Genomic DNA, 112,467 nt, shown 5'->3' with positions numbered 1-112,467 from the left:
CTCTCGGACGGCACCGTGCAGGCCGCGAACATCTTCACCACCGATCCGTCACTGAGCACCGAACCGTTTGTTGCGCTGGAGGACCCGGAATCGGTCTTCGGAGCCCAGAACGTCACCCCGCTGGTGCATCGCGCCGATCTCGACGACGACCACGTCGCGAAGATCGACGCCGTGTCCGACAAGCTCACCACCGACACCCTCGTCGTCCTGGTCGGACAGGTGGTCACCGACGGTCGCGACATCGACGTCGTCGCCGAGGAGTGGCTGCAGCAGAACGATCTGAACTGACGGAAGTCGGTGCCACGTGATCACATTCGACAACGTCGGGAAGCGTTATCCCGACGGGACCGTCGCCGTCGACGGACTCTCGCTGGAAGTCCCGACGGGCACCCTGACGGTGTTCGTCGGGCCGTCGGGGTGTGGGAAGACCACCTCGTTGCGCATGATCAACCGGATGGTCGAGCCCTCGAGCGGGCGTGTGCTCGTCGGGGGCCGCGACGTCCGGGACGAGGATCCCCGGATCCTGCGCCGCGGCATCGGATACGTCATCCAGCACGCCGGGCTGTTCCCCCATCGCACAGTGATCGACAACGTCGCCACCGTGCCCCGGTTGCTCGGCGCGAGCCGTAAGGAGGCCCGCGCGACCGCGATGGACGTGCTCACCCGAGTCGGCCTCGGAAAAGAACTGGCGCAACGCTATCCTGCTCAGCTGTCCGGCGGGCAGCAGCAGCGTGTCGGTGTGGCACGCGCGCTGGCGGCCGATCCTCCGATCCTGTTGATGGACGAGCCGTTCTCCGCGGTCGATCCCGTGGTCCGCAAGGATCTGCAGGACGAACTCCTGCGCCTGCAATCGGTGCTGGCCAAGACGATCGTGCTCGTCACCCACGACATCGACGAGGCGATCAAGCTCGGCGACCGCGTGGCCGTCCTGCGGCCGGGCGGGGTGCTCGCCCAGTACGCGACTCCGGAGGAGCTTCTCACCTCCCCCGCCGACGATTTCGTCGCCGGATTCCTCGGCGTCGACCGCGGTGTGCGACTCATGTCGTTCTTCTCGTCCGCCGACCTGCCGCTGCGCACCGATCCGATCGTCACCCGCGATGCCGCCGAACTCGCCGTCGGCGACGGCTGGCTTCTCGTCGTCGACGACGACGGACGCCCGACGGGGTGGCGAGACGGCAGTGCCGATGCAGAATTCCTGCCGGCCGGAAAGCCGTTCGTTCCCGGGCGGGATCCGCTGCGCGTCGTGCTCGACGCGGCCGTGCTCTCACCATCGGGCCATGCCGTGGCGGTGGACGACGACGGACGTGCGCTCGGGGTGATCAGTGGCGAAGAGGTGACCGCGGCGGTCCGCGCGGCGCACAACCACAGGGAGGCCGGCACCCCGTCTCCGCTCGCGATGCGGAAGTTGCGGTGAGCCTGCGGATTCCCGGTTATCTCGGGACGTTCTGGGAACTGCTCGGCGATCATCTCGTCATGGCCCTCGGCGCGTCGCTGCTCGGCCTCGTCCTCGCTCTGCCGCTGGGCCTCGCGTGCGTGCGGTGGCCGCGGGTGTACGCCCCGGTGCTCGCGGTCTGCAGTGTCCTGTATTCGATTCCGTCGCTTGCCTTCTTCGTCCTGCTCATCGCGTTCACCGGGATCAGCCGGACCACCGTGATCCTTCCGCTGGCCGTCTACGCGCTGGCGGGCCTCGTCCCGAACGTCGTCGACGGATTGCGTGCTGTGCCCGACAGTGTCCGCCAGTCGGCGGTGGCGATGGGATTCTCGACGCCGCGCCGGTTGCTCACCGTCGACCTGCCGCTGGCGATCCCCGCGGTCATCGCGGGGCTGCGGGTCGCGACGGTCGCGAACATCAGCATGGTGAGCGTCGGAGCGCTGATCGGCATGGGTGCCTTCGGCGCGTTGTTCACCGCCTCGGTGCAGCTCGACCGACTCGATCTGGCGATCATCGGCATCATCGCGACCGTCGTGATGGCACTGGTCGTCGACGCGGTGCTCGTGCTCGTCCAGCGTCTCGCCACGCCGTGGATGCACCGCACCTCGAAGGTGCGCCGATGACGACGCTGCTGAACTATCTGGCCGAATACTTCGGCGACTCCGCGAACTGGTCGGGCGCGTCCGGGATCCCGACGCGACTGGCCCAGCACTTCGGCTATACCCTGCTCGCGTTCGTGATCTCCGTGCTCCTCGCGTTGCCGCTCGGCCTGTGGACCGGGCACACGGGCCGCGGCGGTGTGCTCGTGTCGCTCACAGCGAACGCCGCACGCGCCCTCCCCACCTACGGCCTGCTCGTGTTGCTGGTCGTGCTGTACGGGATCGGGCTCGTTCCGGTGATGGTGCCGCTGGTGGCACTCGCGATCCCACCCATCCTGTTGAACTCCTACGAAGGGATCCGCGGGATCGACCCGGCGCTGACCGACGCCGCCCGCGGGATGGGGATGACCTCGTCCCAGATCCTGCTGCGGGCCCAGCTGCCGGTGGCCTTGCCGCTGATCCTCGTCGGCCTGCGCACCGCCGCCGTGCAGATCGTCGCGACCGCCACGATCGCTGCGGCAGTGAGCTTCGGCGGGGTGGGAAGGCCCATCGTGGACGGTCTCGCGCGCAGCGACTACGCCCTGGTCGTGGGCGGTGCCGCCCTCGCCGGGATCTGCTCGCTGGTGATCCTCGCGCTCTTCGCGGTCCTCGGCCGACTGCTCGTCTCACCCGGCGTCCGGGCCTCGCGCGACTAGCTCCTACGACCCCTCCTTCGGAACCGACAAACGTGTCGGTGGCCCGGAGCACACTGGAGGTAGAGACGAAGTCCTATCGAGGAGGCGCAGGTGCGATGTACGCGCAACGCGAAACCTACTTCGGCTGGACGTCTCGGCGCGTGCCCCTGTACGCAGCCGCGCAGCCCACGGCATCCCCGGCCACACCGGCCGCAGCCGGCCCGAGCATCCGTCCCGAGGACGAGCGCGTTCCCTCGGGCGTAACGCTCGACCGCATCCTGCCCGAGTCCGTGCTGCATGGCCGCCTGGTCGCGTATCACGACGCGGACGAGGACAGGGACTACGTGGCCGTGGCGGTCGGCGCGGTGGCGGGCGAGAACGATGTACCGGTCCGGGTGGCCGAGGAAGAGACGCTCGTCGTGTCCGCAGCCCGCAGCATGATCGATGGGATCCTCGTCGGCACGGAGAACGACGACCTCGACGAACTGGAGGTCGCCCGTCAACTCCGCTTCGGCGGACCGGTCCGCGACCTGCTGGAATACATCGGAGCACGGTCGGTGGTGGTCGACTGGAGCCCCGCTGTGGCGTGATCCGACAGAGCCGTGGCGTGATGTGATCGCGTCCCTGTAATCGCGGATGTGTGACGCGCCGATACATACATCTGCAACGACACAGCATTCAGATGGTACGGTCGTAGGCGTCCCCGTGACCAAAACGTAATAATTCGGGGATTATCGCAGCCCTGGTGTGGGTACTCGAGCCTTCGGGTTCCACTGGGAGGGTGACCGGAAGTGGCGACGCCGGACTGATAGCTACGCCCGTCGGGGGCAGCCCGGCATCGCCACTTTCGACCCACACTCTCCCGGAGCGGATTCTTCCGAGTCCGGGTTCTCAGTTCTCCGTTACCGCTACGGTTGCGGCCGTCGCCGCCAGAGCGGCCGGCGCCTCGACCGCGAGGAGATGTCCCACCTCGGGAAGCGCCACGAAATGAGCACCCATGTCGTCGGCCAGCTTGTTCAGCGCGTCGACCTGCACGAGGGGATCCTTGCTTCCCACGACGACCTCGACCGGACGCCCGCGCCAGCGGCGCAGCACGGCCCGATCGATGCGGGGCATGTTCGTCAGCGACGTGCAATACGCACCGACGCGGCAGGACCACCGCAGGGTCTGTTCGTCGGGCCGGTAGTCGCATCCCGCGAGTGCTCGAAGGTACCGCTCGGTGTTCTCGAAGTTGGGCTCGTTGCGCCACTGCAGGCCGGGGATGAGGGCGCGGTTCCACCGGACGCGCGGGACGAGACCCAGCGGCGCCGCGATCACCAGCTTCTCGATCCGGTCAAGATCCTCCACCGCAGCGGCCACGGAGGCCGACCAGCCGAGACCGATCACGGGAATCCGCTCGACGCCGAGTGCATCGAGCACCTCGACGAGCCAGTGGCCGTAGACGCTGTGGATCCGGCTGTCGGGCCGGCTGCCCGCGCTCGCACCGGGAAGGCCCGGGACATCCACGAGCACCACCCGGTGGCGCTCGCCGAACTGCTCGGCGAGCAGACGCAGCCCCGCCGCCGGGAGATCGCCACCCGCGAGCACCACGATCGGCGGTGCGGTCGCAGGACCCGTGGTGAGCACGTAGGTGTCACCCAGCGAGGTGCGGGCGACGTGCTCCTCGACGGGACGCTCCCAGTAGGTCAGCAGTCCTGCGCACGCGTGGTGGATCACGCTGCCGTCTCCGGGGCAGCGGTAGGGCGAACGTGTCAGCAACGCCATCATCCTCCTACCCGGACGATTCCGGGGACGACGAGGGATTCACGGAACGGCATGAATGGATCTTCTTTCGTGGGGTACGAGCGTCTTTCGCCGACCAACCTCGGGCACACCGCACGACACCGTAGCCCAGTGCTCGGTGTGGACGCCACCCGTGGTTCCGGAAAACTTCACAGCCGTCCCTCACGTCACTTTCGTGCCGAATGCCCTTTCACCCCTGCGCCTCCAGGTCCTCCCACGAGGTGTGAACCTGCGGTCGGAAGCCGTAGCCGGTGTCGGGTTCGGGCAGATGCCCTTCGGGGTCGATCACGACGACCTCCACGCCGTCCCGGTGGAGCCGACCGATCATCTCCAGCAACATCCTTCGGCCGACCGGCAGGATGGTACGGACGAGGGACAGGTCGAAGACCAGGCGTTTCGTCTCCACAGGCTCGTCGACCACGGCCGTCACGAGACCCTCGGAACTGGTGAACTGGAGGTCGCCCTGCAACTCGAGTAGGGTGAGAGACTCGTCACCCTCGCCGATGACATGTCTTCTGCGTAACACCGAGTGTGCGACCATCGGCGCGTCCATGAGATGCAAGTTCATGTCGCGGGAGAGACGACCGAAGGCGGCGACCCCCTGGACGCTGGTGCCGTGATCGTCGAGGCGCGGCGAGTATGCGGCAATACCCAACTGTCCCGGTAGGATTCCTATGATTCCTCCGGACACGCCGCTCTTGGCGGGGATACCGACGGTGGAGAGCCAGTCCCCCGCCGCGTCGTACATCCCACAGGTCGCCATCACCGACAGCACCTGACGCACCACGTCCCGCGAGAAGATCTCCTCGCACGTCACGGGTTGCACACCGCCCGCCGCGAGCGTCGCGGCCATCATCGCGAGATCCTTGGTCGTCACAGTCACCGAACACTGCCGGATGTACCCCTCGACGATCTCGTCCGGATCGTCCTCGAAAACCTCGTACCCCCGAAGGAGATTGGCGATGGCGACATTGCGATAGGAGTTCTCGAGCTCCGACGACGCGACCTTCTCGTCGATCGTCAGCTCGCGACCGGCCAGGGACGACAGCAGAGAACGGATGTCCTCCACCGAGGCCTCGGGTTGCCGTCCGTCGAGCACCAGGGCGTGTGCGGCGAGCGCACCGGCATTGATCATCGGGTTGAGCGGACGGCCCGTGTTGCGTTCGAGCGAGACCTCGTTGAACGCCTCCCCGGAGGGTTCGACATCGATCACGTCGAGCACGGCGTCGAAGCCTCTCTGTTGCAGCGCAAGACCGTAGACGAAGGGCTTCGAGATCGACTGGATCGTGAACTCGGTGTGGTCGTCGCCCACGGAGTACACCGCACCTTCGGCGGTCACGAGGGTGAGGGCGAACCGGTCCGGGTCGGCCCTCGCCAGTTCCGGGATGTAGTCGGCGAGGGCGCCCGAACTGTCGGCGCATCCTCGGAGCACTTCGGTCAGATAATCCGGCAACGGTGAACGCATGTATTCATCGTGACCGAATCGGACGCTGCCGGGGTGAGGAGTGACGAAGGCGATTGAACCGGCGGATCGCGGGTATGCCATCCCCATGACTGCTCTGTCGTCGGCGCTGTCCGTGCCGTTCCGAGTGGGATCCGCGCTGCGCGGAGCACGCGTGTTCCACCCGCGCGGTGCGACCTTCGAAGGGGTTGCCGAACTCGAGTCGTCCTGGTGGCCGCGGCAGATTCCCCGCCCTACTCCTGTCGTCGCCCGGGTGTCGCGGGCCATCGGCACACCGGACGGCATGCCGGACGTGCTCGGTCTCGCGGTGCGCTTCGCCACGAAGACCGGCCCGTGGGACGTCCTGCTCGCATCGGCTCATCTGCCGGCCCGGGTGGCGCTGCTGCCGGCCCGTTCGTGGTCGAGTGCCCGCTACAGCACGCTCATGGCCTATCGGACCGACAGCGACCCCGCGCCGCGGTGGATCACCGCCGTTCCGCGCGGACGACAACCGTCCTCGACGACCTCCGTGCAGGCACTCGAGATACCGCTCGAGTTCTCTCTCCTGGTGGGTTCCGCCCGCGGGCCTCTGGAAGCGGCGGGACGTCTGACGCTGACTCGCCACCTGCCCGAGAAGGATTCGGAGCAGCCGTCATTCGATCCGACCGTCCACTGCCCCGGATTCGTCGATCCATGGCCGGGATGGCTCGTCGAGACGCGGCGCGACGCCTACCGGGCGAGCCGGGCCGGACGAGGCGCCTTCCTCGCCCGGCCGCAGCACACCGTCAGCTGATCACCGCGTCGATCGTCTTCTTCAGCGCGGACGGCTGCGCCGGTGACCGCGGGGCGCCCTCCTTCATCTCGAGCATGCGGGCACCGATGTCCTGCAACTGCTTACGGCCGAGCGCCTCGCGCACCTTGGGGAACCACTCGTCCTCCTCCTCGTCGATGTGATGCTCGACGTTCTCGATGAGGACCGTCGTCTTCGCGTCGAAACGCTCTGCGTCGGGCTTCATCCCGGCCAGTTCGATGACGAGCACGTCGGCGACGTGGTGCTCCTCGTACGATTCGAGAATGTCGTCCTCGAGATCGGGGAGCAGGGAACGCACCTCGGGGTACATGCACTCGTTCTCGAGATAGGTGTGCACGGTGAGGGCTTCGATGATCTTGTCGACGATCTTGCCCTTCTCCTTCTCCCCCTCGGCCTTCCGGAAGTCGCGGAAGAGTTTCTTGATCTCCTTGTGGTCTTCCTTCAGCAACACGATCGCGTCTGTGGACACGGTTCCTCCTGCGGCGTGAACATTGCCGCCCCCAGCGGGCGTGGCACAGGAATACCCGTCCGCGACACCGTCACACGCGCACACGATCCGCATTCGCGAGGATGGCCGCCCGCAGTGCCGCCTCCGGGCCGCTGAGTACGGAACGACGCGCCATGAGCACGAACTCGATCTCACCCGCACCGGGAAGCAATCGTTGGGGATCGCGCACCGGGACGAGACCCGGTGGTGGAAGCCGCTCGGCGTGCAGCACCACGCCCAGTCCCGCGAGCGCTGCAGCACGCAGACCGTTGAGACTGTCGGTCGTGCACGCAACGCGGACACCGCGCCCACTGCGCTGGAGGACCTCGAGCGCGATGTCGCGGGTCAGGGCCGGCGACGGATAGGACACCAGCGGTGTCGGCTCGTCCGGATCGAGGACGTAATCGGGGGCGGACAGGAAGACGAGACGCTCGCTGAAGATCATTTCACCGTGGCGGCTGCCCGGTCGACGCTTGCCGAAGACCAGATCGAGCTCGTTGTCGTCGAGACGGCGCTGCAGATCCTCGCTCAGATCCACCGTGAGTTCGAGATCGATGCGGGGATGACTACGCCGGAACTCGGCGAGGATCGACGGCAGCTCGTAGAGCACCAGGTCCTCGGAGACCCCGAAACGCAGCCGGCCGCTGAGCGGCGACTCCGAGAAGTGCCTGCGGGCGGCATCGTGGCGATCGAGGATCTCGCGGGCGAAGGCGACCATGTCGGCGCCGTCCGCCGTGAGCTCGACGTTGTGCGTGTCGCGTACGAACAGGCGGCGCCCGATCTCCTTCTCGAGTCGCGCGACGTGCTGACTGACCGTCGACTGCCGCAGGCCGAGCCGCTGGGCGGCCGCGGTGAAGCCGCGCTCCCGCTCGACGGCCAGGAAGCTCCGTAGGTGCACCGGATCGAACACCACCCCATTTCATCACGAATCGCGATTACAGAAAACGTGGCGACCGTCTTCTGTAATGACATCCGGCTGCCGTACCGTCGATTCGTGCTCTCCAAGATCCCCGTGCTCGGACGGCTCGACCCGTTCCTGCTCGCCATCCTCGCCACCGTCGCCGTCGCTGCTCTGCTGCCCGCCGACGGGGTCGTACTCGACGGCGTGAACTGGGCCGCCAAGATCGCCATCGGGCTGCTGTTCTTCCTGTACGGCGCGCGCTTGTCCACGCAGGAGACCATCGAGGGTCTCGAGCACTGGCGTCTGCACCTGACGATCCTCGCCACGACCTTCGCCGTCTTCCCGCTGCTCGGCCTGGCCGCCAAGGCGCTCGTACCGTCGATCCTGAGCGACCCGCTCTATCTCGGCGTCCTGTACCTGTGCCTGCTGCCGTCCACGGTGCAGTCCGCCATCGCGCTCGTCTCGGTGGCGCGCGGCAACATCCCCGGCTCGATCGTCTCGGCCAGCGCCTCGAGTCTCATCGGAATCTTCGCGACTCCACTGCTGGTCGCGCTGACGATGTCCACCCAGGGCGTCACCTTCAGCGGGTCGGCCGTGCTCGACATCGTGCTGATGTTGCTCGTGCCGTTCGTCGCAGGTCAGCTCCTGCGGCGCTGGATCGGCGGCTGGGTGAAGGCCCACGGCAAGCCGCTCAAACTCGTCGACCGCGGATCGATCATGCTGGTCGTGTACGTGGCGTTCAGCCGCGGCATGAACGAGGGTATCTGGTCGATGATCTCGGTCGGCCGCCTGCTCGCCCTCGTCGGTGTGTGCGCGGTGCTGCTCGCGATCGTGCTCGCGCTCACCTGGTACTCGTCGCGCGGACTCGGTTTCGAATATCAGGACCGTGTCGCGATCCTCTTCTGCGGCTCCACGAAGTCCCTCGCCACCGGTCTGCCCATGGCGATCGTGCTGTTCCCCGGCCAGCCCATCGGCCTGATCGTGCTGCCGCTCATGCTGTTCCACCAGATGCAGCTCCTGGTGTGTGCGGCTCTCGCCGGACGCCTGGCGAAGAAGGCACCGGATGGGCTCGTAGCCGTATAGGAGAGCGAAGCCGAAGCTCCTGTTAGACGAAACCGAGGGTGAAATCCGCTGATTCCGGTAGCGGTGACGTCATCGTGCCGTCACCGTGCAGGGAGAACCCCGATTCGCGAACCTCGGCTCGAAGGAGCACCGACATGGGTCTGCTGTTCCACGATCATCTGCACGACGAGTTCGGAACCTGGCCGCTAGCCTACATCCCCTACGGCGGCGCCGACTTCGGCGAGATCGCCGCAGTGGCCCGGCAGGTGGGCGACGGTGACGACGGGGACTTCTATCGGGCGTGGGTCGAGACCGGGGACCGTCTCGTCGCCGAAGCGGAGTCCTGCGCGACCGCCGGGCACGACGACTCGGCACGCGAGCTGTTCCTGCGGGCGAGCGCCTACTACGCGACCGCCTACCACCCGCTGTACGGATCTCCCGTCGACCCACGTCTGATCGCCGCCTTCGACAAGCAGGTCGCGGCCTTCGATGCCGGGCTGGCGATCGGGGACACACCCGTCAAGGCTGCCAGGATTCCGTTCGAGGACACCACGCTTCCGGGCTACCTGATTCCCGCACCCGGCCACGAGAACAGCGTGCGGCCGCTCATCGTCTTCACCAACGGATACGACGCCACGATCACCGACATGTACTTCGCATCGGCCGTGGCAGCGCTGCGACGCGGCTACCACTGTCTCCTGTTCGACGGACCGGGCCAGGGCGAGGTGCTCTACAAGCAGAAGATGCCGATGCGTCCGGACTGGGAAGTGGTCGTGCGCGCGGTGATCGATCATGCGACGGCCTCCCCCATCGTCGACCCTGAACGCATCGTCCTGAGCGGATGGAGTCTCGGTGGGTATCTCGCGCCGCGCGCAGCATCCGGTGAGCATCGTCTGGCCGCGGTGGTCGCCGATCCCGGTCAGTGGAGCGTCGCGGCCGGCACCCGGGCCCTCGGGGCAGCGTTCGGCCTCTCCCCCGAGGTCCTCGACGATCCTTTCTCGATGAGCGCACAGGACGCCGATACGATCATGGCTGCGGTGCAGTCGGATCCGTCGCTGCGCTGGAAGATCGTCGCCCGTGGATTCTGGGTCAACGGAGTCTCGGACATCCGGGAACTGTTCGCGGAGATGAACGCGTACACGCTCGACGAGGTCGGGGAGCGTATCTCGTGCCCGGTCGTGGTGACCGCCGCCGAGAGCGATGCCCTCGCGCGCGGTGCAGGAACGTTCGGCGATCGATTGGGCGACAAGGTGACCCTCATCCCGTTCATCGACGCCGAGGGTGCGGGTGGGCATTGCGAGATGGGCAACCGCACCCTCCTCAACAGGCGGGTTCTCGATCGGCTCGACGAGCTCCTGGCCCGCACGCCCTGACGATCAGCGGTCGGGCCGGCCCGTGTACGCCTCCGCGAGATACTGCTGTCCGTACCGGGAGCCGACGACCGCGGCGAGTTCGCCCAGTGCCCGTTTGTTCTCGAACGGCGTTGCGTCCTCACGGGTGTGGAGCATCGAGGTCATCCAGTACGAGAAGTTCTGCGCCTTCCACACGCGCTGCAGCGCCGTGTCGCTGTAGGCGTCGAGCAGGTCGGACGAGCCGGTGGAGAAGAACGAGTCGAGCGCGCGGAAGAGCACCCGGACGTCGGCCAGGGCGAGGTTGAGTCCCTTGGCACCGGTCGGCGGAACGGTGTGGCCGGCATCGCCTGCCAGGAAGAGGTTTCCGTGCCGCATCGGTTCGCACACGTACGAGCGGAACGGCAGGACCATCTGTTCGAAGATGGGGCCGCGCTTCAGTTCGAAACCGTCGGGGCCGTCGACACGCCTCTGAAGCTCGTCCCAGATCCGGTCCTCGCTCCACGTCGACGCGTCCTCGGACGGATCGCACTGGAAGTACATCCGCTGCACCGACTCGTTGCGTTGACTGATGAGGGCGAATCCGTGATCAGAACGCGCATAGATCAATTCGGGTGCACTCGGTGGAGCCTCGGTAAGGATCCCGAACCATGCGAAGGGGTACTCGATGAAGTGGTCGGTGCGGACGTCGCCGGGAATCGCCTTGCGGCAGATGCTCTGTGATCCGTCGGCTCCGACGAGGATGCGGCACCGGATCTCGACCGGCGTGCCGTCGGATTCGGTGAACCGGATCTTCGGTGTGTCGGTGGTGATGTCGAGAACCTCTGTGTCGCAGACGCTGTAGCGCACATCGCCACCGTCGCGTTCGCGCGAGGCGGCCAGGTCGACGAAGACCTCGTTCTGCGGATACAACCACACCGACTCACCCACGAGGTCCCGGAAATCGATGCGGTGGCTCTCACCTCCGAAGCGCAGATCGATGCCGTCGTGGCGGTGCCCTTCGTTCAGGACACGGGTGTCGACTCCGCTCTCGGTGAGCAGCGACACCGAGCCGTGCTCGAGGATCCCCGCACGGTGGGTGGTCCGGATGGTCTCGTGATCACGCTTCTCGACGACGATGTTGTCGATCCCCGCCTTCGCGAGGAGATGGGAGAGCATGAGACCTGCCGGGCCGCCGCCGACGATGCCGACTTCGGTGGTGACGACCGTGCGGGTTGCATTCATGTGTTCGTCCTTCGCTGCGCGTATCCGATTCGCGTCCCGTCGAGTGTCGTGCGCCTCTCCCACCACACACGTCGACTTCTCGTTCAATGAGAAAACGATTGGGTCAGTCCGGGGGACGCTCGCCGACTCCGCGCGCGATGCCGCGGGCAGCGGCCATGAGGACGGGCACGACGGCCTGTTGCCGGGACGCACCGGTGGGCACCACCACGCCGAGCGCCGCCAGGGCATGACCCGACCGCGCGAGGACGGGCACCGCGATGCCCGTGGTGCCCTCGTCGAGCACACCGTCGAAGCGCGCATAACCCCGCCGGCGGACCTCCGCGAGCGCGCGACGGAAATCTCTCGTCGTCGCAGCGAAACGCTTCTCCACCTCGGGATGTCGTCGCCGATAGGTTTCCTGCACCTCCGCAGGTGAGAACGCGAGCATCGACATGCCCAGCGACGTGTCGTGGACGGGGAGCCGACGCGCGACCGAGGCCTGGTTGACCACCGAATCGGACGCCGACAGCCGTTCGAGGACGAGGACCTCGTCGTCCTGCAGGACCGCGAGCTGGGTGTGCTGGTGCACCACCGACTGCACGTCCTGCAGAAAGGGCAGCGCCGACTCCCGCAGATCGCGCGCGGGTGCACTGCGCGCGACGAGTTCCCACAGGCGCAGACCGAGCCGTACCCGGCCGTCGTCGTCCCGGGTGAGCAGACCGTGTTGCACCAGCTCGCCGACGAGCCGGTAGGTCGTGGCCTGCGGGATGCCGGACCTGCGGGCGAGACTCCCGACCGTCAGGCGGGGTTGGGTGTCGTCGAACGACTCGAGGATGCGGACGACGCGGTCGAGCATCGAGTCACCGGACGGCGAGTTGGCCATGCCGCCATTGTTCCGTGTCCGATCCGGGCAGCTTCACCATCCGGATCCGTCCGTAGATTCGACATCTGTCAATATAGACGTGTGTCGAATCAAGATCTCGCGGGTGACGACGCCTGCTGCTCTCCGCTCGTGCGCCAACCCCTGACGGGCGATCGCGCCGTCGACCTCGCCCGGATGTTCAAGGCCCTCGGCGATCCGGTGCGTCTGCGGTTGCTGTCGCTCGTCGCGAGCCATGCCGGCGGTGAGGCGTGCGTATGCGACATCTCGGGATCGTTCGATCTGTCCCAACCGACGATCTCGCACCACCTCAGAGTTCTGCGCGAGGCAGCCCTGCTCGAGTGCGAGCGTCGCGGCACCTGGGTGTACTACCGGGTGGTTCCGGCTGCACTACGGCAACTCTCCGATGTACTCGGGATCGAGCCGACCGAGGTACCCGCATGAGTGAGCGAACTGCGGTGGACACTCCCGTGATGGGCAGGATGTCGACACTCGACCGCTTCCTTCCCGTGTGGATCGGCACCGCCATCGTCGTCGGCCTGCTGCTCGGCCGCATGATTCCCGGACTCGGAGAAGCCCTGGGTTTCATCGAGATCGACGGGATCTCGCTGCCGATCGCCCTCGGCTTGCTGATCATGATGTACCCGGTGCTGGCGAAGGTGCGCTACGACCGTCTCGACACGGTCACCGGCGACCGCACCCTGTTGATCTCGTCGCTGATCCTCAACTGGATCCTCGGACCCGCACTGATGTTCGCACTCGCCTGGCTGATGCTGCCGGATCTGCCCGAATACCGCACCGGCCTGATCATCGTCGGCCTCGCGCGCTGCATCGCCATGGTCATCATCTGGAACGACCTCGCCTGCGGCGACCGGGAAGCCGCAGCCGTGCTGGTCGCGATCAACTCGGTCTTCCAGGTGATCATGTTCGCCGCTCTCGGCTGGTTCTACCTGTCGGTGCTGCCCGGATGGCTCGGCCTCGAGCAGACCGGTCTCGACGTCTCCCCGTGGGAGATCGCGAAATCCGTGCTGATCTTTCTCGGGATCCCGCTCGTCGCCGGTTTCCTCACTCGTCGATTCGGCGAGAAGGCGAAGGGCCGCAGCTGGTACGAGCAGACCTTCCTGCCGCGCATCGGACCGTGGGCGCTGTACGGACTGCTGTTCACCATCGTGGTCCTGTTCGCGCTGCAGGGTGAACAGATCACCTCGCGACCACTCGACGTCGTACGCATCGCGCTGCCCCTGCTGGCGTACTTCGCGATCATGTGGGGGAGCGGGTATCTCTTCGGCGCTGCAGTAGGACTCGGCTACGAACGCACCACCACACTCGCCTTCACCGCCGCGGGCAACAACTTCGAACTCGCCATCGCCGTCGCGATCGGCACGTTCGGGGTCGCGTCCGGACAGGCACTGGCGGGAGTCGTCGGCCCCCTCATCGAAGTGCCCGTCCTCGTCGCACTCGTGTACGTCGCTCTGGCCCTGCGCACCCGTTTCGTCGCCCGTGCCGGAGGTGCGTCGTGACCGCCGTTCCGTCCGTGTTGTTCGTGTGCGTGCACAATGCCGGACGGTCCCAGATGGCCGCCGGGTTCCTGAGTCGCCTCGCAGGGGATCGCATCACAGTCCGTTCCGCCGGGTCCGCACCCGCCGAGGAGGTGAACCCTGCTGCGGTCGCGGCGATGGCCGAGGTCGGAATCGACATCTCCGGCGAGAACCCGAAGATCCTCACCGCCGACGCCGTGCAGACCTCCGACGTCGTGATCACGATGGGGTGCGGCGACACCTGCCCGGTATTCCCCGGTACGTCCTACCGGGACTGGGTGCTCGACGACCCGGCCGGACGAGGGCTCGACGCCGTGCGTCCGATCCGTGACGAGATCCGGGCGAAGGTCGAGGCGTTGATCGCCGAACTGACATCGCCGACATGATCGAGTTCGGTAACCGCATCCACCGGGTACCCACAGGTCTGTCACGCTGGGCGCCCATGTAGGGCACTCGGTGTGGACGCACGTCGTCCCCGACCTGCTCCGGACACCGCGTTGCACGTCATCGCAGGTCCGGTAGCGTTCTGAGACGACTCGTAATCGCGTGTCGGTCGATCGGCTCGGTGCAGCCGAACTGTGGGAGGTTCCCGTGGCTGGTGGTCTCGTCGCCCTTCTGGACGACGTCGCGGTACTTGCGAAGGCAGCCGCGGCATCCATAGACGACATCGGCGCTGCAGCCGGCAGGGCGAGCGTCAAGGCAGCGGGAGTGGTCGTCGACGACACGGCCGTCACCCCCCGCTACGTGCACGGGTTCACCCCCGATCGCGAACTGCCGATCATCCGCAAGATCGCGATCGGGTCGATCCGCAACAAGCTTCTGATCATCCTGCCGGTCGCGATGATCCTGAGTCAGTTCCTCCCGCAGGCCCTGCCGTATCTGCTCATCGCCGGCGGTCTGTTCCTCTGCTACGAGGGCGCCGAGAAGGTCTACGAAGCGCTCACCGGCGGACACCACGAAAAAGAGGCCACCGCAGCGGAGAAGGGCCCCGAGTTCGAGAAGGCCATGATCGGCGGGGCGATCCGCACCGACCTGATCCTGTCCGCCGAGATCATGGTGATCTCGCTGGCCTCCGTCGAGGACGAACCCTTCCTGACTCGCCTGCTCGTCCTCATCGTCGTCGCCGTCCTCATCACCGTCCTGGTGTACGGCGTGGTCGCCCTGATCGTGAAGATGGACGACGTCGGCCTGGCGCTCGCGAAACGGAAGTCCACTTTCGCTCAGCGCGTCGGTCGCGGTCTCGTGACGGCGATGCCGAAGCTGATGACCGTTCTCACCGTGGTCGGGATCGCCGCCATGCTGTGGGTCGGTGGGCACATCCTGCTCGTCAATGTCGGCGAGGCCGGATTCCATTGGCCTGCCGATCGTCTGCACGATCTCGAGCACTGGTTCGGCGACCTCGTGCACGGCGGATTCGGCGGCGTGTTGTCGTGGACCGCGGGGACCGTGGCATCCGCTCTGGTGGGCCTGATCGTGGGTGCGATCGTCGTGCTGATCATGCACCTGATCCCGCGGCGGAAGAAGGCCGACGCCGCGCACTGACGCCGCCGGATCCCCCGGACGGGTCACTCAGGGGCGTTTCTCCGGACCGCCTGCGCGAACGCCCGCATGAGACCCGGATCCTTGACGCCGCGTTCGGCCTCGATGCCGCTGGAGACGTCGACACCCCACGCCCCGGACGTGGAAAGTGCCCTCTCCACGTTGTCGGGGTTCAGCCCGCCCGCAAGGACCCACCGGCCGGACGGCAAGGCACTGCGGTCCTGCCAGTCCCATGTCTTCCCTGCACCGGCGACTGCGCCGTCGACGAGCAACAGGTCGGCGCCGAAGTCCTCCGACAGCGCCTCGGCTCCTCCGGTGTTGATCGCGCGGATCACCGTGAATCCCGCGTCGTGCAGCACGCGCACGTCGTCGGCCGACCGCAGGTCGTGCACCTGGACGTGATCGAGATTCGCGGCCCGGGCCGTCGCGATGATCTCGTCGAGGGACGCATTCACATAGACGCCGACGGCGAGTGTTCCCGCCGGCACACGGGTGCGGAGCGTCGCGGCCCGCTCGGGGGAGATGCGACGAGGGCTCTTCACGAGAACGAAACCGACCGCGTCGACGCCCAGTTCGACGGCGAGATCGACCGTCGCCTCGTCCTGCAGTCCGCACATCTTGATGAACGTCATCACTACCTTCCTCGCCGCTTCTCCACCTCGAGGATATGTGTGCGACCGTCAGCGGCAGCAGTTCGGATCCAGGACGACCCTGAGCGCCTCGAGGGACTCGGCGCGGGCACGGTGATAGACGTTCATCCCGCGTCGCTCGGATTCGACCATGCCCGCCTTGCGTAGTTGTCCGAGGTGATGACTCACCGTGGATTCCGCCAGATCCACACCGGCGGCAAGATCGCACGTGCACACCGCACCTTCGTCGGCGGTGAGCAGGATCGACACGAGTTTGATGCGCACCGGATCGGCCAGGGCCTTCAACCGCAACGCGACCTCGAGGGCGGCGTCGTCGCGCATCGGCGCAGCCGATACCGGAGCGCAGCAGATCGGGGCGCGGACATCGATCACGGGCAGCGCTTTCGGCATGATTCGAGCCTAACCACCTTCTTGACATATGTCGAAATACAGGAGCATCCTGTGGGCGGTAATTCGATATATGTCACACAGGTGGAGGCAGTCATGTCACGCATCCAGTTCGCCCTCGACGTCGACGACCTGCCCGAAGCGGTCGCCTTCTACTCGACACTGTTCGGCACCGAACCGGCCAAGCTCGAACCGGGCTACGCCAACTTCGCGATCGCCGATCCGCCGTTGAAGCTGGTGCTGTTCGAGAACCCGGGCAAGGGCGGCACGATCAACCATCTCGGGGTCGAGGTCGACTCGTCCGAGAAGGTGCACACCGAGATCGCCCGATTGACCGAGGCGGGCCTGTTCGCCGACGAGGAGATGGGCACGACCTGTTGCTACGCCACGCAAGACAAGGCGTGGGTGACGGGTCCGGCAGGGGAGAAGTGGGAGGTGTACACCGTCCTGGCGGATTCGGCCACCTTCGGGTCGAGCCCGCAGCATCTCGACGGCACGCAGGAAGCCAGCGGCGGAACATGCTGCACGACCGGTGCCCCGGACGAGCAGCAGGACGACAACTCCACGCCGAAAACCGGCGTAACCTCCTGCTGCTGACCGCCTTTCGCTACGAATATCACGGAACCGGGACGAGATCTGTCGCCTCGCCGCCGGGCGGGGCGACGACTCGTATCAGCCTCGCGCCATGTCCACGAACCGCGACAGGTGCAGCTGGTGGGCAACGGTGATGGTCGCGGTCGGGCCGTTACGGTGCTTGCCGACGATGAGGTCGGCCTCGCCGCCACGCGGGTCGTCGCGCTCGAAGGCGTCGGGGCGGTGCAGCAGGATGACCATGTCGGCGTCCTGCTCGAGGCTGTTGTGCACCGCGATGCCGTCGGCGACGAAATTGTGTGTGCCGGGCACCGTTCCGTCGTAGACGTCCCGCTCGCCGAGACTCGCGACGGAGACGATCTCGTCCCAGAACACGTTGTTGGTGGCGACCATGTCGATGTCGGCCGTGTCGAGGACATCGGCGACCCGGGCGAGCCGCGAGCGTGCACCCTCGGTGGTGCGCGGGGTGGCGGATGCGACCGGTCCGATCGGAGCGAGCTGTTCGACGGCGAGCAATTCGCCGAGCTCGGCTTCGATCTCGGGGGTGACGGTGTCGGGGCTGTGCTTGACGAGCTTCGGTCCGAGCTGCGCCAGGACCCACTGCGCCGCGGTTCCGTGCTTGCCCACGTCGTGGAGGAAGACCGCCTGGTTCTCCGCCCCGGTGACAGTGAGGTCCCAGCCCTCGACGGCATCGGTGATCCGCGCGAACACGCCGATGCGCAGGAGCAGGCGCGCGAGGTCGTCGGCCAGACGACGCTCCGCCGACCGGTAGCGGACGACGGCGCGGGCAGCGCCTGCGTCCCATGCGACCTCACCGCTGTCTTCCCAGATGTGGCAGACGAGCTCGGCGACCTGCTCCTTGGGGAGTGAGAACGCGCGGGTGGGGATCAGTCGGCCGGCCACGGCAGTGTCCGCGAGAACGGCCACCTCGTCGTCGGATGCGGGTATCACGTCGAGGGGTGCGGGCACCGCACGCGGCACTGCGACACGCTCACCGGCGACCAACTCGCCCAACGGCATCCAGCCGTCGATGGTGAGGAAGGGATGGTTCGCGGTGGCTTCGACACGACGCCCCGAGGCCAGCTCCAACCGGAAGACTTCCTTACGGCCGCTGGGGAAGACCTTCACCATCGGCCGGACGACCATCCGCATGCGTTCGTCGAGCGACCACACGAGGGGCTGTTCACCCGACTCGAGCAGCTCGCCGAGCGTGACTTCGGCGCCGGTGTCGGCGCGCATGATGCGCGTGGACGCCGGCAGGCAGCCCGACTCACGGAGGTCGGAGACCTGCGGCCGCTTGTCGGTGCGCTGCTCGGGACCACGGTTGAGCTGACACACCGCGACGACCGGAACCTCGAGTTCCTTCGCGAGAAGCTTGAGGCTACGCGAGAATTCGGAGACCTCCTGCTGACGCGACTCGACCTTCTTGCCGGACGACATGAGCTGCAGGTAGTCGATGACGATGAGACGGATGTCGTGTTTCTGCTTGAGCCGCCGCGCTTTTGCGCGGATCTCCATCATCGTGAGGTTCGGTGAGTCGTCGATGAACAACGGCGCTTCGCTGATCTCGCTCATGCGGCGGGCGAGACGCGTCCAGTCGTCGTCGGTCATGCGTCCGGATCGCATATCGCCGAGCTTGATCTTCGCCTCCGCGGACAGCAGACGCATGACGATCTCGGTCTTGCCCATCTCGAGCGAGAAGATGACCGACGCCATGCCGTGCTTGATGGAGCACGACCGCATGAAGTCCATGCTCAGCGTGGAGTTGTGTGTGGGCACCATCGCGCGACCCGCGAGGTACATGTGGTCGCCGTCGACCTCGACGCACCGCACCGGGACCGAGGAAACCGGGCGGACGGCGACGATGCGGCGCTCGCGCGGCATGGTGGCGCGGCATTCCTTGTGCCGCACGGCCTTGCTGGGCAGGACGAAGACGTCGTCGTCGGTGGTGAAGGAGATCTCGGTGCCGTCGAGCACCGGCGCGTAACCGAGGCCCGACAGGAGTTCGGCGACGCCCTGCGCCAGACGCTCGGACGAGCCGACGAACCGGATGGTGCCGTCGTCGTCGATCTCTCCACCGGCGTCGAGCAGACCCGCGAGGAGTTCGCGACGCTGCGGTTCGGATGCCCGCTGGTATTCGGCGGGGATGTGGGCGCGGAGCGCGACGAGGGCGCTCGTGAAACCACCTTCGCCGTCGATACGCATGTGCAGTTCGGGATCGGACGACGGGCCGCCGAGCCACGCCCCGAGCGTGAAGGGGGAGACGGGCAGCTCTGTTGCCGGGAACGACAGTGCCTCGGTGTTCGCGACGGTGTGCCCGGCGTCGGCGGTGGCGGCGAGTTCGCCCGTGGTGCGGATCGCGCCGTCGCCGGTGCGCCACTGGTGCTGCTCGTCGGCGACGATCACGGTGCCGTCGGAGAACACGACGTCGAAGCACGGCCGGCCGTGCATGACCTCGGTGGCGGCGAGGACGCGGACGGGGCGGCCGTCGGCGCCGAGGAGTTCGTCGCCCACACCGACCTCGCCCATCGTGGTCCAGCCGGTGGGGGTGGGCAGGGGAGTGTCGAGCGCGAGGGCCTTACCCACACCGGGACGCGCGGCGACGATGATCATCTGGCCGGCGTGCAGCCCGTTGGTGAGCTCGTCGAGTTCGGCGAAGCCGGTGGGCACGCCGAGGGAGATACCGCCGCGGCTGGCGATGGAGTCGATCTCGTCCATCGTGGGCTGCAGGAGTTCTTCGAGCGGCACGAAGTCTTCGGTGGTGCGTCGTTCGGCGACCTCGAAGACCTCCGCCTGCGCGCGGTCGACGATCTCGGCGACGTCCTGGCCGTCGGCGCCGGCGTAGCCGTACTGGACGATGCGCGTGCCCGCCTCGACGAGACGACGCAGGACGGCCTTCTCGGCGACGATCTCGGCGTAGTAGCCGGCATTGGCCGCGGTGGGGACGGTCTGGGTGAGCGTGACGAGATAGGCGGCTCCGCCGAGACGCTTGAGTTCGCCGCGCCGGTCGAGCTCGGCCGACACGGTGACCGGGTCGGCGGGTTCGCCACGGCTGTAGAGATCGAGGATCGCGTCGTACACGGCTTGGTGGGCCGGACGGTAGAAGTCGCCGGGCCTCAGCACTTCGAGGACGTCGGCGATGGCGTCCTTGCTCAGCAGCATGCCACCGAGCACGGACTGCTCGGCCACGAGATCCTGAGGGGGCTGTCGACCGAAGTCTCCACTCGGTTCCTCGGGAGGTCCCGAATATTCGGGATTTCCACGATCGTCAACGACGGCCACTGCAGTGCCTGCCTTCCTCCACATGTCCCCGTCCGGCGCGCTGTGCTCCGGCGGATACCTGCACGCACTCCCGGTGTCGGTACCCGGGGTTTCGTGTCCGGTTCTACTCGCCCCTACCGACATCCTGTGTGTGGAGTCGTGCGCCCGACGTTAGGGATCCGGATGACCCTCCACAACTCGGGTTGTGCACACAGTTGGGGATGAATTGTGGAAAGAGGAGGACAGCCTTGTGTACCGGATGTGCACAACCTGGGGACAACACATCTCACATCTCTCATAACTGCAGGTAGGAGCAGAAAAATGTCTGTTCACACGTGTGGAGAAGAAGAATTTCGGCGTGTCGGAGGGCCGGGCGTGTTCACCCATTCGTTCCCCGAACGACATTCCGAGGAGTCACAACGGTGTGGTTTACCCCCCGGTTTATCCACAGGCTGTGCACAGACGACGAGGAGCCCCACGCCGACCAGGCGCGGGGCTCCTCGAGGGGCCGGAATCAGGCAGCCACGACGTTCAGCGTGAACTTCGCGGTGACATCCGGGTGCAGCTTCACGACGATCTGGTGCTTGCCGGTCGCCTTGATGTGGGCCTTGGGCAGCTCGATGATGCGCTTGTCGACAACCGGGCCACCGGCAGCCTTGAGAGCACCGGCGACATCGGCAGCGGTGACCGAGCCGAACAGCTTGCCCGAGTCGCTCGAGGTCTTGACGCTCAGCGAAACGTCCTCGAGGCCCTCGATGGCGGCCTTGAGCTCCTGAGCGTGCTCGAGGCCACGCACGGCGCGAGCCTCCTGGGCACGGCGGATGCCCTCGACCTGCTTCTGAGCACCACGGGTGGCGACGATCGCCAGGCCGCGGGGCAGCAGGTAGTTGCGGCCGTAGCCGTCCTTGACCTCAACGGTGTCGCCAGGCGCACCGAGGTTGTCCACGTCAGCAGTAAGGATGAGCTTCATCGTGTCCCTCCCTTTCCTCAGCGAGTCGTCGAGACGTAAGGGAGCAGAGCCACCTCACGAGAGTTCTTGACAGCAACAGCGACGTCGCGCTGGTGCTGCACGCAGTTGCCGGTGACGCGGCGAGCGCGGATCTTGCCGCGATCGCTGACGTACTTGCGCAGCAGCGTCGTGTCCTTGTAATCGATCTGCACGTTCTTTTCCTTGCAGAAGGTGCAGACCTTCTTCTTCAAAACCTTCTCGCGCGCGGGCGACTTAGGCATGGTCGTTCTCCGTAATTTTGGATGTTCCGATCGAGGTCGGATCAGAACGGAGGCTCGTCGTCCCCGGAACCACCGAAGGAACCCGACTGCGGGGCGTCGCCCCACGGGTCGTCTCCGCCGACGTTCGTGTTCTGAGCGGGACGGCCACCGCCCGATCCACCGGAGGAACCACCGAAGCCTCCGCCACCGCCACCGCGACCGGCCTTGGTGACCTTGGCCGTGGCGTAACGGAGCGAGGGGCCGATCTCGTCGACCTCGAGCTCCACGACAGTGCGCTTCTCGCCTTCACGCGTCTCGTAGCTGCGCTGCTTGAGCCGGCCCTGCACGATCACACGCGAGCCGCGAGTCAAGCTCTCGGCCACGTTCTCCGCTGCCTCACGCCAGATGTTGCAGCGCAGGAACAGAGCCTCGCCGTCCTTCCATTCGTTGGACTGACGGTCGAACACGCGGGGCGTGGATGCAACGGTGAAGTTCGCAACCGCAGCACCCGCGGGGGTGAAACGCAGTTCGGGGTCGGCGGTCAGATTGCCGACCACGGTGATGACGGTGTCGCCTGCCATGTGGTTCCTCCTGCAGTGTGGGGAGTCCTGATGCGCCAGAGCCTACGGCCCGGCGCCGACAGGCTCACTTGCCGTGGCGCAGAACCTTGGTGCGGAGCACCGACTCGTTCAGGCCGAGCTGGCGATCCAGCTCTGCAACGGCAGCAGGCGTCGCGCTGATGTCGATCACCGCGTAGATGCCTTCGCTGTTCTTGGCGATCTCGTAGGCGAGACGGCGCTTACCCCACACGTCGACCTTGTCGACCTTGCCGCCTTCCTGGCGAATGACGTTGAGGAACGTCTCCAGCGAGGGAGCGACAGTGCGCTCGTCCAGGCTGGGGTCCAGGATGATCATCAATTCGTAATGACGCATAAGACCTCATCACCTCCTATGGACTGTGAACGGTCACGGACGTTCCGTGACAGGAGGGTCGTTGCGTCAGCAACCCATGAAGGGTACACGACGGCCCGGCGACCAGCGAAATCGCCGACCGTCGCGGGCAGGGGATTTGTCCTAGGGTGAGAACATGCGCACGAGCTCCGGGACCGTCTCGCTCGTCGCCGTCCTGACGTGCGCGGTGATGATGTGGTTCGGCTACCTGAACAAGGCCCGGTGCGCCGGCCCCACCTTCGACGCCGAGGGCCGCACGCTGCGGTTCGAGGACATCAAGGACGCCGACGTCTGCTATTCCGACATCCAGCAGTTGTGGATCGGCCGCGGCATCAACCTCCACGTCTTCCCCTTCGTCGACGGGGGCATCACCTCGTCGGGAGCGCTGACCGGGGGCACCGTCGAGTACCCCGTGCTCAGCGGGGTGCTCATGTGGATCGGGGCCATCGGTGCCCACACCGATGCGGAGTTCCTCCTGCAGTCGGCGTTGTTGCTCGCCCCCTTCGGGCTGGTCACCGCGTGGTTGCTCGCCCGGATGGCCGGATGGGCCGCGCTGTTGTGGTCGCTCACGCCGCCGCTCGTGCTCTACGCCTTCCTCAACTGGGACCTGCCGGTCGTGGCGGTCACCGTCACCGCCGTCGCGGTGCTGACGATCGAACGCTGGCCGCTGCGGACTCGCGGAGTGGTCGCGGCAGTGCTGCTGGGCGTGGGCTTCTGCCTCAAGCTCTATCCGGGCATCTTCGTTCTGCCGCTCATGGCCTATGTTCTCACCGGCGGAAGCTCACCCGATCGGAAGCGGGACGTCCCCGGCGCCCTCGCCGTCGCGGGCACGGCGGCAGCGACGGTCGCCGCGATCAACCTGCCCTTCGCGATCCTCGGCTACGAGGGCTGGCGGGCGTCGTTCGCCTTCCAGCAGAACCGGGAAGCGGACGGGACCAGCAACTCCATCTGGTACTGGGGTCTGCGGCCGCTGATGGGCGGCTACCAGGAATACGAGAACACCCCCCAGTACAACGAGCTGGTGGCCCAGTTGTCGCCGACGCTGATCGCGCTGTCGTTCGCGCTCGCCCTGTGGCTCGGATGGCGCCGATACCTCCGCGACGGCGTCTATCCGTGGCTCGGTACCGGGGCCGCGATGCTGTGCGGGTTCATGCTCTTCCACAAGGTGCACTCACCGCAGTACACGTTGTGGCTGCTGCCGATGTTGATTCTGCTGCGCGTGCCATGGGGTCTCGTCGCCGCCTATCTGCTCGCCGATCTCGCCATCGGCATCGGCATCTTCCGGTGGTTCGCCGCGACCGCCGGCGAAACGGACATGGCCCTGCCGCTCACGCTCGTCCACATCGGAGTGTGGGGACGCGCGGTCCTGCTGGTCGTGCTGTTCTTCGTCTTCCTGCGCGTCCCGCCCAGAACTCCGTGGCAGCAGACGGAACGGACGGGCTACGCTCGCCGTCCGACGACGACCGGGAGAGCGCAATGAACGACAACTGGATGGAACATCCCGTCCTCGAGGGCCCTCGTATCCGACTCGAGCCCCTCGCCGACGCGCACGTCGAAGGTCTGCTGAAGGCCGCCGACGATCCCGACACGATCTTCGCCTGGGCACACCTTGTGATCCGCGACCTCGACGACGCGCGCACGTTCGTGCGCGAGGCCGTGGCCGATCCGTCCCGGCTGCCCTACGCAATCGTCGACAGGGCGACCGGCGAGGTGCTGGGGTCGACATCCTACTACCTCCTCGAACCGGCCCACCGCACACTGGTGATCGGCTACACCTGGCTGTCGACCCGAGTGCAGCGGACCCACGTGAACAGCGAGTCGAAACTGCTTCTGCTGCAGCGCGCCTTCGACGACCTCGGGGCCGTGCGCGTGACCTGGCACGCCGACGAACGCAACACCCGTTCGCGCGACGCCCTGCGCCGGCTCGGCGCCACCGAGGAGGGCCTGCTCCGCAAGCACCGCAGGCGCCGCGACGGCAGCTGGCGGACCACCGCGCTGTTCTCCCTCACCGACGACGAGTGGCCCGAGGTACGCGCCCGGCTCGAGGAGCGCACGGTGCGATGAGGACGAGGCGCGCGCTCGCAGCCCCCATGGCGATCGCCGTGGGTGCGGTCGCGGTGTGCGCCGCGGTGGCGTGGGCCGACCCGACCACGCCGGGCGGGGTCATTCCGCCGTGCCCCACCTACTCACTGTTCGGAATCCTGTGTCCCGGCTGCGGTTCGTCGCGGATGTTGTATTCGCTCGTCCATCTCGACGTGCCGGCAGCATTGCACTACAACGCCCTCGGTCTCGTCGCGCTGGCCGTGCTCACCGTGTCCTTCGGTCTGTGGACGTGGAGCAGGGCGCGGGGCACACCGATGCCGCGGTGGACGCGATACCGGTGGCCCCCGCACCTCGTGCTGATCCTGACGGCGATGTGGTTCGTCGTGCGCAACATCCCGGTCGCGCCGTTCACCGCCCTACGGATCTGACCGTCAGAGGATCGGGCAGTTGACCAGGTAGTCCCAGTCCGTCCCGGGATCCCCGGTCACTCGGACGAGAATCGAGGATGCGCTACCTGCCGGCACATTCACCACTGCCGATCCGGTGCCTTCGTTGATGCTGTCACCGATACGGCCGGTGTCGTAGATCTGGGAACCCCCGTAGAACACCTGGATCCGGTCAGGAACGTCGTAGGTCTCCCATTCGAGCAGGAACGACGTGGGACCACTGCGACCCAACTCGTGGTAGGTGCCGGTGACACCTTCCCCTCCCGACTGCCGCGACTGGTTGCACTGCTGGGTCGTCGGCAGCGATGATCCGTTGCCCAGGATCGCAATGCCCAGATCGATCGCCCGTCCACCCAGATCCACCACGCTGCCGGGCAGTTCGGACACGCTGCCGGGCAGATCGTTGCTGCCGGCGCTGCCGGTGGGAGCGGCCGAAGCGGCAACGGGCGCACCGAATGCGACCGCCGCCACCGTGACCGCCGTCAGAACCGCGAGCAGACCCGACCTGCGAATACGAGACATGCTTCCTCCGATGATCGATGCGTTGAATCCCCCACCAGGACGTTCCCACACCGCGAGGCCTGTGCGTATCCTGCAATCGGATGAATCTGTCTCGGTCGGAACATCTTCCGGCCATTCCGATTCACGCCGTGTCGCCGCACGGCGGCCGGAAGGGAGCACCCGGCAGGTGCCGTTCCCATTCGTCCTCGGTCACCGGAGTGCCGACGGTGGAACACAGTGCCGCCGCGACGGTCTCGGGGTCGAGCTGCCACAGCCGTACGGAACGGTCGGGACCACCTCCGACGAGCACCCCTCCGTCGTGCGCGAAGGTGGCGTCGTAGACCCTGCTTCCGCAGGCGGTGAGCACCGCGTGGGTGGTGTGGGAGTCCGGTCGGGTGACGTCCCAGATCCACGCCGCCCCGTCGCCGACGCCGGCCGTGAGACGATCCCCGCCAGGGGAGAAGTGCAGCGTATACACCGCGTCCGCCCGCCCGGTGATCCGCGCCAGTTCGCGTGGGACGGCAGGGTCCGCGACATCTCACAGGTGCACGGACCCGACGGATGTTCCTGCTGCAGCGAGCGATCCGGTCTTCGACAGTGCCGCGGCACCGCTGAACCGATCCTCGACGGGTGGGCTCAGGGACGGCAGTTCCACCGCCGCACCGGGATCGACGATGTCCCACAGCGGCAAAGCATTCGACCGTCCTCCACGACGCGCGGGGAGCGAGATCGGATTCGAGTTCGGCCGCCGACATGGGACCGACGAGGACGGGCCCGGACTCCAGGATCGGTACGAATTGCGGTTCCCGTGCGGCGTGCCCGCAAAGTCGGCCCGGAGTCCGAGGACGACGACGAGGATCACCCCCCTCGGCCACTGCCCGGCGACCGCACGGTACGGAAGGCCGGCTCGCTGGCGCGGGTCGGTAGGTGCTGTCCGGAGAACCATCCGGCGACCGTACCGTGTAATGCGCCGGACGCGTCGGCGACATCGCGGATCGACAGTCCTGCTCGGGTTCGCAGGGCGGTCAGGGCCCGGCCGAACTCGGTCCGGGAGGTGATGGAGGTCGGATCGGCCGCCTCCACGGTTGTTTCCGTCATCTACGGTTCCCTCGGGAAGAATCTGCGTTTCCGCAGTTCAGCGATGTATGACTGCACGGATTTCGTACGGGATCACGCGCGGGCGTAGGTCTTGGCGCCGACGGCGACGAGGATTCGGGATGGCGCATTCGCACCGGTTCTCCAGACTCTTCGTCAGCCGAGAGGCGGTTCGCCGTGAGCGCTCAGCACCGTTCGTCCTCGTTCCACGAAATGCGTGTCGGCGGCCTCGTGCGTCCTCTGCTCAGCGCCCGTGAGAGGAAGTTCTGCTCACCTGGCTGACAGCGGACTCGAAGACCGAAGCGGCGAGGCGGCTGTTCATCTCGCACCCGTGGATGTGGACTCTGTCCGCCCGGTTCAGGCCGCGCGCAGGGAACTCAGCGCCGCGTGCTGCTCGACACCGACCCGTCCCGGCGCCACGGCGAGCGCCACCGCGGTCTGCCACGAGTCGAGACCCACGATGGTGCGCAGGATGAGGATCTCCTGCTGGAGTCGGGTCAGAGGGAAGGCCCGCGGGCTCGCGAACTCGGCATCGGCCGCGTCGGCGACCAGCGTGTAGGCCAACCGCAGGAAAGGCCGGTCGGCTCCGGACGGCGCGGTGAGCCCGGCGAGAATCGCACGGCAGGCGGCCAGGGCGAGACGATCGGCGTCGGCGAAGGTACCTCCGGCAGCTTTCGCACGGGCCCGGAAGTAGGCGATCACGAGCGGATGCAGGTCGCGCAGAAGTCGTGGGATCGCGGTGGCGTCGCCGCTCGCGACCGTCCACGCCAACTCACACGTCGTGAACTGTGAGGCGGTGACATCCGTCCCCGCTCCGAATCCCCGTCCGCCGCTCACCATTGTCCCCCCTCGTGCTCGCTCCCGAGCCTAGGGGACCGACGAAGTCTCCGACATCCCTCGTTCGGATGATTCTTCTCTTGTGACCCGATGGTGAGCAGGTCGCAACCTGGCGGGCAGCCATCGTGGCGGACGGTCGGGAGCCTGGTCGAGCACACCACCGACGGGATCGTCGACGAAGCCGTACCGCACGGGATCCCGCACCGGACGCCGGATCTGCCACAGCACAACCGCGCACAGAGCCACGACGGCGACGTCGCGCAGGAAGACCGTGGCGGTGAACCACTGCTCCGGCAGCCCCTTCCGATCGGGACCGAGATAGTAGTACATGCGCGGAACCCACACCAGCGCATCGATCGTCATCCAGGCGACCAGTGCGCGCCGGTGGGGTACGGCCAGCACGGCGAGCGGCACGAGCCACAGCGAATACTGCGGACTCCACACCTTGTTCGTGAGCAGGAAGGCCGCGACGAGAAGGAAACACAGCTGCGCGAGGCGGGGACGGCGCGGCGCGGTGAGCCCGATCCACCCGATCGCGGCGCAGGCCGTGGCGAACAACACGAGCGAGACCCCATTGAAGGTCGAGGCCGACCAGGCCGGCCAGCCCACGAACGAGTGCAGCACGTTGTAGATCGAATCCGGATCCGCTCCGCGATCGGAGTTGAGTCGGAAGAACTCCGCCCACCCGCTCGGGTACAGCACCATGATCGGCAGGTTCACCACTAGCCACGCCGCGGCGGCCGCTCCCGCGGTGCGGGCAAACGACCGCAGGTGGCCGGTCCGCAGGCACAGCACCAGCAGCGGACCGAGCAACAGCAAGGGATACAACTTCGTCGCCGCACCGAGGCCGAGCAGGACGCCGGCGAGAACCGGTCGACGGCGGGCCCACGCCAGCAGACCACCCGCGGCGAAGGCCGTGGCCAGGGCATCGAAGTTCGTGAAGGCGTGCACCACGACCAGTGGTGACGCCGCGACGAGCGCGGCGTCCCAGATCCTGCGGCCCGCCGACATCACGGTGGCCCACACCGTGACGAGCCAGGCGAGCGCGAGACCGACCGCGACGACGGCAAAGTAGATCGCGACCTGCAGTGCATCGGGGAGCCACGGTGTGGCGTCCCACGCCTTCGCGATGCGCATCGAGCCGTACTGGTAGAGCCCCGCGAGCACCGGATACTCCATGTACCGGGTCTGCATCTGCCCGTCCGGGCCGGGTTCCTCCCACGACGTCCGGTACGGGAAGGCGCCCTCGGCGAGCCGTTCGGCACCGTAGAGCGGAACGATGTCGGAATAACACATCGCCACGTACTGCCGGTTGCCGCTCCAGTCCAGGCCGAGCCCGCCGTCGGGACCGACGGGTCCCTGCTGGACGCAGGCCGCCTTCGTGAACCAGCCGAAGGCGAGGAAGACGACCGCGAGCAGCAACATCGCCCGCAGGGGAGTGAAGAAGCGGGTGCGCCCGAGCACGGCGTGCCGGCCCACCGGACCGCCGATGACGGCGGTCAGACGCGACACCGTCGGGTCGGTACGCCCGGGGGTGTCGCGCCAATCCATGGAACGACGATCCTCGGCCGGTGGTGCAGCGGACACCACCGGCCGGGCGTCGGATCCCCGGTCGTCGCTCACGCGGCGAGGCTACCCGGCCGGAGCGTATTCGAACGCGCCCTGGGGACTACCGCCCTGCGCGCCCTGGAATCCGCCTCCCTGCGCGCCCGGGATCGCGGGGCTCTCGAGTCCCGGGATGCGGTTCTGCGGAGGCGATCCACCCTCGTCGGAGTCGTCGCCGGTACCACCGCCGGTTCCGCCGCCGGTATCCTCGCTCTCCTCCTCCTGACCGCCGTTACCGGGACGGGAGGGCGCGTTCTGGGTGGTCGTCTGCGGGGCGACACCCGGAACGGGGATGGTGACGCCGGGGAAGATCTCCACGTTCTGCGTGGTGATCTCCGGAACCTCGGGAAGACTCGGCACGACACGCGAGGTGGTGGTCTGCTCACGGGTGGCCGGAGCTGTCGTCGACGCGGTCCACGCCGGCACGCCGGAGACACCGGCGATCGGTTCCGGCTTCGGGAACGACTCGACCTCGGTGCCTTCGAGAGCGCCGTCCATCGTGTCCTTCCAGATGTCCGACGGGATACCCGAGCCGTAGATCATGCCGCCCCAGCTGTTCTCGAGGGGCAGGCCCTCCTCGGTGCCGACCCACACCGCGGTCGACAGCGACGGGGTGTAACCGACCATCCACGCGTCCTTGTTGGAGCCGGTGTCGCCGAGCTGAGCGGTACCGGTCTTCGACGCGGACGGACGGCCGCCGGCCAGGGCGTGGCCGTTCGAGTACGCGGCGATCGGGGTCATCGCGGAAGTGGTGTTGTCGGCCACCGCCGCGTCGACGACCTGCTCACCGGCAGGGGTGCCACGGTCGAGGAGCACCTCGCCGTCGGACGTCACGACCTTCTGCACGAAGTACGGCTCGTGATGACGGCCGGACGCCGCGAGCGTGGCGTACGCCGAGGCCATGTCGAGCACGCGCGACTGGTACTGGCCCAGCACGATGCCGTAGTTGGGGCCGACGCCCTCCGGCTCGGTGAGCGTCTCACCGATGCCCGGCAGTTCCTTCGCGACACCCAGCTTGTGCGCCATGTCGGCGATGGCCTGCGGGCCGTTGTCCATCTCGAGCATCATCCGGTAGAAGCTCGTGTTCAGCGACCGCTTGAGCGCTTCGGCGATGGTGCACTGCCCGCACGACTCGCCCTCGACGTTGCCGATCTTGATGCCGTTGACCGTCAGCGGACCGCTGTCGTAGGTCTGCGACAACGGCACGCCCTGGTCGAGGTTGGCGGCCAGGCCGAACACCTTGAACGACGACCCCGTCTGCAGACCGGACTGGGCGAAGTCGTAACCGACACCGCTCTCCCCGCCGTAGTAGGCGCGGATCGCCCCGGACCGGGGATCGACCGACACCACCGCGGTACGCAACTCCTCGGGTTCGCCCTCGAGATTGCTCTGCGCCGCCTCGACCGCCGACTGCTGGGCCTGGGGGTCGATCGTCGTGGTGATCTGGAGACCGGCCGTATTGAGGAGGTTCTCGTCGATGCCCTCGCGGGACAACTCGGCGAGCACCTGGTTCTTGATCAGACCTTCGGGGCCGGACGACTGGTCGCCGTTGTCGAGCTCAGCGATCGGCACGTAGGCCGGGTACTTCATACCCGACCGTTCGGCGGCATCGAGCGTGCCGGCGGCGACCATGCCGTCGAGCACGTAGTTCCAGCGCGCCTCCGCACCCTCGGGGTTCTGCTCGGGATCGAGCAGCGACGGCAACTGGATCGACGACGCGAGCACGGCGCCCTCCTCGACGGTGAGCTCACCGACGGGCTTGCCGAAGTACGCGTTCGACGCCGCTGCGATGCCGTAGGCACCGCGACCGAAGTAGATGGTGTTGAGGTAGGCCGCGAGGATGTCGTCCTTGGCCCACTGGTTCGCCATCTTCGTCGACAGCACCAGCTCCTTGAGCTTTCGCGTCAACGTCCGCTCGGAACCGACGACGGCGACCTTCACGTACTGCTGGGTGATGGTCGAACCACCACCGGCGCTGTCGCGGCCGAGCACGTTGTCGCGGGCGGCACGCGCGAAGCCGGTGACCGAGAAGCCGGGATTGCTGTAGAAATCGCGGTCCTCGGCGGCGAGCACGGCGTTGCGGACGTGCACGGGGATCGCGTCGAGTTCGACCTCGGTGCGGTTGCCCTCCGGTGGGATCACCTTCGTGATGACACCCTGACCGTCGGAGTTGAAGATGGTCGCGGCCTGGTTCGTCTGCAGCTCACCGGGGCGCGGCACGTCCTGGACGATGTACGCCAGCATGAACATGAGGATCGGGACGAGGATGCCGGCGGCGACCACGCCGTAACCGATCCGGCGGATCGTGCGCCAGCGGTTGCTCTTGCCGTCGCCCTTTCCACCCCCGGCGCCCCCACCCGAACCGCCGCCGGGCGGAACCGTGGGAGGTCCGCCTGCGGGCGGGCCACCGGCAACGCGCGTCGTGGGTGCATCGTCCGCAGCACTCGCACTCTTTGCAGCACTCGCACCGACTGCAGCGCTCGCCGCGGAGACCCGCTGCGTCGGGGCATCCGCTCCGGGACGCTGTACACCTGCCGCGTCCGCTCCGGGACGCTGCGCACCTGCCGCGTCCGCTCCGGGACGCTGCGCACCTGCCGCGTCCGCTCCGGGACGCATGGCGACGGTCGGATCGGCCTGCGGCGTGCGCTGGACGGGAGGCACCGCGCCGGGCGGCAACGTGCCGGGACGCGGCGGCATCGACTGGTTGGGGTTACGCGGCTGGTTGGCGCCCGGGGCGGGCACCGGTCCGCGCGGTGGGTACGGCTGTCCCGGTCGGCCCTGCTGGGGGCCCGGTCCCTGCCCCTGACCGGGAGCCGGAGGACGCTGTCCCTGGCCGGGGGACAGAGGGCGCTGTCCCTGGCCGGGGGCTTGAGGACGCTGCCCCGGACCGGGAGCCTGGGGCGGGTACGGCGGCCGGCCGCCGGGGCGCGGCGGTTGCTGACCTGCGGGACCACCGGGCTGTCCGCCCGGTCGGCCCGGCTGGCCCTGTGCTCCCGGCTGACCCTGCGGGCGCGGTTGCGGCGGCAACGGACGACCCTGCACCGGGCCCTGGGCAGGGCGCTGCTGTCCCGGAGCGGGCTGTCCCGGACCCGGCTGTCCCTGACCGGCACCGGCAGGAGGACCGGGACGTTGCTGCCCGGGTTGCGGTCCGGCGGAACCGCTGCGCTGGGGCGGGACGGCCTTGTTGTCCTCGGGTTCGTTGTCGGGGGAACTCACGTACTCATCTCCAACTGTTCTCGCGACGCATCACGCCGCGGCCTCGACACTGCTCCACGAAGAGCCGATCGGCGATGCCGACGGACGGCAGTCGATCGACGATGTGCGCAGCGGACGACGCGACGATCAGGTCGTGCGGGTCGGACCCAGGAGCGAACTCCACGAGAAAGCGTACGGGCACGTTGCCGGTACCCCTTCACTCGCTGGCGGTACGACGGCTCGATCCCGTCGACCGGCGACGCGGGCTCTTGGGTGCTGGTTGCGATCCCAGGACGTACGACTGCACCAGGTGATTCCAGCTGCAGGTGCGGCACACCTCGACCACGTGAACCGAGAATTCCTCCTGGCTGGCGGCCAGACGCACCAACTCTTCGGGGGTGCGCGCCGACCCGGACACCGGACCGAGTTTGTCGCCGAAGACCCACGAGACAAGAGTCAACTGCTCCTTACGGCAGATGGGGCACATCACATCGCTGCCCCGGCCGTGAAATTTCGCCGCCCGCAGCAGATAGGGGCTCGCGTCGCAGACCTCGCTGACTCCGCGTCGCCCCGAGTAGACCTCTGCGAGCAGCGAGCGCCGCTGCAACGCGTAGTCCACCACCTGCCGCTGAATTCGCACGGCTTCCAGAGTACGTGCGGGCGATGCGGCAAGGGGCGGGGAGTGGCCCACCGGACATCGAAGACGGGTGGTCGAGTTGGCACCGACGCATGTCCGATCGGGTCCGGAGAAGGGTGCCCGCCCGCAACCGGACGTGACACGAACCGTATGGGGCGTATCGTCGTATATATCGGCGCGATATAGTTCCGTGTCGTATCAATCGGTTGGTTCGAACGGAAACAGGAGGTGACCCGTGCTGGAACTGGCGATACTCGGGCTCCTCCTCGAATCGCCCATGCACGGCTACGAGCTGCGCAAGCGTCTGACCGGGCTCCTCGGAGCCTTCCGCGCCTTCTCCTACGGGTCGCTCTATCCGACTCTGCGGAGAATGCAGGCGGACGGCCTCATCGAAGAGGATCCGGGAATTCCCGGTCCCGTGAAACGACGTGCCCGCCGCGTCTATCAGCTCACCCCGAAGGGTCGAGAACGCTTCACCGAGCTGGTCGCCGACACGGGACCGCAGAACTACACCGATGACGGATTCGGCGTGCACCTCGCCTTCTTCGGTCGCACTCCCGCCGAAGCGCGGATGCGAATTCTCGAAGGCAGGCGCCGCCAGGTCGAGGAGCGCAGAGAAGCGCTCCGCGATGCGATCGGACGGGCCAGCGGCACACTCGATCGTTACACCCGTCAGCTCCATCAGCTCGGCCTCGAGTCCAGCGAGCGCGAAGTGCGCTGGCTCAACGAACTCATCGCCGCCGAGCAGTCGTCAGCAGCACGCAACAAAGAAGGAGAACCCGACCATGGGTGAGAACAGCACCGCGGTGCGCGTGGCCATTGTGGGCGTGGGGAACTGTGCCTCTTCCCTGGTCCAGGGCGTCGAGTACTACAAGGATGCGGACGCCGAGACCACCGTCCCCGGCCTGATGCACGTCGAATTCGGTCCCTACCACGTGCGCGACGTCCAGTTCGTCGCCGCGTTCGACGTGGATGCCAAGAAGGTCGGCTTCGACCTGTCCGAGGCGATCCTCGCGAGCGAGAACAACACCATCAAGATCGCCGATGTGCCGCCGCTCGGCGTGCCCGTGCAGCGCGGCCACACGCTCGACGGCATCGGCAAGTACTACGCCGAGACCATCGAGCTGTCCGACACCGAGCCCGTCGACGTGGTTCAGGCGCTCAAGGACGCCCAGGTCGACGTTCTCGTCTCCTACCTCCCCGTGGGTTCCGAAGAGGCCGACAAGTTCTACGCGCAGTGCGCCATCGACGCGGGCGTCGCCTTCGTCAACGCTCTCCCCGTGTTCATCGCCTCCGACCCCGAGTGGGCGCAGAAGTTCACCGACGCCGGTGTCCCGATCGTCGGCGACGACATCAAATCGCAGGTCGGCGCCACCATCACCCACCGCGTGATGGCAAAGCTGTTCGAGGACCGCGGTGTCGTGCTCGACCGCACGTACCAGCTCAACGTCGGCGGCAACATGGACTTCAAGAACATGCTCGAGCGCGAGCGTCTGGAGTCGAAGAAGGTCTCCAAGACCCAGGCCGTCACGTCGAACCTCAACGGCCCCCTCGCCGGCAAGGTCCACGACCGCGACGTGCACATCGGCCCCTCCGACTACGTGCAGTGGCTCGACGACCGCAAGTGGGCATACGTCCGCCTCGAGGGTCGCGCCTTCGGTGACGCCCCGCTGAACCTCGAGTACAAGCTCGAGGTCTGGGACTCTCCGAACTCGGCCGGCATCATCATCGACGCCATCCGCGCGGCGAAGATCGCCAAGGACCGCGGCATCGGCGGCCCGATCCTCCCGGCTTCGGCATACCTGATGAAGTCCCCGCCGGTCCAGATGGCCGACGATTCCGCTCGTGCCCAGCTCGAGGCGTTCATCATCGGAGCCGACGCGTAAGTCGTTCTCCGGCAGTATTTCCGGCGAAGGCCGCATCCCTCACGTGGGATGCGGCCTTCGCCGTTGCCGCTGTGGGTTCCGGACCCGCCTACGCCATCTTCCGGATCACCGACAGCGGCAGCACCTTCATCGCGTAGCCGAGCGGAATCCACGGCCAGCCCGGCACGTACGCCTTGGCCGGTTCCTTCTCGATCGCAGCCGCCAGTGCGCGACAACCTGTTTCGGTGTCGACGATGAACGGGACCTTCTTCACCTTCTCGTTGATCTCCGACCGGATGTATCCCGGGAAGATCGTGCTCACCGAGATGTCGGTGTCGGCGAGGTCGGCCCGCATCCCCTCACCGAGCGAGGCGACGGCGGCCTTCGACGCGGCGTAGGTCGTCAGGTTGCGCGGCATGCCCCGCACCGCGCTCATGGACGAGATGAGGACGACGTGCCCGCGCCCACGGGGCCGCATGAGCTCGAGGGCCGCTTCGCTCTGCGCCAGTGCACCGAGGAAGTTGGTGTTCGCCGTCTGGGCGTTCGCGCGGAAGTAGCCGGTACCGAGCGGTTGTCCCTTGCCGAGGCCGGCGTTGACGATCACCCGATCGAGACCACCGAGCTCCTCGTCGAACTCGCGGAAGACGGTGAACACGTCGTCGTGCTTGTTCACATCGAGAGCGCGCACGCTCACGGTGATGCCCGGGTACGCGGCGAGCAGTTCGTCCCGCAGCTCCTCGAGCCGTTCGACGCGCCGAGCGGCGAGCGCGAGATTCCTTCCTCGCGCGGCGAATTCACGCGCCATTCCGGCACCGAGGCCGGAACTCGCACCGGTGATGAGGATGTTCCGTCGCTGCGGGCGGCTCATCGGCTCTCCTTCTCGTATCGATCGATCAATGCACTGCAACGGGATTCGAGATAGCCGACCACGATCCAGAAGTCCTTGAAGGCAGGATTGGAGGTGTGGCCGTGGTGATAGCGGTAGTAGATCTGCTGGGCGATCACGGCGAGGCGGAACAGTCCGAACACCTCGTAGAATCCCCAACCGTCCACCGGCAGTCCGGTTCGCTCGGAATAGTATTCGACGATCTCCTGACGAGTGAGCATGCCGGGGAGATCGGACGGCTGTCGCTTCGTCAGCAGCAGCATGTCGTCGTCGTCCGCCTGGACCCAGTAGGCGAGCGACGAGCCGAGGTCCATCAGGGGGTCGCCGATGGTGGCCAGCTCCCAGTCGAGGACCGCGACCGGATTCAGCGGATCGTTCTCGTCGAGGACGATGTTGTCGAGCCGGAAGTCGCCGTGGATCACGGTCTGCGCGACGTCCTGCGGCTGCCGAGCCGCCAACCACTCGGTGACACGGGCGAAGTCGGGGACGTTGTCGGTGCGGGCCTTGGCGTAGCGCGACGTCCAGCCCGCGACCTGCCGTGCGACGTAACCGGATCCGCGACCCAGTTCGGACAGTCCTGCGGACTCCGGATCGATGCCGTGCAGTTCGACGAGCAGATCGACGATGCGCAGGCACAGGGTGCGGGTATCCGCTTCGGAGAGGTCGAGTTGCGTGGGCGGATTCGTCCGCAGGATGGTTCCGGGAACGCGGTCCATGACGTAAAAGTCGCTGCCGAGCACGTTGTGATCGGTGCACAGGCCGATCATGGTGGGCACGTAGGGGTAGACCGGTGCGAGCATCGACTGGATGCGGTACTCGCGTGCCATGTCGTGACCGGACGACGGCTTCGCCCCGGCCGGCGGCCGGCGCAGCACGAGATCGCGATCCGGATAGCGCAGCAGGTAGGTCAGGTTGGATGCGCCGCCGGAGAACTGGCGGACCTCCGGCACTCCGGTGATGCCGGCGTGCTCGGCGAGCCAGGCCGCGACCGCGTCGACGTCGAAGGCGTCTTCCTCGCGAACGGTGCGGGCGTTGTCGGGAAGTGTGGTCATCGTCGAGATCTCCCTCTCACGCGTACTTGCCGAGTTCGAACCGGGCGACGAGCCCCTGGTGCACCTCGTCGGGTCCGTCGGCGAGACGCAGTGCTCGCGCCGCCGTCCACGCACCGGCGAGGGGGAAGTCGTCGGAAAGCCCGCCACCACCGTGGATCTGGATGGCGAAGTCGACGATCTGCTGGGTGACGCGCGGTGCGACGACCTTGATCTCCGAGACCGCCGAGCGCGCTCCGGCGAGTCCCTGCGTGTCGAGCAGCCAGGCCGCGTGCAGGACGAGCAGCCGCAGTTGGTTGATCGCGATACGGGCGTCGGCGATGCGTTCGCGGTTGCCACCGAGGTTGATGATCGGCTTGCCGAAGGCGGTGCGCTCGAGGCCGCGGCGACACGCGAGTTCGAGGGTGTGCTCGGCCAGCCCGACGAGGCGCATGCAGTGGTGGATGCGGCCGGGACCGAGCCGGCCCTGGGCGATCTCGAATCCTCGTCCGGGACCGGCGATGACGGCATCGAGCGGCAGTCGCACGTCGGTGAACGACACCTCGCCGTGGCCGCCGGGCTCGTCGAAGAAGCCCATCGTCGGGAGCATGCGTTCGACCTTCACGCCGGGGGTGTCGAAGGGCACGAGGACCATCGAATGTCGCTGGTACTTGTGGGCTTCCGGATCGGTCAGGCCCATGAAGATGAGCACCTTGCAGTCGGGATGGCCGACGCCGGTGCTCCACCACTTACGGCCGTTGAGCACGATCTCGTCGCCCTCGACCACGGCGGTCGCGGCCATGTTCGTCGCGTCCGACGACGCGACCTCGGGTTCGGTCATGCAGAAGGCCGAACGGATCTCACCGTCGAGGAGCGGGCGCAGCCACTGTTCCTTCTGCGCCTCGCTGCCGTAGTGGTAGAGGACCTCCATGTTGCCGGTGTCGGGGGCGTCGCAGTTGAACACCGCGGAGGCGAACTGCGAGCGGCCCATCTCCTCGGCGAGCGGGGCGTATTCGATGTTCGACAGTCCGGCACCGAGTTCGGCGTCGGGCAGGAAGAGGTTCCACAGGCCCTCGGCGCGGGCCTTGCGCTGCAGCTCGCGGAATTCGGGGGAGACGGCCCACCTCTCGGCGGCGTCGATGTCGCGTCGTCCCTCGCCCGGGGTGCGTCGCTCGGCCCGCAGTCGCTGTTCGACGGGCGTGACCTCGGCGACGATGAACGCTCGGAGGCGTTCGAGATAGTCGCGACTGCGCTCGGACTGTGCGAAATCCATCGGGTGCCTTCCGTCGAGTTCGACCGGGAATCTGCCCGGTCGGGCGGTCGTAACTGAGCGATGCTCAGTTAGGCTATCGGTGTGAGCACCCCGCGACAAGAGGCGTCCAAAGGACGGCGTCGCCTGCCACCCGAGGAACGTCGCCGGCAACTCGTGGCGATCGGGCTGCAGGAGCTGTCGACGCGCCCGATCCACGCCCTGTCGATCGACCGCGTCGCCGAGATCGCCGGCATCTCCCGCGGCCTGCTGTTCCGCTACTTCCCCACGAAGCAGGACTTCTACGTCGCCGTCGTCGGCGCCGCATCACGCCGGTTGCTCCGCGCGGCGGATCCCGATCCGGACGAGCAGGATCCCCTCCGGGCGGTGCTGCACCCGTTCGTGTCGTTCATCGACCGCCACGGCGACAACTACCAGACGTTCTTCCACAGCGGCGTCGGCTCCGACCCTCAGATCCGCGACATCCACGACTCGATGCGCGACACCATGGTCGAGCGGGTCGTCGCGGCGCTGGGCTGCGATGACACCCCCGTCACCCGCATGCGGCTGCGGGCGTGGTGGGCGTTCGTGGAGTCGCTGGCCATCGACCGGTTCCGCGAAGGCACACCGAGCGTCGACGAGGTCGTCGACTGTTCGGCCGCGCTGCTGCCGACGGTGCTGGCCGGGCCGTAGACCCGAACCGCCTCGACGACGAAGGGGAGGTTGTGTGCGTTCCCGGACGGGAACACGCACACGACCTCCCCTCGATGGGTGGAGTGCGGATCTACAAGCCGGGGATCTGGATCGTCACGCCGGGGAACACCTCGATCTGCGAAGGCACGGGGACAGGCAGATCGACCGGGGGCGCGGGAATCGTGATCGGCGGCAGGTTCGACAGGTCGGGCAGCTGGAAGGTCGGCGCCGGGGGAGCGGTGGTGGCCTCGATGCCGGCGTCCTTCGGGACACCCGCCTGACCACCGATCGACGCCGGCCACGGGAAGCTCTCGACTGGCGTGCCTTCGAGGGCGCCGTCCATCGTTCTCTTCCAGATGTCCGACGGCAGTCCGGAACCGTAGATCGACCCGCCCCAGCTGTTGGTGATCGCCCCGGCGTCGGGGGTGCCCATCCACACGGCCGTCGACAGCGACGGCGTGTACCCGACCATCCAGGCGTCCTTGTTCAACCCGGTGTCGCCGAGCTGCGTAGTGCCGGTCTTCGACGCCGACGGCCGGCCACCGGCGAGCGCGTGCCCGCGCGAGTATGCGGCGATCGGCATCATGGCCTGGGTTGCGTTGTCGGCGACCGCGGCGTCGAAGCGCTGCTCGCCGGGTGACGGCGGACGATCGAGGAGCACGACACCGTCGGCCGTGACGACCTTCTGCACGAAGTACGGCTCGTGGAAGACACCGGACGCGGCGATCGTCGCGTAGGCGGAAGCCATGTCGATGACCCGTGCCTGGTACTGGCCGAGGACGATGCCGCCCTCCGGCGGACCGCCGTTCTCGCTCAGCGTCTGCCCCTCGACCCCGGGGATCGTCAGCGGGATCCCCGCCGCATGCGCGGCGTCGGCGATCTTCTGCGGGCCGTTCGACATGGACATCATGAGCCGGTAGAAGCTCGTGTTCAGCGACCGCTTGAGCGCCTCGGCGATCGTGCAACGTCCGCACGACTCACCCTCGACGTTGCCGATGCGGACATTGCCCACCGTGAGCGGGGAGCTGTCGAAACGCGCGTTGAGGCCGATCCCGTCGTCGAGCGCGGCGAGCAGGCCGAACACCTTGAACGCCGAACCCGTCTGGACGGGGGCCTGTGCGAAGTCGAAACCGGCACCGTCCTCACCGCCGTAGTAGGCGCGCACGGCACCGGAGCGGGGATCGATCGAGACCACGGCGGTGCGCAGTTCCCCGGGTTCGCCGGACAGCGTGGACCGAGCGGCGTCGATCGCCGCCTGCTGGGCCTTCAGGTCGATGGTGGTAGTGATGCGCAGACCTTCGGTGTTGAGGGCCTGTTCGCTGATCCCCGCCGCGGACAGCTCACGCAGCACCTGGGTACGGATGTGACCTTCCGGTCCGGTCGCCTCGGTGGCCAGCACGAGGGTGTCCGACGGCACCGTCGGGGGGAACACCTGGTCCGGCCGCTCGGCCGGGTCGAGGACCTTCATCTCGACCATGCCGTCGAGCACGTAGTTCCAGCGCTCCTCGATGGCAGGCAGGTTGTACTCGGGGTCGAGCGACGACGGTGTCTGGATCACCCCGGCCAGGACGGCGCCCTCAGAGACCGACAGTTCCTCGACAGGCTTGCCGAAGTACGCCTGGGACGCCGCGCCGATGCCGTAGGCGCCGCGACCGAAGTAGATGGTGTTGAGGTACGCCTCGAGGATCTCGTCCTTCGACCACTGCCGCGCCATCTTGGTGGAGATGACGAGTTCGCGCATCTTGCGTTCGAGCGTGCGATCGGAGCCGACGAGCACGTTCTTGACGTACTGCTGCGTGATCGTGGAACCGCCGCCGGCGGTGTCCTTGCCCATGACGTTGTCGCGGGCTGCGCGTGCGAAACCGGTGATCGAGAAGCCCGGGTTGCTGTAGAAGTTGCGGTCCTCCGCCGACAGCACGGCGTTGCGGACGTGCTCGGGGATCTGCGCGATCCCGACCTCGACACGGTTGCCCTCCGGCGGGACCACCCGGGTGATCTCGGTGGCGTCGTCGGATGCGTAGACCCGCGCGAGCTGGTTCGTCTTCATGTCCGCCGGGGTCGGCACCTCCGCCGAGTAGTAGGCGGTGGCGAAGATCCCGAGCGGGACGAGCACGGCGAGAACGAACGCGACGAGTACGGCGTAGCGAACGATGCGTCCCCTGCGCTTCTTCGCTGCGGCCGCGGCGGCGCGCGAGGATGTCGACCTTGTCGGGCTCGTCACTCGTTCCACTTTCTCGGTACCGAAAATCCGGACGGGAGGGTCTCCCGCCCACCGTATGGTACGGAAACGACCACGAGACGCCTCCGGAACACCGGTACGGTGCTCCTTCTCACGTCACGGCGGGGCCATCGTCACGACAGGGTCAGCCCGATCGGCGCCACGCGCGGAACGCGAACCCCCACATCACGACGAATGCGAGCAGCACGAGGGACGGCACGATGCCGGGTTGCGGCGACGTCAGCTCGGCGACCGCGGAGATCACGGCCATCACCGTGAACACCGTGAGCAGGCCGAGCAGCATCTCGAGTCGGTTCCGGCGCGGAACCTTCCTCACGACTTGACGCCACCCGCGGTCAGACCCGAGATGATGCGTCGCTGGAAGAGCAGCACCATCACCACGAGCGGCACCATGACGAGCGTGCCGCCGGCCATGATCGACGCGTACGGGGTGACGTACGGGTCGGTGCCGGTGAACCGTGCCATCGCCACCGTCACCGGGGCCGTGCTCTCGCTCGACAGCTGCGACATCAGCAGGTACTCGTTGACGGTCGCGATGAAGGCGAGGATCGCCGTGGTGAACAGCGCAGGTGCCGCGAGCGGCAGCATGACCAGGCGGAACGCCTGCCCGCGCGTCGCGCCGTCCATGCGGGCGGCCTCCTCGAGCTCCCACGGCAGTTCGGAGAAGAACGAGGTGAGCGTGTAGACGGTCAGCGGCAGCACGAACGAGATGTTCGGGATGATCAGCGCCTGGTACTTGCCGATCCAGCCGATGTCGGTGAACAGCTGGAACAGCGGCGTCACGAGCGCGACGACCGGAAACATCGACGCGCCGAGGATGATGCCGGTGACGAAGTACTTGCCGCGGAACTCGAAGCGCGACAGGGCGTAGGCGGTGAACACGCCGAGCAGCAGCGCGACCGCCGTGGTGGCGCCGGCGATGATGACGCTGTTGAGCAGCGCCCGCGAGAAGTTGACCTTGGCGTCGGGGTCGAGCGCGTCGGCGAAGTTCTGCAGTGTCGGGTTCGACGGCCACAGGGTCGTGCTGAACGTCTCCGACGGGTCGCGCAGGGCCGTGACGATCATCCAATAGCAGGGGGCCAGGCCCCACAGGACGATCAGCGCGACACCCAGATAGGTGCCGACCGTGCTCATCCTGCGCTTGAACGGCACCTTGCGGGTCTGCACCGGCGTGGGCTCCGGCTCCGGCCGGCTCCGAGGAATCTCGGTGGTGACGGTCATACGACCTCCCCCTTACGCTGCTTCTCCTGCGTACTCACCGCGTTGGCGCCGAGGAACCGCACCAGCACGAAGGCGACGGCGAAGATGAGCAGGAAGGTGATCGTCGACAGGGCGGACGCGGAGTTCGAACCCTGACGCATCTGGTCGACGACGAGCACCGAGATCGTGGACGTCGCCGGATTGGACCCCATCATGATCGCGGGCAGGTCGTACATGCGCAGCGCGTCCATGGTGCGGAACAGGATCGCCACCATGAGGGCGGGCTTGACCAGCGGCAGCGTGATCATCTTGAACCGCTGCCAGGCGTTCGCACCGTCGACCTTCGCGGCCTCGTAGACGTCCTGCGGGATCATCTGCAGGCCGGCGAGGATGAGCAGCGCCATGAACGGTGCCGTCTTCCACACGTCGGCGACGATGATCGCGAAGCGCGCGGGCCACGGATCGGCGGTCCACAGGTAGTCGGTGCCGAGCAGTTTGTTGGCGGCACCGTCGTTGGCGAAGATGAAGAACCACAGCTTGGCGGTGACGGCGGTGGGGATCGCCCACGGCACCAGCACCGAGGCACGCAGCAGGCCGCGACCCCGGAACGACTTGGCCATCACGATCGCCATCGCGAAACCGATCACCGTCTCGAGCGAGACCGTGACGACGGTGAAGAAGAAGGTGTTGAAGATCGACTGCCAGAACTGGGAGCCGAGGGTGCCCGGAGGGCACGGGATCGAACCGGTGGCGGTGTTGCAGGTCTGGGTGATCCAGCGCGTGTAGTTCTCGATCCCCACGAAACCCCCGGTGACGAATCGGCCCGTCTCGGGGTCGAGTCGCTTCGAGTCACCGTGCAGCGACATCCACACCGCTCGTCCGAGCGGGTACAGGATGATCACGGCCAGGACGAGCATCGACGGGGCGACGAACATCCACACCGGGATCTTGCGCCGCTTCTTCACCGCCGTGACGGGAGGTGCGGGCACGCGGTGACGTCCGCCGACACGTCCGCGGTCGGGACCGGGGACGGTCCCGACCGCGGGGGCGTGTGGCGGATCCGCGGGAGTGTCGACCTGCGGGTCAGCCATGTACTGCTCCTAGAGCATCAGTTGCCGGCGGTCTCGATGCCGGCCCGGGTGTCGTCCAGCGCCTGCTGGACGGTCTTCTCGCCACGGATCGCAGCGTAGGCGTTGTCGGCGATCGCCTTCGACACGGCCGAGTAGTACGGCGACGCCGGACGCGGCTTGGCGGCCTCGAGGGCCTCCTTCAGCGTCGAGAAGTAGGGGTACTGCTCGAGGATCGAGGCGTCGTCGTAGACCTCGGCGAGAACCGGGGCGCCGCCCGCTTCCGCGTAGTACATCTGCGCCTGGCGGGTCTGCATGAACTCGAGGAAGTCGCGCGCGGTGGCGGGAGCATCCGAGAACGCGCTGATGCCGACGTTGTAACCGCCGAGCGTCGAGACGCCGGGGCCGTCGACGCCGGGCAGGACGGCGATGCCGTAGTTGCCGGCGACCGATGAGGTCTCACCGTCGGTGTAGAAGCCGGGCCACGTGCGCAGGAACAGTGCCTCGCCATTGCCGAAGGCGGTCTGCGACTCGCCCTCGGTGTAGGTCTGCGCGGCGGCCGGGATGATGCCGTCCTCGAAGTTGTCGACGATGAACTGCAGGCCCTCGGCCGTCTTGTCGTCGACGGCCGGGGTCAGGCCGTCCTCGGCGACGAAGGAGCCACCGAAGGCGTTGACGATCTCGGTGACGTTGACCGTCAGGCCCTCGTAGTTCTTGAACTGACCGATGTAGCAGGCGATACCCGCCTCCTCGGCCTTCGGGCACTCGGCCTTCAGGTCGTCCCAGGTCGCGGGGGCCTCGTCGACGAGGTCGGTGCGGTAGTAGAGGAACGCGCCGTTGGTGTTCTTCGGGGCGGCGTACAGGGTGCCGTTGTAGGTACCCGACTCGACGGTCGCGGGCAGCAGGCCCTCGGTGTCGATCGCCAGGTCGTCCTCGAGGGGGAGCAGCCAGCCGTTCGCGGCGAACTCCGCCGTGTTGGTGACGTCCACGGCGATGAGGTCGTATTCGTCGCTGCGGGCCTGCATCCGCTGGGCGATGTCGTCGTACTGGTCGTTGGCCTCCTTGGCCAGCGGCTTGAACGTCACCTGCTCGTCGGGATGCTCGGCGTTCCAGTCGGCGATGATGCTCTCGAGCGCCGCGTTCAGGGGATCCTGCCCCTCGACGATCGTGATCGGGCCGCGGCCCTCACCGGAAGCAGCGGTATCCTCGCCGCCGGTCGAGGTGTCGTCGCCACCGTTGTCCGACGAGCAGCCCGCGAGAACGAGCGCGGTCGCGGCCGTAGCGGCGATCGCAGCCCTCCGCATCGCCTTCGTATTCAGAACCATCAACAACTCCCCATTTCGAGGTCGTAGAACACACGTCGGTGACCCAGCTGCACCGACACCGGCCACTACTGTGGCACGCAGCACCGGTAAAAGTCGGCATTCCGCCCATCCTGAATCGGTCGAGTGTCGACTCCGCAGACCGATCCCGGAGCGGTGATCAGCCGATCCGCTTCCCGTCGGACGTTCCGAAGACGTGCACGTGCTCGGGGTCGAAGCGCAGGTACAGCCGGTCGCCCTTCTGCGGAGGGTTGCGCCAGTCGCTGCGGGCGACGATCTGCTGGCCGATCCCGCCGACGTCGGCCCGGCCGTAGACGTAGGCCTCCGAGCCGAGCTCCTCGACCACGTCGACATCCATGGCCAGACCCTCGTTCGAGATCTCGAGGTGTTCGGGCCGGATCCCGAGCACGACCTCCTTCTCGGTGACCTGGCCGACCACGTCGCGCGGCACCGGTACGTGGGTGTCGCCGATCATCGCGCCGCGGTCGAAGACCGGGAGGCGGAACAGGTTCATCGCGGGCGAGCCCATGAAACCGGCGACGAAGACGTTCGCGGGCTTGTTGTAGAGCACGCGCGGCGACGCGCACTGCTGCAGGATGCCCTTCTCGAGCACAGCGACGCGGTCGCCCATCGTCATGGCCTCGACCTGGTCGTGGGTGACGTAGACGGTGGTGGTGCCGAGGCGGCGCTGCAGCTGTGCGATCTGCGTGCGGGTCTGCACGCGGAGTTTGGCGTCGAGGTTCGACAGCGGCTCGTCCATGAGGAAGACCTGCGGCTGGCGGACGATGGCGCGCCCCATCGCGACGCGCTGACGCTGACCGCCGGACAGCGCCTTGGGCTTGCGGTCGAGGAACTGCTCGAGGTCGAGCATCTTCGCGACCTCGACGACCCGTTCGCGGATCTCGTTCTTGGGTATCTTGGCCAGTTTCAGCGCGAAGCCCATGTTCTCCGCGACCGACATGTGCGGGTAGAGGGCGTAGTTCTGGAACACCATCGCGATGTCGCGTTCCTTCGGATCCTGCCCGGTGACGTCCTGGTCGCCGATGAGGATGCGTCCGCTGTGCACCTCCTCGAGACCTGCGAGCATGCGCAGCGAGGTCGACTTGCCGCAGCCCGACGGTCCGACCAGGACGAGGAACTCGCCGTCCTCGATCTCGAGGTCGAGCGCGTCGACCGCAGGCGTACTCGAGCCGGGGAACAGGCACGTGGCCTTGTCGAAGGTCACCGACGCCATCTCGAAGATCCTTTCCGAAGCGGTACACGCTCGTGCGGTAGGGGAATCTACCGTGCGTCGCTCGATCGGCTCTCGACCGGCGTGACGTCGTCGTCGTTCCACACCTGGATTCCGCGGAGGCCCGGGACGTCACCGGCGCGGAAGACGGGGTCGCGACCCTGCTTGCGTTGCGCGCTGTAGTGATGGAACAACGCGTAGGCGATACCCGACAGTGGGATCAGGGCGATGAGGTTGACGGTGGCCATGATTCCCATGGCGAGGTCGGCCAGCGCCCACACCAGCGGCAGCGAGCCGATGGCCCCGAGGAAGACGCACAGCACGACCGCCGAGCGCAGGTAGGGCAGAATGCGGCGCGATCCGGTGAGGAACTCCATGTTGGATTCGCTGTAGTAGTAGTTGCCGATCACCGAGGTGAACGCGAGGAAGAAGATCAGCACGGCGAGGAAGTGCACCGTCCAGTCACCGAGCTGCAGCGCGAGCGCGTTCTGCGTCAGAGCGGCGCCCTCGAGACCGCTGCCGAATTCGGGTTCCGACAGCAGGATGATGAAAGCCGTGATCGAGCAGACCAGCAGGGTGTCGAAGTAGACGCCGAGGCTCTGGACCAGGCCCTGCTTGACCGGGTGGGAAACCGCGGCGGCGGCGCCGGCGTTGGGCGCCGAGCCCATGCCGGCCTCGTTCGAGAAGAGACCTCGGCGGATGCCGTTCATGAAGGCAGCGCCGAAGCCACCACCGATGACCTCCTCGAGACCGAAGGCGTTCTCGACGATGAGGCGGAACGTGGCCGGAACCTCGCCGATGTTGAGGACCACGACGATGATGCCGATGACCAGGTAGACGAACGCCAGGACCGGCACGACGATCTGGGAGACGCCGGAGATGCGGCGGATTCCGCCGAAGATCACCGCGCCGACGATGAGGGCGACGGCCAGCCCCACGATCACCTGGAGTGCCATGGTCTTCTCGCCGACGGAACTCGAGACGGCGTCGACGATCGAATTGGTCTGCACCGCGTTGAACACGAATCCGTAGGTGATCGTGATGATGACCGCGAAGATCATGCCCATCCAGCGTTTCCGCAGCCCGTACTGCATGTAGTAGGCGGGGCCACCGCGGAAGCTGCCGTCCTCGTCGCGCACCTTGTACAGCTGGGCGAGCGTGGACTCGAGGAAAGCGGTCGCTGCACCGACCAGAGCCATCGCCCACATCCAGAACACCGCGCCGGGACCACCGAGGCTGATCGCGATCGCGACACCGGCGACGTTGCCCGTTCCCACGCGGGAGGCCGCCGAGACGGAGAAGGCCCGGAAGGCGGACAGGCCGGGTTCTCCGTTGGGTTGTCTCTCGGGTTTCTCCACGATGGAACGCAGCATGTCGGGCAGGAGCCGGATCTGGATGAACCGGGACCGGATCGTGTAGTACAGGCCCGAACCGATGAGCAGTGCGATCACCGCATACCAGAACGTGTCGTTGATATCGGTGACGAAATCGACCGCAGTGTCCATCTGCACGATCTTGGTGGGTCGCAGGTGGTTTCGCAGGAACTTCGTGCATGTTCCCGGTCTCGTGGGCGGAGTCGGTGCCAAGCTCTACGCTCGCTGGGTGAGTTCGGACAAGATGTTGAGTCGTATCGGCGGGTTGCTCCGCCAGGCGGAGTCCACCGACAACCCTCACGAGGCCGACGCCTTCCTCGCCGCGGCGCAGCGGCTCGCGACGTCCTCCTCGATCGATCTGGCGGTCGCGCGCAGTCACACGGCGGCGAAGGAACGCCGCGCGACTCCCGTGCAGCGACTGATCACCATCGGCGAGACGGGCAAGAAGGGACTGCGCACCTACGCCCAGTTGTTCATCGCGATCGCCGGGGCCAACGACGTGCAGTGCGACATCACCGCGAACTCCACCGTCATCTACGCCTACGGCTTCGCCGACGACATCGACGTGTGCGAGGCGCTGTACTCCTCCCTGCTCGTGCAGATGGTGCGGGCGTCCGACGCATATCTGCGCGAGGGCACCTACCGGAACGAGACCACGGTGCGCACCGTCGTCGAGGAACGCGGTGGCCGCCGTGTGCGCACACGCGTGCGCAAGCCCGTTGCCGCGGTGACGGCCCGGCTGAACTTCCAGTCGGCGTTTGCCGCCCGCATCGGCGCCCGGCTGGCCGAGGCGAAGCAGGAGATCGAACGCGAGGTGGAAACATCCGCGCCCGGTACGGCGTTGGTGTTGCGTGGGAAGAGTCTGGAACTGCAGGACTTCTACCGCAGTACGTCGCAGGCACGGGGCAGTTGGCGGGGAAACCGGGCCCCGTCGGCGCGCTCGGCCGATGCCCGGCGCGCGGGCGACCGCGCCGGACGCGCGGCCCGGCTGGGAACGGCACCCGAACTGCCGTCGGCTCCGAGGAGGCTGGAACGGTGACCAAGGTGCGCGACACCCGCAGAACCGCTGTGTACGAAGCGGAGTCCATCGTACGGAAGATGCTCGACCGCGCCGACGAGCGCGGTCTGCGGACCGTCGAGGTAGCCGGTTCCCACGTCACGCTCCCGGTGGAGAGACGGTTCGCCTCCATCGCCTCGGTCCAGGACTACATCGACGCCGTGCTCGCCCTCGACTGGGTACGCACCCAGTGGGAGCGCGCCGCCGTGCCGGTGCGCGTGCGGGCCCGTGCGGGCAACGCGGCCGCACACTACGAACGCGACTGCGCGACGATCGCTCTTCCCGAGCACCGGGTGAACACCGCGTGGGCGTTCCGCGAGATGGTGGTGTTGCACGAACTCGCGCACCATCTCGATCCGCAGGATCCCGACGACGCCACCGAGGGGGCCCACGGGCCGGCCTTCGTCGACCGCTTCCTCGCACTCGTCGGCGAAATCATCGGTCCGGAAGCAGCATTCGCTTTGCAGGCGACAGGGATCGCCACCCCGGTGCATCCGCGGCGATAGCCTCCGGTTTCCGGAATCCTTACCGGCTCGAGAACCTTTCTTTGGCATGCCCGCGGACGGCCGGTCGAGATCTGTAGCAGGCCTCGTATCCTGTTGCACAACATACTGATTGGTACTTTTCGAGCCCGTCGTTCACTCCGGAATCCGCATGCCGACGAAGCACGCGAATCAAGGCCTCGAGTGACGTACTGTGGTTTGCATCACACAAAGACGCGCATCGGCTGCGTACCGTACCGAGACCTCCCCGGCCCCTTCCGAGCACGCCACACGACGCGCGGCATACGAAGGAGAACGGTGATGAAACCCGGAGCACGAGTCGCCCTCGGTGTGGGCATCGGATATTTCCTCGGCCGTACCAAGAAGATGCGGGTGGCCATGATGCTCGCCGGTGCCGGAATGACCGGCAAACTGCCCAGCAATCCGCAGGAACTCCTGCAGCGCAGCGCCTCGATGCTCGGCTCGTCTCCCGAGATCAGCAAGATCACCGAATCCGTTCGCGGAGAACTCATGCATGCGGCTCGTGCCGCTGCCGTGACCGCGGCCAGCAACCGGATCGACGCCCTCAACGAACGTCTGCAGTCCCGTGCGAGCGGTGGCGGGCGATCGGAGGAACCCGAGGATGCCGAATACGAGGACGAATACGAAGAATCACGCGACGAGGAGGAAAGTCGCGGCAGCAGGCGTCGCGGCAGCCGGAATCGGGACGAGGAGCCGGATTACGACGAGACGGACGAAGAGGGTTCCGACGAAGAGGATTCGGGCGAGGAGGATTCGGGCGACGAAGAGGAGCCGGAACCCGAGCGTCCCGCACCGCGGCGCCGTGCAGCCCGCGCCACATCCCGTCCGCGGACGTCCCGCAGCAAGAAGACGGCCGACAGCGAAGATCCGGACGACTCGGAGGAGGCACCTCCGAAGCCGCGCAAGCGCGCAGCGCGTAGCACTGCGTCGTCCTCCTCCGGTCGTGCGCCCGTACGTCGAACGAAGCGGTGAGAGCGATGGCCAGGTTGAGCGATGTATCGGGCGGAGTCGCCGACGCGGTGGGCAAGGCCGGGAAGACCGCGACCGATACCGCCGGTAAGGCGGGCCGCACCGCCTCGGACACGGCAGGGAAGGCCACGGGCGGACTGACCGGCGGTCTGCAGCAGTCGTTGCAGGGCCTCGCAGGAACCGTCGCGCAGAATGCGTTGTCGAGCCTGTCGGACAGGGTCACCGGCACGGCGGGACGATTACAGGATTACTCCGAGGGCAAAGGCGGAAATCTGGCCAGTGCGCTCACCGGCGTCGACAAGCTCGCTCAGGGCGAGTCGCCGCTGAAGGCGGCGGCGAGCTCGGGGTTCGAGAATCTGAAGAACACGGCGAAGGACAAGTTCGAGGACGTCAAGGAGGCCGTCACCGGCGGGGGCAAGGGGGGCGGCGGCGGCAACAAGAAGATCAAGCTCACCAACATCGTCGAGAGCATCGACGTGGGGGTGCCGGTCGATCTGGCCTACGACCTGTGGACGCAATTCGCCGACTGGCCGAAGTTCATAAAGAAGGTCGAACAGGTCGAGCAGGTCCAGGACGAGAAACTCCATTGGACGGGCAAGGTTTTCTGGTCGCGTCGGAACTGGGAGTCCACGATCCTCGAACAGGTGCCGTTCGAACGGATCGTGTGGCGTTCCAAGGGAGGAAAAGGTTACATCGACGGCGCGGTGACCTTCCATGAACTCACGCCGGATCTCACCCGGATACTCCTGGTGCTCGAGTACCACCCCCGGGGCCTGTTCGAGCGCACCGCGAATCTGTGGCGGGCGGTGGGTCGCCGGTCACGCCTGGAACTGAAGCACTTCCGGCGCCACGTCATGACCGAAGCCGTGTTGCATCCCGACGACGTCGTCGGCTGGCACGGCGAGATCCGCGACAGCGAGGTCGTCAAGGACGACGAGACCGCGCGCCGGGAGGAAGAGGAGCAGGAGCAGGAGGACACCGGCGAGAACGGCGAGGAGTGGGAGACCGACGCCTCCGGTGACGAGGACGAGATCCGCGACGAGGACGAGGATTTCGAGGAGAGTGAGCCGTCCGAGGACGAAGGCGACGAGGAGTCGGCCGAGGATGAGGAGGATCTCGAGGACGAGTATCCCGAGGAGGACGAGTCCTCCGACGAAGAACCCGACGACGAAGAGGAAGAGCCCGAACCGCCTCGGAAACGTGCGCCCGCCAAGCGGACCCGGGCGACGAAGAGCACCGGTACGCGCTCGTCCCGCTCGAGAGGATCCCGGTCATGACCATCCAACCTGCAGGGGGCGGCGGTGGAGGCGGCGGGGGCGGTATGGCCCGTCCCAATTCGTCCGGCCTCGCCGACGTCATCGACACCATCCTCGACAAGGGCCTCGTCATCGACGCGTTCGTGCGTGTCTCGCTCGTCGGTATCGAACTGCTCACCATCGACGCCCGCGTCGTCGTGGCCAGTGTCGACACCTATCTGCGTTTCGCGGAAGCGGTGAACCGGCTCGAGATCTCCGACAACGAGCCGAAGGGCCTTCCGGATCTCGTCGGCGACATCACCTCCGGCGGTTCCAAGCACAAGACGAAGGGCGCGCTCGAGGCTGCGGGGGAGAAAGTCAGCGAGTTCCTCGGGGACGTCCAGGAGCAGCGGCAGCCCGCTCGACGATCACGCAGGGGTGAGGACTGATGTCCACCGAACAGACCGAACGACCCGAGCAGGGCGACAGCGACGAAACCGCCACGACCACTGCGGTCTACGTCTACGGCATCGTCCCGTCGGATGTGGAACCGGAGGAGCATGCGGAAGGGGTGGGCAATCCGCCGGCCGAGGTGTCGGTGGTCAAGTCCGGTCGCATCGCTGCACTGGTGAGCGAGATCCCGACCGATCGCGCTCTCGGCACACCGGACGATCTCGAGGCGCACGCCGCGTTGCTCGACGGGACCGTGACGGTCGCCCCCGTGCTCCCGCTGAGATTCGGTGCCGTCCTCACCGACCGGGACGCGGTGGCCGCGGAATTGCTCGAGGGGAACGAGGACGAACTCGCCTCGGCCCTCGACCAACTCGACGGTCTCGCACAGTTCGTCGTGAAGGGACGGTACGACGAGAGGGCGATCCTGCAGGAGATCCTCGAGGAGAACTCCGAGGCGGCGCAGTTGCGGGAGCAGATCCGTGGGCAGTCCGAGGACGCGACCCGCGAGGCGCGAATGGCGCTCGGGGAGATCATCAACGCGGCGATCGAGGCCAAACGGAACGAGGACACGCGCCGCACGGTCGAGGCCCTGTCGTCGCTCGACCCGATGGTCAACGAGCGGCAACCCACGCACGAGCAGGATGCCGTGCACATCGCCGTCCTCGTCGAACTCGAGCGGCAGGACGAACTCGAACAGGCCCTGCAGGAACTGGGTCGGGAATGGGAAGACCGGGTCGAGATCTCGTTGCTCGGCCCGATGGCGGCCTACGACTTCGTGGCGAAATCCGACCCCGGCGAAGGAGGTTGACGATGGGTCTGCTGACCTCCCTGCTCACGCTGCCCCTCGCTCCCGTCAGGGGAGTGATGTGGCTCGGAGAGATCATCCAGGAGCAGGTCGAACAGCAACTGCACGATCCCGCCAACGTGCGGCGCGAACTCGAGCAGATCGAGGAAGCGGCGGAGGCGGGTGAGCTGACCCCCGAGGAGAAGGACGAGGCGCAGCAGGCCGTGCTGAACCGCATGATCTCCCGGGGCGGCTCCGGCCCCGCCGGGGGAAAGGAGTGATCCCGTGGCGCAGGACACCGGCCCGCCCGCGATCTCGGCGGCCGAGGCCGCATCGGCGGCCCTCACACATCTGAAGGAACTGACCTCGAAGGAAGCTCAGGGGGTCACCTCCGTCGAACCCACCGAGGACGGATGGGTCGTCGAGGTGGAGGTCGTGGAAGACAGGCGGATTCCGTCGTCGGCCGACATGCTCGCGCTCTACGAGGTGGAGGTCGATCTGGACGGTGATCTGCTCGCGTACCGGCGGACCCGGCGTTACGGACGCGGCAGCAGCGACATCGGCGCAAGGACCGGGTCATGACGGTGGTCGGTGGGGGAGGCGGCATGTCGTCGCCGCAGCCCTACGGGGGTGGAGGACGGTCGACCAATCTCGGCGACATCCTCGAACGTGTCCTGGACAAGGGGTTGGTCATCGCCGGCGACATCCAGGTGAATCTGCTCGACATCGAACTGCTCACGATCAAGCTCCGCCTCGTCATCGCATCGCTCGAGACGGCCAAGGCCGTCGGGATCGACTGGTGGGAGAGCGATCCGTGGTTGACGAGCAAGGCTCGCTCACCCGAGGTCGATTCGAGCCGGGTGGAACTCGAATTGGAGAACCGGCAGCTTCGCGAACGGTTGGCCGCACTCGAGGCCCGAGCGGAGGAACTGGAGTCGGAACCGGCGGAGATCGTGGACGAGGAGAACCGTGACTGACACGACCGGGACCTGGATGTACGCCGTGACCGACGGGACGCTCGTCGGCCACGAGACCGAGGGCGCCTCCGGCGTCGCCGGCGAGCAGGTCCGCACGGTGCAGGAGGGCGGACTGACCGCCGTCGTCGGAACGGTGCCCCTGGACGATTTCGGCGAGGCCGCACTGGCTCGCAATCTCGAGGACCTGGACTGGCTGGAAAGAGTGGCCCGCGCCCATGATTCGGTCGTCGCCGGATTGGCACGGCACGTCTCCGTGGTACCCCTTCGACTCGCGACCGTCTGCCTCGACGACGAACGGGTCCGGGCCCTGCTCACCGAGCACCGGGAGCAGTTCGCGTCTGCGCTCGCCCTCGTGACCGGTCGTACCGAATGGGGGGTCAAGGCGTTCGCCGATCGCAAGGCGCTGACCGCGGCCGCCGCGGAAGCGCATGCGGAGGGTGCGGGTTCCGGCAGGGGCACGGCCTATCTGCTGCGTCGCCGCGCGCAACTGGCGGCGCAGGAGAGCATCGAACGCGATGCGGCCGAACGCGCCGCCGATATCCACGATCGGTTGCTGCGTGTGTCGGCCGCGGGTCGCCGGAGCGCGCCGACCGATCCGGCACTGAGCGGCAGCCAGGAGTGGATGCTGCTCAACGGGACATATCTCGTCGACGACGACAGGGCGGACGAATTCTATTCCGAGGTGGAGGAACTCGGGTCCCTGAATCCGGGGATCAGGCTCGAGACGAGCGGCCCGTGGCCGCCCTACTCGTTCGCTGGAGCAGAACGGATCTCGCCGTGAGATACGCCGACGGATCGGTGGACGAGGAACGGCGGATCGCTCTGATCGATCTGCTGGATCGGGTGCTGTCGGGCGGCGTGGTCATCACCGGCGACATCACACTGTCGATCGCGAATATCGATCTGGTGCGGATCTCGTTACGCGCGTTGATCTCGTCGGTCAGTACCCTGTCGCTGCCCGGGGTCGACGTCCCCGTTCCCCGTGGGGCCCGGGAGGGTTCGTGAGCGAGCCGGTGAACTTCCCGTCGCGTATCGACGCCGATCCCGAATCCGTGGAGCGGGGTCTGGTGACGCTGGTGCTCACGCTCGTCGAACTGCTCCGGCAGGTGATGGAGCGTCAGGCCCTGCACCGCATGGATGCAGGGGATCTCAGCGACGAGCAGATCGAACGGCTCGGCACGACACTGATGCTGCTCGAGCAGCGCATGGGCGAACTGCGCGACCATTTCGGGCTCACCCCCGAGGATCTCAACATCGATCTCGGTCCGCTGGGGACACTGCTGCCCCAGGAGTGAGCCCGATCGGTCACATTCCGGCGATCTCCACGAGCTCGTAGTCCTTCACACCGCCGGCGAGCACCCGCAGGTGATCGTCCATGGTGCCGAGGGTGTGCTCGATCGCGGTCAGGCGGCTCAGGTAGTGGCCGATGGAGTGCTCGGCCGTGACACCGATGCCGCCGTGCATCTGCACGGACTCCTGGCCGATCTTCCGAGCGGACCGGCCGACCTGCAGCTTGGCGCGCGAGGCGATGGTCGGGTCGACGATGCCGTCGGCGAGGGCCATGGTCGCGTACAGGCTCATGCTCGACGCCAGCTCGTACAGCACGTACATGTCGGCCGCACGGTGGGTGAGCGCCTGGAACATCGACAGCGGCACACCGAACTGCTTGCGCTGCTTGAGGTAGCTCGTGGTCAGCTGCACCGAGGAGTCGAGGGCACCGACCGCCTCGGCGCACAGTGCCGCCTGCGCGTGCACCTGCGCCGCGGTGATGGCGGCGGACGCGTCGGCCGCCTCACCGAGCGGGGTCGCCGCAACATCGTCGAGCACGAGTTGCGCACCGCGACGCTCGTCGTGGGTGCGGTACGGCGTGCGGACCAGACCGTCCGCCGATGCGTCGACGACGAACAGTCCGACGCCACCCTCCGGGAGCTTCGCGGAGACGATGAAGGTGTCGGCGCAATCACCGTGCAGCACAGGATTCTTGCGACCGGAGACGGTCCAGGAGTCGCCGTCGCGCGCCGCGGTGGTGGCCACCTCGGTGTGCGGCCAGCGGCTGCCCGGCTCGTCGTGCGCGAACGCGAGGAGCACGGTGCCCTCGGACAGTTGCGGCAGGATGTCGGAGCGCTGCGCGTCGGTGCCGACCTCGGCGACGAGCCGGCCGGGCAGGTAAACGCAGTCGAGCACGGGCTCGGGTGCGAGCGCGCGGCCGATCTCGGTCATGACGGCCATGACCTCCACCGGTCCGGCTCCCATGCCGCCGTGCTCCTCCGCGAAGGGCAGGCCGAGCACGCCGAGTTCGCCGAGTTGCTTCCATACGTCGCGGTTCCAGCCCAGGTCACCTTCGGCCACCCGGTTGCGCGACTCGACGTCGTACGCGCCGGAGAGCAGGTCGCGGACGGTCGCGCGGAGCATGTCCTGTTCGGTGTCGAGTTCGAAATTCATGTCCGGGGCCTCACAGTCCGAGAATCGAGGAAGCGATGATCGAACGCTGAACCTCGTTCGACCCGCCGTAGATGGTGACCTTGCGGTTGTTGAGGTAGGTCGGCATCGTCAGCTGCGCCCAGTCGGGCGAGTCGATACCGGCCTCGCCGGCGGGCAGCGAATCGGGGCCGGCGATGTCGACGAGCAGTTCGGTCGCGGCCTGCTGCAACTCGGAGCCGCGCATCTTGAGCAGCGACGATGCCGGGTTGGGCTTGCCGTCGGCCGAGCCGGCGACGACGCGTAGCTGGGTGAGCTCGAGAGCGAGCAGCTCGTTCTCGAGTTCGGCCAGTCGTGCCGCGAAGATCGGGTCGTCGAGCAGCGAGCCGCTGCCGTAGCGGGTCTCGGCCGCGAGGGACTTCGCCCGCGCGAGCTTGACCTTGGTGGCGCCGACCCGGGCGATGCCGGTGCGCTCGTTGCCGAGCAGGAACTTCGCCTGCGTCCAGCCGGTGTTCTCCTCGCCGACGAGGTTCTCGGCGGGAACGCGCACGTCTTCGAAGAAGACCTCGTTGACCTCGTAGCCGCCGTCGATCAGTTTGATCGGACGGAGGGTGACGCCCGGGGTGTCCATCGGGAAGAGCAGCATCGAGATGCCGGCCTGCTTCTTCGCGTTCGGATCGGTGCGGACGAGGCAGAAGATCCAGTCGGCGTGCTGCGCGAGCGTCGTCCACGTCTTCTGACCGTTGACGATGTAGTCGTCACCGTCGCGGACGGCGCGGGTCTTGAGGGACGCGAGGTCGGAGCCGGCCTCGGGCTCGGAGAAGCCCTGGCACCACCAGATGTCGAGGTTGGCGGTGGCGGGGAGGAAGCGTTCCTTCATCTCCTGCGAGCCGAACTGTGCGATGACCGGCCCGATCATGGACGCGTTGAACGGCAGCGGGTCGGGCACCGACGCGAGCTGCAGCTCGCTGAGCCAGATGTTGCGCTGCATCGGCGTCCAGTCCTGACCGCCCCATTCGACGGGCCAGTTGGGAACGGCGAGGCCGCGCGAATGCAGGATGCGCTGGACGGCGACGTAGTCGTCCTTGCCCAGCGGAGTGCCGGAGGCGGTCTTCGCACGCACTTCGGCGGGGATCTCGGTGGTGAAGAAGGTGCGCAGTTCGTCGCGGAACGCACGCTCCTCCTCGGTGAGCTTCAGGTTCATGGAGGGACCTTCCAGGGATGCCGGCGCCGTAGCGCTTCTCGCGATTCCAAACTAACCTTACATTGTTAGCTCGTCCAGGTCGGGCCGGAAGGAGGACGATGGATGGCGCGCCCGCGCACGCCTCTGCTCAGCCGTGAGCTCATCCGCGACGTCACGCTACGACTCGTCGACGAGCACGGCCTCGACGCCGTCTCGATGCGTCGGATCGCCGCCGAACTGGGTGTTCGCGCCCCGTCGCTGTACAGCCACTACGCCACCAAGGAAGAACTGCTCGACGACATCGCCGACGCCATCGGTGAATCGGTCGACGTCAGCGGGTTCGCCGAGGACGACTGGCAGGAAGCGCTCCGACGCTGGGCTCGCACCTACCGCGACGCGCTCGCCGCGCACCCGAATATGGTGCCCTTCCTCGCCTCGAGTCCCGGCACCCGGCCCGTCTCCCTCCAGGCGTCCGACGCCATCCACGGCGGCCTCACCCGCGCCGGCTGGCCGCCCCGCTTCGCGACGATGATCGGAGCCTCGATCAAGTACATCGTCATCGGTTCCGCGATCACCTCGTTCGCGGGCGGATTCGACGATCACATCGACACCTACAACGAGCGGTATCCGCATCTGTCGCAGGCGCATCGGCTTCGCGAGTACGCCGCCGAGATCGATGCCGAGAGCTTCGACCTCGTTCTCGAGTCCTTCCTGCGGGAACTCGGGCGACGATACGAGATGTTTCCTTAGCCCGAATGCACCGATCAGCTGAGCGCGTTGCTGTGAATATGGTTGTGCGGTAACGATCGCTCTGCTGACGTGGCTGATCGTCCGACCACTCGGGTCGGGTTGTTCCACTGGATCGTCAAGTCCCGAGTTTTGTTGAGGCTGAGCGTGTGTTCAGTCCTCAGGCCGCAGGTGCGGCCGGTGGTTGTGCGTAGTAGGCGGTCTCGATCTCGGTCGGGGTGCGGTAGTCGAGTATGCCGTGGACCCGTTCGGTATCGAACCAATGCACCCATTGCACGGTGGCCGCTTCGACGTCTTCCCGGCCGGTGTTCTCCGACAGAACGCGACAGATCGGTTCGATCCCCCAGCGGTGTTTGTGTTCGTCGATGAACACAGGCGATTACTTCAGTCGGCGTGGGGCCACCTCGCACTTGCGGGGGACGAACTCCGCCTTCGCGAAAAACACTGTGGCAGAGCGAAGTATCTCCATCAACTGCCGTAGTTCGCGGTTCTCTTTCTCCGGACGGCGGATGCGCGCTTCGGCATCGACCGGCTCGGTCGGGAGCTCGTCGTCTTCGGCTTTGCGCACCCAGGTCCGCAGGGCTTCCTTGTGGACGCCGGTCTGCTCGGCGATCCGGTTGATGGCGCGCCGGTGCGTGTGTCGGGGTCACGGCGGGCTTCGACGGCGAGTCGGGTCGCTCGCTCACGCCAGTTCCTGAGGGTATTTGTAGTTCGCCATGATGAGTCTGGGGTGATCCTTCCGGGATGTCTGGCTCACCCTCAATGAGATCAGGGACGATTCAGTAATCATGCTCGACGATGACGTGATCGCCGTGCTCAGCACGGCGTGGCGTCGAACCGCTGGATGGGGCGCGGTCTATCGAGCGCGCGTGGCAGTCGCCGCGCCTTCCGCACGAAACGGCAGGACGTGGCATCGGCTGCTGCGGCGTTCAGCCTCACCCCGAGGCGTGAGCGTTGCGCCAGGCCGCCCACACCTGGGGACGGAGCCGGCCACGATCGGGGACCTTCATGCCCTCGCCGCGGGCCCACGCGCGTACGTCGGCGGTGGACGGTTCCGCGGTGGGAGCGTCCTTGTGCTGCGGTGTGATGCGGTCACACGCCGCGTCCTCGACGCCGGTCCACTCGTGCGCGGCGGCGAGATAGCGGTAGGTCCACTCCTCGGCGAGCTGACGAGTCTCGCAGAACACGATCGGCACACCGGGGTAGCGGACCTGCAGCTCGGCGAGACCGTCCGCGATCATCGCCGGCCGGACCCGTTCGAACTTGAACACCGCCGAGTAACGGTCTTCGACCACCACTGCGGCGCGGGGCAGGGCAGCGAGCTCGGCCATCGCGAAACGCAGCCTCCCGCTGGTCAGGCTGCCTACCAGGTCGGCCAACGACTTGCGTTCGACCGAGGCGACCAACCGGTCGTCGACGAGCAGACCGTAGTCTCCGCACGCCAGCGCACGGCGGACGGTGTCGACCTGCTGCCCGGGGAATTTGTAGGGGTAACGCTCGTGGGAATCGACGACGATCGTCAGTTCGGCGATGCCGGCGGCTCGGGCGGTGGGGGTGCGCACATTCGGACGTGCCTGCTTCCGAGTGCGCGGGGATTGCCAGAACACGGCATCGCGCCCCCGAGCTTGGGTGAACACGATCTGCGACCGGTTCTCCCGTCCCCGGTCCAGGACCACGTCGATCGCGGCGCCGCGACGCACACACGAACGCAACCGAACCTGCTCGACGATCTCGGGGTCCTCAGGCCACTCGTCGGCCGGAACGGGATAGCAGAACAGGGCTTTGGTACGCGGCCAGGTGTCGGAGGTGCGAAACACCAGTCCGTCCGACAGGGGCAGGCGCAGTAGGAACGGCAGCCGTGATTCCGGGTCCGGGTTGCGGGCGATCACCATGTCCACGAAGTTCGGCGGCCTTTCGCTCGGCGATACATACCGAGCAGTGTCCGATACCGATCGCCTGCCGACAAGCCTGCCGGACACGCGTGTGCGAGGCAGGAATGCATCGGGTGGGCGCGACAGAAACCGGTCGTCGATGAAAGGTCCTGCCACATGTCCGACAAGAGCAGAGGTTCGGCCGGGCAGAAGCGCGCCGCGAAAGCCAAGAAGCGAGCGCAGAAGAACCAGGGGACGGTGGTCTCGCTCGCAGATCGCTCTCGCCGAACCGCGGTCGACGAGTACCAGCGGCTCATACCCATATTCCATGCGTGGCTGCTCGACAGCGGCATAAGCACCGGGGTGGAGATGGCCGCGGCGCACGTCGTCGGTGTCGGGCAGGCAGTGGACTTACTCGCTCAGGACACGATCCGGTTCTCGGCGACCGCGTGGCGCACATCGGACATCGACCATCTGCTCGAGGTGGTGCCGGGCGGTGAACAAGACCGGCTTCTGATCGCCGGTGAGGTGGCGGTATATCTCCTGTTCCTCGGCGAGTCGGGGTTGTGGACGGGCTCGGATGCCGACTTCGAGGACTGTATCGAGACGGTGGACGAGTACATCGACCTCGACGATGACAGGCAGACGATCTGGGATCAGCACTTCCGAAGGTGAGTTCGAAGCTGACCTACGAGTACGACTTCGGTGACAGGTGGATCCACGAGATCGTCGTCGAGGTGATCGGTGATATCGAACCGGACGCTCCACGCGCGGTATGCACGACCGGGCGTGGCATGGCACCCGCCGAGGACTCGGGGGGATCGTGGGGTTGGGAGCACCTCGTCGAGACAGTCAATGATCCGACCGCAGACAAGCACGAGGACATACGCGACTGGCTTGGTTTGGAACCCGGGGAACGTGTCGATCCGAAAGCGTTCGACCTCAACGTGCCGAACGGACGGTTGCGGCGGTTGTTCCGGTAGAACCGGATGACTCGTCGGGCCGCCGGACTCGTCGGCGTACACACCTCACGGCTCACCCAGGCGAGAAGCTCGCGCGAGCGACGCGTCGGTTCGATGATGAGGATGCCACGCCGATCGAGGCGGAGGTCCCCGACGTCGAAGCCGACGCCGTCGGTGAGCAGGTCGACCAGATGCGTCGCGCGGCGCTCGCGGGGGCGGCCCTCGCGAGCGGACTTGTCGCGTTGACCGGATGCGGCGACCAGCCGCGCGACGCTGCGGCAGTGTCCACCTCGTTCAGTGGCCGGGTCGTCACCGGCACCAGCACCGATTTGGACAGCATCGCGCTCGGCTGGGGATACGCACTCGGACACCGAGATCACCACACCTCGACCGGACGAAATCACCACGCGCTGCACCGGCCACGGCGATGACCTGGCCGTCGAGATCACTGCTCCGCACGGGTGGACGATCCGCGCTGCGTACGGCTCGCCGGTACTGGCGGTGGGCAACACCGACCATCGGCAAGGATGTGTCTGCGGTTGCTCAGTCAGAAGTGATAATCCTGCCCGGATTCGGTCGTCGGACCGTGGATCGGGTCAGTAGTGGTAGCGGGCGGCGATGATAACCAGGGCACCGTCGATGACCTCGTAGACCAGGCGGTGTTCTTTGTCGATACGTCGAGACCACAGTCCTGACAGGGCATGTCTGAGCCGTTCGGGTTTGCCGATCCCCGAGTACGGGTCTCGTTGGCAATCCCTGATCAGCTCGTTGACACGCTTGAGCTGCTTTCTGTCGGTCGAGATCCAGAACTGGTAGTCGTCCCAGGCTTCGTCGGTGAAGGTGATGTTCACTCGATGAGTTCCCTTTCGGTGTATTCACCTCCGCGAGCTCTCTGCATGCTGGCGAGCAGTCGTCGGGCGTTGGCCGGAGACTGCATCAGGTACGAGGTCTCGAGCATGGCGTCGTAGTCATCCTTCGACATCAGGACGGCATTGCCCCGCTTGGATACGATTTCCACAGGGGTGTGGTCCTTGTTGACCTGTTCGACCAGCGGAAAGAAGTTCTTTCTCGCTTCGGTAGCAGTGATAGCAGCCATAGGTACTCCTTCTCCGAAGTCTCTCGGCCCAGCTCTTGAACCGGTACATTAAACGGTACCACTTCGGTACGGCATTCGGTACCAAAAGGTGCGAGGTGCGGCTTTCGTTCCCTCTGCTCGTCCATCTGCCGGCGCTGCGCTCCGGGTGCACGCACGCTGGCTCGTCCACCATCGACATCGACACCACCGACGGCGACACCCCCGCACGAATCCTTACCTTCAGCGGACCGCCGATCGGCGAACCCGTGGTGCTCGGCGGACCGTTCGTCATGAACACCAAGGTGGAAATCACCAATGCATTCGAGGACTTTCACGCCGGTAAATTCGGCGACATCCCCAGCCGGTCCCGACTGCAGTACCTCTGATCGACCTTGTCATTGCCGGTGGCGCCGCCAGCGATCGATTCCTCGACGGTAAGCCCGTCGTTCTACTCATCACCCGCGGCGGCTCTTACGGCGCCCGCGCCCCGCGCGACGGCTGGGATCACAGCACCGCGTTCCTCGTCCGAATCCTCGGCGACCTGTGGGGTGGCGACGTCACCGTGATCGGACGCGATTCACACTCGTCGGCGTGAATCCCGCGCTCGACCAGTTCGCCGAGACCGCAGCGACTCTGGAGAAGGACGCGCGGGAAACTGCCGACATGGCCCCGGACCCGGCCCGCCGTCCGGCTGCGCCCGAGCTGGAGGTCATCGTCGTGCGCGTTCCCCTCGTCCGCCGATCGCTATCGAGCCCGGCGGGGAACATTTCGTCGGGTTCCTCCATCTCGGTGCTGCACTCACTTGCTTCAAGAAGCCGTCCACATGAGACACACTCTCTTAACCTGGACTCCATGACGCGCCCCATTCGCATCGGACTCCAACTACAGCCCCAGCAGCAACCCGATTACGGCGTCATCCGCGACACCGTGCTCCGCGCCGAGGACGCAGGCGCCGACATCGTGTTCAACTGGGACCACTTCTACCCGCTCTACGGCAACCCCGACGGCGCCCACTTCGAGTGCTGGACGATGCTCGGCGCCTGGGCGGAGCAGACCGAGCGCGTGGAGATCGGCGCACTGGTCACCGGTGGCGGCTACCGCAACCCCGACCTGCTCGCCGACATGGCCCGCACCGTCGACCACATCAGCGGCGGTCGTCTCATCCTCGGCATCGGCTCGGGCTGGTTCGAACGAGATTACGACGAGTACGGCTACGAGTTCGGCACCAAGGGCTCCCGCCTCGACCTGCTCGCCGAGTACATGCCCCGCATCGTGAATCGCCTCGGCAAGCTGAACCCGCAGCCCACCCGGCACATTCCCATCCTCATCGGTGGCGGCGGCCCGAAGAAGACGCTTCCGATGGTCGCGAAGTACGCGGACATCTGGCACAGCTTCGGCGAGATGGAGACCCACGCCGAGAGATCCGAGATCCTCGCGCAGCGCTGCGCCGAGGCCGGTCGTCGACCCGAGGACATCGAACGGTCCACCTCGTGGCCCGGCGCCGACGCGGCCCCGTCCTATGTGGAGCTCGGGATCACGCAGTTCACGGTGGGTGTCGGTGGTCCCGACTACGACCTCACCGAACTGCGCGAAGCCATCGCGTGGCGAGACGACAACTCCGCACCCCCGCTGACGGGGCTGAGCTGATCCCGGCCCGTGCCGACGGACCCTGAGCCGAGCACAGTACGTCGGTAGCATCGGTGGTGCATGTCGAACGCACCATGGCTACCGCCCTGCACCGCCGACGACTGGGACGACGGTCGGCGGCGGCGACGTCTCCGCGATACCCGCGCCGGTCATCACTGGGTACGGTTCGGCCGGCTTCGACGAGCCCTCGCGCGCACCGCCGTCGCGGCGCTCCCGCTCGTCGCCCTGTTCACCCAGTACTGGGCATGGGACGTCGCGCCGGTCCGTGAGCGACTCGCTCTCACGCAGCCACAGCTACATCCGATCCACGACGCGGCGACGCGGGAGGACCGCGACACGGCGGTCGTCGACCTGGTGGGCCTGGGCAACCTCGACGCGACCGAGACCGCCACGGCACTGCCCGCACTGAGCGAACTCGGGCAGGTGTGGGCGGTCGAGTACGACAACAGCGGTCTCGACACCGCCGTCGTCAGCCGCCTGATCCACGAGCGTGCCGCGTGGTCCGGGATCGAGAACATCGTGCTCACCGGGCACAGCATGGGTGGGATCATCGCCCTCGAGGTCGCCCAGCACCTGTATCAGGACACCGATCTCGAGGTGACCGGCGTGATCCTGGACTGCACGCCGCTCGACCTGCACGCCGTGCGGGCCGACGCGCGCGACGCCGGTGAGGACCTGTTGCGCTGGATCGGCTGGCTGCCCGGCGCACGGGAGAGCCGCAGCATGCGCATGCTCGTCGAGGTCGTCGCCCGCATGGACCGTTTCGTGCTCCCCTCGGACCGGTGGTACCGCCGTATCGACACCGAAGAGTTGCACGACGTCGCGGTCGAGGTGCTCAACGACAAGATCTTCTCGACCGACGCCGCGAGCAACGGACTGATCGAATCGCAGTTCCGGGCGATCGTCGCCTCCGGTGCAATCGACAACCTGAGGGCACTCGCCGACGAACGCGACGACAAGATCCGTCCCGCCATAGCGTTCCTCCGGCCACGGAACGCCGTGAACGACAACGTCGTCGACGTCGAGTACAGTCACCGGATCCTGATCGACCAGTCCGGCGGTGTCGACGGCACGCTGCTGGTGTCGAAACTCGACCGCACCGGACACGCCAATCCGATCCAGGCTCCCGCGGAATACAACACCGCGATCACGAACCGGGTGGTGCCCTTCGTCGACGGCAGGCCCGGCGAGGTCGAGGACGACGAGGAGGAGTCGCCGGATGGCGCGTTCTTCGATGACGACCGTCCCGGTGCCCGGCCGATCGTGGATCCCGACCGCATCGCCCCGGGCGGACCTCGGCCCATTCTGTGACCGCCGTCTCACGGCCGCCGAATGCTCATCGGGTGTTCACCTTCTCGTTCCGTCCGACTCGCCTGACGCTCCTACGGTTCCGGCGTCGAACCGATTTACGAGGAGAACGTTGTGGCCCGTAGAGTCCTGCCCTTGTTCGTCACGCACGACGGCATATCGTCGCGCTCGAACATCACGTGCAAGTACAAGTGCGGGGATGCCTGTTCGCACGCCGTCCCGAACACCTCCCGCAGTGAATACTTCGGCGACATCGTGCGCGCGGCCGTCTCGCGTCGCGGGGTCCTGCGGGGCGGGGCCATGGCCGTGCTCGCCGTCGGCGCCGGTGGCGTTCTGACGGCCTGTGCGGACGATTCCACTGCCGCCGCCGGTAGTGACGCTGGGGCGGCAGGCGATCTCGGGCCGGTGCCCGACGGCACGAACTTCACGGCGGTCGCACCGAACACCGATGACGCGGTGACGGTTCCGGAAGGGTACGAGAACGACGTCGTCATCCGGTGGGGGGATCCGGTGCTGCCCGATGCACCGGCCTTCGACATCGGCAACCAGACGGCGACCGCACAGGAGAAGCAGTTCGGGTTCAACAACGACTTCGCCGGTCTGCTCCCGGTGGACGGCCGACCCGACACCTACCTGCTCGTCGTCAATCACGAATACACCACCGAGCCCTTCATATTCGCCGACTACGACGCGGACGACCCGACCGAGGAACAGGTACGCATCGGCATCGCCGGTCACGGGCTGTCCGTCGTCCAGGTGAAGGGCGAGCCCGGGACCGGGCGCCTGACACCGGAATTCGGCGAATACAACCGTCGTATCACCGGAACAACCGAGTTCCTTCTCACCGGACCGGCCGCGGGCAGCGGCCTGCTGAAGACCACCGCCGACCCGACGGGCACGCGGGTCGCGGGGACGTTCAACAACTGCGCCGGCGGGCTCACCCCGTGGGGCACCGTGCTGTCGGGCGAGGAGAACTTCAACCAGTACTTCGCCAACGCCGAGAGCGTCACCGACCCGGTCGTTGCCGAACGTCTCGCCCGGTACGGACTCGAGGGCGCGGAAACCGAACGGAAGTGGGAACGATTCGACCGGCGCTTCGACATCGCCGCGGAACCCAACGAGGTCAACCGGTTCGGGTGGATCGTCGAGATCGATCCGTGGGATCCGAATTCGGTGCCCGTCAAGCACACCGCACTGGGACGGTTCAAGCACGAGGCGGCCACCGTCCACATCACCGACGACGGCACCGTCGTGTCGTACAGCGGTGACGACGAACGCTTCGACTACATGTACAAGTTCGTCTCGTCGCGGAAGATGCAGCCCGGAAACTCGCGAGCTGCGATGCGGCACAACATGACCCTGCTCGACGCAGGCACGCTCTACGTCGCGAAGCTCAGCGGTGACCATCCGGACGAGATCGACGGATCCGGAACACTTCCCGAGGCCGGCGAGTTCCGCGGCAGCGGCGAGTGGATCCCGCTGCTGCGCGCGAACGAGGACGGCAGCGCCGAGTCGCTGGTCGACGGCATGAGCGCCGAAGAGGTCGCGGTGTTCACCCGCCTCGCCGGCGACCGGGTGGGCGCGACGAAGATGGATCGCCCCGAGGACTTCGAACCGAATCCGGTCACCGGCAAGGTCTACGTCGCACTCACCAACAACACCAAGCGCGGCGTCGACGGCGCCGCGCCGGCCGACGAGGCGAATCCGCGCGAGAACAACAAGAACGGTCAGGTCCTCGAGATCGACGACGACCACGCGGGTACGTCCTTCACGTGGACGCTGCTACTCGTGTGCGGCGACCCGAACGAGGCCGACACTTACTTCGGCGGCTTCGACAAGTCGCAGGTCAGTCCGATCTCGTGCCCGGACAACCTGGCCTTCGATTCGTACGGCAACCTGTGGATCTCGACCGACGGCAACGCACTCGGCTCCAACGACGGATTGTTCAGCGTCGTCCTCGACGGACCGCGCCGCGGTGAGACGAAGCAGTTCCTCACCGTGCCGATCGGCGCCGAGACGTGCGGGCCGATCGTGCAGGACGGCCGGGTCGTGGTGTGCGTCCAGCATCCCGGGGAGACCGACGACGCGTCGTGGGCGTCGCCGGCCTCGCACTGGCCCGACGGAGGCGACTCCCAGCCGCGTCCCGCCGTGGTCGCGGCGTGGAAGTCCGACGGCGGACGTATCGGGGTCTGACACCTCGTGCGTGGTTCCGGTCGCGCTCGCTCCCGGAACCACGCACGGGTCATCCGAGCCAGTCCAATACCGCTGCGGCGGTCCACGACTGCTGCATGCTGCCGAGCGGGTCGCCGGTGAACGGTTCGTAGTACTCGGCGAAGGTGCCGTCGCTCACCTGCCGGAGTCCTTCCGCGCGAAGCACGTTGGCCCGTTCGGCCCAACCACGACGGGCGAACGCCCACGAGAACAACCACGTCATCACGGGCCACACCGGTCCGCGCCAGTACTCGCGGGGACGGAAGTCGCCCGAGACAGGGGACGTCGACGGCGGTACCGCATAGCGAAGATCCGGATGCCCGCAGAACTTCGGCCCTTCGAAGGTGCGCAGCAGCGCCCTCTCGGCCTGCCGGTCGAGACCGCCGCACAGCAGTGGCGCGAACATCGCGAGAGTGTCGGTGGCGACCCACTTCCCGCTGCGTAGATCGAAATCCTTCGCCGCGCCCGTGCGGGAGTCGGTCGTGGTGATCACGCCCTTCCGGAACCGCTCGGCCCACTGATACAGCTCGCGCACATCCGCGTTGGGACGGGAATGCTCCTCACCGATGGTTGCAAGCACCTCGCACGACAGCGAGAACACCGCGCTGACGAAGACGTCCTCGACCGCGAAGCTCATGGCCTTCGCGAGCACGCTGTCCTCGTAACGCGCCGTCTTCATCTCCTCGAGCAACCACAGATAACGCGCGTATTCACGGTCGGTGGGTCGCTGGGTGGCGTCGGCGACGTGCTCGAGATCCTCGCGATGGAAGGGCGGCACCGGACCGGCGATAACGTTGGCGTACGCCGTATCCCAGCGCGGGGAGTTGTCCATGCCCGACTCCCACCCGTGGTACAGCGCGATGCGGCTGTTGCCGTCGAGATCGCGTGCGTGCGCGAGCCAGCGGTGCCACCGCACGAGATCCGCCCACCGGCGATCCAGGAACTCCTCGGCGACAGCACGTGTCGAGCGGCCGTGCCGTCGTGAATGCTCGAGGATGCGCTGTACGGCGATGGCGTGCACGGGAGGCTGTGTGATACCCGAGGTCTGCACCTGCGCCGGTGCGTGCGCGGCCAGTTCGGAGACCGCCCAGCGCGCCGGGCCCGGGAAGTAGCCGTCGACACCGTTGGCGAAGACGATGTGTGGGATCATCCCGTTCTTCCACTGCGCCGAGAGCAGGGTGTCGAGTTCGACCACCGCCCGTTCGACACTGAGCGGCGCGAGCCCCACGGCGACGAACGCCGCATCCCAACTCCACATGTGTGGATAAAGCTTGGGAGCGGCACTCGTCATGGCGCCCAGGTCGTTCCCACGCAGCAGGTACGCCGCGCGTGCGGCGAGCTGTGTGGAGGTGAATCCTCGGTCCGGCATGGCCCCATTCTCTGTGCTGCGGACGGATCCGCACGACGAGGGCCGCAGCTGTAACAGCGCCGACACATTTCGCGCCGGCGCTGTGTCGAGCTGTGCTGTATCGATGTGTCAGGGATGGTCAGTGCGCGGAGGGCAGGAAGGCCGTCGAGCCCGACAGGTCGCCCGGGCGGTGGGAGGCCGGGGCGAGCAGGCCGCGACGCTCGAGGATCGGACGCACGCCCTCACCGAAGCGGTAGGCCTCCTCGAGATGCGGGTAGCCCGACAGCACGAAGTGGTCGAGTCCGATCTCGGCGTACTCGGCGATGCGGTCGGCGACCTCCTCGTGGGAACCCACGAGCGCGGTGCCCGCGCCACCACGGACGAGTCCGACGCCCGCCCACAGGTTGGGGGAGACCTCGAGGCTGCGGGCGTCCTTGCTCGCGGCGTAAGCGCTGCCGCCGCCGTGCAGCTCGACCATCCGGCGCTGCCCCTCGGAACCGGAGCGGGCCAGGCTCTGCTGGGCCTTCTCGATGGTCGCGGGGTCGAGCGCGGAGAGCAGGCGGTCGGCCTCGGCCCAGGCCTCGTCGGAGGTGTCCCGGCTGATGACGTGCAGGCGGATGCCGTAGTCGAAGGTGCGTCCCTGGATGTCGGCAAGGCCGCGGATCCACGCGATCTTGTCGGCGAGGGCGGCCGGCGGCTCACCCCACGTGAGATAGGTGTCGCAGAACTGCGATGCGACGGTGCCGGCCGCGGGAGAGGACCCGTCGAAGAAGAGCGGCGGCACCGGATCGGGGATGCGCTGGAGCTGGGCGTTCTCGACCTGGATGTATTCGGCCTGGAAGTCGACCGGGCCGTTGCCCGCCCGTGTGTGAATGTGTCGGACGTGGTTGGCGTCGCCGGGTTGCACGCTGTCCACCACCGGGAATCGAGTCCGTGACCACGCTGTCACAGCCCAGTTCCGCACCCGAGTCCGATCTCGATCGTCGCAGGAGACTACGCACCGTGGTCGCGGCGAGCCTGCTCGGCACCACGGTGGAGTGGTACGACTTCTTCCTCTACGCGACGGCTGCGAGCCTGGTGTTCAACCAGCTGTTCTTCCCCGACCAGAGTTCGTTCGTCGGCACGATGCCTCTGATCCGAGGCAAACGAGCCGGTACTAGGCTCGTCGTATGAGCAGGCAACGAGGTGGCCGCGCCGCATCGTCGCCGCGCAAGGAGAAGACGGGTGCACCGGGCGGCCCGGCCGAGGGGTTGTACGACATCGACACGGGTACGTGCGAGCTCGTCAAGGACCGCTATCTCGCCGACGGATGGGTCCTCGAGATCAACGGGGTGCCCAGCTCGCACATCGACCTGAGCGACCCGGCCCTGCTCGAGTTCGAGTACATGCGGTGGATCGCGATGCTCGTCGAGAGCAGGTTCGAACACGACTCGAGATTGCGCGTGCTGCACCTCGGTGGGGGTGCGTGCACGATGGCGCGCTACTTCGCCGCGGTCTACCCCGACGCTCGGCAGGTCGTCGTCGAGATCGACGGTCGCCTCGCCGAACTCGTCCGCCACTGGTTCGATCTGCCCCGCGCTCCGTTGCTGCGTATCCGGGTGGGGGAGGCCCGTCAGGTCCTCACCTCGCTCTCCGACGCGAGCCGCGACGTGATCGTGCGGGATGTCTTCGCCTACAACCGCACTCCCGTCGCACTCACCACCCTCCAGTTCACACAGCACGCCCGACGCGTGCTCGCGCCCGGCGGTGTCTACGTCGTCAACTGCGGCGACTTCCGCGACCTGACCGTCGCGAAACGTGAGGCCGCGACGATCGGTGAGGTCTTCGAGCACACCGTGATCATCGCCGACCCCGCGATGTTCAAGGGACGCCGCTACGGCAACGTCGTCATCGCCGGCAGCGACCTGCCGCTCGGTGACTCCCCGGCCCTGGCCCGCGACCTGCTCGGCGGAGCCGTCCCCGCGCAGATCCGGCTGGGTGACCAGGTCGAGAAGTTCGCCGCCGGGGCGCGCGTGCTCGACGACAGCGAGGCCACCACACCGCCCGGAACAAAGAGCACGGGCACGTAGTTGCACGGGTCATGACGTCAGCAGCCCCTACTCCGGTACTCCAGGTCTTCCGGCTCGGTATGCCCTGGCAGACGATCGATCCCTTCCTGTTCGTCGCACACCACGTCGACGCGTATCCGGCGGGCAACGACGAGCTCGGACCCGACGCGTCGCTCGACGGCCGCCCGCTCGGCCAGGACTTCGGCAACCCGGCGGGCTGGAGCATGTACCACGGCACCACCGTCCCAGGATTCCCCGGCCACCCGCACCGCGGCTTCGAGACGGTGACCTTCGTGCGCTCGGGTTTCGTCGACCACTCCGATTCGGTGGGCGCGGCGGCGCGTTTCGGTGAGGGCGACACGCAGTGGCTCACCGCCGGCAACGGGGTCGTCCACAGCGAGATGTTCCCTCTGCTGAACAAGGATTCGGACAATCCGCTCGAGTTGTTCCAGATCTGGCTGAACCTGCCCGCCGAGTCGAAGGCCGTCGATCCGCACTTCTCGATGCTGTGGAACGAGGACACCCCCACCGTGATCGTCTCGGACGAGGCCGGACGCACCGTCTCCGTCCGCGTCATCGCCGGTGAGCTCGACGACGTGACTCCGCCGCCGCCCCCGCCGAATTCGTGGGCGTCCCGACCCGGCACCGACGTGGCGATCTGGAACATCGACCTGTCGTCCGGTACGGGCTGGGAACTGCCGGCCGCGCGCGGTGAGCAGACGCAACGGGTCCTGTACGTGTACAACGGTTCCCCCGTGCGGATCGGTGACCGGACGATCGAGTCCGGGCACGGGGCCGTCGTCGACGCGTCGGTGCCGGTGCACCTCACCGGCGGCGACGAGGGCACGCAGATCCTGATGCTGCAGGGTCGCCCGATCGGCGAACCCGTCGTCTCGTACGGCCCGTTCGTGCTCAACGACGAGGCGGGTGTCCGCCAGGCGTTCGAGGACTACCGCCGCACCGGATTCGGCGGATGGCCCTGGGACAGCGACGGTCCCGTGCACGAACGTGACGCCGGCCGGTTCGCGCGGTATCCCGACGAGAAGCTCGAGCAACGCTGACGGCGTGCGCAGATCCTGTCGATTTCCGGCGGGATCTGCGACGAGAACTACTCGTTCGACGGCTGCACATCCGGGACGAGGTACTCGGAGACCTCCATCGACCGGATCTCCCGGGCCTGATCGTCGTCGGGTCCGCTGCCGCGGAAGTCGTCGAGGTGTGCCTGTGACTCCCACCGTTCGTAGATGCAGACGCGGTCGGGCTCGATCAGGTCGGCGGTGACAGCGAAGTCGAGGCAGCCCGGCGCTCTACGGGCGGCCTCGACGACGGACCTGCAGGTCGCCAGATAGAACTCACGCCTGTCGGCGTCGACGGTGAGATGTCCTGCGACGATGATCATGAATTCCCTCCCGTGGTCACTGCCTCGTCGTGGATAGGACCTGCGAACGGGGTCGAACTCATCGCGGCCCGTCGTACCATGCCGGGGTGACCCAGCCCGGATACGACGCCCTCGCGGATCTGTACGTCGAGCTGTTTCCCGATCCGTACCTGACTCCGCTCGAACGCCACACCGTCGCCGCCTTCTCCGAGATGGTGTGCCAGAGCCAGGTGCAGGGTGTCGTGCTGGACGTGGGCTGCGGGCCCGGATACGTGGCCGCGGATCTCGCCGACCGCGGACTCGACGTGATCGGCCTCGATCCCAGCACCGAGATGCTGCGCATCGCGCGGGGCGCCTACCCCGCCCTGCGATTCGTGCGGGACGACGCGCGACTCGGGTCCGATGAGCTCCGCGACGTGGTTCCGAGCGCGATCATCGCGCGGTTCAGCCTCATCCACGTTCCGCCGTCCGAGATCCCCGGGATCCTCGACGGCTGGACGGAGCGGATTCCGTCCGGCGGCGTGGTGCTCATCGCGGGGCAGACCACCGACGCGCCGGGTGAGGTGGTCGAGTTCGATCACGCGGTGGCGCCGGCGTGGCGGTGGCACCCGGATCGTCTCGCCGCGGCGTTGTCCGACGCCGGATTCGACGAGGTGTGGCGGACGGTCGGCCGCCCCGACGCCGACCATCGCTTCCCCGACGTCCACCTGGCGGCGCGCCGACGCTGACGGGTCAGGGCGTGAACTGCATCGATTCGTCGACACGCCCGAGCCGCATGGTGGGCAGGTCGAGGAGATAGTTCTGCCGCATCAGCCACGGGCTGCGCGAACCCTGCTTGGGCAGAGCACCTTCCGCGCGGTGGATGTACCCGGCGTTGAGACCGAGCAGCGGGCGGGTACGCCCGTCGCCCGAATACCTCGGAACCGCCGAACGGTAACCGTTGCGTCGCATGTACCGCAGCAACCGGCACACGTAGAGGGACGCGAGATCGGCACGCAGGGTCCACGACGCGTTGGTGTAGCCGAGACACATCGCGGCATTGGGCAGGCCGTCGAGCATCATGCCACGGTAGATGAACCGGGCCGAGAGGTCGATCTTCTCCCCGTCGACGACGAACTCGATTCCGCCCGCAGGCACCAGTTGCAGACCCGTCGCGGGGATCAGGATCTCGGCCTCGAGTTCGCGGCCGGACTCGAGGCGGACACTCTTCTCGGTGACGGTGTCGATCCGGTCGGTGACGATCTCGGCCTTCCCGGCGCGCAGGGTGCGGAACAGGTCGGAGTCGGGGACCACGCACAGTCGCTGATCCCACGGGTCGTAGCGCGGTGAGAAGTGGGGATCGACCGGGATCCTGCCGCGTAGGCGACGTTCGGTGAGGGTGCGCAACATGCGTTTCGCGGCCGAGGGGAACCGCTGGCAGAACTGGTAGAAGCCGAGATTGGCTACGACGTTCTTCGTCCGCACTGCGCGGTGGGCCACCCTGTCCGGCAACAGGCGTCGAATCCGCGTCGCGATCGGGTCGCGCGCGGGCAGCGACATCACGTAGGTGGGGGAGCGCTGCAGCATCGTCACGTGCTCGGCCTTCTCCGCCAGGGCGGGCACGAGCGTGACGGCCGTGGCGCCACTGCCGATCACCACGATCCTCTTCCCCTCGTAGTCGAGGTTCTCGGGCCAGAACTGCGGATGCACGACCGTGCCCGCGAAGTCCTGCAGACCGGGGATGTCGGGGAGGTAACCCGACTCGTAGCTGTAGTAGCCGCTGCAGAGATAGAGGAAGGAACAGGACATCTCGACGGTTCCCTGCCCGGTCGAGGCACGCACCGTCCACCGGGCGTCCTCCGACGACCAGGATGCATCGATCACCCTGTGGCCGAACCCGATCCGTCGGTCGATGCCGAATTCGGCGGCGGTGTCGCGGATGTACTGCAGGATGTCGGGGCCGTCGGCGATGGACTTCTCGCCCCGCCACGGGCGGAACGGGAAGCCGAGCGTGTACATGTCGCTGTCCGATCGGATCCCCGGATAGCGGAACAGATCCCACGTACCACCGATCGCGTCGCGACTCTCGAGGATGGCGTACCCGAGATCCGGGCACTGTGTCTGCAACCGGTAACCGGCATCGATGCCGGACAATCCGGCTCCCACGATCAGTACGTCGACGTGTTCCACGCGCATCTCCTACCTGTCGGCCCACGCCAGCAGGTCGTCGATCTCCCAGGTGTTGATCACCTGTTCGGGTTCGACACCCCGCTCGACGGCACGTTCGCAACCGTACCCGAGCCAGTCGAGCTGCCCGGGTGCGTGCGCATCGGTGTCGATGGAGAACAGGCAGCCCGTCTCGAGCGCGAGGTCGATGAGACGCGACGGCGGGTCGCGGCGTTCGGGCCGGCAGTTGATCTCGACGGCGGTGTCGTGGTCGCGACATGCGGCGAAGACCTTCTCGGCGTCGAACTTCGACTCGGGACGGTTTCCGCGCCCCCCGGCGACGAGCCGGCCGGTGCAGTGCCCGAGGACGTCGACGTGGGGATTCGCCGCCGCACGCAGCATGCGTTTCGTCATCGCCGACCGGTCGGCCCGCAAGTTCGAGTGCACGCTCGCGACGACGACGTCGAGTTCGGCGAGCAGCCCCTCGTCCTGGTCGAGCGACCCGTCGTCGAGGATATCGACCTCGATACCCGTGAGAATCCTTGAACCACTGTCGTTCTCGTTGATCTCCGCGACGACGGCGAGCTGCGAGCGCAACCGCTCCGCGGTGAGCCCGTTCGCGACCTTCAGGCGAGGGGAGTGGTCGGTGAGGGCGAAGTACTCGTGCCCGATCATCGTCGACGCGACGCGGTGCATCTCGTCGATCGGACTGCCGCCGTCGGACCAGTTCGAGTGGGTGTGCAGGTCGCCGCGCAGGGACTCGAGCAGGTCGCGGCCGCCGCGCCCGATCGGGTCGGCCTCCTCGCGTAACTGCTCGAGATAGGCGGGCACGTTGTCGAACGACTCCCGGACGACCGTCGCGGTCTTCTTTCCGACGCCCGGTAGATCGGTCCACGAGTCGGTCTTCCGCAGAACCTCCCGCTTGTGGTCGCTCACCTCGGCGAGCACCTCCGCCGCGCGTCGATAGGCCTGCACACGGTAGGTGTCGGCGTGTTCGCGTTCGAGCCAGAAGGCGACTTCGCGGAGTGCGTCGACGGGGTCCACCCCTCCATTGTGGCCGCCGGGCGTCCGTAATCTGGGACGCATGCTCGAATCCGTCCGGTCGTCGTCCCCCCTCGGTGCGGTCTCCGCACTGGTCGTCGGTGCGGTGTCCGCGCTGACACTCGTCTCCGCCCGCGTGGCGTCCGAAGCGAAGGACCTCATGTACGAGGTGGACGGCGCGCCGACCGCCCCGGTGGTGATCGTGCCGGGCGCGCGGGTGCACGAGGGCCGTCCGATGCGGGTGCTCCGCAGCCGCCTCGACGTCGCGGTCGCGTTGATGGCACGGGGACGGGTGCAAGCCGTGCTCGTCTCGGGCGACGGGGCCGGAACCTCGGGCGACGAGATCGAGGCGATGATCGCGTATCTCGTCGAGCAGGGTGTGAACCGGGAACGGATCGTCGCCGACCCGTACGGTCTCGACACCTACGACACCGCCCGGCGTGCGGTGGCCACCTACGGCGTGCGGCAGGCGCTGATCACGACCCAGGCCTTCCACCTTCCGCGCGCAGTGGCGTTGTGCCGGCGGGCGGGCATCGACATCGCCGGAGTCCGCGCCGCGAACGACGTGCGACTGCGCACGCGGCTGAGGAATCTGGCGCGCGAGTACGTGCTGTCGCGACCCAAGGCGTTCCTCGAACTCCGGTTCCCGCGCGACCCGGCGGTGGAGACCCCTCCGGACGACCGGCTCGCCGAGATCCTGGCCGGTCTCGAGCACGGTGCGGTGGCCGCCCCACCGTCTGCTTCCTAGGCTCGTGATCATGCGCCCCACAGCTCTCGTCACCGGAGGGGGTCGCGGTCTCGGCGCCGCGATCGCCCAGGAACTCGCTCCCACCCACGATCTGCTCCTCGGCGGACGACGTCGCGAGTCGCTCGATGCGATCCTCGAGGAACTGCCCGACGCCACGCCGTGGCCCGTGGACCTGCTCGATCACGTCGCCGTCGCCGCGGCCGCCGCCGACATCGATCGGCTCGACGTGCTCGTCCACAACGCGGGCGTCGCCGAACTGGGCACGATCGCCGACAGCGAGCCCCGGCAGTGGCGCGAGACGTTCGAGGCGAACGTCGTCGCCGTCGTCGCCCTGACGCAGGTGTTGCTACCGGCCCTGCGGACCGCGAACGGCCACGTGGTGCTCATCAACTCGGGGGCGGGTCTGCGCGTTCGCCCCGGGTGGGGTGCCTACGCCGCGAGCAAGTTCGCACTGCGGGCGTTCGGCGACGCGCTGCGCGAGGAGGAACCCGCACTGCGGGTCACCTCGATCCACCCGGGCCGGATCGACACGGACATGCAGCGCGCGATCGTCGCGTCGGAGGGCCGCGAGTACGACCCGTCGCAGTTCCTCAGCCCCGGCACGGTGGCGCGTGCGGTGCGGCAGGTCGTCGAGGCGCCGGTCGACGCCCACCCCACCGAGGTCGTTCTGCGTCCTCGCTGACGACTCGAAAGAGCTGACGGCTCAGAACGGCAGGCGGCTCAGAACGGCAGGCGGCTCAGAACGGCAGGGGGATCACGACCGGGGGAGCGCCCGGAATTTGTATCTGGATCTGCGGAGGCGGCGGCGCGGGAGCCCGCGGCGCCGGCGGGGGTGCCGGTGCCGGAGCGGGTTCCGGAGCCGGCGGCGGTGGCGGTGGCGGCGGTTCCGGAGCGGGGGGAGGCGGAGGCGACGGTTCCGGGGGAGGAGGCGGTGGTGGTGCCGCGGCTTCCGGCACCGGATCGCGCCGCGGTGCAGGAACGGGTACCTGCAGCGCCTCGGTCTCCGGGCGGGTTTCCTCCGTGGTCTCCGGTGCGGCCGGAGCCATGGTTTTCGGCAGGGCCTCACCGACCGGCACGGGGACCATCGCGCCGGTCGTGATGTCGATGACCTCCAACTCCCGCACGGCAGTCGCGGCGGGCTGGACGACGAACATCCGCTCGGCGTTCAGTCCGGGCCATTTCGGACCTTCGAGTTCGTCGTTTCCGGTGAGCACCGGCGCGGACAGCGGATTGCCGCGCACGCACCGCACGCGCGGAACACCGAGTTCGTCGACGAGGACGATCGTGCCGCGTTCGAGCAGCGACTGCACGGGCCGCGCCGCACCGTCGCGGTATTCGTGCATGGTCACCCGGGTGTCGGCGCGCAACAGGACCGCCGTGAGGGTGTCGGTGTAGCCGCGGATGTCGGGCACGCCGAGGACACCGCGCCACGCTTCGGCCTTGGCGGGATCCTCCTCCAGATGACGGATGAGCCCTTCGCGATCGCACAGGGGCCGGTCGAGACTGCCCCCGTAGAGCGCCGGCCGATCACCGGAAACGGCCGGGGTCCCGGCGGTCGCGGTGACCGGATCACCGCCTTCCTCGACGACTTCGGGGGGAGCTGGCGGCACCGCGACCGGCACCTGCGGCGGCACGAGACGCGGCGTCCACGGGTCGTCCTGCGCGGTGGCGACATGCAGTTGCACGGGCGTCGTCGTCTCGACCGAACTGCCCGACGAGCAGGCACCCGCCACCAGTGCCGTCAGGGCGAGTGCCAGACCGAATCCACGAACCGTGTCGCTGGCCACGCCGTCATGCTAGGTCGATGATCGCCGGTGAAAGTGTTGTTCGGCGGTTCTCGTCGGTATCCGGATCCGGAGAGGAAACGCAGGAGGAGGTTGTTCACCTCGTCGCGACGTTCCATCTGCACGAAATGCCCCGCGCCCTCGAGCAGGTGGACACCGCGCATATCGGGGACGAAGGCACGCATCCGTTCGAGCGCCGACGACCCCGACATCGTGATGACGGGATCCCGGTCGCCGGCCACGAACAGCGTCGGTACCTGCACCTTCGCGCCCTCGTAGGGACGCGACGCCTCCCAGTTCGCGTCGTAGGCGCGATACCAGGACAGACCTCCGCCGAATCCGGTGCGGGCGAACTCGGACGCGTAATGGGCGAGTTCGTCGTCGGTGAGCCAATCCCACGGCAACTCGGGAGCGGTGTGCAGCACGTCGAGATATCCGCGTCTCTCGGACGGATGCGACCATACGTCGCGATAGCGGTATCCGCCGGACCGGCGACGCGGTCCGGATGTCGCAGCGCCGTCGTCCATGCGACGGGCGCACCGAAGTCGTGACCGACGACGACCGCGCTGTCGATCCCGAGGACGTCGAGCAGTCGGACGAGGCGATTGGAAATCGCGACGTTCGTGTACTCCTCGGCCTCCCGGGGCCGGCCGGTTCGGCCGTAGCCGGGCATGTCGGGGGCGACGGCACGGTATCCGGCGTCGACGAGCGGCGCGAACTGGTGCCGGTAGCTATACCCCAGGCCGGGGAAGCCGTGGCACATGACGACCGCGGGTCCGTCGCCCCGATCGTCGATGTTCCACGTGAAACCATCGACCTCGACGATGAGGCTGTCCATCAGGAGGCGGGGACGGTCTGCATGTCCTCCTGGCTCCAGAACGCCCTCATGCTCGTGATCCTCGCGTCGTCGTCGAAGGTCATCACGTCGACGACCTCCATGACCAGATCCTGCTCACCCAGGTGCGTGACCAGGCGGAACACGAAAGCGGCGTTGTTCTCCGCGATCTTGAGGGTTATCACCTCACCGGTCTGCGCGAGCGGTTCGACCACTCCGTAGAACTCGCGGATCTCGGCCTCGGTGGCGCGGACCGGCGTGCCGACCGGATCCTCGACCGTAGCGCCCGGTGCGTACAGCGCGAGGACATCGTCGACGGTGCCGGAGGCCACGGACTTCACGTAGTTCTCGACGGTGGTGCGGATCGCGTCCCGACTCGGTGCCATGGGGTCTCCTTCGTTCGAATCGGGAACACGTTTCAATTCGACGGTAGTGGGCCGGATCCGCGGATGCACTCGCGATTCCCACTCGGAAGACCCCCGCGCCGGAGGACGATGACATCGCCATCACCCGGAACGATCGGAGACCCGATGATCGACGCTGTCGCCTTCACCCTCGACGGACACGCCGGTGCTCTCGCAGCCCGCACGTGGGTCGGCGAGGCCCCGCGCTACGTGGCGTTGTTGTGCCACGGTTACGGCGAGCACTGCGGACGCTACGAGTATGTGGCCGCGCACCTCGTCGCCGACGGCGCCGCCGTCTACGCGGTGGACCACATCGGTCACGGTCTCAGCGACGGCGAACGCGTCCTGATCGACGACTTCGAGAAGGTGGTCGACGATTTCCGTCTGCTCGATCTCACGGCGCGACGCGAGCATCCCGACCTGCCGGTCGTGCTCGTCGGACACTCGATGGGTGGCATGATCGCCGCCCGGTACGCGCAGCGATACGGCTCGGAACTGGCCGCGGTCGTCCTGTCCGGCCCGGTCCTCGGCAGGTGGGCGGCCGTCGACGCCCTGCTCACGGCCGAGGAGATCCCCGATACCCCCATCGATCCGTCCACCCTCTCCCGTGATCCCGAGGTGGGTCGCGCCTACGTGGCCGACCCGCTCGTCTGGCACGGCCCGTTCAAGCGCACCACCGTGCAGGCGCTGAAGACCTGCATCGACACGATCACCGCCGCCGGTGCCGTCGACGACGTGCCCGTGTTGTGGTTGCACGGCGAGGACGATCGACTGGTTCCCCTCGACGGCACCGCCACCGGATGGTCGTCGCTGGCAGGTCGCGGGGCGTCGTCGAAGACCTATCCCGAAGCGCGGCACGAGATCTTCAACGAGACGAATCGGGACGAGGTCCTGGGCGATGTCGTCGACTTCGTCGGCGCGCACATCCACCCTCTCGAGACTCTCGAGGATTGAAGCCGACCGCGTCTGGCTACCCCAAGCCATGGGGGCCGTCCCCTTCGTGTCCCGTACGGAAGGAGATGACCGTGGTCGAAGACAACACATCCGACAGGGCACGCCCTGGTGCATCCGACAGGGCTCGCCCCGGTCCGGCCGACAAGGCACGCCTCGGGTTGAAGCAGACCGTGGTCGGTAAGGCGAAGGAGGTCGCCGGCGCTCTGACCGGCAACGACTCCCTCACCACCGAAGGCCGTCTCGAGCAGGAGCAGGCTCGGCAGACCAGGAAGGCCGACACCCTCTCGCACATGGCCGAGGCCGAGAGCGACGAGGCGGTCGAACAGCTCGACGCCGTCCGCGAGGCCGGACAACAGGAACGCGAGGCCGTGCAGCAGCGGACCGACGCCGTCGAGTCGCAGGCCGAGCGGGAGGCACGGGTCCGCAAACAGGCCGCCGACCTCGAACATCAGGAGAACATCGTCCGAGGGCGATCCGATGCCGCCCGTGAGGCCACAGCCGCCGAACAACAGGCACGTCGCGAGGAGAACGAGCAGGTCACGGATGCCGCCGCAGAGGTCGCGGCCGCCGACGAGGACCACCGACGAGCCTCCCACGACGCCGAACGTGCACGCCTCCAGGCCGAAGAAGAACGCCGCAAGGCCGAAGCCCTCGAACGCACGCTGACCGACGAGCCGGATCGCTGACGAACACCACCGACATTCCCTACCGGAGCTGTACCCCCATCGAAGTTGGAGATGCGCCCATGAACCTCGCCACTCTGCCCAAGAGCGTTCTGCGACTGCAGTACAAGATCGCCCGCTTCCCGCTGGGATTGATCGAGCAGCAGTTGCGGTTCCTGCCCACCGACGCCCCGCCGCGCCTGATGTACGAGCGGGGGCTGGGCATGCTGGACGGCATCGTCGGCAGCGTGCTCGACGACCAGGAGATCGCCACCCGCGGGGCGCTCGCCACCGAACGCGCCGAGGCGGTGAAGCGCGCGGAGAAACTCGACGCGCAGGCCGCAGCCGAGAAGCGCGCGGCAGACGCCGAACTCCGTCGAACGCGTGAACGTGCCGCTGCCCAGCAGGAAGCCGCGCGACGCGACCGCGAGAACGAAGTCGAGCAGGCCCGGGAGCGTGCGCAGGAACGCGCGAAGCAGGCGGAGAAGGAGGCCGAGCAGAAGAAGGCCGCCGAGACCGCGAAGGCCGACCAGGAGGCCGCCGCGAAGCGCCAGGCCGCCGAGACCGCGAAGAAGAAGGACGAGGAGCGCATCCGCAAGGCCGAGCAGGAGGCCGCCGAGCCCGCCAAGGTCTCCCTCAAGGATGCCGTCGCCAAGCAACTCGAGGCGAAGGAAGCGGAGGAGCGCGCGCACGATGCGGGCGAGGTCGCCGAGTTCGAGAAGATCGAACACAAGCACCCCTGATCCCGGTTGTAGTCGACGAGACCCCGGTGCATCCTGTGCACCGGGGTCTCGTCCGTCGTAAGCGGTTGCTACTTCACGACATTGACCATCTTGCCGGGAACCACGATCACCTTGCGCGGTGCGGCACCGCCGAGCAGGTCGGCGATCTTCTCGTCCACGAGCGCGGCGGCCTCGATCGCGTGGGGTGCGGCGTCGGCCGGGACGGTGATGCGGCTGCGCACCTTGCCGTTGACCTGGATCGGGTACTCGACGCTGTCCTCGACGAGCCACTTCTCGTCGGCGACCGGGAACGGGCCGTGCGCAAGCGATTCGGTGTGTCCGAGACGCGACCACATCTCCTCGGCGAGGTGCGGGGCGACCGGGCCGAGCATGAGCACGAGCGGTTCGACGGCGCCGCGCGGCGCACCCGACGGGTACTGCTTCGTCAGGTGGTTCGTGTACTCGATGAGCTTGGCGATCGCCGTGTTGTCGCGCAGGTGGGTGAAGTCGTCCGACACACCCGCGACCGTCTTGTTGAGCGCCCGCAGCGTGTCGTCGCCGGGGGTGTCGTCGGTGACGCGCAGCGCGCCACCCTCCTCCTCGACGACGAGACGCCACACGCGCTGCAGGAAGCGGTGCGCGCCGACGACGTCCTTGGTCGCCCACGGACGCGACTGGTCGAGCGGGCCCATCGACATCTCGTAGACGCGCAGGGTGTCGGCGCCGTACTCGTCGAAGATCTGGTCGGGGCTGACGGAGTTCTTGAGCGACTTGCCCATCTTCCCGTACTCGCGAGCGACCTCCTGCTCACCGTCCGGGCCGGTCCAGTAGAACGTGCCGTCGCGCTCGACGACCTCCTCGGCCGGCACATACACGCCGCGCGAGTCGGTGTAGGCGTAGGCCTGGATGTAACCCTGGTTGAACAGGCGACGGTACGGCTCCGAGGAGGTGACGTACCCGAGGTCGAAGAGCACCTTGTGCCAGAACCGCGCGTACAGCAGGTGCAGCACCGCGTGCTCGACACCGCCGACGTAGAGATCGACGCCACCCGGGTCGTTCGGGCCGTGCAGTTCCGGCCGCGGGCCGGTCCAGTACGCCTCGTTCTCCTTGTCACAGAAGGCTTCCGAGTTGGTGGGGTCGATGTAGCGCAGCTGGTACCACGAGCTGCCGGCCCACTGCGGCATCACGTTGGTGTCGCGCGTGTAGCGCTTCAGGCCGTCGCCGAGATCGAGCTCGACGTTCATCCAATCCACCGCCTTCGCGAGCGGCGGGGACGGTTCGGAATCGGCGTCGTCCGGATCGAAGGAGACCGGCGCGTAATCCTCCACCTCGGGAAGTTCCACGGGCAGAGCGGATTCGGGCAGAGCATGGGCGCGTCCCTGCTCGTCGTAGACGATCGGGAAGGGCTCGCCCCAGTACCGCTGCCGCGCGAACAGCCAGTCGCGCAGCTTGTACTGGATGGTGCCGCGTCCGGCGCCGTCCGCCTCGAGCTTCGCGACGATCGTCTTCTTCGCCTCGGCGACGTCGAGACCGTCGAGCAGGCCGGAGTTCACCAGCACACCGTCGCCGGTGTACGCCTCGGCGGTGACGTCGCCGCCGGAGATGACCTCGCGGATGGGCAGACCGAAGGCGGTCGCGAACTCCCAGTCGCGCTGGTCGTGGCCGGGAACGGCCATGATCGCGCCGGTACCGTAGCCGGTGAGGACGTAGTCGGCGATGAAGATCGGCAGTCGCTCGCCGTTGACCGGGTTCACGGCGTAGGCGCCGAGGAAGACACCGGTCTTCTCCTTCGACTCCTGCCGCTCGAGATCGGACTTCGCGGCGATCGACGCGCGGTAGGCCGCGACCGCGGCAGCCGGATCGGCGGCGCCACCGGTCCAGCGCTGGTCGACGCCCTCGGGCCAGGACGCGGCGACGATCCGGTCGACGAGTTCGTGCTCGGGAGCGAGGGTCACGTAGCTGGCACCGAACAGGGTGTCGGGCCGGGTGGTGAACACCTCGATCGCCGAATCGTGGTCGGCGACGGCGAACTTCACCTGGGCGCCGTGCGAGCGCCCGATCCAGTTGCGCTGCATGGACTTGACCTTGTCGGTCCAGTCCAGATGCTCGAGATCGTCGATCAGGCGGTCGGAGTAGGCGGTGATCCGCATCATCCACTGGCGCAGGTTCTTCCGGAAGACCGGGAAGTTGCCGCGCTCGGAGCGGCCGTCGGCCGTGACCTCCTCGTTGGCGAGCACCGTGCCCAGACCCGGGCACCAGTTGACGAGCGAATCCGACCGGTAGACCAAGCGGTACGAGTCGATGACGTCGGCGCGCTCACCCTCCGACAGCGACGCCCAGTCGCGTCCGTCCTCGAGACGACGCGTGCCGTCGGCGAATTCGGCCTCGAGTTCGGAGATGCGACGCGCCCGGCCGGCCTCGCGGTCGTACCAGGCGTTGTAGATCGTCAGGAAGATCCACTGCGTCCAGCGGTAGAAGTCGACGTCGGTCGTCGCGACCGAGCGACGCTCGTCGTGCCCGAGACCGAGCCGGGAGAGCTGCCGCTTCATGTTCCCGATGTTGGCCTCGGTGGTCGTGCGCGGGTGCGTGCCCGTCTGCACGGCGTACTGCTCGGCCGGCAGACCGAAGGCGTCGTAGCCGAGGGTGTGCAGCACGTTGCGGCCCTGCATGCGGTTGAAGCGCGCATACACGTCGGTGGCGATGTACCCGAGCGGGTGCCCCACGTGCAGGCCCGAGCCCGAGGGGTACGGGAACATGTCCTGCACGAACAGCTTGTCGGAGGGCACCTCGCCGGCGAGATCGCCCACCGGATTGGGGGCGTGGAAGGTGCCGCGCTCGCGCCAGAGCTCCTGCCAGCGCTGCTCGATCCGCCCCGCGAGCTCGGCGGTGTACCGATGCTGCGGAGTGCTGCCGGGTTCGTGCTGGGAGGTCTGTTCGGGACGGGTCACGGTGATCACTATCTACTCGGCCGGGCGTGTGAGTGCTCCCACCAGGGTAGAACGTGCCCGCACCCGCGCAGACCGGTGGCACCACCGGCCGCGTATCCTGGTCGGGTGCTCATCGTCGCTGTCCTGCTCTTCGTGCTCGCTCTCGTCGTCGGCGCGGTGGGTGTCGCGGCACTGACCGGCAAGCTCCCGCGCAACCGCTGGGCCGGTGTGCGCACCCCCGACGCGCTGCGTGACGACGAGGCGTTCGCCCTGGCCAACAAGGTTGCCGCACCCAGCATGCTCGGGTCCGCGGTGCTCCTCGCCCTCGGTGGTGTCGCGTCGCTGACGCTGCCCACCGTCGCCGGGATCATCGCAGTCGTCGTCACCGTGGTGGCCGCCCTGATCACCGCCGGAGCCGGCGGATCCGTCGCAGCGCGGGTCGCTGCGGCGACGAAGCCGGAGGAGACAGCCGGCTGCGGTACCTCGTGCGGGGCGTGCAGCCTGCGCGGGGCGTGCGAGCCGACCGCCTGACGGTCCTCCCACCGGCAGTCCTCACGCCCAGCGGCGCTCCCGTGCGTAGCGCGGTGTCCACCAGAACCGGTTGAGCACCCGCACCGGTACCGGGAGACTCTTCAGCACGACGGCCACGCGGTCCTTCGGTGCTCCATCGAAGAGGTAGGGCAGCATTTCGGAGACCTCGCGCTTGTCCAGTTGCGCGAACGCCCGCATCGAGATGTCGTGCCATTCCTCCTTGGTGATGGATTGTTCGATCAGCGGGAAGGCGTCCCGTTCCTCGTGCGCGAGGTGAGCACCCAGCGACGTGACGAGACCGTCGAGCAGACCGCCGAGCCGCTCGGTCGCCGTCTCCCGGTCGTCGAGCACAGCCTCGATCTCCGCCAACGCCGGGTCGATCACGGAATGTTCGGCCTCCATCGCATCGAGCACCTCCATCGCCCCCGCATCGTGTGCGAGGCGTGGCCGCATGAACGGCCAGACGTAGACGTCCTCGACGGAGTGGTGCGTGTGCAGTTCGGTGCTGAATCCGTGCCAGCCGAGGAGCAGCGCATCGTGCGTGCCGGGATCGGCGGTCCGCCACTTCTGCGCGAAGTCGGCGAGACGTTCGGTGTCCCGGCGTAGAGCGGAGTGGATCAGATGCACGACCTCCAGATCCTCGGCGGACAACGGCGTGGCGTGAGTGGTGGTCATGGCGGGTACCTCGACTTCCGTATGAATGTCCCCGTGTCCATGGAGCCTCGTCGCCGCGTGAGGTGTTCTCAATCCCACATTCGAGGGGGATACTTCGGGATATGCGCTCTGCACAGCGGTTGAGGGCAGGCATCCACGACGCAGCATCCGCGGCTGCGGACGGGGCGCAGTTTCGCGAGTTCGTGATGGATGTGCTCGGCGCTTTCATTCCGTACGACGGTGGTTGTGTCGCACCCGTGGACCCGGCCGTCGGGGTTCCCACCGGCTTCACCACCCGCGGCCTCGACGACCCAGCCGAGGTACTCCGATTGTCGATCGAGTTCGAGTACGGTCCGGACCTCGATCCGGACAGCCTCTACGCGCTCATGCAGCACCGGTCCGGAGTGCGGCGGATCGAAGAACCCTCCGGCCGCGGACCGGGATACGGCAACAGGCGGTATCTCGAACTCGTGTCGCATCTGGGCATGAGACACGAAGTGCAGCTGGTCTTCCGGGACGGAGACCGTCGGTGCTGGGGTGTCGGTGATCTGCTCCGCGCGTCGGGCCGAGGTTTCTCCGACGCCGAACTCACGATGCTCGACGACGTTCTCGACGACATCGCGAACGGATTCCGCACCACGTTGATCCGGCACGCATCCGCACGAACACGGAACACGGTCGTCGAGGGCACCGCCTGCGAATGCTCGGGTCCGGCCGTGGTGGTAATCGGGGCGGACGACGAATTCGATTCCGTCACTGCCGCAGCGATGATCTTCTTCGAACGCCTCGGCTGGGAGAGTCCCGCTCGGGGGCGCCCCGGACCGGCGCATGTGATCGCCCGTCAGGTCCGTAGAACACGACCCGTGCCCGCGGATGTGCGTGTCCGCACCCTCGACGGCGAATGGCTCGTACTGCGCGCCGCGATCTTCGACGAGACCGGCCGCGTCGTCATGACCTTCGAGCGGGCACGCCTGCCCGAGGTCGTCGCCCTGGTCACCGCCGCCTACGGTCTGACGCCACGCGAATCGGAGGTACTCGTCGAAGTGCTCGCCGGACGGTCTCGCAACGAGATCGCGAGTCGGTTGTTCATCAGCCCGTACACCGTGCAGGACCACCTGAAGAACATCTTCACCAAGACCGGTGTGAACAGCCGGCGCAGCCTCGTCTCGCGACTCGCGTGTACCGAGTACATGCCCCGGTTCGGTGGCGACCTGCGACCCGACGGATGGTTCGACGAGAGCGGAACGAGGACGGCGCCGGTGGAGGCCCGTACCCTAGGCTGACCCCCATGACGACGCGTCAGGTCGACCCCGTCGGTGCGCTGCTCGGACTGGCCGTTCCGTTGCTGTGTGCCGTGGCCGTACTCGTGCTCACCCGCTCGTGGATCCCACGATTGCCCGAGGAGATCGCCACGCACTGGTCGGGCACGACACCCGATTCGTTCGGGTCACCGATGACCTCGGCGTGGACCGCCGCCCTGCTGATCGTGCTCGTCGGGGGAGGGTGCTGCGCGATCGCCGCGATCGCGCAGGCGCAACTGCTCATGCGTCGCTACATGCTCGCGATCGGTCTCGGGGTCACCGGCACGATCACCGCACTGTTCCTGGCCGGTCTCGCGGGGCAGCTCGACACGACCGACGCCACGCAGGCCGCGTTGGAGGGCTGGCCGGCGGTGCTCGGCATGTGGGTGGGTATCGCGGTGGGCTGGTTCGGGGGACGGCTCCTGCGCGACGGTCGGGAGCGGAAGGCGGCGACCGCCGCTCCGGATCCGGCGCTGCCGCGCGGTCGTGCCGAACTGCCGATCGTCGAGCAGGTGGGCACCGGTGTGGGCACGACGGCGGGACTGTCGCTGCTCGTCCTGATCCCCGCGCTCGTCGTGTGCGGTGCGACGCAGAGCTGGTGGCCGCTGGGTTTGATCGCGCCCGTCGCTCTGCTCGTGCTGGGTCTGCTCCGCTACACCGTGGTGGTCGACGCGGACGGGATCCGGGTGTCGAATCTGGCCACCGACGCGCTCGGATACGACCTCGACGAGATCGTCGGGGCGAAGGTCACCGAGACCCGCCCGTTCCAGGACTGGGGCGGCTGGGGCCTGCGGGCCGAGGGCGGCAAGCGGTACGGCCTGGTCACGCGCACCGGGCCTGCCGTCGTGGTGACCACGGCCTCGGGACACGAATTCACCGTGACCGCAACGAGGGCCGAGGAGATGGCCGGCGCGCTCAACACTCTCGCCGACGCCCGCTGACCGGTCCCGGTCGCCCGAGGGGGGCTCAGTTGCGCTCGACCTCGATGGGGTGCGTCGCGAGCAACGCCATCGGCAGCGGCTGCCGGCGCAGCACCCTCGCCCACACGTCGAGGTGCGCGGGGGCGAGCACATCGGTGGGCAGTGCCGAGACCACCATCCAGTCGTCGTTGCGTAGTTCGCCGTCGAGCTGACCTGCGCTCCACCCCGCGTATCCCGCGAAGATCCGCACACCCTCGACGTAGTGGGCGATGTGCCCGGGGTCGACATCGAGGTCGATCATCACCACTCGGCCGTCGACGTGGCGGATGCCGGGGACGTCGGTGATGTCGGCCCCCACCCGCAGCGTGCCGAGGCACAGCGCCGAACTGCGGTGGACGGGACCGCCTACGAACAGGGTCTTCGGTTCGGCGGCGAGCCACGACCATTGCGGCAGCATGGCGTCGACGGAGGTGTCGCTGATGCGGTTCAGGACGACACCGAAGCTGCCGGCATCGGTGTGCTCGATGATGTAGACGACGGTGCGGCGGAAGGTCGGCTCGGTGAGATCGGTGGCGGAGACGAGCAGGCTGCCGGCCCGCACCCTGGGTGTCGAGGGTGCGGTGCGGTCCTCGGGTTCGTCCTGATGCTGCGCCACGTCAGCCATTCTGTCACCGCCGTCACCGGCGCGTGGGGTGGAACCCGACGGTCTGTGCCAACAGGGCGAGATGATGTTCGAACAGGACCTCGCGGTCCGGAAAAGTGTCGGGGCCGTACTGCCCGAAGACCTCGAAGCTCACGGACCCGAACAACGACGGCCACACCCAGAGACCGCGTGCCAGTACGGAATCCGGGGCCGTGAGGGAGAACTCGTCCCGGATCCGGCCCAGCGGTTCCCCCAGGCTCTCCGGAGGTGGGGCAGCGGCCGTGTCGTCCAATACACCCGCGGCGTGGGCCTCGTCCACGATCCGGGCCAGTCGCAGGACCACGCGGATACCGGGTGCGGTGGTGCGCTCGGCCGGGGCAGCGTAACCGGGCACCGGACTGCCGAACAGCAACCCGTAGCGGGCCGGTTCGGCCAGCGCCCACGAGCGCACCGCCCGGCCGAGGGTGAGAAACCGTTCGCGGTGATCGGAGGGGTCGACTGCGTCGACGGCACGGTCGACACTGTCGCCGAGTTCGTCGTAGGCGTCGACGACGAGCAGGGTGAGCAGCTCGTCGCGGCTCGAGACGTAGCGGTAGACGGCGGAGGAGACGACGCCCAGGTCTCGGGCGACGGCACGCAGCGACAGCGCCGCCGCTCCGTGGGTGCCGAGATGCTCGCGGCCGATCCGGAGGATGTCGGCCATCGTCTGTGCGCGTGCGCGCGCCCGTGGTGTCGTCACCGGACCATTCTGCCGTCGAATAGAGAGCACCGTCAACAAATGAGAGCACTGCTCTTGACAAGCACGGCTGCACGGAGGATCGTCGACGGCATCAGAGAGCAGTGCTCACACTTTTCCGAAGCGAGGAATCATGTCGCATCTCCAGGTGGTCGCAGGAGCCGGACCCGTCGGCTGGACCGTCGCCGAACAGATTGCCGCACAAGGACATCGCGTGCGCGTTCTCACCCGATCGGGCAGTGGACCGGAAGGCGCGGGCATCGAACGCCTGCGTGTCGACGTCACGGATCCCGAGGCCGCGGCCGCAGCACTCGTCGACGAAGACGGACTTGTTGCCGACGCGGTGTACATGTGCGTCCACGGGTCGGCCTACCGCGCCGACGTGTGGGCACGCGAACTCCCCGTCGCCGAGCGGGTCGTTCTCGACGCCGCCGCGAACCTGTCGGAGAAGACGGTCGTCGTCTTCCCCGAGAGCCTCTACTCGTACAGCGAACCCGACCGGGTCATGACCGAGGACTCGCCCCGCGAGGCCGACACCGGCAAGCGCGGTGTCCGACGGCAGCTCCTCGCCGCCCGGGCAGCGCATCGCGCACCGACGGTGAGCGTGGTCGCGTCGGACTTCTTCGGTCCGCGGGTACTGAACGCGATGGCCGGCGCACGCATGGTGCCCACCGTGCTCGCCGGGAAGAAGGTGCGGGTGCTCGGCTCGGCCGACGTCCCGCATTCGTTCACCTACGTTCCCGACCTGGCCGCGGCGATGATCGCGGCAGCGGGGGAGCCGACCGTGTGGAACACCGTGATCCACGCACCCACCGGACCGGCCGTGGCACAGCGCGAGATCGCCACCGCCTTCACGCGGACGGCCGGCGTGCCCGCGCCCGCGGTGGGGACGATCCCGTCCTGGCTGGTGCGGGCCGGCGGCCACGTGAACCGGGACATGAAGGAACTCGCCGAGATGCTCTACCAGTTCGATGCCCCGTTCGTCATGGACTCGACCCGCACCGAACAGGTACTCGGCCTGTCGCCCACCCCGCTCGACGAGGCGGCCGCCCGCACCGTCGAATGGTGGCGGAGCCGATAGTGTCGTGCTTGTGCGAGACTCCGGGCAGCAGTCCAGGCAGCGGGCGTGGCGATCGACCGCAACCGCCCTGCGGAACTCGCCTGGTCTCGTACGACTGACCGGAGTGCGGTTCGCGAGCCAGTTCGGTGACGGACTGTTCCAGGCCGCACTCGGCGGGGCGATCCTGTTCAACCCCGAACGTCACACCGACCCGGTGACGATCGCGGCAGGCTTCGCGGTGCTGCTGTTGCCGTACTCGGTGATCGGTCCGTTCGCCGGCGCCCTGCTCGACCGGTGGGACCGGCGCCTCGTCCTCGTCTGGGCCAACCTGCTCCGCGGAGTGTTCATCGCGGCAGCGGCGGCCGTGTTGCTCCTCGGGGGACCGCAGACCCCACTCATGCTGCTCGCGCTCGCCGCCATCGGTGTGAGCAGATTCGTCCTGGCGGGCGTCTCGGCCTCGCTCCCACACGTGGTCGCCCAGTCGTGGCTCGTCCCGGTCAATTCCGTTCTGGCAACGGTCGGTTCGGGTGTCTCGGCGGTCGGGGCCGCCACGGCGGTCGCGACCATAGGATTCTTGGGCGCGGGCGACACTGGCTCCGGGACGGCCGTCCTCCTCGGAGTGAGCGGTTCGCTCGTCGGTGCGGTCGCCGCAGCGGGATTCGCCGCGAATGCCCTCGGCCCCGAGGGAATACGTCCCCGGGCCGTGATCCCCACCGTCCTGTCAGGTCTGCGGACCGGTGCAGGGGCCGTCCTCGAAGCTCCTGGCGTGACGATCGCGATGCTCGGAATCGGCGCGCACCGCATCGTGTTCGGCATCGACACGCTCATCATGGTGCTCGTCCTGCGTGCCGAGGAGAATGGCTCCGACCTGCTCGCGGGATTCTCCGGATTCGGTGTCGCGGTCGCCTGCACCGGCACCGGCATGCTCCTCGCAGCGGTGCTCGCACCGATCCTGATCCCGCGGCTGGGCCGGCCGCGCACCGTCACAGTCGGGTTGATCGCCGCCGCGATCGTGCAGTTCGCGTTCGTCACCACCGTGTCGGCCGGACCGTTGCTCGTCGCGGCCTTCCTGCTCGGCCTCGCCGGTCAGACCATCAAACTCACCGGCGACGCCGCGATGCAGATCGATATCGACGACGCGCGCCGAGGTCAGGTCTTCGCGCTGCAGGACACCGTCTTCAACATCGCCTTCCTCGGCGCGATCGTCGTGGCGGCCTTCGTCATCGACCCCGACGGGCGCACACCCGAGCTGGCCGTCGCAGGTGGGGTCGTCTACCTGATCGGGCTCGTCGCCGTGTTCGTCGTGCGCCGCACGCGGCAGTAGCGATCACGCGCTCAGCGCGGCCGGATGGATCCCCACCTCCGTGGCCTTGACGACGAACCATACGGAGTCGCCCGGATGGACGTCGAGGTCGGCGAGTGCCGCCGTCGTGATCTCCGCGGCGATACCCGTATCCGATCGCACGAGCACCGACGAACCCTGCGCCTCGAGTTCCGCGATCCTCACCCTCAGGGCGTTGCGCGGGCTCCCGTGCGGGGCCTCGGTGTAGACGGCGACCGCCGACGGCGCGAAGACGGCGACGGCGGCCGTACCCGGGACGCAGTCGTCGTGGACGCGGCCGTGGACGAGACCGTCCGCGGATTCCAGCGCCTCAGCTCGCACGATGCCGGTGACGAGATTGCTCCCCGCGATGCGGGCGGCGAAGGCACTGCGCGGTCGCGTCAGCACCCGGCGTACCGGCCCGTCCTCGACGACCCGCCCGGCCTCGATCACGATCACCCGATCGGCGAGGGCGAGCACGTCGAGCGGGTCGTGGGTGACGAGCAGGCCCGTGCGTCCACTGTCGCGCAGGACGCGTCGCAGCAACGACCGCAACACCGGTGTCGCGGTGACGTCGAGCGCGGCCATCGGCTCGTCGAGCAACAGCAGGTGCGGTTCGGCCGCGAGGGCACGTGCGAGTGCGACCCGTTGCGCCTGCCCCCCCGATAACTCGTGCGGACGACGATCGGCGAGTGCTGCGGCATCGACCTCCTGCAGCCACCTCTCGGCGCGCACACGGGCCTCACGCCGACCCGCACCCGCACTGCGCGGTGCGAACTCGACGTTGTCCGCGACCGTCAGGTGCGGGAAGAGCAGCGCCTGCTGGGCGAGCAGCACCACCGACCGGTCGTGCGGAGCGACGGCGACGCCGGTCGCGGTATCGGTGAGGACGCGACCGTCGAGTTCCACGCGACCCGCATCGGGACGCAGCAGACCGGAGACCACTCCCAGCAGCGTCGACTTGCCGGCTCCGTTGGGGCCGAGCACCGCGACGATCTCACCCTGCGCGACCTCGAGGTCGACGTCGACATCGCGTGCGGCGACCCGGGCCCGCACCGTCAGGCTCACAGCGGGCGGTCCTTCCGCCGCGAGTACACGGCCACGACGATCACGACGGCCACCAGGATCAACACGAGCGACAGCGCGACGGCGGCATCGGGATCGGTTTCCCGCTGCAGATAGATCTCGAGCGGCAGCGTGCGCGTCACACCCTGGAGGCTGCCGGCGAAGGTGAGGGTCGCGCCGAATTCGCCCAGTGCGCGGGCGAATGCGAGTACCGAACCGGAGACCAGGCCGGGCAGCACGAGGGGCAGGGTGATGCGCCGGAAGACCGTCGTGGGACGCGCACCGAGTGTGGCCGCGACGTCCTCGTAGCGTGAACCCGCACTGCGCAGCGCACCTTCGAGACTCGTGACGAGGAAGGGCAGTGCGACGAAGGTCTGCGCGAGCACGACCGCGGTGGTGGTGAAGGCGATGTGGATCCCGAGCGCATCGAGGTGCTCACCGATCAGTCCGCGACGACCGAAGGTGTAGAGCAGGGCGATACCGCCCACGACCGGGGGCAGCACGAGCGGCAGCAGGACGAACCCGCGGATCACCGATATCCACCGGAAGCTACTGCGCGCCAGCACCATTGCGAGAGGCACGCCGAGCAGGATGCACAGGATCGTGGCGGCCGCGGAGGTGCGCAGGCTCAGGACGAGCGCGTCGAGGGACGCCGGGGATGTCACCAGCGCGGGGAAGGTCGTCCAGTCCACGGTGAGCAGCATCGACACCAGGGGCACGACGACGAACAGCAACCCGAGTGCCGCGGGAACGAACAACCACCGGGGCAGTCCCGTCGCGGTCACGGTGCACCGAATCCTGCGTCGGCCAGGACGGCACGACCGCCCGTGCCGGTGACGAAGCGCACGAAGGCGTCGGCGCGACCGGGATTTCGGGAATTCGAAAGTGGTGCAACGGGATAGATGTTGACGATCTCCGCAGCTTCCGGGACGGGGACAACGGTGACCTTCTCGCCGGCCCCCCTCGCGTCCGTGACGTAGACCAGACCGGCGTCGGCCTGACCGGAAGTGACCTTGCCGAGCACGTCGGTCACCGACGACTCCTCCGACACCGGCGCGAGCTCGACACCGCCGGTCTCCTCGAGTCGCTCGGTCGCCGCCCCGCACGGCACTTGGGGCGCACACACGACCACCGAGAGACCGTCGCCGGTGAGATCGTCGAACGAGGTGACGTTCTTCGGGTTCCCCGGTTCGGTGACGATCGTGAGCATGTTGGTCGCGAACGGGATCGGCTCACCGGCAACGAGCCCGGCCGCGACGGCGGCGTCCATCGTCCGGGTGTCGGCGGAGGCGAAGACGTCGGCGGGTGCCCCCTGCTCGAGTTGGGTCTCGAGATCGGACGAGCCGGCGAACGAGAATTCCACCGACACTCCGGGGTTCGCCTCCTCGAATCGTTCGGCGATCTCGGTGAACGGCGCCCGGAGCGAGGCCGCCGCATAAACGGTGAGGACATCCGAGCCACCGCCGGTGCCGCACGACGTCAGTGCCGCAGCGGTGAGACCGGCAGCGAACGCGGCGAGCGCCCGGCGCCTCATCCGTCCCCTCCGGGTGTCTCGACGATGACAGTGGTCGCCTTGACGACGGCCACCCCGATGCTGCCCGGCTCGAGACCGAGTTCGTTCACGGCCTCGGTGCTCATGAGCGAGACGATGCGGTGCGGACCGCACTGCATCTCCACCTGCGACATGACGGTGTCGGAGACGACGCGCGTAACCAGCCCGACGAAGCGATTGCGAGCGGAGCTGCCCACCCCGAGCGGATCGGGACCGGCATCGGCCTGAGCGCGGGCGAACTCCGCCAGCTCGCGACCGTCGACTGTCTTGCGTCCGGCGGAATCCTTGCCGGCGCGCAGCAGCCCCTGGTCGATCCAGCGACGGACCGTGTCGTCGCTGACCCCCAGCAACGACGCGGCGTCGCGGATCCGGAGGGAGGTCACGGGTATCTCCGCAGATGCGTCATGAACCCTACGTTATACCCGCATCTGCGGACCGACAAACAGATCAGTAGACATCGCGGACGTACCGCTTGTCGGCGGCCATCTGCTCGACGTACGCCGCGGCGGCGTCCCGGTCGAGCCGTCCGTGCGCCTGCACCACCTCGCGCAGGGCCGCGTCGACATCCTTCGCCATACGTCCGGCGTCGCCGCACACGTAGAAGTGGGCACCGTTCTGCAGCCACTTCCACACCTGCGCGCCATGCTCGCGCATCCGGTCCTGCACGTAGATCTTCTGCCGCTGGTCGCGGGAGAAGGCCAGTCCCAGCTCGGTGAGGAAACCGTCGGCGTGCATCGACTCGATCTCGTCGCGGTAGAGATAGTCGGCCTCGGATCGCTGGTCGCCGAAGAACAACCAGTTGCGGCCCGTGTGCCCGGCCTCGCGACGGTCGTGGAGGAAACCGCGGAACGGTGCGATGCCCGTACCGGGACCGACCATGATCATGTCGGTCTCGGGTGCCGGTGGCCGGAAGTGCTCGTTGCGCTGCACGAAGATCGGGATGTCCACACCCTTGCTGTGATCCGCGAGGAACGACGAGCACACGCCCGCCCGGGATCGACCCTCGAATTCGTAGCGCACCACCGACACCGTCAGTTGTACCTCGCGCGGGTTCGTCTTCGGGCTCGACGAGATCGAGTACAGGCGCGGACGCAGACGGCCGAGGAGGTCCTTCCATTCGTCCCAGGGCGCCTTGAACGGGTACTCGGCGATGACGTCCATCGCCTGCCGCCCGTACAGCCACTGCTGCAGCTCGATCTTGTTGCCCGGTCGCAGCAGTTTCGCGAGTTCGGCACTGCCGCTCTGCTTCTGCACGAACCGGAGCAGTTCCGGTGTCACCCGGGTGATGTCGAGGTGACGGGTCGCGGCCTCGCGCAGCGGCACGGTAGGACGGTCGCCGAGTTCGACGGCGGTCTCCGGGTCGAGGGCGGTGACCTGCAGCCATTCGTCGACGGCCTCCGGGCCGTTCGTCGGCATCACCCCGAGTGCGTCGCCGGCCTCGTATTCGAATGCTGGATCGAAGATCTCGAATCCGAACTGACGCACGTCCTTCGCCGAACCCGCACCGCTCAGTGCAATGTTGCGGGTGATCCGGGTGACGAGCGGCGAGTTGCGGGTATAGGCAGGGGCCGCGGGAGCAGCCGATGCGACCGGGGTCGTCGAGCCTCCCAGCAGCTGTACGAGGGCGTCGAGCCAGTTCTGCGCGCGCTCGTCCTCTCCGGGTTCGCAGTCGACGCGCTCGGCCAGGCGGGTCGCGCCGAGAGCGCTCAGACGGTCATCGACACGGCGCCCGAAGCCGCAGAAATCGTCGTAGCTCGAATCGCCGAAAGCCATTACTGAATAACGCGTTCCGCTCAGTTCGGGCGCGGTGTCCGCCGCGAGCGACCGCCAGAACGACCCGCCGTTGTCGGGTGGGTCGCCGTCGCCAAAGGTGCTCGTGACGACCACGAGGTCGTCGATGTCGGCCAGCGCGGCGACGTCGAGTTCGTTCAGCCCCCTCAGCCGCACGGCCCGACCGGCATCGCGGAGCCGTTGTGCGCAATTCGCCGCGAAGGATTCGGCGTTGCCCGTCTGCGACGCCCAGGCCACCACGACAACCGGCCCGTCCGGCACCGCCTCGGTGGGCGTCGCGTCGGGAACCGGGGCCGAGTGCGCGTACATCCCGGCGAGCAGTCCGTCGACCCATACCCGCTTGTCGGCCGGGAACGGCGCGGTCGGCGGAAGGGTCGGCGCGGCAGTGATCTCCGCCGTCCTGAGTCCGGCGAGAAGACCTGCGAGATAACCTCGTTCGGCGTCGTCGAAGGTGGGTGCGGGAATCGTCCCGAGTCCCAGCGCAGACTCGAGACGGTCGAGCACCGAACCGCTCTCGAGCACCGGTTCGACCGCACCCGCGACCTTCTCCACCGACACGGCGCAGACCTTGAACTCGGGCTGCAGGGATGCCGGGTCGACGGCGTCGTTCGTCACGGCGTTGATGGCGAGATCGTCGCCGAAGAGGTCGTTCCAGTGGAAGGGCGCGAAACAGTTCCCGGGCAGCACCCGGTCGGTGACGACGGCCGGCAGCACGGCCCGGCCGCGCCGCGATGCGATCTCGACCCGGTCGCCGTCGACGATCGACAGTCGCTGTGCATCATCGGGATTGATCTCGACGAACGGTCCGGGATTCAGTTTGGTGAGCTTCTCGACCTTCCCGGTCTTGGTGAGGGTGTGCCACTGGTGCGGGACGCGTCCGGTGTTCAGGACGAAGGGGTGGTCGTCGTCCGGCATTTCCGCGGCGGGCATGTGCGGGCGAGGGAAGAAACGAGCGCGGCCGTCGGGGGTCGCGAACGCCAGTCGCGGACGGGAACCGTCCTCGCGCACCACCGGGGTCCGGCTCGTCCCGTCGTTGAGATAGCGGACGGGGTGCCGTGTCGCGGCCGACTCCGGCGGGCACGGCCATTGCACGGGCCCTTCCCGCAGTCGGTCGTAGGTCATGCCGCGCAGGTCGTAGCCGGTCTGCGGATTCGCGAATCCGGTGATCTCCTCGAAGATTTCCTCGGCACTCGAATAGTCGAAGGCGTCGCCGAAACCCATTTCCTGAGCGACCCGCGCGATGATCTCCCAGTCGGGCAGCGACTCACCGACGGGTTCGACGGCCTGCTGTAGAAGATTGACGGTGCGGTCGGATCCGACGGTGACATACTCGGATTCGGCCCACAGAGCTGCGGGTAGGAGAACGTCTGCGTACGAAGCAGTTTCGGTCTCGCGATAGACGTCCTGCACGATCACCAGCTCGGCCTTCCCGAGTGCCTCGAGAACGGTGCTCCGATTCGCGATCGACGCTACGGGATTGGTGCAGATGATCCAGCACGCCTTGATCTCTCCGGCGGCCATGCGCTCGAACATGTCGACGGTGCCGGCGCCGCCCTCGGTGCGCAGCGTGCCGCGCGGCAGCGACCAGCGATCTTCGACGAACGCGCGGTCGTCGTCGGAGAGGACACTGCGCTGACCGGGCAGACCCGGTCCCATGTATCCCATCTCGCGGCCGCCCATCGCGTTGGGCTGACCGGTGAGGGAGAACGGCCCGCTGCCGGTGCGGGAGATCGCCCCGGTCGCGAGGTGCAGATTGCAGATCGCGTTGGTGTTCCACGTGCCGTGGGTGCTCTGGTTCAAACCCATCGTCCAGCAACTCATCCACTCCCCGGCCTCGCCGATCCACTGCGCCGCGGTGCGGATGTCGGCCTCGGCCAGACCGGTGACTTCGGCGACGACGTGCGGTGGGTAGTCGGCGAGGAAGGACTCCATCGCGTCCCAGCCGTCGGTGTGCTTCTCGACGAAGTCGCGGTCGACGTGTCCGTTCTCGACGATCAGGTGCAGCAGACCGTTGAGAAGCGCCAGGTCGGTGCCCGGCGCGATCTGCAGAAACAGGTCGGCCTTGTCGGCGGTCGCGCTGCGCCGCGGATCGACGACGATCAGTCGCGCTCCCGCCTTGACCCGATCCATCATGCGCAGGAACAGAATGGGATGGCAGTCGGCCATATTGGAACCCGACACGAAGAAGACGTCGGCGCGGTCGAAGTCCTCGTACGAGCCGGGCGGGCCGTCGGATCCGAGCGACTGCTTGTACCCGGTCGCGGCGCCGGCCATGCACAGTCTCGAGTTCGATTCCATGTGCGAGGTGCGCAGGTATCCCTTCGCGAGCTTCGTCGCGAGATACTGGGCCTCGAGCGACATCTGTCCCGAGACGTAGAGAGCCACCGCGTCGGAGCCGTGGGCCGAGACGATATCGTTCAGGCGCCGCGCGGTCTCGGCGATCGCATCGTCGAAGGGGAGCGGGGCGACCTCGGCCGCCCGCTCGGAACGCATCCACGCCGTATCGAGCCGGCCCCCGGCCGCGAGCATCTCCGCGCTGGTCGCGCCCTTCGTGCACAACCGACCCCTGTTGGTCGGGTGATCCTTGTCTCCGTATGCCCTCACCACGCGTCGGTCACCCGTCTCCGGGTCGACGGCGACGTCGAGGAGCATCCCGCATCCCACACCGCAGTAGGAGCAGGTGGATTTCACCGTGGTGATCTCGTCCTGCATCCCGCAACTCCTCGACACCGTCTCGACTACGCCGGTGTCCATGCTGGAGAAGCGGTGTTGCGGTGGCGTCACCCGCGGTGAGCACGCGGTGACATCTGGCTCACGCCGCCGTCACGACGATGTGAGATCAGACGTTCGGAGTCAGGCCTCCTGCTGCTGTGCCCACCACTCGAGCAGCGCGGCCTCGGCCTCGTCGCGCTCGAGCGGGCCGCGGTCGAGCCGCAGTTCCTTGAGGAAGTTCCACGCCTTGCCGACCGTCGGACCTGCGGAGATACCCAGCAGTTCCATGATCGCGTTGCCGTCGAGGTCGGGCCGGACCTTGGCGAGATCCTCCTCGGCGGCGATGCGCTCGATCCGTTCCTCGAGACCGTCGTAGGTGGCCTGCAGCGCGGCGGCCCGACGCTTGTTGCGGGTCGTGCAATCGGCGCGCACCAGCTTGTGGAGCTTCGGCAGCAGCGGCCCGGCGTCGTGCACGTAACGGCGCACGGCCGAATCCGTCCACTGTCCTCTGCCGTAGCCGTGGAAGCGCAGGTGCAGGAAGACCAGACGGCTGACGTCCTCGATCATCTGCTTCGAGTACTTGAGGGCGCGCATGCGCTTGCGCACGAGCTTCGCTCCGACCACCTCGTGGTGGTGGAAGCTGACGCCGCCCTGCGGCTCGTTGCGTTTGGTGTCGGGCTTGCCGATGTCGTGCAGCAGCGCGGCCCACCGCAGGACGAGATCGGGATCGCCGTCCTCGAGGTCGATGGCCTGCTTCAGGACGGTCAGCGAGTGCCAGTACACGTCCTTGTGCTGGTGGTGCTCGTCGATCTCGAGCTTCATCGCGGGGATCTCGGGGATCACCCGCTGCGCCAGACCGGTCTCGACCATCGTGTCGATGCCCTCGATCGGATAGTCGCCGAGGATCAGCTTGTCGAGCTCGGCCTGCACCCGCTCGGCGCTGATCCGCAGGATCTCGTCGGCCATCGAGACGATCGCGGTGTGCACGCGCTCGGTGAGGGCGAAGCCGAGCTGGGAGACGAACCGCGCCGCGCGCAGCATGCGCAGCGGATCGTCGTGGAAGGAGTCCTCGGGCTTCGCCGGGGTGTCGAGCACGCCGGCGAGCAGGGAGTCCATGCCGCCGAGCGGGTCGACGAACTCACCCGCACCGTCCGGTCCGATCCGCACGGCCATCGCGTTGACGGTGAAGTCGCGGCGCACGAGATCGTCCTCGAGACTCGTGCCGTACTTCACGATGGGGTGACGCGTGACACGGTCGTAGGCGTCGCTGCGGAAGGTGGTGATCTCGAGTTGCTCGAGTCCCTTCACCGCACTGATGGTCCCGAAGTCGATACCCGTGTCCCACTGGTGGTCGACGAATCCGCGCAGCAGCTCCTGCACGACCTCCGGACGCGCATCGGTGGTGAAGTCGAGGTCGGTGCCGAGGCGACCGAGCACCGCGTCGCGCACGCTGCCCCCGACGAGATACAGCTCGTGTCCGGCTTCGGCGAATCGCGCCCCCAGCGGGGCGAGGATGTCGGACAGATCGCGCAGAGTGGCCTCGGCTCCGGCGAGCAGCCGGGTACGACGGTCGGTGTCTGCGGTGGGGGAGTTCACGTCTTTGCACCTTACCGAGCAGCGCGTTCGTGTGGTTGAGCCGGGACCGACGTCGGTCCATCTACTATCTATGAGGTGTCGCCCGCCGAACGTGCCAACCGTAACCGCCGCAGCTCGCGGCGGCGTGGCGCGGGCGCAAAGAAGACCGCACACGGTGCTTCGCCCGGATCGTCCGCTTCGCCCGGACCTCGCATGCGGACCGTCCGCGAGACTTCCGCGGGAGGTCTGGTGGTCGACGGACTCGGTGGTCCGCCCGAGAAACTCTGCGCAGCCCTGATCGGCCGCACCGACCGGCGGGGACGCCTGCTGTGGTCGTTGCCGAAGGGCCACATCGAGCAGGGTGAGACCGCCGAGGAAACCGCGATGCGCGAGGTCCGCGAGGAGACCGGCGTGCGCAGTTCGGTGCTCGCCGAGCTGGGCAGCATCGATTACTGGTTCGTCACCGAGGGCCGCCGGGTCCACAAGACCGTGCACCACTATCTGCTGCGTTATCTCGGCGGAGAACTCTCCGACGCGGACGTCGAGGTCACCGAGGTGGCGTGGGTGCCGCTGCGCGAACTGCGGACCCGCCTGGCGTACGCCGACGAACGCAAGCTCGCCGACATCGCCGATCAGCTCATCGCCGAGATGGACCACACGCGACTCCCCGATGCCGACGAACCGGGGGCCCCACGCGGATGACGGTGGTGGTGTCCCGGGCGGGCGCCGCGGTGCTCGCCGTGCTCGTACTCGTCCTCACAACGGCAGGCGTGACGCCTCTTCTGCCGACGACTCTTCTCCCGACGGCCTCGGCGAATCCGGCCGCAGCCCAGACCGACCCCGACGAGCCGCGCTTCCTCGAGTTGAGTATCGACGAGGTGACGCCGCAGACGGTGACTCTCACGAGCGAGTCCGTCGTCACGGTCCGCGGCACGGTGGCGAACATCGGCGACCGGGACGTCGAGGACGTCTGGGTGCGGCTGCAGCGCGCACCGGTGGTCTCCGACTCCGCAGCGCTGCGCACCTCGCTGTCCCTCGACCAGGCCGGATTCGACACGGTCGGTGAGTTCGAGGAGGTCGCCGACCGGCTGGGGCAGGGCGAACGTGCCGACTTCGAACTCGAACTGCCGCTGCGCTCCGATCTCGTGCCGTCGCTCGACATCGACACTCCCGGCGTCTACCCGCTGCTGGTGAACGTCAACGGGGTCCCCGAATACGGCGGGGCGGCCCGGCTCGACGACGCACGCTTCCTGCTGCCCGTGCTCGCGGTTCCCGCGAGCGACGAGGTCACCGAGGAGACCGAAACCGGGAACGGCGGGTCGCGGGGCACGACCCGCTCGTCCGACGACGGCCGGCTCGACCGCGAGGAGAAGGCGTTCCCCGCCGTACCGCCCGACGTGTCCCGCCCCGCCGCGGTCACGATGCTGTGGCCACTGGCCGATCGGCCGAGGCTCGCCGCCGGCGTGGCCGGTTCCGGCACCGAGCCGGTACGCCTGGTCGACGACGACCTCGCGGCCTCGCTCACCGAGGGCGGGAGGCTCGACGGTCTGCTGCGCGCCGTCGAGGACACCGCCCGCACCGAACCCCGCGTCCTCGAGGGACTGTGCCTGGCCGTGGACCCGGACCTGCTCGTGACCGTCGCGAACATGACACGCGATTATCTCGTCGTCGAGGATCCGAACGAACCGACCGGCGATGCGCGTCCGGGCTCGGGCACGGATGCCGCGGTCGCCTGGCTCGAGCGGTTGCGTGCCCTCGCGGCGACGACCTGCACGATGGCCGTTCCGTTCGCACAGGTCGACCTGACCGCGCTCGGCGACCTCGCCGACTCGTCCCTGACCGACTCCGCGCTCGAATCACCGGCGGCCATCGTCGACTCCATCCTCGGCGTCACCTCCACTCCGGGCGTGATGTGGCCCGACTCCGGCGTACTCACCGAGAAGACCGGATCGATGCTCGCCGCCGACGGCCCGGTGACCGCTCTGGTGTCCGACAACGCCCTCGAGGGCGGACGCGCCCTGCTCGCGGGCACGTCGTCGACGCCGTCCACCGCACCGGGCGGCAACGGCTTCCGGATCTCCGGTGTCTCCGGCCTCACCGCCGCCCTGTTCGACTCGTCCGCGTCCGCGGCACTGGCCGGGATGGGCACCGACCCGCAGACGCCGTCCTTCGTCCCCTCCTCGGCGCGCTACGACCTCTCCCGCGATTCCTCGACGGCCCGCCTGCAGGACGCCCTCGGCGCGCTGGCCTGGCCGGCCATGGTGCCGACGGTCAGCGAGGTCACCGGGGCGGCACTGCCGGCCGCAGGCCGATCGGTGCTGTTCGCGCCGCCGCAGAACTGGTCGGCATCGCCCGACGACGCCGCCTCCGTGCTGTCGATGCTCTCCACGCTCGTCCGCTCGGGCCTGACCACGCCGCGACCGCTCGCCGCGCTCGTCGACGCGGCCGCGAACACCGCGAACGACCCGACGGCCTCGATGCTGGTCTATCCCGAGCAGGCGATCACCGACGGCGCCTCCGCGGCGGTCGTGTCCGAGGCCGAGGAACAGATCGGCCGCCTCGACGCGATCCAGACGGCGCTGGTCGAGGACCCGCAGGCCCAGCTCACCCCGCAGCAGTTCACCGCCCCGCTGCGCGAGGACCTGCTGCGCGCGATGAGCCTGGCCGGTCGTCGCGGTGCCGACGCCGACGGTGCCTACGCGACCGGCGAGCACCGCGCCTCCGAGGTGCGGGAGGCCGTCGACGACATCTACGACGCCGTGACGGTCATCTCGACCGGCGGTGTGTACACCCTGACGTCCGAACAGAGTCCGCTGCTGCTCACCGCGCGCAACGACCTGCCCGTGGGCATCACCGTGCGGCTGCAGGTGGACGCGCCCGACACGGTGGACATCACCGATATCGGGCCGACCCAGCTCCCGCCGCGCGGCAGCCGCACCCTCACGGTGCCGGCTCAGATCAGCGACTCGCGGAACCTCCGGTTGGAGTTCGCACTCACCACCGACTCCGGCCTGCCTCTCGGCAGCTCGACGACGGTGACGGTACGTTCCAATGCGTACGGCCAGATCCTCGCCGTCGTCACGGGATGTGCGGGAGCCCTCCTGCTGTTCCTGGCGGGCAGGCGACTTCTGCACCGGTTCCGGGGAGAGCCGGATCCAGCCGACGAAGGGTATGAGAAATGACCGGGAACTCCACACGGGACGACGTGGAGACACACCCGAACCCGGGACCGTCGGACTCTCCCACCGCCTCACCGGACGTCACGGGTGCCGGTGCGGGTCGCCGCAGGCCGCAGAGCCTGCTCGCGGCGACCGGCTCCATCGCCGTGGCGACCCTGGTCAGCCGCATCACCGGCTTCCTCAAGCAGCTGCTCATCCTGACCCTGCTCGGTGCGAGCGTCGCGTCGTCCTTCACCGTGGCGCACCAGATCCCCAACATGATCTCCGAGCTGGTGCTCGGCGCCGTCCTGACCTCGATCGTCGTGCCGGTGCTGGTGCGGGCCGAGCGGGAGGACCCCGACGGCGGTGAGGCCTTCGTCCGGCGACTGTTCACCGCGGCGCTGGTGCTGCTCGGCACGGCGACCGTTCTCGCGGTGGCCGCAGCCCCGGTCCTGACCACCCACGTCTTCCTCGACGAGTCCGGCAAGGTCTCGACGTCGCTGACCACAGCGCTGTCGTACCTGCTCCTGCCCGCGATCATGTTCTACGGGTTGTCGGGCCTGTTCACGGGCATCCTCAACACCCGGCAGGTGTTCAAGCCGGGCGCCTGGGCCCCGGTGTGCAACAACCTCGTGGTGCTCACCGTGCTGGTGATCTACTACCTGATGCCGGGCGAGATCACGCTCGATCCGGTGCGGATGAGCGATCCGAAACTGCTCGTCCTCGGCATCGGCGTGCTGCTCGGCGTCATCACGCAGGCGATGTGCCTGGTACCCGCGCTGCGCCGCGAAGGCATCAATCTCAGGCCGTTGTGGGGTCTCGACGACCGGCTCCGGCAGTTCGGTGGCATGGCCGCCGCGATCGTGCTGTACGTGCTGATCAGCCAGGCCGGGATGGTCTTCGCCACGCGTGTGTCGTCAGGCGCCGACGAGGCAGGTCCCGCGATCTACAACAACGCGTGGCTGCTGCTGCAGCTGCCCTACGGCGTCCTCGGGGTCACCGTGCTCACCGCGATCATGCCGCGCCTGAGTCGCAACGCCGCCGCGGACGACACCCCGGCCGTCGTCGACGACCTGTCCGTCGCGACCCGCCTCACCATGATCTCGCTCATCCCGATCGTCACCTTCCTGACGATCGCGGGTTCGCAGGTCGGCGCCGCGCTGTACGGCTACGGCAACTTCGGCGGCAGCAACGCCGAACGCCTCGGCCAGGCGGTGAGCTGGTCGGCGTTCACGCTCATCCCGTACGCGCTGGTGCTCATCCACCTGCGCGTGTTCTATGCCAGGGAACAGGCCTGGACCCCCACCTGGATCATCCTCGGCATCACCGCCGTCAAGATCGGCCTGTCCGCGCTGGCGCCCGTCGTCGCGGCGAACGGCGAGCAGGTGGTGCTGCTCCTCGGCGCGGCCACGGGCGTCGCGTTCACCGTCGGAGCGTTCATCGGCGGCTATCTGCTGCACCGCACACTCGGCGACCTGCAGATGGCAAACGTCGGACGCACCGTCTGGCACGTCGTGCTCGCGTCGCTCGCCGCGGCGATTGTCGTGCTCGTCACCGACCGTCTCCTGCAACTCGACGTCCTTGCCGACCGCTTCGGGGGCATCGGCTCGCTCGTGCGGGTCGGGCTCAACGGTGTGCTCATGGTGCTCGTCGCGCTGGTCGGGATGTACCTGCTCAAGGTGCCCGAGATCCTCGCGATCGAAGCGGCCGTGCGACGGAAGGTCGCGGCACTGCGCGGCACCGCCCCGGTCGAGGAGGCCCCCTCCGAACCCGAGACCGGAACCACCTCCGACGAGGCACCGGCTCCCGCCCCCGTCCCGCGTCCGCGCTACGCCGAATCGGATGCCGAGAAAACCGTCATCCTGCCGCGTATCGACTACGGCGAGTACGGCGTCGGACCTTATGACGCCATCACAGAGGTCATGCCCGCCATCAGGGACGTGCCCGGTCGCAGCAATGCGCACGGACAACTCCCGTACCCTGATCAGCAGCAGGTACGGTCCGGGAGCCGTCGACCACGGTTCTTCGCGGCCCCCAGCGGCGACCCGCGTCTGCACACCGGAAGTGGACGAGTCGACAACGAAGGAGTGAGGGTGAGCGACGACCACGCTGCCGGCAAGTCCACCATCGATGCCGCCGCACGGCAGAAGTCTGCCGACAAGGACGGCAAGCGCCCGCCGCGCGATCCGAACCTCGACACGGGTGTCATCCCCGTCGGATCCCCGCAGCTCCCGCCGGTGCGTGTCGCGGGCCCGGCCTCCCAGCCGCGCCGTCCGATGCGCGGCCCCGATCTCATCGCCGGTGCCTCGGTCGCCGGTGGTCGCTACCGTCTGCTCGCCCCGCACGGAGGCGCGCGCGGTCTGCGTTTCTGGCAGGCACTCGACGTCAAGCTCGATCGCGAGGTCGCGCTGACCTTCGTCGACGCGGAACAGCGCGCGGCCGACGGCACCGGCCCCGACTCGCCGCAGGCCGTGCTCTCGCGCACCCTGCGCCTCGGTCGTATCAATTCGCCCGGACTCGCCCGCGTCCTCGACGTGGTGCGCGGCAGCTCGGGCGGCATCGTCATCTCGGAGTGGACTCCCGGCCGGTCGCTGAAGGAGATGTCCACCACCGAGCCGTCGCCGATCGGTGCGGCACGCGCGATCCGCGCGCTCGCGGCCGCCGCCGAGGCGTCGCACCGTGCGGGCAGCGCGCTGTCGATCGACCACCCGGATCGCATCCGCATCAGCGTGGCGGGTGACGCCGTGCTGGCCTTCCCCGCGACCTTCTCCGATTCCGACGCGATGTCCGACGTGCGCGGTCTCGGCGCGAGCCTGTACGGACTCATCACCGGACGGTGGCCGCTCGGTGAGCCATCGGCTCCGGGCGGCGTTCCCGTCCCGCACCACAGCGGTGCCACCGTCGGCGGAATGCCGGAGCCCGACCGCAAGGACGGTGTGCCGGTGGAGCCGCGCGTCCTGCGTCCCGATGTGCCGTTCGAGATCTCGGCGGTCGCGGTGCGTGCCCTGTCCGAGGACGGCGGTATCCGGACCGCCGCGACCGTGCAGCACATCCTCGACCAGGCGTCGGTCGTCGATCAGAAGACCGAGATGATCCCGGCACTGCGGATCGGGCAGCGCGCTGCCGCCGCGGAGACGCATGCACTCGCGGATCCCGAAGCGCTGGAACAGAAGAAGAAACATTCGCAGCGGATGCTCATCGCCCTGGCCGCGCTCGGTGCCACGACGGTGCTGTTGCTCGCGCTCATCGGATGGTGGATCGCGAACCTGCTCGCCGGCGATGCCAACGATGCTCCGCTGACGAGTCAGGAGTTCGGTCTGACTCCCACTGCCGAGGCACCCGCCGAGGAGGGGGCGGGCGACGAGCAGGTCGAGGCCGCGCCGCCGCGACCGGCGGCGAGCGCTCCGGTCTCCGCGACCTCCGTGTCGGTGTTCTCGCCTCAGGGCACACCCGATTCGCCCGCCACCGCGTCGCAGGCGATCGACGGTGATCCGTCCACCTCGTGGAACACCGATGCCTACTTCGATCCGTTCCCGTCGCTGAAGAACGGTGTCGGACTTCTGTTCACGCTCGCCGACGCGTCGGAACTGTCCGCTGTGAAGGTCACCACCGACACGCCGGGCACGGTCGTCGAGGTGCGCAGCGCACCGTCCGAGTCGACGTCGCTCGATCAGACGCAGGTGATCGGTTCGGGCACACTGGCTTCCGGTGAGACCACGATCCCGGTCGAGGCGGACGGCCAGACTTCGCACGTGCTGGTGTGGATCACCGATCTGAGCTCGAGCGGCGGAAGCAACAAGAGTTCCCTCTCCGAAGTGGAATTCGAAGCCGCACGCTGACCGCGGACAGCCGGGCGGAATCGTCCGGATCGGCTACCATCCGCGCGTGCGAATTTTCGGGGGGATCGCAAAAATCGCCGTGCCCGACGGGGGTGTCGACGACGGCGGAAGCGTGTCGGACGGGGTGGCGTCCGATGGAGCAGTGTCGGATGCCGAGCTGCTCGCAGCACACATCGCAGGCGATCGGCATGCCTTCTCCGCCTTGCTGGCACGACATCACGACCATCTGTGGCAGGTCGCGCGGCGGACGAGTTACTCGAACGAGGACGCGGCCGACGCGCTGCAGGAGGCACTGCTCTCGGCGCACCGGAGGGCTTCGGGTTTCCGGGAGGACGCCGCGGTCCGCAGCTGGTTGCATTCGATCGTCGTCAACGCGTGCCTCGATCGCATCCGCCGCAATCGTGTCCGCGTGACCGTCCCACTGTTCGAGGACGATTCGCACGACCTGCGTACCCCGCGCGATCCCATCCACGACACCGAGATCGCACTCGACATCGAATCCGCCCTGTTCGCACTGCCACCCGACCAGCGGGCAGCCGTCGTCGCGGTGGATGTGGAAGGTTTCTCCGTCCGGGAGGCGGCGCAACGTCTCGGTGTTCCGGAGGGAACGGTCAAGAGCCGCTGTGCCCGCGCGCGGAGCCGGCTCGCAGTTCTTCTCGACGACCTTCGCTCCGAGGGGAACCGATCGTGATCCTCCTCCGTCTTACTCTGGTGAGGGATGCCGAACCGCGGAGGAGAGTCGCGCATGAACGAGGACGAGATGCGTCCGTCGAACTCCGCCGAGATGCGCCCGCCGTACTCCGCGGAGTTGCTCGCCGATCTGCATGCCGGGGTGCTCGACGAGGAGCTCGCCGCCCGGTTGTGGCCGCGCGTGCGCCGCGATCCCGGGGCCGTCGTGTATCTGGCGCGACTCGACGCGACGCAGGCGCGGTTGTCGGCCCTGCGCGGCGCTCCACCGAAGGAATCGATTCCGCCCGAGATCGCCGCGCGTATCGGTGCCGCGCTCGCGGAGGATCGATCCGACGACCGGTCCGATGTCCGGTCCGCACCGTCCCGCATCGCACGGCGTCGCCGGTGGGCGGTGGCCGGTGCCGCGGTCGCGGCTGCAGTGGCGGTGTTGCTCGTGGTGGTCGTGCGCGAAACGGCTTTCGGTAGCGACGACCCGACCGGTGTTCCCGTCGCGGCAGCGGAAGACGAGGCCCTGTTCGAACCCTCCACCCTGCGGGCGATGATCGGCGACACTGATCCCGGTCTCCTCGGTGGAGCCGATCGTCTCCGAGAATGCTTGGACGCGAACGGTTTCGAAGGCCGGTCACCGATCGGTTCACGCGCGGTGCGGTACGCCGGCGACGATGCCGTCCTCGTCCTGTTGAGCGGACCGGACGCACCGGCGCTTACCGCTCTGGTGGTCGGAACCGACTGCGACGCAGATGATCCCGCGATATTGGTCCGCAAGACGATCGGCTGACCTTTCGGCGCTCGGGTCCGGCGCTCGGGTCCGGCGCTACGCCACGGTCGACAACAGTTCCAGGATCCGCGCGCGCAGCGCGGGTGTGTCGTCCTCCGCGGCGATGAGGCCGGCGAACAACGCCGACCCCGCTGCCATCACGAGCACGGCCTTGGCGTCGATCTCGACGTCCGAGCCGTCGCCGTCGGCGAACAGGGCGGTGCTGGGGCCGCTGAACGTGCGCCAGAGCGTGTTGCGGAGGTCGTCGTGGTCCCGCAGTGCCGCGAGAAGCCCCGGGAGCGCAGCGCGGACCTCCGGCCGGGAGAACAATTCGATGCTCCCGGTGACCACCCATTCGATCCAGCCCTTGCGATCGATGCCGTCGTAGGGCGTCAGATCGGGTGCGGAACCGAGCAGTGCGTCGAGCACCAGGTGGGCCTTGGTCGGCCACCGACGCGTGAGTGCGGCGCGGCCGACGCCGGCGCGGGCGGCGACCGCCCGCAGGCTCAGCCCGTCCCAGCCGTGGGAGCGGAGCATCTCGCGGGTGGCGGTGAGGACGTCGTTGTCTATTCGGGGGTCGCGGGGGCGCCCCGGAGCGGTGCTGGGCATGGGATCCGTGATGTCGGGACCGAGTGGGAATCGATCTGGCGCGGAGTGTGACGAGCGTTATAGTCGAAGCGCAATTACGATACCACTGGCATCGAAAGTAGGGGCATGTCTTCGCCGCGACCCACCGTGTTCGAACCGGCCCGACTCGGGCCGCTCACCCTCCGCAACCGCATCGTCAAGGCGGCAACCTTCGAAGGGGTCATGCCTCGAGGAGCCGTCAGCGACGAACTCGTCGAATTCCACGCCGAGGTCGCCCGCGGCGGCACCGCCCTCACGACCGTCGCCTACTGCTCGGTCTCCCACGACGGCCGCGTCCACCGCGACACCCTCGTGCTCGACGCCGACTCCGTCCCCGGCCTGACCCGGCTCACCGACGCCGTGCACGCCGCCGGGGGTCTGGCCTCCGCGCAGATCGGCCACGCCGGACTCGTCGCCAACCAGATCTCCAACAAGATGAAGACGCTCGCGCCGTCCACGCGCATCAGCGCCCCCGCCATGGGGCTCGTCCGCGGCGCGACACTCGAGCAGCTCGATCGGGTGGTCGAGGACTACGCACGCGCCGCGCGCTTCGCCGTCGAGGCCGGATTCGACGCCGTCGAGGTCCACCTCGGGCACAACTACCTGCTCAGCTCCTTCATGAGCCCGAATCTCAACAAGCGCTCCGACAAGTACGGCGGCAGCATCGAGGGCCGTACCGCCTTCCCGCGTCGCGTGCTCGAGGCCGTCCGCACGGCGGTGGGGGAGGGGGTGGCCGTCATCGCGAAGTTCAACATGACCGACGGCGTGCCCCAGGGTCTGTGGCTCGACGAGTCCCTGCCCATGGCCAAGCTCATCGAGTCCGACGGCACCATCCATGCCATGCAGCTCACCGGCGGGAGCTCGCTGTTGAACGGGATGTACTTCTTCCGCGGCGACGTCCCCATGAAGGAGTTCCAGGCGTCGCAGCCGAAGGTCGTCGGCTGGGGACTGAAGGTCTACGGGCCGAAGATCTTCCCGAAGCTCCCGTTCGAGGAGGCATTCTTCCTGCCCATGGCCCGGCAGTTCCGCGAGGAACTGAAGATCCCGCTGATCCTGCTCGGCGGCATCAACCGGCTCGACACTATCGAGACGGCGCTCGACGAAGGCTTCGAGTTCGTCGCCATGGGCCGCGCGCTGCTGCGTGATCCGTATCTCGTCCGCAAGTTCGAGGAGAAGACGGCACACGAAGGTCTGTGTATCCACTGCAACAAGTGCATGCCGACCATCTATACGGGCACGCGTTGCGTGATCCGCGAGACGCTGCGGGACGTGCCCGGCGCGGCCTGAGACCGTACCGGTTCGCATCGAGGGCGGGCCGGTCGGGCGACCGGCCGGTCCGTACAGGGCGTCTGTGGCGGGACGCACGGCGGAAGGGGAACAACACCGTTTACCCTGGTGTTGACAGTATCTGTAGGCTGCCGTCCGGTTCCGGCCGGATCGCCCGCAGTCCTCGCGCCCCCGTTCACCCAACCGGAAGGCTCCGCCGCATGACGACCTCGCCCACGATTCACGACCTCATCATCGTCGGTTCGGGACCGGCCGGATACACCGCCGCCATCTACGCGGCCCGCGCCGAACTCACCCCGCTCGTCTTCGAGGGAACGCAGTTCGGTGGCGAGCTCATGACCACCACCGAGGTCGAGAACTTCCCGGGCTTCAAGGACGGGATCATGGGCCCGGAGCTCATGGACCAGATGCGTGAGCAGGCACTGCGTTTCGGCGCCGATCTGCGCACCGAGGACGTCGACGAGATGGACCTCACGGGCCCGGTCAAGACGGTCGTCGCCAATGGCGAGACCTACCGCAGCCACGCCGTCATCCTCGCGATGGGCGCCGAGCCGCGTTACCTCGGTGTGCCCGGGGAGTCGCAGCTGCTCGGCCGCGGCGTTTCCGCCTGCGCGACCTGCGACGGCTTCTTCTTCCGCGACCAGGACATCGCCGTCGTCGGCGGTGGCGACTCCGCGATGGAGGAGGCGACCTTCCTGACGCGCTTCGCGCGCAGCGTCACCCTCATTCACCGCCGCGAGGAGTTCCGCGCCTCGAAGATCATGCTCGAGCGCGCCCGCGCCAACGAGAAGATCCGCTTCGTCACCAACGCGAAGGTCGCCGAGGTGCAGGGCGAGAACAGCGTCACCAACCTCGTCCTCGAGGACACCGTCACCGGCGAGCGCAGCGACCTGCCGGTCACCGGCTTGTTCGTCGCCGTCGGCCACGACCCGCGCAGCTCGCTCGTCAAGGGTCAGGTCGACCTCGACGACGAGGGCTACGTGAAGGTCTCGGCGCCGTCCACCGCGACCTCCGTGCCGGGTGTCTTCGCCGCGGGCGACCTCGTCGACCACACCTACCGCCAGGCGATCACCGCCGCCGGCACCGGATGCTCGGCGTCCATCGACGCGGAGCGGTGGCTCGTCGCGAACCGCGAGGTCGAGGCGCCGACACTCGCCGAGGCCTGATCCACCACCCCGTTCCACATTCCACCCCGAGATTCAGGAGACATCCGTGGCCGACAAGAACACCGTCACCATCACCGACTCGTCGTTCGTCGAGGACGTACTGCAGTCCGAGAAGCCCGTCCTCGTCGACTTCTGGGCCACTTGGTGCGGTCCGTGCAAGATGGTCGCTCCGGTTCTCGAGGAGATCGCGGCCGAACACGGCGACAAGCTGACCGTCGCCAAGCTCGACATCGACGCCAATCCGTCGGCCGCACGCGACTACCAGGTCATGTCGATTCCCACGATGATCCTCTTCTCCGGTGGCAAGCCGACGAAGACGATCGTGGGGGCCAAGGGCAAGGCGGCGTTGCTTCGGGATCTCGCGGACGTCCTGTAGTACCGTCCCAGGATCAACCTCTCGGATGTGCCCGTGAGCCCGTCTTCACGGGCACATCCTTCATCCCACTCCCGTTCGATGCTGCCCAGCCCTCACGCCGGGCACCGATCCTGTCAGCACGGAAAGGCCCGATACATGCGCCCTCTTCGTCACGGCGACCACGGTCCGGCGGTCGCCGAGATCCGGAGCACCTTGGCCGGCCTGGGCTTCCTGCACAACGAGCCCGAGGAGTCGGGCGACTGGATGGGATCGGACGTCCCCTTCGATCGTGAACTCGACGGAGCCGTGCGCGCGTTCCAGCAGCAGCGCGGTCTGCTCGTCGACGGGACCGTAGGCCCCGCGACCTACCGTTCCTTGAAGGAAGCGTCGTACAAGCTCGGTGCGCGCACCCTGATGTATCAGCTCTCCGCTCCGCTTTACGGCGACGATGTCGCGGCCCTGCAGACCCGTCTGCAGGATCTCGGCTTCTACGTCGACCGCGTGGACGGCTACTTCGGGCCGAAGACCCACGAAGGTCTGTGCTCCTTTCAGCGCGAGATCGGACTCGCCTCCGACGGCATCTGCGGTGCCGAGACACTGCGCTCGCTCGAACTGCTCGGCACGCGCGTGTCGGGCGGGTCACCCCACGCGATCTCCGAGGAGGAGATCGTGCGCCGCTCCGGTCCGCAGCTCAGCGGCAAGCGCATCGTCATCGACCCGGGTCTCGGCGGTAACACCCACGGCATCATCGTGCCGAGCCCTCACGGCCCGATCTCCGAGGCCGACATCCTGTGGGATCTCGCGCGTCGGCTCGAGGGCCGGATGGCGGCGACGGGCATGGAGACCTTCCTGTCGCGGCCGTACCACGTGAATCCGACCGACGTCGAACGCGCGGGCACGTCCAACGCGTTCGGTGCCGACCTCATGATCTCGCTGCGGTGCGACGCGAGCCACAGCCCCGCCGCGAACGGCATCGCGAGCTTCCACTACGGCAACTCGCACGGGTCCGAGTCGATGATCGGACAGGTGCTCTCCGGTTACATCCAGCGCG

Annotated in this window: 117 protein-coding genes and 3 pseudogenes (2 of these 120 cut by a window edge); 62 read left to right on the top strand and 58 right to left on the bottom strand. The window is 67.7% G+C overall.

The window, feature by feature from the left end; genetic code table 11:
- From BLV31_RS03095 to BLV31_RS03075, 5 genes are all read left to right on the top strand, one after another.
- Positions 1–288, top strand: partial view of an ABC transporter substrate-binding protein gene (locus tag BLV31_RS03095; RefSeq protein ID WP_024102446.1) — the final stretch only. 624 nt of this gene lie to the left of the window's left edge; the window shows 288 of its 912 coding nt (coding positions 625–912); the start codon falls outside the window, past its left edge; it ends in the stop codon at positions 286–288.
- A gap of 16 nt (positions 289–304) precedes the next feature.
- Positions 305–1,414, top strand: a complete 1,110-nt coding sequence (locus tag BLV31_RS03090) for an ABC transporter ATP-binding protein (RefSeq protein WP_024102447.1) — start codon at positions 305–307, stop codon at positions 1,412–1,414.
- On the top strand, positions 1,411–2,055 hold the full coding sequence (locus BLV31_RS03085) for an ABC transporter permease (protein WP_006550779.1): 645 nt from the start codon (positions 1,411–1,413) through the stop codon (positions 2,053–2,055). The genes BLV31_RS03090 and BLV31_RS03085 overlap by 4 nt, the downstream gene beginning before the upstream one ends.
- Positions 2,052–2,726: an ABC transporter permease gene (locus BLV31_RS03080; protein ID WP_006550780.1), complete on the top strand. Its 675-nt coding sequence runs from the start codon at positions 2,052–2,054 to the stop codon at positions 2,724–2,726. The genes BLV31_RS03085 and BLV31_RS03080 overlap by 4 nt, the downstream gene beginning before the upstream one ends.
- 95 nt (positions 2,727–2,821) lie before the next feature.
- Positions 2,822–3,295 (top strand): hypothetical protein, encoded by a 474-nt coding sequence (locus BLV31_RS03075; protein ID WP_064060722.1) that lies wholly within the window; start codon positions 2,822–2,824, stop codon positions 3,293–3,295.
- A gap of 301 nt (positions 3,296–3,596) precedes the next feature.
- Here BLV31_RS03075 and BLV31_RS03070 read toward each other — a convergent pair whose 3' ends face one another.
- Positions 3,597–4,469 carry an alpha/beta fold hydrolase gene (locus BLV31_RS03070; RefSeq protein ID WP_064060758.1) on the bottom strand — a complete coding sequence of 291 codons (873 nt, stop codon included), beginning with the start codon at positions 4,467–4,469 and terminating at the stop codon, positions 3,597–3,599.
- A 208-nt stretch (positions 4,470–4,677) separates the two neighbouring features.
- A complete protein-coding gene (locus BLV31_RS03065) occupies positions 4,678–5,952 on the bottom strand; it encodes a glutaminase (RefSeq protein WP_024102450.1) in 1,275 nt (424 codons plus the stop codon).
- An 85-nt stretch (positions 5,953–6,037) separates the two neighbouring features.
- On the opposite strand from BLV31_RS03065, the gene BLV31_RS03060 reads away from it, so the two are divergent.
- Complete coding sequence (locus tag BLV31_RS03060; RefSeq protein ID WP_006550784.1) at positions 6,038–6,721, top strand: hypothetical protein; 684 nt, start codon at positions 6,038–6,040, stop codon at positions 6,719–6,721.
- Here the strand turns inward: BLV31_RS03060 and BLV31_RS03055 are convergent.
- The gene (locus BLV31_RS03055) at positions 6,714–7,208 is read right to left on the bottom strand and encodes a hemerythrin domain-containing protein (protein WP_006550785.1); all 495 of its coding nucleotides are present in this window, start codon (positions 7,206–7,208) and stop codon (positions 6,714–6,716) included. The two genes, BLV31_RS03060 and BLV31_RS03055, sit on opposite strands and share 8 nt — an antisense overlap.
- 70 nt (positions 7,209–7,278) lie before the next feature.
- On the bottom strand, positions 7,279–8,136 hold the full coding sequence (locus BLV31_RS03050) for a LysR family transcriptional regulator (protein WP_039584485.1): 858 nt from the start codon (positions 8,134–8,136) through the stop codon (positions 7,279–7,281).
- An 84-nt stretch (positions 8,137–8,220) separates the two neighbouring features.
- Between BLV31_RS03050 and BLV31_RS03045 the strand changes: the two genes are divergently transcribed.
- Complete coding sequence (locus BLV31_RS03045; protein WP_052227206.1) at positions 8,221–9,210, top strand: bile acid:sodium symporter family protein; 990 nt, start codon at positions 8,221–8,223, stop codon at positions 9,208–9,210.
- Between the two features lie 134 nt (positions 9,211–9,344).
- Positions 9,345–10,562: an alpha/beta hydrolase gene (locus BLV31_RS03040; protein ID WP_064060723.1), complete on the top strand. Its 1,218-nt coding sequence runs from the start codon at positions 9,345–9,347 to the stop codon at positions 10,560–10,562.
- Positions 10,563–10,565: 3 nt separating this feature from the next.
- On the opposite strand, the gene BLV31_RS03035 is transcribed toward BLV31_RS03040, so the two are convergent.
- Positions 10,566–11,762 carry a 4-hydroxybenzoate 3-monooxygenase gene (locus BLV31_RS03035; RefSeq protein ID WP_064060759.1) on the bottom strand — a complete coding sequence of 399 codons (1,197 nt, stop codon included), beginning with the start codon at positions 11,760–11,762 and terminating at the stop codon, positions 10,566–10,568.
- Between the two features lie 103 nt (positions 11,763–11,865).
- A complete protein-coding gene (locus tag BLV31_RS03030) occupies positions 11,866–12,624 on the bottom strand; it encodes an IclR family transcriptional regulator (protein ID WP_033098463.1) in 759 nt (252 codons plus the stop codon).
- Positions 12,625–12,705: 81 nt separating this feature from the next.
- Here BLV31_RS03030 and BLV31_RS03025 point away from each other — a divergent pair, with 81 nt between their 5' ends.
- From BLV31_RS03025 to BLV31_RS03010, 4 genes are all read left to right on the top strand, one after another.
- Positions 12,706–13,065 (top strand): ArsR/SmtB family transcription factor, encoded by a 360-nt coding sequence (locus tag BLV31_RS03025; RefSeq protein ID WP_064060724.1) that lies wholly within the window; start codon positions 12,706–12,708, stop codon positions 13,063–13,065.
- On the top strand, positions 13,062–14,141 hold the full coding sequence (arsB, locus tag BLV31_RS03020) for an ACR3 family arsenite efflux transporter (RefSeq protein ID WP_064060725.1): 1,080 nt from the start codon (positions 13,062–13,064) through the stop codon (positions 14,139–14,141). The genes BLV31_RS03025 and arsB overlap by 4 nt, the downstream gene beginning before the upstream one ends.
- The gene (locus BLV31_RS03015) at positions 14,138–14,545 is read left to right on the top strand and encodes an arsenate reductase ArsC (RefSeq protein WP_024102460.1); all 408 of its coding nucleotides are present in this window, start codon (positions 14,138–14,140) and stop codon (positions 14,543–14,545) included. Before arsB ends, BLV31_RS03015 begins: the two co-directional genes overlap by 4 nt.
- A gap of 205 nt (positions 14,546–14,750) precedes the next feature.
- Positions 14,751–15,701, top strand: a complete 951-nt coding sequence (locus BLV31_RS03010) for a DUF808 domain-containing protein (RefSeq protein ID WP_174556256.1) — start codon at positions 14,751–14,753, stop codon at positions 15,699–15,701.
- A gap of 23 nt (positions 15,702–15,724) precedes the next feature.
- Here BLV31_RS03010 and BLV31_RS03005 read toward each other — a convergent pair whose 3' ends face one another.
- Together BLV31_RS03005 and BLV31_RS03000 are read right to left on the bottom strand one after the other, a co-directional pair.
- Positions 15,725–16,330 (bottom strand): phosphoribosylanthranilate isomerase, encoded by a 606-nt coding sequence (locus BLV31_RS03005; protein WP_064060727.1) that lies wholly within the window; start codon positions 16,328–16,330, stop codon positions 15,725–15,727.
- A gap of 48 nt (positions 16,331–16,378) precedes the next feature.
- The gene (locus BLV31_RS03000; protein ID WP_006550795.1) at positions 16,379–16,738 is read right to left on the bottom strand and encodes an Rv2640c family ArsR-like transcriptional regulator; all 360 of its coding nucleotides are present in this window, start codon (positions 16,736–16,738) and stop codon (positions 16,379–16,381) included.
- A 93-nt stretch (positions 16,739–16,831) separates the two neighbouring features.
- Between BLV31_RS03000 and BLV31_RS02995 the strand changes: the two genes are divergently transcribed.
- Complete coding sequence (locus BLV31_RS02995) at positions 16,832–17,332, top strand: ArsI/CadI family heavy metal resistance metalloenzyme (protein ID WP_006550796.1); 501 nt, start codon at positions 16,832–16,834, stop codon at positions 17,330–17,332.
- Between the two features lie 75 nt (positions 17,333–17,407).
- Here BLV31_RS02995 and dnaB read toward each other — a convergent pair whose 3' ends face one another.
- The 5 genes from dnaB to rpsF form a co-directional block, all read right to left on the bottom strand.
- Positions 17,408–20,632 carry a replicative DNA helicase gene (gene dnaB, locus BLV31_RS02990; RefSeq protein ID WP_072740460.1) on the bottom strand — a complete coding sequence of 1,075 codons (3,225 nt, stop codon included), beginning with the start codon at positions 20,630–20,632 and terminating at the stop codon, positions 17,408–17,410.
- Positions 20,633–21,101: 469 nt separating this feature from the next.
- Positions 21,102–21,557, bottom strand: coding sequence for a 50S ribosomal protein L9 (gene rplI / locus BLV31_RS02985; protein ID WP_006550799.1), 456 nt, complete (start codon positions 21,555–21,557; stop codon positions 21,102–21,104).
- A 17-nt stretch (positions 21,558–21,574) separates the two neighbouring features.
- The gene (gene rpsR, locus BLV31_RS02980) at positions 21,575–21,817 is read right to left on the bottom strand and encodes a 30S ribosomal protein S18 (protein WP_006550800.1); all 243 of its coding nucleotides are present in this window, start codon (positions 21,815–21,817) and stop codon (positions 21,575–21,577) included.
- Positions 21,818–21,858: 41 nt separating this feature from the next.
- Positions 21,859–22,377, bottom strand: a complete 519-nt coding sequence (locus BLV31_RS02975) for a single-stranded DNA-binding protein (RefSeq protein WP_006550801.1) — start codon at positions 22,375–22,377, stop codon at positions 21,859–21,861.
- Between the two features lie 64 nt (positions 22,378–22,441).
- Positions 22,442–22,729: a 30S ribosomal protein S6 gene (gene rpsF, locus BLV31_RS02970; RefSeq protein WP_006550802.1), complete on the bottom strand. Its 288-nt coding sequence runs from the start codon at positions 22,727–22,729 to the stop codon at positions 22,442–22,444.
- Positions 22,730–22,883: 154 nt separating this feature from the next.
- Here rpsF and BLV31_RS02965 point away from each other — a divergent pair, with 154 nt between their 5' ends.
- The 3 genes from BLV31_RS02965 to BLV31_RS02955 are packed head-to-tail and all read left to right on the top strand — an operon-like array spanning position 22,884 to position 25,218.
- Entirely contained in the window at positions 22,884–24,227 is a 1,344-nt protein-coding gene (locus BLV31_RS02965) for a glycosyltransferase 87 family protein (protein ID WP_064060729.1), read from the top strand.
- Complete coding sequence (locus tag BLV31_RS02960) at positions 24,224–24,811, top strand: GNAT family N-acetyltransferase (protein ID WP_064060730.1); 588 nt, start codon at positions 24,224–24,226, stop codon at positions 24,809–24,811. Before BLV31_RS02965 ends, BLV31_RS02960 begins: the two co-directional genes overlap by 4 nt.
- A 26-nt stretch (positions 24,812–24,837) precedes the next feature.
- Complete coding sequence (locus tag BLV31_RS02955) at positions 24,838–25,218, top strand: DUF2752 domain-containing protein (protein WP_006550806.1); 381 nt, start codon at positions 24,838–24,840, stop codon at positions 25,216–25,218.
- Positions 25,219–25,221: 3 nt separating this feature from the next.
- Here BLV31_RS02955 and BLV31_RS02950 read toward each other — a convergent pair whose 3' ends face one another.
- The 9 genes from BLV31_RS02950 to BLV31_RS02915 all read right to left on the bottom strand — a co-directional run bounded on the left by BLV31_RS02950 (position 25,222) and on the right by BLV31_RS02915 (position 33,109).
- Entirely contained in the window at positions 25,222–25,758 is a 537-nt protein-coding gene (locus tag BLV31_RS02950) for a hypothetical protein (RefSeq protein WP_064060731.1), read from the bottom strand.
- A gap of 121 nt (positions 25,759–25,879) precedes the next feature.
- On the bottom strand, positions 25,880–26,236 hold the full coding sequence (locus BLV31_RS02945; RefSeq protein WP_367889064.1) for a WD40 repeat domain-containing protein: 357 nt from the start codon (positions 26,234–26,236) through the stop codon (positions 25,880–25,882).
- A gap of 39 nt (positions 26,237–26,275) precedes the next feature.
- Positions 26,276–26,428 (bottom strand): hypothetical protein, encoded by a 153-nt coding sequence (locus BLV31_RS24915; protein WP_155738846.1) that lies wholly within the window; start codon positions 26,426–26,428, stop codon positions 26,276–26,278.
- A 167-nt stretch (positions 26,429–26,595) separates the two neighbouring features.
- A complete protein-coding gene (locus BLV31_RS02935; protein ID WP_139192927.1) occupies positions 26,596–26,835 on the bottom strand; it encodes a helix-turn-helix domain-containing protein in 240 nt (79 codons plus the stop codon).
- A gap of 354 nt (positions 26,836–27,189) precedes the next feature.
- Positions 27,190–27,672, bottom strand: coding sequence for a hypothetical protein (locus BLV31_RS02930; protein WP_064060735.1), 483 nt, complete (start codon positions 27,670–27,672; stop codon positions 27,190–27,192).
- 27 nt (positions 27,673–27,699) lie between these two features.
- Complete coding sequence (locus BLV31_RS02925) at positions 27,700–29,220, bottom strand: glycosyltransferase family 87 protein (RefSeq protein WP_139192996.1); 1,521 nt, start codon at positions 29,218–29,220, stop codon at positions 27,700–27,702.
- Positions 29,221–29,301: 81 nt separating this feature from the next.
- A complete protein-coding gene (locus BLV31_RS02920; protein ID WP_064060760.1) occupies positions 29,302–31,971 on the bottom strand; it encodes a transglycosylase domain-containing protein in 2,670 nt (889 codons plus the stop codon).
- A 523-nt stretch (positions 31,972–32,494) separates the two neighbouring features.
- Positions 32,495–32,671, bottom strand: a complete 177-nt coding sequence (locus BLV31_RS24910; protein ID WP_153811623.1) for a hypothetical protein — start codon at positions 32,669–32,671, stop codon at positions 32,495–32,497.
- 15 nt (positions 32,672–32,686) lie between these two features.
- Entirely contained in the window at positions 32,687–33,109 is a 423-nt protein-coding gene (locus BLV31_RS02915) for a DUF5318 domain-containing protein (RefSeq protein WP_172414849.1), read from the bottom strand.
- A 232-nt stretch (positions 33,110–33,341) separates the two neighbouring features.
- Between BLV31_RS02915 and BLV31_RS02910 the strand changes: the two genes are divergently transcribed.
- Complete coding sequence (locus BLV31_RS02910; RefSeq protein ID WP_006550821.1) at positions 33,342–33,899, top strand: PadR family transcriptional regulator; 558 nt, start codon at positions 33,342–33,344, stop codon at positions 33,897–33,899.
- Positions 33,892–34,992, top strand: a complete 1,101-nt coding sequence (locus BLV31_RS02905) for an inositol-3-phosphate synthase (protein ID WP_006550822.1) — start codon at positions 33,892–33,894, stop codon at positions 34,990–34,992. Before BLV31_RS02910 ends, BLV31_RS02905 begins: the two co-directional genes overlap by 8 nt.
- Positions 34,993–35,080: 88 nt before the next feature.
- Here the strand turns inward: BLV31_RS02905 and BLV31_RS02900 are convergent, their stop codons facing one another.
- Genes BLV31_RS02900 through BLV31_RS02890 form a run of 3 tightly spaced genes read right to left on the bottom strand, consistent with a single transcriptional unit; the run spans position 35,081 to position 38,158 of the window.
- Positions 35,081–35,839: an SDR family oxidoreductase gene (locus BLV31_RS02900; RefSeq protein ID WP_006550823.1), complete on the bottom strand. Its 759-nt coding sequence runs from the start codon at positions 35,837–35,839 to the stop codon at positions 35,081–35,083.
- The gene (locus BLV31_RS02895) at positions 35,836–36,909 is read right to left on the bottom strand and encodes a phosphotransferase family protein (RefSeq protein ID WP_064060737.1); all 1,074 of its coding nucleotides are present in this window, start codon (positions 36,907–36,909) and stop codon (positions 35,836–35,838) included. The genes BLV31_RS02900 and BLV31_RS02895 overlap by 4 nt, the downstream gene beginning before the upstream one ends.
- Before the next feature lie 16 nt (positions 36,910–36,925).
- Complete coding sequence (locus BLV31_RS02890) at positions 36,926–38,158, bottom strand: acyl-CoA dehydrogenase family protein (RefSeq protein ID WP_006550825.1); 1,233 nt, start codon at positions 38,156–38,158, stop codon at positions 36,926–36,928.
- An 81-nt stretch (positions 38,159–38,239) separates the two neighbouring features.
- Here BLV31_RS02890 and BLV31_RS02885 point away from each other — a divergent pair, with 81 nt between their 5' ends.
- Positions 38,240–38,827: a TetR/AcrR family transcriptional regulator gene (locus BLV31_RS02885; RefSeq protein WP_024102478.1), complete on the top strand. Its 588-nt coding sequence runs from the start codon at positions 38,240–38,242 to the stop codon at positions 38,825–38,827.
- A 91-nt stretch (positions 38,828–38,918) separates the two neighbouring features.
- Here the strand turns inward: BLV31_RS02885 and BLV31_RS02880 are convergent, their stop codons facing one another.
- The 7 genes from BLV31_RS02880 to BLV31_RS02850 form a co-directional block, all read right to left on the bottom strand.
- On the bottom strand, positions 38,919–41,048 hold the full coding sequence (locus BLV31_RS02880) for a transglycosylase domain-containing protein (RefSeq protein WP_064060738.1): 2,130 nt from the start codon (positions 41,046–41,048) through the stop codon (positions 38,919–38,921).
- Positions 41,049–41,190: 142 nt separating this feature from the next.
- Entirely contained in the window at positions 41,191–41,382 is a 192-nt protein-coding gene (locus BLV31_RS02875) for a hypothetical protein (RefSeq protein ID WP_006550829.1), read from the bottom strand.
- On the bottom strand, positions 41,379–42,200 hold the full coding sequence (locus tag BLV31_RS02870) for a carbohydrate ABC transporter permease (protein ID WP_064060761.1): 822 nt from the start codon (positions 42,198–42,200) through the stop codon (positions 41,379–41,381). Before BLV31_RS02870 ends, BLV31_RS02875 begins: the two co-directional genes overlap by 4 nt.
- An 83-nt stretch (positions 42,201–42,283) precedes the next feature.
- On the bottom strand, positions 42,284–43,357 hold the full coding sequence (locus BLV31_RS02865; protein WP_019290533.1) for a carbohydrate ABC transporter permease: 1,074 nt from the start codon (positions 43,355–43,357) through the stop codon (positions 42,284–42,286).
- 17 nt (positions 43,358–43,374) lie between these two features.
- Positions 43,375–44,658, bottom strand: a complete 1,284-nt coding sequence (locus tag BLV31_RS02860; protein ID WP_006550832.1) for an ABC transporter substrate-binding protein — start codon at positions 44,656–44,658, stop codon at positions 43,375–43,377.
- A 157-nt stretch (positions 44,659–44,815) separates the two neighbouring features.
- Complete coding sequence (locus BLV31_RS02855; protein WP_064060739.1) at positions 44,816–45,889, bottom strand: ABC transporter ATP-binding protein; 1,074 nt, start codon at positions 45,887–45,889, stop codon at positions 44,816–44,818.
- 47 nt (positions 45,890–45,936) lie between these two features.
- Entirely contained in the window at positions 45,937–47,391 is a 1,455-nt protein-coding gene (locus tag BLV31_RS02850) for an alanine/glycine:cation symporter family protein (RefSeq protein ID WP_064060762.1), read from the bottom strand.
- A 97-nt stretch (positions 47,392–47,488) separates the two neighbouring features.
- On the opposite strand from BLV31_RS02850, the gene BLV31_RS02845 reads away from it, so the two are divergent.
- From BLV31_RS02845 to BLV31_RS02790, 12 genes are all read left to right on the top strand, one after another.
- Positions 47,489–48,298, top strand: coding sequence for a DUF2786 domain-containing protein (locus tag BLV31_RS02845; RefSeq protein WP_033098495.1), 810 nt, complete (start codon positions 47,489–47,491; stop codon positions 48,296–48,298).
- Positions 48,295–48,822 carry a TIGR04338 family metallohydrolase gene (locus BLV31_RS02840; RefSeq protein WP_064060740.1) on the top strand — a complete coding sequence of 176 codons (528 nt, stop codon included), beginning with the start codon at positions 48,295–48,297 and terminating at the stop codon, positions 48,820–48,822. Before BLV31_RS02845 ends, BLV31_RS02840 begins: the two co-directional genes overlap by 4 nt.
- Positions 48,823–49,119: 297 nt before the next feature.
- Positions 49,120–49,812: a hypothetical protein gene (locus tag BLV31_RS02835; protein WP_064060741.1), complete on the top strand. Its 693-nt coding sequence runs from the start codon at positions 49,120–49,122 to the stop codon at positions 49,810–49,812.
- 5 nt (positions 49,813–49,817) lie between these two features.
- The gene (locus BLV31_RS02830) at positions 49,818–51,086 is read left to right on the top strand and encodes an SRPBCC family protein (RefSeq protein WP_064060742.1); all 1,269 of its coding nucleotides are present in this window, start codon (positions 49,818–49,820) and stop codon (positions 51,084–51,086) included.
- Positions 51,083–51,493, top strand: a complete 411-nt coding sequence (gene gvpJ, locus BLV31_RS02825) for a gas vesicle protein GvpJ (protein ID WP_024102484.1) — start codon at positions 51,083–51,085, stop codon at positions 51,491–51,493. Before BLV31_RS02830 ends, gvpJ (BLV31_RS02825) begins: the two co-directional genes overlap by 4 nt.
- On the top strand, positions 51,493–52,305 hold the full coding sequence (locus BLV31_RS02820; RefSeq protein WP_033098477.1) for a GvpL/GvpF family gas vesicle protein: 813 nt from the start codon (positions 51,493–51,495) through the stop codon (positions 52,303–52,305). Before gvpJ (BLV31_RS02825) ends, BLV31_RS02820 begins: the two co-directional genes overlap by 1 nt.
- Positions 52,306–52,307: 2 nt before the next feature.
- On the top strand, positions 52,308–52,562 hold the full coding sequence (locus tag BLV31_RS02815; protein ID WP_019290525.1) for a gas vesicle protein GvpG: 255 nt from the start codon (positions 52,308–52,310) through the stop codon (positions 52,560–52,562).
- 4 nt (positions 52,563–52,566) lie between these two features.
- Positions 52,567–52,863, top strand: a complete 297-nt coding sequence (gvpO, locus tag BLV31_RS02810) for a gas vesicle protein GvpO (protein ID WP_019290524.1) — start codon at positions 52,567–52,569, stop codon at positions 52,861–52,863.
- A complete protein-coding gene (gvpJ, locus tag BLV31_RS02805; RefSeq protein ID WP_006550843.1) occupies positions 52,860–53,258 on the top strand; it encodes a gas vesicle protein GvpJ in 399 nt (132 codons plus the stop codon). The genes gvpO and gvpJ (BLV31_RS02805) overlap by 4 nt, the downstream gene beginning before the upstream one ends.
- The gene (locus BLV31_RS02800) at positions 53,251–54,039 is read left to right on the top strand and encodes a GvpL/GvpF family gas vesicle protein (RefSeq protein ID WP_006550844.1); all 789 of its coding nucleotides are present in this window, start codon (positions 53,251–53,253) and stop codon (positions 54,037–54,039) included. Before gvpJ (BLV31_RS02805) ends, BLV31_RS02800 begins: the two co-directional genes overlap by 8 nt.
- A complete protein-coding gene (locus BLV31_RS02795; RefSeq protein ID WP_064060743.1) occupies positions 54,036–54,263 on the top strand; it encodes a gas vesicle protein in 228 nt (75 codons plus the stop codon). Before BLV31_RS02800 ends, BLV31_RS02795 begins: the two co-directional genes overlap by 4 nt.
- On the top strand, positions 54,260–54,553 hold the full coding sequence (locus BLV31_RS02790) for a gas vesicle protein K (RefSeq protein WP_064060744.1): 294 nt from the start codon (positions 54,260–54,262) through the stop codon (positions 54,551–54,553). The genes BLV31_RS02795 and BLV31_RS02790 overlap by 4 nt, the downstream gene beginning before the upstream one ends.
- Positions 54,554–54,563: 10 nt before the next feature.
- Here the strand turns inward: BLV31_RS02790 and BLV31_RS02785 are convergent, their stop codons facing one another.
- Together BLV31_RS02785 and BLV31_RS02780 are read right to left on the bottom strand one after the other, a co-directional pair.
- On the bottom strand, positions 54,564–55,700 hold the full coding sequence (locus BLV31_RS02785) for an acyl-CoA dehydrogenase family protein (protein ID WP_006550847.1): 1,137 nt from the start codon (positions 55,698–55,700) through the stop codon (positions 54,564–54,566).
- A gap of 10 nt (positions 55,701–55,710) precedes the next feature.
- Positions 55,711–56,880 (bottom strand): acyl-CoA dehydrogenase family protein, encoded by a 1,170-nt coding sequence (locus BLV31_RS02780; protein ID WP_019290521.1) that lies wholly within the window; start codon positions 56,878–56,880, stop codon positions 55,711–55,713.
- 102 nt (positions 56,881–56,982) lie between these two features.
- Between BLV31_RS02780 and BLV31_RS02775 the strand changes: the two genes are divergently transcribed.
- On the top strand, positions 56,983–57,609 hold the full coding sequence (locus BLV31_RS02775) for a TetR/AcrR family transcriptional regulator (RefSeq protein ID WP_006550849.1): 627 nt from the start codon (positions 56,983–56,985) through the stop codon (positions 57,607–57,609).
- Between the two features lie 157 nt (positions 57,610–57,766).
- Here BLV31_RS02775 and BLV31_RS02770 read toward each other — a convergent pair whose 3' ends face one another.
- The 3 genes from BLV31_RS02770 to BLV31_RS02760 form a co-directional block, all read right to left on the bottom strand.
- On the bottom strand, positions 57,767–57,979 hold the full coding sequence (locus BLV31_RS02770) for a hypothetical protein (RefSeq protein WP_060652491.1): 213 nt from the start codon (positions 57,977–57,979) through the stop codon (positions 57,767–57,769).
- Between the two features lie 6 nt (positions 57,980–57,985).
- Entirely contained in the window at positions 57,986–58,228 is a 243-nt protein-coding gene (locus BLV31_RS25760; protein WP_081263412.1) for a transposase, read from the bottom strand.
- Positions 58,229–58,541: 313 nt separating this feature from the next.
- Positions 58,542–59,498 (bottom strand): ERCC4 domain-containing protein, encoded by a 957-nt coding sequence (locus tag BLV31_RS02760; RefSeq protein WP_019290518.1) that lies wholly within the window; start codon positions 59,496–59,498, stop codon positions 58,542–58,544.
- Between the two features lie 156 nt (positions 59,499–59,654).
- Here BLV31_RS02760 and BLV31_RS02755 point away from each other — a divergent pair, with 156 nt between their 5' ends.
- The 3 genes from BLV31_RS02755 to BLV31_RS24905 all read left to right on the top strand — a co-directional run bounded on the left by BLV31_RS02755 (position 59,655) and on the right by BLV31_RS24905 (position 60,870).
- The gene (locus tag BLV31_RS02755) at positions 59,655–60,152 is read left to right on the top strand and encodes a hypothetical protein (protein WP_064060745.1); all 498 of its coding nucleotides are present in this window, start codon (positions 59,655–59,657) and stop codon (positions 60,150–60,152) included.
- A complete protein-coding gene (locus tag BLV31_RS02750; protein ID WP_064060746.1) occupies positions 60,149–60,460 on the top strand; it encodes a plasmid pRiA4b ORF-3 family protein in 312 nt (103 codons plus the stop codon). The genes BLV31_RS02755 and BLV31_RS02750 overlap by 4 nt, the downstream gene beginning before the upstream one ends.
- Positions 60,461–60,630: 170 nt before the next feature.
- Complete coding sequence (locus BLV31_RS24905; RefSeq protein ID WP_064060747.1) at positions 60,631–60,870, top strand: hypothetical protein; 240 nt, start codon at positions 60,631–60,633, stop codon at positions 60,868–60,870.
- 165 nt (positions 60,871–61,035) lie between these two features.
- On the opposite strand, the gene BLV31_RS02740 is transcribed toward BLV31_RS24905, so the two are convergent.
- Both BLV31_RS02740 and BLV31_RS02735 read right to left on the bottom strand, forming a co-directional pair.
- A complete protein-coding gene (locus BLV31_RS02740) occupies positions 61,036–61,290 on the bottom strand; it encodes a Txe/YoeB family addiction module toxin (protein ID WP_024102500.1) in 255 nt (84 codons plus the stop codon).
- Positions 61,287–61,535 carry a type II toxin-antitoxin system Phd/YefM family antitoxin gene (locus BLV31_RS02735; RefSeq protein WP_060652490.1) on the bottom strand — a complete coding sequence of 83 codons (249 nt, stop codon included), beginning with the start codon at positions 61,533–61,535 and terminating at the stop codon, positions 61,287–61,289. The genes BLV31_RS02740 and BLV31_RS02735 overlap by 4 nt, the downstream gene beginning before the upstream one ends.
- A gap of 95 nt (positions 61,536–61,630) precedes the next feature.
- Between BLV31_RS02735 and BLV31_RS25690 the strand changes: the two genes are divergently transcribed.
- The 4 genes from BLV31_RS25690 to BLV31_RS02715 all read left to right on the top strand — a co-directional run bounded on the left by BLV31_RS25690 (position 61,631) and on the right by BLV31_RS02715 (position 66,662).
- The gene (locus tag BLV31_RS25690; protein ID WP_064060748.1) at positions 61,631–61,900 is read left to right on the top strand and encodes a pirin-like C-terminal cupin domain-containing protein; all 270 of its coding nucleotides are present in this window, start codon (positions 61,631–61,633) and stop codon (positions 61,898–61,900) included.
- Between the two features lie 466 nt (positions 61,901–62,366).
- A complete protein-coding gene (locus BLV31_RS02725) occupies positions 62,367–63,161 on the top strand; it encodes an LLM class F420-dependent oxidoreductase (RefSeq protein ID WP_019290512.1) in 795 nt (264 codons plus the stop codon).
- Between the two features lie 60 nt (positions 63,162–63,221).
- Positions 63,222–64,472, top strand: a complete 1,251-nt coding sequence (locus BLV31_RS02720) for an alpha/beta fold hydrolase (RefSeq protein WP_064060749.1) — start codon at positions 63,222–63,224, stop codon at positions 64,470–64,472.
- A gap of 111 nt (positions 64,473–64,583) precedes the next feature.
- Positions 64,584–66,662, top strand: coding sequence for a PhoX family protein (locus BLV31_RS02715; RefSeq protein WP_064060750.1), 2,079 nt, complete (start codon positions 64,584–64,586; stop codon positions 66,660–66,662).
- A 49-nt stretch (positions 66,663–66,711) separates the two neighbouring features.
- Here BLV31_RS02715 and ggh read toward each other — a convergent pair whose 3' ends face one another.
- Both ggh and BLV31_RS02705 read right to left on the bottom strand, forming a co-directional pair.
- Positions 66,712–68,049 carry a glucosylglycerate hydrolase gene (ggh, locus tag BLV31_RS02710; RefSeq protein WP_064060751.1) on the bottom strand — a complete coding sequence of 446 codons (1,338 nt, stop codon included), beginning with the start codon at positions 68,047–68,049 and terminating at the stop codon, positions 66,712–66,714.
- A 118-nt stretch (positions 68,050–68,167) separates the two neighbouring features.
- Positions 68,168–68,890, bottom strand: a pseudogene (locus tag BLV31_RS02705) (LLM class flavin-dependent oxidoreductase); the annotation flags it as partial.
- Between the two features lie 71 nt (positions 68,891–68,961).
- Here BLV31_RS02705 and BLV31_RS02700 point away from each other — a divergent pair.
- From BLV31_RS02700 to BLV31_RS02690, 3 genes and pseudogenes are all read left to right on the top strand, one after another.
- A pseudogene (locus BLV31_RS02700) lies at positions 68,962–69,156 on the top strand (MFS transporter); the annotation flags it as partial.
- A 41-nt stretch (positions 69,157–69,197) separates the two neighbouring features.
- The gene (locus tag BLV31_RS02695) at positions 69,198–70,097 is read left to right on the top strand and encodes a spermidine synthase (RefSeq protein WP_006550863.1); all 900 of its coding nucleotides are present in this window, start codon (positions 69,198–69,200) and stop codon (positions 70,095–70,097) included.
- 11 nt (positions 70,098–70,108) lie between these two features.
- Positions 70,109–71,137, top strand: coding sequence for a pirin family protein (locus tag BLV31_RS02690; protein ID WP_371850690.1), 1,029 nt, complete (start codon positions 70,109–70,111; stop codon positions 71,135–71,137).
- Positions 71,138–71,184: 47 nt separating this feature from the next.
- On the opposite strand, the gene BLV31_RS02685 is transcribed toward BLV31_RS02690, so the two are convergent.
- Positions 71,185–71,475, bottom strand: a complete 291-nt coding sequence (locus tag BLV31_RS02685; protein WP_006550865.1) for a putative quinol monooxygenase — start codon at positions 71,473–71,475, stop codon at positions 71,185–71,187.
- An 86-nt stretch (positions 71,476–71,561) separates the two neighbouring features.
- Here BLV31_RS02685 and BLV31_RS02680 point away from each other — a divergent pair, with 86 nt between their 5' ends.
- On the top strand, positions 71,562–72,182 hold the full coding sequence (locus BLV31_RS02680) for a class I SAM-dependent methyltransferase (protein ID WP_064060754.1): 621 nt from the start codon (positions 71,562–71,564) through the stop codon (positions 72,180–72,182).
- Positions 72,183–72,186: 4 nt separating this feature from the next.
- Here the strand turns inward: BLV31_RS02680 and BLV31_RS02675 are convergent, their stop codons facing one another.
- Together BLV31_RS02675 and BLV31_RS02670 are read right to left on the bottom strand one after the other, a co-directional pair.
- Positions 72,187–73,629: a flavin-containing monooxygenase gene (locus BLV31_RS02675; protein ID WP_064060755.1), complete on the bottom strand. Its 1,443-nt coding sequence runs from the start codon at positions 73,627–73,629 to the stop codon at positions 72,187–72,189.
- Between the two features lie 3 nt (positions 73,630–73,632).
- Positions 73,633–74,643, bottom strand: a complete 1,011-nt coding sequence (locus tag BLV31_RS02670) for a PHP domain-containing protein (RefSeq protein WP_064060756.1) — start codon at positions 74,641–74,643, stop codon at positions 73,633–73,635.
- A gap of 40 nt (positions 74,644–74,683) precedes the next feature.
- Here BLV31_RS02670 and BLV31_RS02665 point away from each other — a divergent pair, with 40 nt between their 5' ends.
- Together BLV31_RS02665 and BLV31_RS02660 are read left to right on the top strand one after the other, a co-directional pair.
- Positions 74,684–75,388, top strand: coding sequence for a SanA/YdcF family protein (locus BLV31_RS02665; RefSeq protein ID WP_064060757.1), 705 nt, complete (start codon positions 74,684–74,686; stop codon positions 75,386–75,388).
- Positions 75,389–75,398: 10 nt separating this feature from the next.
- Positions 75,399–76,070: an SDR family oxidoreductase gene (locus BLV31_RS02660; protein WP_037217432.1), complete on the top strand. Its 672-nt coding sequence runs from the start codon at positions 75,399–75,401 to the stop codon at positions 76,068–76,070.
- Between the two features lie 55 nt (positions 76,071–76,125).
- Here the strand turns inward: BLV31_RS02660 and BLV31_RS02655 are convergent, their stop codons facing one another.
- From BLV31_RS02655 to BLV31_RS02645, 3 genes and pseudogenes are all read right to left on the bottom strand, one after another.
- Entirely contained in the window at positions 76,126–77,175 is a 1,050-nt protein-coding gene (locus tag BLV31_RS02655) for a DUF6777 domain-containing protein (RefSeq protein ID WP_072740462.1), read from the bottom strand.
- Positions 77,130–78,010: pseudogene (locus BLV31_RS02650) on the bottom strand (alpha/beta fold hydrolase). Before BLV31_RS02650 ends, BLV31_RS02655 begins: the two are co-directional and overlap by 46 nt.
- Entirely contained in the window at positions 78,010–78,393 is a 384-nt protein-coding gene (locus BLV31_RS02645; RefSeq protein WP_006550872.1) for a nuclear transport factor 2 family protein, read from the bottom strand. Before BLV31_RS02645 ends, BLV31_RS02650 begins: the two are co-directional and overlap by 1 nt.
- A 144-nt stretch (positions 78,394–78,537) precedes the next feature.
- Here BLV31_RS02645 and BLV31_RS02640 point away from each other — a divergent pair, with 144 nt between their 5' ends.
- From BLV31_RS02640 to BLV31_RS02630, 3 genes are all read left to right on the top strand, one after another.
- Positions 78,538–79,365 (top strand): alpha/beta hydrolase, encoded by an 828-nt coding sequence (locus tag BLV31_RS02640; protein ID WP_019290501.1) that lies wholly within the window; start codon positions 78,538–78,540, stop codon positions 79,363–79,365.
- 65 nt (positions 79,366–79,430) lie between these two features.
- Positions 79,431–80,051, top strand: a complete 621-nt coding sequence (locus tag BLV31_RS02635; RefSeq protein WP_033098059.1) for a general stress protein CsbD — start codon at positions 79,431–79,433, stop codon at positions 80,049–80,051.
- Between the two features lie 59 nt (positions 80,052–80,110).
- On the top strand, positions 80,111–80,770 hold the full coding sequence (locus BLV31_RS02630) for a hypothetical protein (protein WP_019290499.1): 660 nt from the start codon (positions 80,111–80,113) through the stop codon (positions 80,768–80,770).
- Positions 80,771–80,838: 68 nt separating this feature from the next.
- Here BLV31_RS02630 and leuS read toward each other — a convergent pair whose 3' ends face one another.
- A complete protein-coding gene (gene leuS / locus BLV31_RS02625; RefSeq protein ID WP_064061394.1) occupies positions 80,839–83,706 on the bottom strand; it encodes a leucine--tRNA ligase in 2,868 nt (955 codons plus the stop codon).
- 96 nt (positions 83,707–83,802) lie between these two features.
- Here leuS and BLV31_RS02620 point away from each other — a divergent pair, with 96 nt between their 5' ends.
- A complete protein-coding gene (locus BLV31_RS02620) occupies positions 83,803–84,207 on the top strand; it encodes an SdpI family protein (protein ID WP_016691037.1) in 405 nt (134 codons plus the stop codon).
- A gap of 21 nt (positions 84,208–84,228) precedes the next feature.
- On the opposite strand, the gene BLV31_RS02615 is transcribed toward BLV31_RS02620, so the two are convergent.
- Positions 84,229–84,882, bottom strand: coding sequence for a hemerythrin domain-containing protein (locus BLV31_RS02615; RefSeq protein WP_033098061.1), 654 nt, complete (start codon positions 84,880–84,882; stop codon positions 84,229–84,231).
- Between the two features lie 101 nt (positions 84,883–84,983).
- On the opposite strand from BLV31_RS02615, the gene BLV31_RS02610 reads away from it, so the two are divergent.
- Together BLV31_RS02610 and BLV31_RS02605 are read left to right on the top strand one after the other, a co-directional pair.
- Positions 84,984–86,144, top strand: a complete 1,161-nt coding sequence (locus BLV31_RS02610; protein WP_037217368.1) for a helix-turn-helix transcriptional regulator — start codon at positions 84,984–84,986, stop codon at positions 86,142–86,144.
- A 5-nt stretch (positions 86,145–86,149) separates the two neighbouring features.
- Positions 86,150–87,103: a DUF1648 domain-containing protein gene (locus BLV31_RS02605; protein WP_006550880.1), complete on the top strand. Its 954-nt coding sequence runs from the start codon at positions 86,150–86,152 to the stop codon at positions 87,101–87,103.
- Positions 87,104–87,128: 25 nt separating this feature from the next.
- Here the strand turns inward: BLV31_RS02605 and BLV31_RS02600 are convergent, their stop codons facing one another.
- Positions 87,129–87,746 carry a YqgE/AlgH family protein gene (locus BLV31_RS02600; protein ID WP_019290494.1) on the bottom strand — a complete coding sequence of 206 codons (618 nt, stop codon included), beginning with the start codon at positions 87,744–87,746 and terminating at the stop codon, positions 87,129–87,131.
- A 13-nt stretch (positions 87,747–87,759) separates the two neighbouring features.
- Positions 87,760–88,428, bottom strand: a complete 669-nt coding sequence (locus BLV31_RS02595) for a TetR/AcrR family transcriptional regulator (RefSeq protein WP_019290493.1) — start codon at positions 88,426–88,428, stop codon at positions 87,760–87,762.
- A 166-nt stretch (positions 88,429–88,594) separates the two neighbouring features.
- On the opposite strand from BLV31_RS02595, the gene BLV31_RS02590 reads away from it, so the two are divergent.
- Positions 88,595–89,542, top strand: a complete 948-nt coding sequence (locus BLV31_RS02590) for an NAD-dependent epimerase/dehydratase family protein (RefSeq protein WP_064062147.1) — start codon at positions 88,595–88,597, stop codon at positions 89,540–89,542.
- 10 nt (positions 89,543–89,552) lie between these two features.
- Positions 89,553–90,845, top strand: a complete 1,293-nt coding sequence (locus BLV31_RS02585; protein ID WP_072740464.1) for an MFS transporter — start codon at positions 89,553–89,555, stop codon at positions 90,843–90,845.
- A gap of 3 nt (positions 90,846–90,848) precedes the next feature.
- On the opposite strand, the gene BLV31_RS02580 is transcribed toward BLV31_RS02585, so the two are convergent.
- The 6 genes from BLV31_RS02580 to BLV31_RS02555 form a co-directional block, all read right to left on the bottom strand.
- A complete protein-coding gene (locus BLV31_RS02580) occupies positions 90,849–91,910 on the bottom strand; it encodes a sulfate/molybdate ABC transporter ATP-binding protein (RefSeq protein ID WP_064062044.1) in 1,062 nt (353 codons plus the stop codon).
- Positions 91,907–92,692, bottom strand: coding sequence for an ABC transporter permease (locus BLV31_RS02575; protein ID WP_006550886.1), 786 nt, complete (start codon positions 92,690–92,692; stop codon positions 91,907–91,909). Before BLV31_RS02575 ends, BLV31_RS02580 begins: the two co-directional genes overlap by 4 nt.
- Entirely contained in the window at positions 92,689–93,441 is a 753-nt protein-coding gene (modA, locus tag BLV31_RS02570) for a molybdate ABC transporter substrate-binding protein (protein WP_064062045.1), read from the bottom strand. The genes BLV31_RS02575 and modA overlap by 4 nt, the downstream gene beginning before the upstream one ends.
- On the bottom strand, positions 93,438–93,842 hold the full coding sequence (locus tag BLV31_RS02565) for a TOBE domain-containing protein (RefSeq protein ID WP_019290487.1): 405 nt from the start codon (positions 93,840–93,842) through the stop codon (positions 93,438–93,440). The genes modA and BLV31_RS02565 overlap by 4 nt, the downstream gene beginning before the upstream one ends.
- A gap of 64 nt (positions 93,843–93,906) precedes the next feature.
- The gene (locus tag BLV31_RS02560) at positions 93,907–97,962 is read right to left on the bottom strand and encodes a bifunctional nitrate reductase/sulfite reductase flavoprotein subunit alpha (protein ID WP_064062046.1); all 4,056 of its coding nucleotides are present in this window, start codon (positions 97,960–97,962) and stop codon (positions 93,907–93,909) included.
- A 141-nt stretch (positions 97,963–98,103) separates the two neighbouring features.
- Complete coding sequence (locus BLV31_RS02555) at positions 98,104–99,558, bottom strand: CCA tRNA nucleotidyltransferase (protein WP_006550891.1); 1,455 nt, start codon at positions 99,556–99,558, stop codon at positions 98,104–98,106.
- Between the two features lie 75 nt (positions 99,559–99,633).
- Here BLV31_RS02555 and BLV31_RS02550 point away from each other — a divergent pair, with 75 nt between their 5' ends.
- The 5 genes from BLV31_RS02550 (at position 99,634) to BLV31_RS02530 (ending at position 108,002) form a co-directional block, all read left to right on the top strand.
- Positions 99,634–100,239 carry an NUDIX hydrolase gene (locus BLV31_RS02550; RefSeq protein ID WP_033098068.1) on the top strand — a complete coding sequence of 202 codons (606 nt, stop codon included), beginning with the start codon at positions 99,634–99,636 and terminating at the stop codon, positions 100,237–100,239.
- Positions 100,236–102,719, top strand: coding sequence for a DUF6049 family protein (locus BLV31_RS02545; RefSeq protein WP_033098069.1), 2,484 nt, complete (start codon positions 100,236–100,238; stop codon positions 102,717–102,719). Before BLV31_RS02550 ends, BLV31_RS02545 begins: the two co-directional genes overlap by 4 nt.
- The gene (murJ, locus tag BLV31_RS02540; protein WP_064061423.1) at positions 102,716–106,534 is read left to right on the top strand and encodes a murein biosynthesis integral membrane protein MurJ; all 3,819 of its coding nucleotides are present in this window, start codon (positions 102,716–102,718) and stop codon (positions 106,532–106,534) included. Before BLV31_RS02545 ends, murJ begins: the two co-directional genes overlap by 4 nt.
- Positions 106,535–106,676: 142 nt before the next feature.
- The gene (gene sigM, locus BLV31_RS02535) at positions 106,677–107,225 is read left to right on the top strand and encodes an RNA polymerase sigma factor SigM (protein ID WP_033098127.1); all 549 of its coding nucleotides are present in this window, start codon (positions 106,677–106,679) and stop codon (positions 107,223–107,225) included.
- A 54-nt stretch (positions 107,226–107,279) separates the two neighbouring features.
- A complete protein-coding gene (locus BLV31_RS02530; protein WP_064061468.1) occupies positions 107,280–108,002 on the top strand; it encodes an RsmA family anti-sigma factor in 723 nt (240 codons plus the stop codon).
- 36 nt (positions 108,003–108,038) lie between these two features.
- Here BLV31_RS02530 and BLV31_RS02525 read toward each other — a convergent pair whose 3' ends face one another.
- Positions 108,039–108,590, bottom strand: a complete 552-nt coding sequence (locus tag BLV31_RS02525; RefSeq protein ID WP_006550897.1) for a TetR family transcriptional regulator — start codon at positions 108,588–108,590, stop codon at positions 108,039–108,041.
- A gap of 105 nt (positions 108,591–108,695) precedes the next feature.
- Here BLV31_RS02525 and BLV31_RS02520 point away from each other — a divergent pair, with 105 nt between their 5' ends.
- From BLV31_RS02520 to BLV31_RS02505, 4 genes are all read left to right on the top strand, one after another.
- Positions 108,696–109,895 (top strand): NADH:flavin oxidoreductase, encoded by a 1,200-nt coding sequence (locus BLV31_RS02520; RefSeq protein WP_006550898.1) that lies wholly within the window; start codon positions 108,696–108,698, stop codon positions 109,893–109,895.
- 200 nt (positions 109,896–110,095) lie between these two features.
- A complete protein-coding gene (trxB, locus tag BLV31_RS02515; RefSeq protein WP_006550899.1) occupies positions 110,096–111,061 on the top strand; it encodes a thioredoxin-disulfide reductase in 966 nt (321 codons plus the stop codon).
- Positions 111,062–111,107: 46 nt separating this feature from the next.
- On the top strand, positions 111,108–111,437 hold the full coding sequence (trxA, locus tag BLV31_RS02510) for a thioredoxin (RefSeq protein WP_006550900.1): 330 nt from the start codon (positions 111,108–111,110) through the stop codon (positions 111,435–111,437).
- A 135-nt stretch (positions 111,438–111,572) separates the two neighbouring features.
- On the top strand, positions 111,573–112,467 hold the 5' portion of the coding sequence (locus tag BLV31_RS02505; protein WP_024102537.1) for an N-acetylmuramoyl-L-alanine amidase. Its footprint extends 284 nt past the window's final position; only the first 895 of its 1,179 coding nucleotides appear in the window; the start codon lies at positions 111,573–111,575; the stop codon falls past the right edge of the window.

This window comes from Rhodococcus pyridinivorans (genome assembly GCF_900105195.1).
GTDB lineage: Bacteria > Actinomycetota > Actinomycetes > Mycobacteriales > Mycobacteriaceae > Rhodococcus > Rhodococcus pyridinivorans.
Note: the sequence above shows the minus strand (reverse complement) of the source record. Positions and strands in the feature narration are given on the sequence as shown.

What these genes read in the sequence shown, in the direction of transcription:
- BLV31_RS02870 (WP_064060761.1), bottom strand. Translation starts at nt 42,200, where the DNA reads ATGAGCACGGTCGGCACCTATCTGGGTGTCGCGCTGATCGTCCTGTGG.
- BLV31_RS02925 (WP_139192996.1), bottom strand. Translation starts at nt 29,220, where the DNA reads ATGGATTGGCGCGACACCCCCGGGCGTACCGACCCGACGGTGTCGCGT.
- BLV31_RS02695 (WP_006550863.1), top strand. Translation starts at nt 69,198, where the DNA reads ATGAGCAGGCAACGAGGTGGCCGCGCCGCATCGTCGCCGCGCAAGGAG.
- BLV31_RS02900 (WP_006550823.1), bottom strand. Translation starts at nt 35,839, where the DNA reads ATGAGCCGCCCGCAGCGACGGAACATCCTCATCACCGGTGCGAGTTCC.
- BLV31_RS02860 (WP_006550832.1), bottom strand. Translation starts at nt 44,658, where the DNA reads ATGGTTCTGAATACGAAGGCGATGCGGAGGGCTGCGATCGCCGCTACG.
- BLV31_RS02920 (WP_064060760.1), bottom strand. Translation starts at nt 31,971, where the DNA reads ATGCCGCCGCGTCCCGGCACGTTGCCGCCCGGCGCGGTGCCTCCCGTC.
- BLV31_RS02780 (WP_019290521.1), bottom strand. Translation starts at nt 56,880, where the DNA reads ATGAACCTGAAGCTCACCGAGGAGGAGCGTGCGTTCCGCGACGAACTG.
- BLV31_RS02595 (WP_019290493.1), bottom strand. Translation starts at nt 88,428, where the DNA reads ATGGCCGACATCCTCCGGATCGGCCGCGAGCATCTCGGCACCCACGGA.
- BLV31_RS02590 (WP_064062147.1), top strand. Translation starts at nt 88,595, where the DNA reads ATGTCGCATCTCCAGGTGGTCGCAGGAGCCGGACCCGTCGGCTGGACC.
- BLV31_RS02725 (WP_019290512.1), top strand. Translation starts at nt 62,367, where the DNA reads ATGACGCGCCCCATTCGCATCGGACTCCAACTACAGCCCCAGCAGCAA.
- BLV31_RS03030 (WP_033098463.1), bottom strand. Translation starts at nt 12,624, where the DNA reads ATGGCCAACTCGCCGTCCGGTGACTCGATGCTCGACCGCGTCGTCCGC.
- BLV31_RS02545 (WP_033098069.1), top strand. Translation starts at nt 100,236, where the DNA reads ATGACGGTGGTGGTGTCCCGGGCGGGCGCCGCGGTGCTCGCCGTGCTC.
- BLV31_RS02645 (WP_006550872.1), bottom strand. Translation starts at nt 78,393, where the DNA reads ATGGCACCGAGTCGGGACGCGATCCGCACCACCGTCGAGAACTACGTG.
- BLV31_RS02755 (WP_064060745.1), top strand. Translation starts at nt 59,655, where the DNA reads ATGTCCGACAAGAGCAGAGGTTCGGCCGGGCAGAAGCGCGCCGCGAAA.
- BLV31_RS02560 (WP_064062046.1), bottom strand. Translation starts at nt 97,962, where the DNA reads ATGCAGGACGAGATCACCACGGTGAAATCCACCTGCTCCTACTGCGGT.
- BLV31_RS02995 (WP_006550796.1), top strand. Translation starts at nt 16,832, where the DNA reads ATGTCACGCATCCAGTTCGCCCTCGACGTCGACGACCTGCCCGAAGCG.
- rpsF (WP_006550802.1), bottom strand. Translation starts at nt 22,729, where the DNA reads ATGCGTCATTACGAATTGATGATCATCCTGGACCCCAGCCTGGACGAG.
- BLV31_RS03005 (WP_064060727.1), bottom strand. Translation starts at nt 16,330, where the DNA reads ATGACGTTCATCAAGATGTGCGGACTGCAGGACGAGGCGACGGTCGAT.
- rpsR (WP_006550800.1), bottom strand. Translation starts at nt 21,817, where the DNA reads ATGCCTAAGTCGCCCGCGCGCGAGAAGGTTTTGAAGAAGAAGGTCTGC.
- BLV31_RS02720 (WP_064060749.1), top strand. Translation starts at nt 63,222, where the DNA reads ATGTCGAACGCACCATGGCTACCGCCCTGCACCGCCGACGACTGGGAC.
- BLV31_RS02930 (WP_064060735.1), bottom strand. Translation starts at nt 27,672, where the DNA reads ATGGTGAGCGGCGGACGGGGATTCGGAGCGGGGACGGATGTCACCGCC.
- ggh (WP_064060751.1), bottom strand. Translation starts at nt 68,049, where the DNA reads ATGCCGGACCGAGGATTCACCTCCACACAGCTCGCCGCACGCGCGGCG.
- BLV31_RS02975 (WP_006550801.1), bottom strand. Translation starts at nt 22,377, where the DNA reads ATGGCAGGCGACACCGTCATCACCGTGGTCGGCAATCTGACCGCCGAC.
- modA (WP_064062045.1), bottom strand. Translation starts at nt 93,441, where the DNA reads ATGAGGCGCCGGGCGCTCGCCGCGTTCGCTGCCGGTCTCACCGCTGCG.
- dnaB (WP_072740460.1), bottom strand. Translation starts at nt 20,632, where the DNA reads ATGTGGAGGAAGGCAGGCACTGCAGTGGCCGTCGTTGACGATCGTGGA.
- BLV31_RS02820 (WP_033098477.1), top strand. Translation starts at nt 51,493, where the DNA reads ATGTCCACCGAACAGACCGAACGACCCGAGCAGGGCGACAGCGACGAA.
- BLV31_RS02685 (WP_006550865.1), bottom strand. Translation starts at nt 71,475, where the DNA reads ATGATCATCGTCGCAGGACATCTCACCGTCGACGCCGACAGGCGTGAG.
- BLV31_RS03035 (WP_064060759.1), bottom strand. Translation starts at nt 11,762, where the DNA reads ATGAATGCAACCCGCACGGTCGTCACCACCGAAGTCGGCATCGTCGGC.
- BLV31_RS02865 (WP_019290533.1), bottom strand. Translation starts at nt 43,357, where the DNA reads ATGGCTGACCCGCAGGTCGACACTCCCGCGGATCCGCCACACGCCCCC.
- BLV31_RS02815 (WP_019290525.1), top strand. Translation starts at nt 52,308, where the DNA reads ATGGGTCTGCTGACCTCCCTGCTCACGCTGCCCCTCGCTCCCGTCAGG.
- BLV31_RS02660 (WP_037217432.1), top strand. Translation starts at nt 75,399, where the DNA reads ATGCGCCCCACAGCTCTCGTCACCGGAGGGGGTCGCGGTCTCGGCGCC.
- BLV31_RS02520 (WP_006550898.1), top strand. Translation starts at nt 108,696, where the DNA reads ATGTCTTCGCCGCGACCCACCGTGTTCGAACCGGCCCGACTCGGGCCG.
- BLV31_RS02890 (WP_006550825.1), bottom strand. Translation starts at nt 38,158, where the DNA reads ATGGATTTCGCACAGTCCGAGCGCAGTCGCGACTATCTCGAACGCCTC.
- BLV31_RS24905 (WP_064060747.1), top strand. Translation starts at nt 60,631, where the DNA reads ATGCGTCGCGCGGCGCTCGCGGGGGCGGCCCTCGCGAGCGGACTTGTC.
- BLV31_RS02605 (WP_006550880.1), top strand. Translation starts at nt 86,150, where the DNA reads ATGACGACGCGTCAGGTCGACCCCGTCGGTGCGCTGCTCGGACTGGCC.
- BLV31_RS03070 (WP_064060758.1), bottom strand. Translation starts at nt 4,469, where the DNA reads ATGGCGTTGCTGACACGTTCGCCCTACCGCTGCCCCGGAGACGGCAGC.
- BLV31_RS02950 (WP_064060731.1), bottom strand. Translation starts at nt 25,758, where the DNA reads ATGTCTCGTATTCGCAGGTCGGGTCTGCTCGCGGTTCTGACGGCGGTC.
- BLV31_RS02615 (WP_033098061.1), bottom strand. Translation starts at nt 84,882, where the DNA reads ATGACCACCACTCACGCCACGCCGTTGTCCGCCGAGGATCTGGAGGTC.
- arsB (WP_064060725.1), top strand. Translation starts at nt 13,062, where the DNA reads ATGAGTGAGCGAACTGCGGTGGACACTCCCGTGATGGGCAGGATGTCG.
- BLV31_RS02850 (WP_064060762.1), bottom strand. Translation starts at nt 47,391, where the DNA reads ATGGACACTGCGGTCGATTTCGTCACCGATATCAACGACACGTTCTGG.
- gvpJ (WP_006550843.1), top strand. Translation starts at nt 52,860, where the DNA reads ATGACGGTGGTCGGTGGGGGAGGCGGCATGTCGTCGCCGCAGCCCTAC.
- BLV31_RS02640 (WP_019290501.1), top strand. Translation starts at nt 78,538, where the DNA reads ATGATCGACGCTGTCGCCTTCACCCTCGACGGACACGCCGGTGCTCTC.
- BLV31_RS03060 (WP_006550784.1), top strand. Translation starts at nt 6,038, where the DNA reads ATGACTGCTCTGTCGTCGGCGCTGTCCGTGCCGTTCCGAGTGGGATCC.
- BLV31_RS02855 (WP_064060739.1), bottom strand. Translation starts at nt 45,889, where the DNA reads ATGGCGTCGGTGACCTTCGACAAGGCCACGTGCCTGTTCCCCGGCTCG.
- BLV31_RS02895 (WP_064060737.1), bottom strand. Translation starts at nt 36,909, where the DNA reads ATGACCACACTTCCCGACAACGCCCGCACCGTTCGCGAGGAAGACGCC.
- BLV31_RS02760 (WP_019290518.1), bottom strand. Translation starts at nt 59,498, where the DNA reads ATGGTGATCGCCCGCAACCCGGACCCGGAATCACGGCTGCCGTTCCTA.
- murJ (WP_064061423.1), top strand. Translation starts at nt 102,716, where the DNA reads ATGACCGGGAACTCCACACGGGACGACGTGGAGACACACCCGAACCCG.
- BLV31_RS02610 (WP_037217368.1), top strand. Translation starts at nt 84,984, where the DNA reads ATGCGCTCTGCACAGCGGTTGAGGGCAGGCATCCACGACGCAGCATCC.
- BLV31_RS02530 (WP_064061468.1), top strand. Translation starts at nt 107,280, where the DNA reads ATGAACGAGGACGAGATGCGTCCGTCGAACTCCGCCGAGATGCGCCCG.
- gvpJ (WP_024102484.1), top strand. Translation starts at nt 51,083, where the DNA reads ATGACCATCCAACCTGCAGGGGGCGGCGGTGGAGGCGGCGGGGGCGGT.
- BLV31_RS02665 (WP_064060757.1), top strand. Translation starts at nt 74,684, where the DNA reads ATGCTCGAATCCGTCCGGTCGTCGTCCCCCCTCGGTGCGGTCTCCGCA.
- BLV31_RS03065 (WP_024102450.1), bottom strand. Translation starts at nt 5,952, where the DNA reads ATGCGTTCACCGTTGCCGGATTATCTGACCGAAGTGCTCCGAGGATGC.
- BLV31_RS02525 (WP_006550897.1), bottom strand. Translation starts at nt 108,590, where the DNA reads ATGCCCAGCACCGCTCCGGGGCGCCCCCGCGACCCCCGAATAGACAAC.
- BLV31_RS02955 (WP_006550806.1), top strand. Translation starts at nt 24,838, where the DNA reads ATGGCGATCGCCGTGGGTGCGGTCGCGGTGTGCGCCGCGGTGGCGTGG.
- BLV31_RS02690 (WP_371850690.1), top strand. Translation starts at nt 70,109, where the DNA reads ATGACGTCAGCAGCCCCTACTCCGGTACTCCAGGTCTTCCGGCTCGGT.
- trxB (WP_006550899.1), top strand. Translation starts at nt 110,096, where the DNA reads ATGACGACCTCGCCCACGATTCACGACCTCATCATCGTCGGTTCGGGA.
- BLV31_RS03000 (WP_006550795.1), bottom strand. Translation starts at nt 16,738, where the DNA reads ATGCCGAAAGCGCTGCCCGTGATCGATGTCCGCGCCCCGATCTGCTGC.
- BLV31_RS02600 (WP_019290494.1), bottom strand. Translation starts at nt 87,746, where the DNA reads ATGGCTGACGTGGCGCAGCATCAGGACGAACCCGAGGACCGCACCGCA.
- BLV31_RS02635 (WP_033098059.1), top strand. Translation starts at nt 79,431, where the DNA reads ATGACCGTGGTCGAAGACAACACATCCGACAGGGCACGCCCTGGTGCA.
- BLV31_RS02735 (WP_060652490.1), bottom strand. Translation starts at nt 61,535, where the DNA reads ATGGCTGCTATCACTGCTACCGAAGCGAGAAAGAACTTCTTTCCGCTG.
- BLV31_RS03075 (WP_064060722.1), top strand. Translation starts at nt 2,822, where the DNA reads ATGTACGCGCAACGCGAAACCTACTTCGGCTGGACGTCTCGGCGCGTG.
- BLV31_RS02965 (WP_064060729.1), top strand. Translation starts at nt 22,884, where the DNA reads ATGCGCACGAGCTCCGGGACCGTCTCGCTCGTCGCCGTCCTGACGTGC.
- BLV31_RS02935 (WP_139192927.1), bottom strand. Translation starts at nt 26,835, where the DNA reads ATGACGGAAACAACCGTGGAGGCGGCCGATCCGACCTCCATCACCTCC.
- BLV31_RS02775 (WP_006550849.1), top strand. Translation starts at nt 56,983, where the DNA reads ATGGCGCGCCCGCGCACGCCTCTGCTCAGCCGTGAGCTCATCCGCGAC.
- BLV31_RS03080 (WP_006550780.1), top strand. Translation starts at nt 2,052, where the DNA reads ATGACGACGCTGCTGAACTATCTGGCCGAATACTTCGGCGACTCCGCG.
- BLV31_RS02905 (WP_006550822.1), top strand. Translation starts at nt 33,892, where the DNA reads ATGGGTGAGAACAGCACCGCGGTGCGCGTGGCCATTGTGGGCGTGGGG.
- BLV31_RS02785 (WP_006550847.1), bottom strand. Translation starts at nt 55,700, where the DNA reads ATGAATTTCGAACTCGACACCGAACAGGACATGCTCCGCGCGACCGTC.
- BLV31_RS02630 (WP_019290499.1), top strand. Translation starts at nt 80,111, where the DNA reads ATGAACCTCGCCACTCTGCCCAAGAGCGTTCTGCGACTGCAGTACAAG.
- rplI (WP_006550799.1), bottom strand. Translation starts at nt 21,557, where the DNA reads ATGAAGCTCATCCTTACTGCTGACGTGGACAACCTCGGTGCGCCTGGC.
- BLV31_RS02960 (WP_064060730.1), top strand. Translation starts at nt 24,224, where the DNA reads ATGAACGACAACTGGATGGAACATCCCGTCCTCGAGGGCCCTCGTATC.
- BLV31_RS02830 (WP_064060742.1), top strand. Translation starts at nt 49,818, where the DNA reads ATGGCCAGGTTGAGCGATGTATCGGGCGGAGTCGCCGACGCGGTGGGC.
- BLV31_RS02835 (WP_064060741.1), top strand. Translation starts at nt 49,120, where the DNA reads ATGAAACCCGGAGCACGAGTCGCCCTCGGTGTGGGCATCGGATATTTC.
- BLV31_RS02675 (WP_064060755.1), bottom strand. Translation starts at nt 73,629, where the DNA reads ATGCGCGTGGAACACGTCGACGTACTGATCGTGGGAGCCGGATTGTCC.
- BLV31_RS03040 (WP_064060723.1), top strand. Translation starts at nt 9,345, where the DNA reads ATGGGTCTGCTGTTCCACGATCATCTGCACGACGAGTTCGGAACCTGG.